We start from the raw sequence: 111,559 nt of genomic DNA, 5'->3' as shown, positions 1-111,559 counted from the left end.
AACGTCTCTTCGACTACCGGATACTGCGCGGCCAAATCGGCCAGCATACCGAGCGCCTGGGAACCCTGCCCAGGGAATACCATTGCGAATGTCGTCATTATTCTTTATTCCTGCCAGATTAGAAACGAACCAGTGCCGAACCCCAGGTAAAGCCGCCGCCAAAGGCTTCAAGCAGTACCAGCTGGCCGCGCTGAATGCGCCCGTCCCGCACCGCTTCGTCTAGCGCTGCCGGCACGGAGGCCGCAGAGGTGTTGCCGTGGCGGTCAAGCGTTACCACTACGTGCTCCATCCCCATCCCAAGTTTTTTGGCCGTGGCGCTGATAATACGCAGGTTTGCCTGGTGCGGCACCAGCCAGTCGAGCTCGCTGCGGTCCAGATTATTGGCAGAGAGCGTCTCATCCACGATATGCGCCAGTTCCGTTACTGCCACTTTGAACACCTCGTTGCCTGACATGGTCAGGAAGGCGGTGCCGTCCGGATCCTGGCGGTTATGGTGTGGGAGCGCCAGCAGGTTGCCGTAACGGCCATCGGCGTGCAGATGGGTAGAGAGAATGCCCGGCTCCTCAGACGCGCCCAGCACCACCGCACCGGCCCCGTCCCCAAACAGGATCAGGGTGCCGCGGTCGTTCGGGTCCAGGGTACGGGAGAGCACATCAGAGCCAATCACCAGGGCGTGTTTCACGGCACCGCTTTTGATGTACTGGTCAGCCACGCTCAGGGCATAGGTAAACCCGGCACAGGCGGCCGCCAGGTCAAAAGAGGCCGCGTCCTTCACACCCAACAGCTGTTGGATCTGGCAGGCGGCACTGGGGAAGGCGTGGCTGGAGGAGGTCGTCGCGACGATGATCAGGCCCAGGTCGTCTTTGTCGACGCCGGCCATTTCAAGCGCTTTTTGCGCGGCATTGAAGCCCATCGTGGAGACGGTTTCATCGGCGGCGGCGATACGGCGCTCGCGAATACCGGTGCGGGTGACAATCCACTCGTCAGAAGTATCCACCATTTTTTCGAGGTCGGCGTTAGTACGCACTTGTACGGGCAAATAGCTCCCCGTACCGAGAATTTTAGTATACATTTACGATCAGTCACTCTTGGGTAAAACAGCCTCAAGGCGCGCGGCAATACGCTCGGGGACCTGCCGCTGCACCGCCTGCACAGCCTGTTCGATCGCGACAGCAAATGCGCGTTGATTCGCTGCGCCGTGGCTTTTGATAACGGTGCCCCGCAATCCTAACAGACATGCGCCATTATACTGGTCGGGGTTCAAATGACCGAACCGCTTAGCCACGCGTTTCTGTAACCATTTACCCAGCAGCATTACCCACCAGGCTTTTTTCTTCCCTTCGCCAGAGGAGTTGAGGAGTGACAAAAAGAGCCTTATCACGCCTTCCATGGTCTTCAGGGTGACGTTACCCACGAAGCCGTCACACACCAGGACATCCGTCTTACCGGTCAGCAAGTCGTTGCCTTCAAGATAGCCTATATAGTTTATTGTTGGCGTTCTTTTTAGTACGGCGGCGGCTTCGCGGATATTATCCGGGCCTTTGGTCTCTTCTTCGCCGATATTCAGCAGCGCGACCCGGGGGTCAGGGATACCGACCACCTCTTCCGCCATGACGGCGCCCATCACGGCAAACTGAACCAGCATCGTGCTGTCGCAGGCGACGTTGGCCCCGAGATCAAGCACGACCGTTCTGTTGCGTTGCTGATGCGGCAGCAGGGTCATCAGCGCCGGGCGTTCAATGCCCTCCAGGGGCTTCAGCACCACTTTTGCCAACCCCATCAGCGCCCCGGTATTTCCGGCACTGATGCACCCCTGCGCCTCTCCCTGTTTCACCAGTTCCAGCGCAATACGCATAGAACTGCCGCGGCTGGCACGGATCGCCTGCGACGGCCTGGCATCACCGGCAATCACCGATTCAGCAGGAATTACCCGCAAGCGCGTCATAACAGACGGATCGGTTCGGTTCAGGTAGGGCGAGATCGCGTCGGGATCACCGACTAAAAGAAGGTTGAGCTCTGGATTGGAGGCCAGTGCCTGCAATGAAGCAGGCACTGTGACGGACGGACCGAAATCCCCGCCCATTACATCTAACGCAAGGGTCAGACGAGCCAAGGTATCTGTCGCTTTGCTAAAAATTAGCGAAAGCTACTCAGATAACCTTGCGACCGCGGTAGAAACCGTCGGCAGTGATGTGGTGACGACGGTGGGTTTCACCAGACGTTTTGTCCACAGACAGAGTGGTGGTGGTCAGGGCATCGTGCGAACGACGCATGCCACGCTTGGAACGGGTTGGTTTATTCTGTTGTACGGCCATGGACCTTACTCCTCAATTACTTTTTCTTTAAACTGGCTAATACGGCAAATGGATTAGGTTTCTCCGCCTCTTCAGGCAGTTTACCGAAGACCATGTCCGCGTCGGACACTTCACAGTGTTCAGAATCATGTACCGGAACCACCGGCAACGAAAGAATGATTTCATCTTCAATCATTGCCAACAGATCAACTTCGCCAAAATCATCGACGTTAATCGGTTCGTAAGCTTCCGGCAATGCCTCAGCCTGCTCATCATTGACGACCGGGCTGAAACAATATGTTGTGTGCACATGGTGTTCGAAAGTCTTTCCGCAACGCTGACACTCAAGCGTGACCGTGACATCCGAAACCCCGGAGATCACTGCCAGACGCTGATTATCGATGTTAAACGATAAAGCGCTTTCTACATCACTGTCCACACTGACCACGGATTCGGCAACTCGTGTAACCTGCTCCGGCGAATAGATACCTGCGTAGTCTAAACGCTTTTGCGCGGTACGAACCGCATCAATGGTCAAGGGTAATTTTACCTTTTGCATAGGGCGCGCATATTAACTTTGTAACGACATGGAGTCAAAGAAAAAGGCCGGATTACCGCACCTTTCACCAATATTCGCTTCCGCAGCGGCCGATAGTTTAAAATGCGGGATTCAATTACGCTACGGTTTGTGAAAAAAATATGTCTCTTCCTCTGGTTCTGGCTTCAACCTCACCTTACCGCCGGGCACTGCTGGAAAAAACCGGCCTGCTTTTTACGGCCGCCGCCCCGTCCGCGGATGAAACGCCCCACCCTGCTGAACATGCCGGGGCATTGGTTCAGCGGCTGGCGGCCGCCAAGGCGCAGTCGCTGGCCGGTGCCTACCCGCGCCACCTGATTATAGGTTCAGATCAGGTCTGTGTCCTGGAGGGTGAGATCACCGGCAAGCCCCATACCCTGGACAAGGCATTTGCCCAGTTACGCAAAGCCAGCGGCCGCTGTGTGACCTTCTACACCGGGCTGGCGCTCTACAACAGCGAAACCGGTGCGTTGCAGTGCTGCTGTGAGCCTTTTGACGTCCATTTCCGTGCGCTGACAGATGAGGAGATTCACGGCTACCTGGCGCGTGAACAGCCGCTGGACTGCGCCGGCAGCTTTAAAAGCGAGGCGCTGGGTATCAGTCTGTTTGACCGCCTCTCCGGGCGCGACCCGAATACCCTGGTGGGGATGCCGCTGATTACGCTGCTGGAAATGCTGCGGGCAGAAAGGGTCAACCCTCTGCTCGGCTAAAGGGCGCCATAAAAAAGGCACCCCCGGGTGCCTTTTGGACAATCAGGCTTTCGCCTCTTTACGCAGTACCTGCAGGCAGCGCTGCAAGGCGGTGTCGAGCGGTGCCTCAATGCGCATGGTCTCGCCGCTGCCCGGGTGCTCAAAACGCAGCGCCGCCGCGTGCAGGAACAGCCGTTTCAGGCCGGTAGAGGCGAGCTGGCTGTCGAATTCCCGGTCGCCATAGCGGTCATCAAAGGCGATAGGATGGCCGGCATGCAGGGTGTGAACGCGGATCTGGTGGGTGCGGCCGGTCACCGGGCTGGCTTTGACCAGCGTGGCGAAGCTGAAACGCTCTTCCACTTTAAACCGCGTCTCAGAAGGCTTGCCTTCACTGTTGACCCGTACGATCCGCTCACCGCTTTGCAGGATATTCTTCAGCAGAGGCGCCTGCACCACTTTGCAGTGGGACTGCCACTGCCCGCGCACCAGCGCCAGGTAGTCTTTTTGCATCCCTTTCAGGCGCAGCTGCTCATGCAGCGAACGCAGCGCCGAGCGTTTTTTGGCCACCAGCAACACGCCTGAGGTGTCGCGGTCCAGGCGGTGTACCAGTTCCAGGAAACGTGCCTCCGGGCGCAGGGCGCGCAGCGCCTCGATCACCCCGAAACTCAGCCCGCTGCCGCCGTGTACGGCAGTGCCGGCGGGCTTATTGAGGATCAGCAGGTGCTCATCCTCAAACAGGATGCAGTCTGCCAGCGCCGCGACCTTATCCAGCTTCGCGGAGACCTGCGGCTCTTCGCGTTCGGCGACGCGCACCGGCGGGATGCGCACTTCATCCCCTGCTTCCAGTTTATATTCGGGTTTAATGCGCTTTTTATTCACCCGGACTTCGCCCTTACGGACGATGCGGTAAACCATGCTCTTCGGCACCCCTTTAAGTTGGGTACGCAAAAAGTTATCGATACGCTGGCCGGCCTGATCGTCAGAAATCGTGACGATTTGCACTGATGGATTCTCTGTTTTCATGGCGGCGATTCTAAATACCCGGCCGCCTTCGCGCTACTGATTTTTGTGAGCCAGACCGGCTTTTCACCGCGGACAACGCATAATTTTGGCTATTTACTCAGCAACCGTTATCGTCCTGCTTTCTTGTGCGTGAGTTTCTTGTAAGGCACTGCTAAAGTCACCTTGCTATAACCGTGTCTGCAATGGAATAATGCGATTACTTTCCGCGTTAATCTCGTTAAGACAGGGAAAATAGCGGAATCAGAACGTTGCCTGATGGCACACACGCAGCAATGGCGTAAGACGTAGCGTGAAATCAAGCAATTAGCGGGCTGCGGGTTGCAGCCTGGCCGGCATAATGGAATGAGATCTGTCGACGTAACTGAGAGGCTATTCCCCTACAAAGAGCGCTGCTTTTCACAAAGAAAAACAGGCTTACCGAAGTAATGCGCCCCTATGCAGGCGACAACCGGGAGGTTGACGGCTTTGCGAGAAGACACGGGGCCAACGGTAACACCGGTCAGGAGGTTATTTTGCCCGCAGCTTTATCGACAATGCAAAAATAACGAGTAAGTTAAGATGAAAAGAATGTTAATTAACGCAACTCAGCAGGAAGAGTTGCGTGTTGCCCTCGTAGATGGACAGCGTTTATATGATCTGGATATTGAAAGTCCGGGTCATGAACAGAAAAAAGCCAATATCTATAAAGGCAAAATCACCCGTATAGAACCGAGCCTCGAAGCCGCTTTTGTTGATTACGGTGCTGAAAGACACGGTTTCCTCCCCCTCAAAGAAATTGCCCGCGAATATTTTCCCAGTAATTACTCCTCCCATGGTCGCCCCAACATCAGAGATGTGCTGCGTGAAGGCCAGGAAGTCATTGTTCAGGTTGATAAAGAAGAGCGCGGCAATAAAGGCGCAGCCCTTACGACGTTTATCAGCCTGGCAGGCAGCTACCTGGTCCTGATGCCGAATAACCCGCGCGCCGGGGGCATCTCACGCCGCATTGAAGGGGACGACCGTACCGAGCTGAAAGAGGCCCTCTCCTCCCTGCAACTGCCGGACGGCATGGGGCTGATCGTCCGCACCGCCGGTGTCGGCAAATCGGCTGATGCATTGCAGTGGGATCTCTCTTTCCGTATCAAACACTGGGAAGCGATTAAAAAGGCTGCGGAAGGCCGCCCGGCTCCGTTCCTGATCCATCAGGAAAGTAACGTGATTGTCCGCGCGTTCCGCGACTATCTGCGTCCGGATATCGGCGAAATCCTGATCGACAACCCTAAAATCCTCGATCTGGCCAAAGAGCATATCGCAGCCCTCGGCCGCCCCGATTTCAGCAGCAAAATCAAACCTTATACCGGTGAGATCCCGCTGTTCAGCCATTATCAGATCGAATCGCAGATTGAGTCCGCCTTCCAGCGTGAAGTGCGCCTGCCGTCCGGCGGCTCCATCGTCATCGATACCACTGAAGCGCTGACCGCCATCGACATCAACTCCGCACGCGCTACCCGCGGCGGCGATATCGAAGAGACCGCCTTCAACACCAACCTGGAAGCGGCTGACGAAATCGCCCGCCAGTTGCGCCTGCGTGACCTCGGCGGCCTGATCGTGATCGACTTTATCGACATGACGCCGGTACGCCACCAGCGCGAAGTGGAAAACCGCCTGCGTGATGCCGTCCGCCAGGACCGCGCCCGTATCCAGATTGGCCGGATTTCCCGTTTCGGCCTGCTGGAGATGTCGCGCCAGCGCCTCAGCCCGTCACTGGGTGAGTCGAGCCACCACGTCTGCCCGCGATGCAGCGGTACCGGCACCATCCGTGACAACGAATCCCTGTCGCTCTCTATCCTGCGCCTGATTGAAGAAGAAGCGCTGAAAGAGAACACCAAGGAAGTGCATGCGATTGTCCCGGTACAGATCGCCTCCTACCTGCTGAACGAAAAGCGTGAAGCAGTCAATGCGATTGAAAAACGCCAGGGCGGCGTGCGCGCCATCATCGTGCCAAGCGATCAGATGCACACCCCGCACTACTCCGTACTGCGCGTGCGCAAAGGCGAAGAGACCTCAACCCTGAGTTACCTGCTGCCGCAGCTGCACGAAGCTGAAATGACCCAGCCTTCAGACGATACCCCGGCTGAGCGTAAACGCCCGGAACAACCGGCGCTGGCCACCTTTGCCCTGCCGGCCGATGCCCCACCGGTATTCGAAGAGAAAGTGGTGAGCAAACCTGCGGCGGTCGTTCAGCCTGCCAAGAAAGAAGAAGCCCCGGCTGCGCCAGGCTTTATCAGCCGTCTGTTAAGTGGCCTGAAAAACCTGTTCGTAGGTGAACCGCAGCAGCCTGAAGCCAAACCGGCTGAGGAAGCGGTGGTTGCCAAAGAAGAGAGCAGCGAGCCGCGCCGTAACGACCGCGATCGCCGTACCCCGCGTCGCCAGAGCAACAACCGCAAAGAGCGCAACGGTGAGCGCCGCTCCCGTGACGACCGCGAGCCGCGTGAATCCCGCGAACCGCGTGAGGCACGTGAACCCCGTGAAGCCCGTGAGCCGCGCGAATCCCGTGAACCACGCGAACCGCGTGAAATGCGCGAGCCGCGTGACGATCAGCGCCGCAATAAACGTAATCAGGATGTGATGGCTGAGCCGCGCAGCGAAGAGGCTGAAAAAGCCTTGCGTGAAGAGCAGCAGCAGCGCCGTGAGCAACGTGCTGAGCGCCAGCGCCGTCGTCAGGAAGAGAAGCGCAAAGTGCCGCAGGAGGTTGCCGCTGAAGAGGTGATCGCGCCGGTTGACGTCGCCGCCAGTGTAAACGTGGACGACAACGATCAGGACGATCGCCAGCAGCCGGTCATGCCGCGCCGCGAACGTCGCCAGCTTTCCCAGAAAGTGCGTTTCAACAGCGATGCACAGGCAGAGGCCACCCCGGTGGCAGACAGCCAGCCGGCTACGGACACTGCCGCCCAGCAGGATGATGAGAATGGGGCCGATGGCCGCAACGCCAACGGGGAGACCGGGATGCCGCGTCGTTCACGCCGTTCGCCGCGTCACCTGCGCGTAAGTGGTCAGCGTCGCCGCCGTTACCGTGACGAGCGCTACCCTTCCCAGTCTCCGGTGCCGTTGGCAGGCGCATTTGCCTCGCCGGAAATGGCATCAGGCAAGGTGTGGGTCAGCTACCCGGTGACAACGTCTGCCGATGAGCAGCATGATGAGCCGATGTCCCCGCACACCGCGCTGTCTGCCGCTATCGCCGAGCAGCATGAAAACGGTGACTACGTTTACCCGGCCTCTACGCCGGAAGAGATCGCGGGTATTGCGGTTTCCCAGGCTGACGTCGCAGACGAGAAGGCCGTAGAAATTGACACCCCGGCGCTGGAAATCGTGGCCGACCCGTTGGTCGCTGAAACCGCTGAGCATGTCGAAGAGACATTGCCGGAAGCGGGCATTGAGATGGATGTCGAGCCGGTAAAAGCTGCGTTTGGTGATAAGCCACAACAGGCACCGGAAGAGGCCGTGCCGGCGGTAACCGCTGCACAACCGGAAGAGGCCCCTGCTCAGGCACCGTCACTGGTTGACGCGCCGATTAATGCCGCTGAAGAGCCTGTTAACGCTGCTGAAGCACCGGTTAATGCTGTTGAAGCGCCGGTAAACGCTGCTGAAGAGCCGGTTAACGCCGCTGCAGAAACCCCGGTTATCGCTGCTGAAGAACCGGTAAATGCTGCTGAAACCCCGGTTAATGCCGCTGAAGCGCCGGTAAACGCTGCTGAAGAGCCGGTTAACGCCGCTGCAGAAACCCCGGCTATCGCTGCTGAAGCACCGGTTAATGCTGCTGAAGAGCCGGTTATCGCTGCTGAAGCACCGGTTAATGCTGCTGAAGCCCCAGTGAATGTTGCGTCTGCGGTCACGCCTGAAGCAGCACACCCTGTGGCGGACGTTGCCCCACAGAAAGCGGTTGCAGAAGCACCGCAGGTCGCTGAGACGCCTGCCGCTGAGGTGAAACCTGTGGCTTCACCGGCACCGGTTGCGTTTACGCACCATGCGACAGCACCGATGACCAAGGCACCGGCCCCGGATTACAACCCGGAACCTGCCCCTCAGAGTGACTGGAAGCGCCCGGTCTTCAACTTTGAAGGCAAAGGCTCTGCCGGCGGCCATGCCGCGGTCAATACTGCTACTGCCCCGGCCACCAAACCGGAAATGAGCGAATAACGCCGCTGCAAAAAACAAAACCCGCCATTTGGCGGGTTTTTTTATGGCTCGCGTCAGCCGGCAGGGAAAGAATACCGGCCGGGCGGCGGGTCAGGCGATCTGTTTTAACGTTTTGATATCCAGGGAGGCGAGCTTCCCTTCCAGTTGGCTGGCAAACCGGCCGAAGTGCTCGCTGTTGCTGTGCTTATCAAGCGCCTCTTGTGAGCGCCAGCGCTCAAAAAACACAAAGCAGGCCGGGTCTTCGTTATCCTGATGCAGCTCATACTGAATGCACCCGACCTCCAGCCGGCTCGGCTCAATGATTTCATGCAGCGTAGCGGCCACCTCTTCCAGATATTCCGGTTTGGCAACCAGGCTTGCGACGACACGCACTTCCATACTTGTGACTCCTTATTTTCGATGCCGGGCAGCACCCTGCCGGCCAGATGAATAGGGTTACTATGGCCCTATCCTGCCGGTGATTTCAACTTTGGATTAACAAACAGATGCATCTGATCCGCTTTACGCTTATTCTTACCCCCCGCCATAAATCGCCTGTTAACACGGCTGATGCCTTTAACGCCTTTTCCATTTATGCCGGAGTGTTGTGAAATGACCGCCCAACCGCAAGTTCTGAAGATCCGCCGCCCTGACGACTGGCACATCCACTTACGCGATGATGACATGCTCAGAACCGTGGTGCCTTACACCAGTGATGTTTTTGGCCGGGCGATCGTTATGCCAAACCTGACGCCCCCTGTGACCTCGGTGACGCAAGCGATTGCCTACCGGGAGCGCATCCTGGCCGCTGTGCCTGCCGGCCACCACTTTACCCCGCTGATGACCTGCTACCTTACGGATTCCCTGCCGGCCAGTGAACTGGTGCAAGGGTTTGAGCAAGGGGTGTTTACCGCCGCAAAACTCTACCCGGCCAATGCCACCACCAACTCCTCACACGGCGTCACAGATGTGCCGGGCATTTACCCGCTGTTTGAGGCGATGCAGAAGATTGGCATGCCGTTGCTGATCCATGGGGAAGTGACCCACGCTCACGTGGATATTTTTGACCGTGAAGCGCGTTTCATTGACGAGATCATGGAGCCGATTCGCCGCCACTTCCCGGCACTGAAAATCGTCTTTGAACACATCACCACCAAAGACGCCGCTGAGTATGTCCTGGCCGGCGATCGCTACCTGGGTGCCACCGTAACCCCCCAGCATCTGATGTTTAACCGCAACGATATGCTGGTTGGCGGTATCCGCCCGCACCTGTTCTGCCTGCCGATCCTGAAGCGTAACATCCACCAGCAGGCGCTGCGCAGTGCGGTCGCCAGCGGCAGCGACCGCTTCTTTCTCGGCACCGACTCCGCGCCCCATACCCGCCACCGTAAAGAGTCCAGCTGCGGCTGTGCCGGCTGCTTCAACGCCCCGCTGGCCATGTCTGCCTACGCCACCGTGTTTGAAGAGCTGGGCGCGCTGGACCAGCTGGAAGCGTTCGCCTCGCTGAACGGCCCACAGTTCTACGGCTTGCCGGTCAATGACGGTTTCATCGAGCTGACCCGCAGTGAGGTGGTGCAGGAGGAGGAGATCGCCGTGGCCGGTGATACGGTAGTGCCGTTCCTGGCCGGCCAGACCCTGCCGTGGCGCGTCACCCGCGTCTCCTGAGCAGCGTCCGGCCTGTGTTAAAACAGGCTTGCGTGCCCGCCCTTTATACTGTATAAATTAACAGTATATTCTGGTGGGAGGGTGCACAATGCGTGTTGAACTGACCGTAGATAAAACCAAACCTCTGCCGGCGGGCGCGCTTGAAGCGCTCTCCGGTGAATTGAGTAAACGCCTCAACCAGCAGTTTACCGATGTGGCCGTCCAGGTGCGTTATGCCGGGTCTAACCATCTCTCGGTGCTGGGTGGGGCAAAAACAGACAGGGCCGTGATCGAAGAGATATTACAACAAACGTGGGAAAGCGCCGATGACTGGTTCGTCACTGACTTTTAACCACTTGCTGTTTTTTTGCCGGGCGTCGCTTCCCGGCTTTTTTATATCTCAGGCCAGCCTGTTTTTCTTGCCCGGACAGATGTAGCATTATGTTACATTCTCAGCGTTAAGCGCTGTCGCGTGTAACAGGGCGCAGGCTCCTGAATCGCTTCAGGAACAGCCCCTTATCTGTCTGGCTTGTATTCACACAGGAGGTAGGCACATGGCCGCCGAAAAACCGGAAGAGGCAATGACGTTTGGCGAGCTGCTGGAGCTGATACGCGATCAGCAACGGCGGCTGAGCGTGCTGGAGACGGCGTTCTCTTATCTGGCTTTCAGTCACGATGATAAATCAGCCCAATTAATGATTCACAGCCTGAAACTGGAATCGCAAAATCAAAACCGGGATGAAGAGACGCAAAAACATTTTGCGCAGCTGGCGGAGGAGTGGGAGAAACGCATTGCGCCGGTGATCACGCCTTCTGCCGGGTAATCCTTAGCCTCTCCGGCCCTGCCGGGGAGGTTCCTGCTATAAAAAGGAGAACAACCCCGCATTCTGTTCACTTCTTACCCATCCGGGCCTCTTTTTACCCTCGCTTTAACTTTTACTTCCCAAAAACCTGCCACCCGTGCTTATACTTAGGTGCTCACTTCATAAAGAGCCGCATTGCTCCTCAGTTAGTCACTCACGTTAGTCACTACAACAGAAGGGGTCTATATGGACAGAAAAGATGAAGTTATTCAGACACACCCGCTTGTAGGTTGGGATATCAGTACCGTCGATGTTTATGATGCCATGATGATCCGTCTTCATTACCTGTCTTCAACAGACCAATCTCCAGAAGAAGCACATGTGGACAGAACGTTATGGTTAACGACGGATGTGGCGCGGCAACTTGTTTCCATTCTTGAAGCCGGCATCGCAAAGATAGAATCCAATGAGTACCTGGACCTTGACCATCGCAAACATTAACGTTGTTTATCCCTTGGTCTGAGGCACCCGTTACCCGGGTGCCTTTTGCATTTCCGGCCCTCCCCCTTTTTTCTGCCCCCCGGCAGATTGTCAACAACGGGTCACTCTCTCTATGATGGCAGGGTCTTTTTACCCTGAATCACGAGGAAGCAAGCTCCATGGAATATGATCTGATCATTGTCGGCAGCGGTTCAGTTGGCGCAGCGGCAGGCTTTTATGCCACCCAGACCGGCCTGAAGGTGCTGATGATCGACAGCGCCATGCCTCCCCATAAAGGCGCGAGCCACCACGGCCAGACGCGCATCATCCGCCATGCCTATGGCGAAGGGGAGCGCTACGTCCCGCTGGTATTGCGGGCGCAGGCGTTGTGGGAGCAACTGGCGGAACTCACCGGCGAGCGGATATTTCGCCCATGCGGGGTGCTGAACCTCGGCCCGGCAGAGTCTGCTTTTCTGGCCAATGTGCGCCGCAGCGCAGAGACGTATGGGCTGCCCATTGAGCTGCTTGGCCCTGACCAGGTGCAGGCGCGCTGGCCGGTGTTCAGTGTGCCGGACGGGTTCATCGGGCTCTTTGAGCCGCGCTCGGGCGTGCTGCAATGTGAACAGGCGATTGAGGGCTATATCCGGCTGGCACGCGAAGCGGGCTGTGCCCAGCTGTTTAACTGCCCGGTCACAGAGGTGACCCCGCTGGAGCAAGGTATGCGCATCACCACCCCGGAAGGCGCGTTTACCGCCCGGAAAGTGGTAATCAGTGCCGGTACCTGGGTCAAGGCGTTGCTGCCTTCGCTGCCGGTGCAGCCCGTGCGTAAGGTATTCTCCTGGCATCAGGCGGATGGCCGTTACAGCGAAGAGAACCACTTCCCGGCCTTTACCGCGGAGATGGCAGAGAACGAGCACTATTACGGCTTCCCGGCCGGTAAAGAGGGGCTGAAGCTGGGCAAGCACCAGGGCGGACAGCCCATCTCCGCCCCGGAGCAGCGTAAGCCCTTCGGCACCGTGGCGGAGGACGGCACTGAAGTCTTCCGTTTCCTGCGGCGTTTCCTGCCGGGCGTCGGGGTCTGCCTGCATGGGGAAGCCTGCACCTACGATATGTCGCCGGATGAAGATTTCATTATTGATACCCTGCCCGGCTGCCCGCAGGCGATGGTGGTGACCGGCCTGAGCGGGCACGGATTTAAATTTGCCAGCGTACTGGGGGAGATAGCCGCGCTGTTTGCTGATGACCAGCCTGTTCCCTTTGATCTTACCCCGTTCAGCCTCGCCCGCTTTGCCTGATTATCCGGCAGCCGCCCTGTGCGGCTGCCCGGCCAATTAATAAACGTCATCTATTATTTATTCCGGAATATATAAATCCTCTATATATTCGGAAATTATATCCTTTCACCCCTATTTTTTCAGAATTGACGCTGCCATGCGTTCGGATTATTTTGCCCGTTTGTAGAAAATGGATTTTCCTTTTTGCCGAGGAGAGCAGCAAATGCGAATCATGATAATTGACAGCTGTGTCTTTACCCTCTTGGGTGCCTGCTGCTTTTTTGAAAAATATCCCTATATCCTCACGGAACATGCAGACTCCGTGGAGCAGAGCCTGCCGCGCCTGGCCACGTTTCGCCCGGATGTGGTAATCATTAATCTGACCCACTATTGCCGCTGCGGCGGCGAATTTCCCCAGCTTATCGATTTCTTTCAGGCCTGCGGCAATGCCCGGATCTATATTTATGTGGATGCCCCTTACCCCACCGCAGCAGAGCCTATTGCCCTTTCCGGCCGGGTGTCGCTGATGAATAAAAAATGTCTGTTGCCGTTATTGCATCTGTTAAGTGACCCTGTTCAGCCGCCGCCCCTGTTCAGGCGCAACAGTAACGGCTACTTATATAGCCGTCAGGAGCTGGCCGTGGTCGCGTTATGGATGGCGCAGTACACCAATCATGAGATTGCCAAAAAGCTCGGTATTTGCGGCCGCACAGTCTACGTGCATAAACGCCAAGCGATCCGGAAGCTGATGGTACGTAACCGGCTGGAATTCTGTTTTCTTTATCACGTGCTTAAATATGTGATCTACCCGCCCTACTTCTTTCCCACACCGGAAGAGCGCGTCCCCAGCCTGCCTTGCCCCGTATGACAATAATCCGGGGCGTCAGGAGGCTTTCTTTCCTGAGGCCCCGTTTTTCACCTGCCATGTTTCCTATTTATCCCTTTTATCTTTTCTTTTGCGCTTTCCGGCAATAGCTGAATAATCCGGGCTTATTCCGTTATTTCAGTTTTCACTGACAAACTCCTGACATTTATTGACAATTTGCGCGGCCCGCCTCTTTCTCTTTTATCTTCCCGATTATTTACCCTGACTTATTTCGCCGAAGCCACTGAATAAGATGGCGGTAAATAAATCAAAATTTATGAAGGACGCTTTTATTTGATTACAAATATAAAATAAGCGTTGATTTTGTAAAATCAGATGTCTATTTTTTAAAAATTCGTTACCGCCTGGTAAAGGTCCCAAGATGAGCTTTAAAAATGATACGCAGGCCTTCGGCCATACCAGCATCGTGATCCACTGGCTGGCCGCGCTGGTCATTTACGGCATGTTCGCGCTCGGCCTCTGGATGGTCACCCTGGGCTATTACGACGTCTGGTATCACCGGGCACCTGAGCTGCATAAGAGCGTCGGGGTGCTGCTGTTTGCGTTGATCCTGTTCCGCATTCTCTGGCGGTTTGTCTCCCCGCCGCCCCTGCCGCTCAGCAGTTACAGCGCCGTCACGCGCATCGCGGCTACCGCCGCCCATCTGCTGCTGCTGGCGGGCCTGCTCGGCATTCTGGTGACCGGCTACCTGATTGCCACCGCGGAAGGGCAGCCGATCAGTGTGTTCGGCTGGTTCAGCGTCCCGGCATTGATGACCCTTGGGCCGGAACAGACTGACCTGGCCGGTACCCTGCACCTGTGGCTGGCGTGGGCGGTGGTATTGCTCTCCGTTCTTCATGCGCTGGCGGCCCTGAAACACCACTTTATTGATGGCGATGTCACCCTTAAACGGATGCTGGGTCGCCGTGCCCCTTGATATTCACCTACTGGTAACATGGAGATTGCTATGCTGACGATGATTCCGCGACTGAAAAAGCGCGCCCTGGGCCTGACACTGGCTACCCTGCTGATGAGCGCCGGGAGCGCCGTGGCGGCTGACTATAAAATTGATAAAGAGGGGCAGCACGCCTTTCTGCAGTTCCGCATCAAACATCTGGGCTACAGCTGGATCTACGGCAGTTTCAAAGACTTCGACGGCACCTTTACCTATGACGAACAGAACCCCGCGTCAGACAAGGTGAATGTCACCATCAATACCAACAGCCTCGACACCAACCATGCAGAGCGTGATAAGCACCTGCGCAGCGCCGACTTCCTGAACACCGGCAAATACCCGCAGGCGACCTTTGTCTCCACCAAGGTGGAAAAAGAGGGTGACGAACTGAAAATTACCGGTGATTTTACCCTGAACGGTGTCACCAAGCCGCTGACGCTGGAAGCGAAACTGATTGGCCAGGGTGATGACCCGTGGGGCTCCTACCGCGCCGGGTTTGAGGCCGAAGGGGAATTCGCGCTGAAGGATTACAACATCAATACCAAACTGGGCCCGGCTTCCCAGAATGTGGAGCTGATTATCTCGCTGGAAGGGGTCAGGCCGAAGTAAGTTTTACGCCATAAAAAAGGTCACCTGAGGTGACCTTTTTTGTTTTGCCGGGCAGGATCAGCTGTCGCTCTCCGGGGCCGGGATCTGCAAACGCGGGCGCAACAGGCCTTTGGACTTGTTGAAGATCTTATTGCCGTTTTCGCGGCCGGCGCGGCGCGCGCGCTGCTCTTCCGGTGGCAGGGCCAGCTCTTCCTGGCAGAGGGCGCTGCAGCAGCCCTCAAAGGCGGCGGCACAGCGCGGGCACTGGATGAACAGCAGGTGGCAGCCATCATTTTTGCAATTGGTGTGGCTGTCGCACGGCTCTCCGCACTGGTGGCACTGGGCGATCACATCGTCAGAGATGCGCTCCCCCATCCGCTCATCAAACACAAAGTTCTTACCGATGAATTTCAGCGGCAGCCCCTGCTCACGCGCCCGGCGGGTGTACTCGATAATGCCGCCCTCCACGTGATAGATGTTTTTAAAGCCGTGATGCAGCATGTAAGCGCTGGCCTTTTCACAGCGGATGCCGCCGGTGCAGTACATCACAATGTTTTTGTCTTTCTGGTCCTGCAGCATCTCTACTGCCATCGGCAGCTGCTCGCGGAAGGTGTCGGACGGCACCTCAAGGGCATTTTCAAAGTGGCCGACTTCGTACTCGTAGTGGTTACGCATGTCGACAAACAGCGTGTCCGGGTCATCAATCATCTGGTTGACCTGATCGGCTTTCAGGTACTCCCCCACCCGGGATGGGTCAAAGCTCTCATCGTCGATCCCGTCGGCCACAATACGCTCACGCACTTTCATGCGCAGCACCCAGAACGATTTCCCGTCATCTTCCAGCGCGATGTTCAGACGCACCTGATCCAGCGCCGGGTGGCTGGCGAACAGCGCCTGTCTGAACGCCTCAAAGCGGCTCTGCGGCACGCTAATCTGGGCGTTGATCCCCTCTTTTGCCACATAGACGCGGCCAAAGACCTGTTCCGCTTTAAACGCCAGATAGAGGGCGTCGCGGAACGCTTTCGGGTCATCAAGGGTGAAGTATTTATAGAAAGAGACCGTGGTACGCGGCTCGGTTTCGGCCAACATCCGCGCTTTCAGCTCTTCGTTGGAAATCTGGTTATGTAACACTGGCATGGTGTACGTTCCTGGGGAGTTAAGCGGTAAATAGACAGCGCGCCGCCGCAGCGGGCATAAACGGGGGCGTATGATACATGATAGTTTTTTCCAAAACATCACCATAACCAATGAATGGCGGCTTTTCCGCCGCCGGCCATCCGGAAACAATTTGTTGCCGCCCGGCAGGTTGACGTCAGGGCAAAAAGCGATAAGCCTTGTTATAGATAGAACTAAAACTGTTTATCTCCGGCGAGGGGGCAGCCGTGCCGCAACAATGTGCCCCCTTTCCTTTCTTTTTTGACAAGCGAGGTCTCCATGAGTCAGCTATTTACACCTTTCCGCCTGGGTTCCCTGACATTGCCGAACCGCATCGTGATCGCCCCGATGTGCCAGTACTCTTCTGACGACGGCAAAGCCACCTCCTGGCATACCATCCACCTCGGCAACCTGGCGCTCTCCGGTGCCGGGCTGCTGATTGTGGAAGCCACGGCGGTTGAAGCGGTAGGCCGTATTACGCAACAGGACCTCGGCCTGTGGGACGATGAAACCGAACAGGCGCTCTCGGGCGTGGTGAAAGCGATCCGCGAGCACAGCACCATGCCGCTCGGCATCCAGCTCGGCCATGCCGGGCGCAAAGCTTCCTGTAAGCGCCCCTGGGAGGGCGGTGAGTCCATTCCTGACGGCCAGCCGGGCGGCTGGAAAACCGTGGCACCGTCTGCCATCCCCTACAATCCTGAGCAGGATGAAACGCCAGAAGCGATGACGCAGGAACGCATCGATGCGCTGAAAGAGGCGTATGTGGCTGCGGCCAAACGCGCTGACCGGCTGGGCTTCGACCTGCTGGAGCTGCACGCCGCCCACGGCTACCTGCTGCACCAGTTCCTGTCGCCGCTTTCCAACCAGCGTACCGACCAGTACGGCGGCTCGTTACAGAACCGTATGCGGCTGGTGCTGGAGGTCTATCAGGCCCTGCGTGACGCCTTCCCGGCCGACAAGCCGATCGGCGTGCGGATCTCCGCCACCGACTGGGTGGAAGAAGGCGGCTGGGATCTGGAGCAGTCAGTGGCGCTGGCTAAAGCGCTGGATGAGCTGGGTTGCAGCTACATCCACGTCTCCAGCGGCGGGAACGCCACGGCACAGAAGATCAGCGTCAGCCCGAACTATCAGGTGCCGTTTGCCGATCGCATCCGCCAGGCGGTGAAGATGCCGGTGATTGCGGTCGGCCTGATCACCGAACCGGAGCAGGCGGACGCCATTGTGGCAACCGGGCAGGCAGATCTGGTGGCGCTGGCGCGCGGCATCCTGTATGACCCGCGCTGGCCGTGGCATGCGGCGGCTAAACTGGGTGCCAAGGCGATTGCGCCGCCGCAGTATAAGCGTTGCGAGCCCCATGCCCTGAAAGGGCTGTTTAACGACAAATAACGCTTCCGGGGCAGGCCGCCCGGCCTGCCCCTCTCTTCTCCGCCCGACGTCAGTCAACGCCCCGCCATGTGCCGCGTTTTTATACGTTACCCTAACAAAATGAACCTTTTATGCGGTGGATTTTCACCTATGCTGCCATTAATGGCACAATAGCTAACAATGCAGTGGCGGAATAGCGTGCATCCGCCCTGCCATACTGCGTTTCTGACCGCCACCGGCAGCCTTAAGGCAAGGAGCTTCTGCCGCCGGCGCAGAGATGTATTATCCGGATCATGATTGTTACGTCGTAACAAAATAAAGCAGAGAAATTATGACGCACCTTCCTACCTTTAACCGTTCTCTTTTGCACCCACGTTACTGGCCGACCTGGCTGGGCATTGGGTTGCTGTATGTGCTGGTGCTGCTGCCCTACCCGGTCATCTACCGCCTGGGCACCGGCCTGGGCCGCTTCTCCATGCGTTTTCTGAAGCGCCGGGTACATATTGCGCAGCGCAACCTGGAACTCTGCTTCCCGGAGATGAGCGCCGCCGAACGTGATGAGCGGGTGCGCCAAAACTTCGAATCAGTGGGCATGGGGCTGTTTGAAACCGGCATGGCCTGGTTCTGGCCGGAGTGGCGCGTGCGCCACTGGTTTACCGTGACCGGCGAAGAGCATATCGCACAGGCCAAAGCCAATAAGCAGGGCGTGCTGCTGGTCGGCCTCCATTTCCTGACGCTGGAACTGGGCGCGCGCATTTTCGGCATCTACAACCCCGGCGTGGGCGTCTACCGCCCGCATGACAACAAGCTGATGGACTGGATCCAGACCTGGGGCCGCACCCGTTCCAACAAGACCATGCTGGATCGAAAAGATCTCAAGGGCATGATCCGCAGCCTGAAACAGGGCGACATCATCTGGTATGCGCCGGACCACGACTACGGCCCGCGCGCCAGCGTGTTTGCGCCGCTGTTTGCGGTGCCGGACGCCGCCACCACCACCGGCACCTACCTGCTGGCGCGGATGGCCAAACCGGCGATCATCCCGTTTGTGCCGCGCCGCCTGCCGGGCGGTAAAGGGTATGAACTGGTGATCCTGCCGGAAGTGGAGGATATGCCGCTGGAGAGCGAACTGGCCGCCGCCACACGGATGAATCAGGTGGTGGAAGAGGCGATCATGCTGGCACCCGACCAGTACATGTGGCTGCACCGCCGCTTCAAAACGCGCCCGGCGGGGCAGCCGTCGCTCTATTAACCACGCCGGGGCAGACTTTTTATCACGGAGGGCCGCTGCCCTCCTTTTTTAACCGGAGATCGCTATGTACATCGTCAGCCTGACCTATACCCAGCCCCTGGACGCCGTGGACGCCCACCTTGAAGGCCACCTTGCCTGGCTTGACCGCTATTTCCAGGACGGCACCTTTATGGCAGCCGGGCGCAAGAACCCACGCAACGGCGGCGTGGTGCTGGCACAGGGCGTGTCCCGCGAGGAGTTGGACCGCATCCTGAGTGAAGACCCGTTCCAGGCGGTGGCCCGTTATGAGGTCACCACGCTGGAGGTGACCCTCACCAACGCGCAACTGGCCTGCCTGAAAGGCCTCTGATCTCTCCGGGCGGCCTCCTGCCGGCCCGCTGCGTTTCCTGCCGCCGCGCCCTTTCCCTCCCCCTTCTCTCTTCAGCTGGTTGATAATACAGCAATTCCGGCGCATACTTATCAGGCTAATCGTCTGTTTTTCATGCGCCCCGGATGGGCGTGCCTTTTCCCTTTGATTGCAGGATACCGTCCCGCTGTGCAGACTCCCCCTTCCGCTGCTGTGCCGATTAACTGGAAACGCAACCTGGCGGTGGCCTGGCTCGGCTGTTTTCTGACCGGCAGCGCCTTCAGTCTGATCATGCCTTTCCTGCCGCTCTATATCGAGACGCTCGGTGTCACCGGCCATGAGGCGGTAAATATGTGGTCGGGGCTGGTGTTCAGCATCACCTTTCTGTTCTCCGCCATCGCCTCGCCGTTCTGGGGCGGGCTGGCCGACCGCAAAGGGCGCAAGCTGATGCTGCTGCGCTCTGCGCTGGGTATGGCGATTGTGATGGTGCTGATGGGGCTGGCAACCTCTATCTGGCAGCTTCTGGCGCTGCGCGCCGTGCTGGGGCTGCTGGGCGGGTTTGTGCCGAATGCCAACGCGCTGATTGCCACACAGGTGCCGCGCAATAAAAGCGGCTGGGCGCTGGGGACGCTCTCGACCGGTGCGGTGAGCGGCGCGCTGATCGGGCCGCTGATTGGCGGGCTGCTGGCGGACCGCTACGGCCTGCGCCCGGTGTTTTTCATCACCGCGCTGGTGCTGTTTGTCTGCTTTATCTTCACCCTGTTTCTGATAAAAGAGCAGTTTGTGCCGGTCTCCAAACGGGACATGCTGAACGGCCGCCAGGTGCTGGCCTCGCTGAAGAACCCGAAACTGGTGCTCTGTTTGTTTGTCACCACGCTGATCATCCAGGTGGCCACCGGCTCTATTGCCCCTATCCTGACGCTCTACGTGCGGGAACTGGCCGGGGATACCCAGAACCTCGCCTTTATCAGCGGCATGATCGCCTCGGTGCCGGGCGTGGCGGCGCTGATCAGCGCGCCGCGGCTGGGAAAACTGGGGGACCGCATCGGCCCGGAGCGCATCCTGATCGCGATGATGGCGCTCTCAGTGGTGATCCTGATCCCGATGGCCTTTGTGCAGACGCCGGTGCAGCTCGGCATCCTGCGTTTTCTGCTCGGCGCGACTGACGGCGCGCTGTTGCCGGCGGTGCAGACGTTGCTGATTTACAACAGCACCCAGCAGGTGGCCGGTCGGGTCTTCAGCTATAACCAGTCCTTCCGCGACATCGGCAACGTCACCGGCCCGCTGCTGGGCGCGGCGGTTTCGGCCGGTTACGGCTTCCGGGCCGTGTTTGGCGTCACCGCCTGCGTGGTGCTGTTCAACGCGGTCTACTCCTACTGGTGCCTGCAGCGCGGGCCAAAACGGGCCCTGCTGAAATAAGCCGCAACCTGCCCGGCGGTTTCATGCTGCCTGCCTGCCCGGCATAGCGCGTATTGATTAAATTTCACCTGATAAAATAGCGTAAGATCAGCGGCATTCCCGCCGCAGGCAGCATAAAAAATTTTATTCATATTCCCTTCGCCAAAAACTTGCATCCTCCGTCTCACCGGTAACACTTAACCGGTACCCCTGTTTACTGCGCGGACACGGCGCAACCGTGTTATTGAAGGAGGCCGATAATGAGCATGTATGCAACCCTGGAAGAAGCCATTGAAGTTGCGCGCGAAGAGTACCTGGAAGCGCTGGCAGATGACTACGCGGATGACGAAATCCCTTCGCCGCAACAGTTCAACCTGCAAAAATATGTGCTGCAGGATGGCGATATCATGTGGCAGGCAGAGTTTTTCCTGGATGAAGGCGATGCGATAGAGGGCCTGCCGTTCCGCAGCGGCGCGGCGGCGCAGGCCATCTATGATGAAGATTTTGATGAGACGGAACTGCGCCTGGAGTGGCAGGAAGAGAACACCCTGCATGAGTGGGATGAGGGTGAATTCCAGCTGGCACCGCCGCTGGACACCGAAGAGGGCAAAACAGCTGCCGATGAGTGGGATGAGCGATAATCCCCGCCCCTGCGTGATGCCCGCCCCTATTCGTAAGGGCCGTGGCGGGCGTCAATCGGCAGCATAAAGGTATCGACAATCATCGACAGCGGGACATCAATCACCGTGACATAGCGCCAGGCGCTGTCACGCAGATCCCACTGGACGCCGGGGTAGTACTGGTTGCCGTGCCCCTGCCCCGGCATCGTCCGGCTGATGATGCTGCCGCACCCGCTCAGCACTCCCGCCATCATCCCCACCGTAATAATCCGTAAGACCCTGTTTTGCACCACACCGTTACCTTTCGTATTACGCTGCGCCCGGTGCGCAGGCGTTGAAACCTCATGCCTTAGCATAGCATGGGGGTGCCGCTGCCTGCGCCGGCAGGAAAGTTAAGAGGGTGTAAAGTCAGGTACGCGGCAGCCCACGCATAAACTGCACGCTGGCCAGGAAGCAGAGGGTGTAGCCGAACAGCTCCACGCCCTCTTCCACGACGTTTTTGGCGGTGCGGTCATACCCGTCCAGCAGCACATGCTCCCAGATAGCGTGCATGCCGATCAGGCGTGAAAACAGCAGAATGCAGAGCAGGCCGCAGATCATCATGCCGTAGCTGCGCGCACGGACAAAGCAGGCCAGCCCGGCCACGGTGGAACGCATATGGGTTGCCGCCCCTGCCAGGCAAGCCAGCGTCACCAGCAGCGCCACATAAACCCAGCTGCCATGTTTCACCAGGTCGAACAGTGCATCCAGCTCGCGGATCAGCATCGTGGTCAGAAAACCGCCGAGCAGCACAAAGCCGTAACGCCATGCCGGGTAGCGGCGCGCCAGCAGGAAATACACCAGCGCCGTGGCGGCCAGCAGCCCCTCCTGGGCGATCTCGGTCAGGGAGATCTCTTTAACGAAATTATGCAGCCAGATGACATCGACAAACAGCAGCGAGGAGAAAAACGCGATGACCCCGGCGCAGATCAGGAAGTGCCGGAGCGCACGTGCAATGGTGTGCAAATCAGAAGACATATCATTTCTCTTATAATTATAAACGGCGTGCATAGTAGTCAGGTTAAGAAGAGGCTTTTAAGCTTTTGATGCCGAATGCCCGGCAACCGCCCATAAAAAAAGCGGAATGCTCACGCATTCCGCTTTCCGGGGGTCACGGTGCTATCAGCCGGCGTGAGGGAACGCCAGATCGTTGCGCGGCAGGGTGCGGTAGTAATCGCGCCACTGCTGGCTATGTTCCGGGTGGCTCCACACTTCATTGTGCAGGCGCGCCATCAGCACCGGGTCACTCAGCAGCAGCAAACGTTCCGCTTTGTTCAGCCGGGCCGGGCCCACCTGCAGCGCCTGGCTCAGGCGCTCTTGACGCCAGCGCTCAATGGCCGCGCGGGTATGGTGGCGTGACGTCGCCATCGCGGTCGCCAGGGCGTTGAAGGACGGGTCCACCACGGCGTGCATAAAGCCGTTGTCCAGCGCGCGCTCCCGGTTCAGGGTCAGGTACTCGTCCGTCGCCACCAGTTCACGCGGCGGATTGTACTCCTCCGGGATCAGGAACAGCTTGGCGCGCTTGCTCTTCAGGCCAAGGGTCGCGCGGCTCGACAGCACCGAGACAATCGGCGAGAGGATCAGGGAGAAGACGATCGGGGCCAGCCACCAGAGGAAGCGCAGGTCCAGCCAGGCCATACCGCCCGCCCAGACCAGGCCCAGCAGCATCTGCGAGCCGTGGCGGCGGAAGGACTCACCCCACGGGGTGTCATCGTCATCACGCTGCGGCGAATTCCAGACCACTTCCCAGCCCAGGAAGGCGCTGACCACGAACACCGTATGGAACAGCATCCGCACCGGTGCCAGCAGCACCGAGAAGAGCATCTCCATCAGCATCGAGATAAACAGCCGGAACGCCCCGCCGTACTCCTTCGCCCCTTTCGCCCAGATCAGCACCACACTGAGCAATTTCGGCAGGAACAGCAGCACCAGCGTGGTGGAGAAGAGCGCAATCGCCAGCTCCGGACGCCACTGCGGCCACACCGGGAAGAGCTGGCGCGGCTGGAGGAAGTACTGCGGCTCCATCAGGGTGTGCACCACCTGCAACGCGGTGGAGAGCGCCAGGAACATAAACCACAGCGGCGCAGAGAGGTAGGACATCACGCCGGTCAGGAACACCGCACGGTGCACCGGGTGCATCCCTTTCACCAGGAACAAACGGAAGTTCATCAGGTTACCGTGGCACCAGCGGCGGTCACGCTTCAGCTCATCCAGCAGGTTCGGCGGCAGCTCCTCATAGCTTCCCGGCAGGTCATAGGCGATCCAGACGCCCCAGCCGGCACGGCGCATCAGCGCGGCCTCCACGAAGTCGTGGGAGAGAATAGACCCGGCGAAGGAGCCTTCACCCGGCAGCGGCGCCAGCGCACAGTGCTCGATAAACGGCTTCACGCGGATAATGGCGTTATGGCCCCAGTAGTGCGACTCGCCCAGCTGCCAGAAGTGCAGGCCGGCGGTGAACAGCGGCCCATAGACGCGGGTGGCGAACTGTTGCAGGCGCGCGTAGAGCGTATCCATACCCGACGCTTTTGGTGAGGACTGGATAATCCCGGCGTGCGGGTTGGCGTTCATCAGGCGCACCAGGCCGGTGAGACACTCACCGCTCATCACGCTGTCGGCATCCAGGATCACCATGTAGCTGTAATCCCCGCCCCAGCGGCGGCACCAGTCATCGATGTTGCCGCTTTTGCGTTTCACGCGGCGGCGGCGGCGGCGGTAGAAGATCTTGCCGTGGCCATCCACCTCGTTGCAAAGCTCCAGCCAGGCTTTCTGCTCCGCGACGCAGATGTCCGGGTCGTAACTGTCACTCAGCACATAGATGTCGAAATGCTCGAGGTCCCCGGTGCGCTTCACCGACTCATAGGTCGCGCGCAGGCCGGCAAAGACGCGTTCCACGTCTTCGTTACAGATCGGCATGATAAGCGCGGTGCGCTGCGCCGGGTCAAGCGGCTCGGTGCCGGTGCTGGAGGCGGAGATGCTGTATTTGTCCTTGCCGATCAGCAGCTGCAGGAAGCCCATCAGCGCCGTCCAGAACCCGGCGGAGACCCAGCAGAAGAGAATGGCGAACAGCACCAGGATACCGGTCTGCAACACATAGGGCAGCAGTTGCAGCACGGACTGCATCAGATCCTGGTTGAAGATCTCCATCGGGTCGATCAGCGCCCAGCCCTGATACGGCAGGATGGTTTTCATGTACCAGGTGGCGATGCCGGTCTGCACCAGCATCAGGAACAGCAGGATGTAGCGGCGCAGGGAACCGACCACCCGCCAGCGCTTCTCCGACTCCGCCATTTCAGCGGAGATCGGTGCCTGCGGCATGGCGCTGCGGCCCAGCAGGGAGTCCCAGAAACGGGCCAGCGGGTTAGTGCGCCAGGCCTCCGGGAACATGCTGGAGCGGCGGATCGGCGGCATCGCTTTCAGGGTGGTACGCCCTTCGGCGTCCTCACCCAGCAGGCCGTTTTCCGTCGCCACATCGGGCCAGGCGTGTTGCAGGCGGGTTTTGACGGAGGCCAGCGGTGCATCCTCCACCTCCGGCGTGACAGCCGCTGCACCGGCGAGTTCCTGGTGCAGACCGGCAAAAGCCGCGTCGCCGCCGGACGGCAGGCGTCCGGTCAGCGAGCCCTTCTCCTGGCTGGAGAGGGGCAGTGCGTCAATATATTCGTGGGGTAACGGCGTTGACTTATTCATTGGCAGGCAGCTGATAGCTCCAGGTTTCACTCAACGGTTTGTCACCATTGACCAGCGCGGCACGCATCTCGACCGGTTTCTTCGGATCCTTGACCTTGACGCGCAAGGTGAGACGCCAGCCTTTGGTGACCGGGTTATAACGGACGTTGTTTTCGACCATGTCCGCATTGTCATTCACACTGACCTGTGAGGCGACCGGGGTGTCGTCTTTCAGCGCTTTCAGCACCGGCCCGGCGAAATCCACCAGCAGCGCGATGCTGCCGTCCGGCTCACGGATCAGGTTGGACTGCTTCACATCGCCTGCGGAGCGCAGCGTCTGTTTGACGTACGCCAGATCCGGCGAGTGCAGCTTCTCCTCATCACGGGTGAAGTGCAGGCGGTAGCTCAGGTCCAGCGGCTTACCGGCTTCCGGCAGCTTTTCCGGTGACCAGTAGGCGACGATGTTGTCATTGGTTTCATCGGCGGTCGGGATCTCCACCAGCTCCACCCGGCCTTTGCCCCAGTCGCCGCGGGTTTCCACCCAGCCGCTCGGGCGCAGATCGTAGCGGTCATCCAGATCCTCATACTGCGAGAAGTCACGGCCGCGTTGCAGCAGGCCAAACCCTTTCGGATTCTCGATGGTATAGGTGCTGACCGACAGGTGGCGCGGGTTGTTCAGCGGGCGCCAGATCCACTCGCCGTTCCCGGCATGGATCGACAGGCCGTTGGAGTCATGCAGCGCCTGGCGGTAGTTCATGGTCGGCGAAGGCTGGTTCGGCCCGAACAGGAACATACTGGTCAGCGGGGCGATGCCGAGCTTGCCGACTTTGTCACGCAGGTAGACTTTGGCCTGCACATCCACAGTGGTTTCACGCCCCGGGTAGAGGTCGAAACGGTAGGCCCCGGCGGCGCGCGGGGAATCCAGCAGCGCGTAGATCACCAGGTGCTTCTCGTCCGGGTTCGGGCGCTCAATCCAGAATTCACGGAAACGCGGGAACTCCTCGCCGGAGGCGAGCGCGGTATCGATCGCCAGGCCGCGGGCGGAGAGGCCGTAGACCTGATCCTTGCCGATGACGCGGAAATAGCTCGCGCCCAGCACGCTCATGATCTCATCATTCTTATCCGCTTTATTCAGCGGGTAGAGCACCTTGAAACCGGCGAAACCGAGGTTTTTCACGGCGTCGGCATCATGCTTGACGTTGCCGAAGTTAAAGTAGTCCGGGCTGTAGCTGATCTCATTCACCGTATTGCCGGTGACTTCATTGATTTTGACCGGGTATTCGAAGTACATACCCTGGTGGTAGAACTCCAGCTTGAACGGCGTGTTCAGCTTGTTCCAGTAGGCTTTGTCATGGTTAAACTGGATCTGCTGGTAATCCGCGAATTTCATTTCACGGAACTGCGAGGGGAGATTGCTCTTCGGCGCCTCAAAACCCTTTCCTGCCAGCTCTTTAGCCTGCTTGGCCACCTCATCCATGGAAAACGCCCATGCCGGTGATACACCCAATGTCATCATGACAAAGGCACTTAACGCACATACTTTTGCCACACCCGGCCCCTTGGCTACATTTTTAACTCGCACAACCCCCCCTTTCGAGTGCTGAAATCATTCGAAATCCATATTAAAGGATTATTTAGCTATCCGACAACATGATAAATGGATGGTTCCTCTCTGTGGGTCACTGTTTAATCAGCTGACCGGGATCAAGAGTAGCAATAGGAAGATTAAACGGCTATGGAAAATTGCGGGGCGCTATAGTAGGGTTTTTCTCCCGCGATTTAAGCCAAACGGTTTGAGAGTAACCCGAATCGCCCTGTTTTATGAAACGCGCTAAAATAAGCGCCGGGACCTTAAAGTAAAACCCTGGAAACTTATGACAACAAAAACAGTATCACGAGAATACTTTCTCGATTCTATCCGGGCCTATTTGATGTTGCTCGGCATTCCGTTCCACCTTTCATTGATCTACTCCAGCCACGAATGGGCGGTCAACAGCCAGACCTCCTCTGTGCTGCTTACGGTGCTGAATGATGTGATCCACGCTTTCCGGATGCAGGTGTTCTTTGTTATCTCCGGCTATTTCTCTTATATGCTCTATGAGCGCTACGAGCCGCAACGCTGGCTGAAGGTGCGGCTGGAGCGGGTGGCGATCCCGATGCTGTCCGCGGTGGTGCTGATCACCCTGCCGCAATTCTATATGCTGAAGAATTTCACCCAGCGGATTCAGGGCTGGGCCACCTTTACCCTGTATGAAAAAATTAATGTCTCAATCTGGGAATTAGTTTCACACCTCTGGTTTTTGTTAACATTGGTTATTCTTACCTGTCTCGGCTTCTCTATTTTCCGCCGGCTGAAAGCAATTCAGACTAATCGGATTCCTTTTCCGGTTAACCATTTTCAGGGCTTAGGAAAACTCTTATTTTATTTTCTGATCTTCAGCATAGGCTACGCGGTAATTCAGCGCGGCATATTTATTGTGCTGCCGGACCTGTTATTCAACAGCGTATTTAATTTTGTGGTGATGGAATCGCTGTTTTATCTGCCGTTCTTTATTCTCGGCGCGCTGGCCTTTAAATATGCGTGGCTGAAAGCCATGCTGCTCAAGCCTTCACCGCTGGCGCTGCTGCTGGCACCGCTGCTGTTTGCCGCCTATATCGCCAACCAGCATCTCAATGACCATGCGCATTTCCAGCCGGAAATCGATACGCTGATTACCGGCACGCTGGGCATTGTGATGGTCAATCTGGTGTTTGCCTTCGGCCACCGGCTGCTCAACAGCCATTCGCCGCGTATTACCTATCTGGTCAATGCGTCGCTATTTATCTATCTGGTTCACCACCCGCTGACGCTGATATATGGCGCCTTTGTCACCCCGCGCATTGAGAATAATCTCATCGGTTTTGGGCTGGGGCTGATATTTGTTTTCGGCCTGGCTTTCCTGCTGTATGAAGTGCATCAGCGTATTCCGCTGCTGCGTTTCCTCTTCTCCGGTAAATCCCAGAAACCGGTGGTGGTGCCCTCTTCCCGCTGAGCCGCCGGGCAGCAAAACGCCCGCGCCGGTGACCGGGGCGGGCGTTTTTTATTGCCGCTGCTTTTTATGGCATCGGATCAGGCGGCAATTAAGGGTGCGCGGTATCGATGGTCGGTACCACGGACATTCCCACCCGCAGGCGCTGCACCAGCGGCTGGTCGGCATCCAGCACAATTTTCACCGCCAGGCGCTGTGCCACTTTGGTGAAGTTACCGGTCGCGTTATCGGCGGCAATCGGCGAGAAGGTCGCGCCGGTGGCCGGGGCGATGCTCTCCACATGGCCGTGCAGCACCGCATCCGGCAGCGCATCCACGCGGATGCTGACCGGCTGGTCCGGCACCACGCCGCCCAGCTGGGTCTCCAGGTAGTTGGCGACAATGTAGGCGTGTTGCAGCGGCACCACCGCCAGCACCCGCGTCCCGGCGCTGACATAGGCCCCGACCCGCAGGGAGCGCTGCCCCACCGTCCCGGCCACCGGCGCGGTGATGCGGGTATAGGAGAGGTTCAGCTTCGCCTGGCTGAGGTCGGCGTTGGCGGCATCAATCGCGGCCAGCGCTTCGGCGCGCTCCGCCTTCAGCACGTCCACTTCCTGCTGCGCCGCTTCCAGCGCCGCCACGTCACTCTGGTGCGCGGCGGCTTTTTCACGGTAGGTCGCGTCTGATTCGTCGCGCTGGTCGGCGGTGCCGGAGCCCTGCTGCAACAGGCGGCGGTAGCGATCGGCGCTCTGACGCGCGTAGTTCATCCCGGCCACGCTGGAATCCAGTGCTGCCCGTGCCTGAACAATCACCTGCTGCTGTTTGATCAGCTGCGCATCCAGGCTTTTGAGCTGCGCCTGTTTGCTCTCCAGGGTCGCCTGCGCGGTATTCAGCGCATTGATGTAGTCACGGTCATCAATCCGGGCCAGCAGCTGCCCGGCCCCGACCTGCTGGTTATCCTCAACCCGCACCTCGGCGATATGCCCGGAGATGCGCGGTGCCACCAGCGTATAGTCTGCGGTGACGTAGGCGTCATTGGTGGTTTCCTGGCCGTGGCCGGCCAGACGCCACACCACTACCCCGGCCAGCAGGGCGATCAGGATCACTGCCACCAGCAGCGGAATACGTTTTGACGAAGTTGCTAACATGGTTCTCTTCTCTTATATGCGTTCAGTGAGCGGGTATAACGGCAATCAACGGTTGACCAGCGACTGCGGCGGGTAAGTCCGCTGCGGCAGCAGCGCCGCCAGGATAATCAGCCCCAGCGCCACGCCCATGATCATCAGATAGGTGTCACTCAGGCCGAGGATAGTGGCCTGGTGCTTCACCAGCGTGGCGAAGCGCGCCAGCACCTCGCTGGAGACGGCGCTGCCGTCCGGGTTCAGCGGGGCCGGCGGCGCGCGGTTGCCGTCATAAGGTTGCGACAGCAGGTAACTCACTGACCCGGCATGGTCCAGCAGCACATGGGAGTGGAACTTCTCCCGGTGGCTGATCACGGTTTCCAGCAGCGCGGAACCGGCCACGCTGCCCAGCCCGCGCACGGTGTTGAACATCGCCGAGGCGAACGGCCCTTCCGGCGGCTGCACCACGCTGGTGGCGCTCAGCAGGATCGGGATCACCGCCATCGGCTGTGCCACCGCCTGCATCGCCTGCAGCCAGTAGAAGTTGTCCTGCACCCAGGCGCTGTTGATCTCTGACCCGCAATAACAGGCGAACGCCAGGATCGCCAGCCCGGTGGCCAGCACCCAGCGGCTGTCTACCCAGCGCAGGTTACAGATCGCCGCCACCAGCGGGGCCATCACCAGTTGCGGCACGCCGATGGTCAGCGACAGCGGCCCCATCTCCGAGGCGCGGAAACCGTTGACCGACATCAGGTAGTTGGAGGGCAGCGCCGAACCGGAGAGGTAAACCACCATCAGCCCGGCCAGCGTCAGCAGGCCATGCGCCAGGTTGCGCCGTTTCAGCATCTGCAACTTAAACAGCGGCAGCGGGTGATACCACTCGTTGATCAGGAACACCGTCAGCAGTACCCCCGCGCCAAACAGCAGCGCGCAGATCTGCGTAGACGCCAGCCAGTCCTGCCGCTCGCCCTGTTGCAGTGCCAGCACCAGCATCGCCACGCCGCTGCACCCGGTGACCATGCCGAAGGCGTCAATCTGCCGGAACCGCTCCAGCCGCAACGGGTCCTGCGGGATGCCGTGGCTGATCATGGCGAACGCCAGCAGGCAGGGCGGGATCACCTGCCAGTAGACGAACTGCCAGCCAACGTGATCGGTCCAGAGCGCCGCCAGCGATGTCGCCATATTGGGCCCGAAGGTGGCGCTGAGCGCATAGGCTCCCAGCCCGTAGAGCTTGAAGCCGGGCGGCAGAAACCGCAGCGCCACCGTCATCAGCAGCGGCGGCAGCGCCCCGCCGAACAGCCCCTGAATCACCCGCAGGGCGATGAACAGCGGCAGATTGGGCGCAAACGGGATCACCGCGCCCAGCAGGCCGAACCCCAGCACCATCGCCATGGCGAAACGGCGCATCGAAAAGGTCATCGCCAGCCAGGGGGCGAGCATCATGGCGGCCACTTCCGCCGCCTGATAGCCGCCAATCAGCCAGGAACCTTCATCACTGCCGATGCTCAGCGCGCCCCGCACATCACTCAGGGCGATGTCCGTAACCCGGTCATTCAGGCCGGAGGAGAGGGCGGCAATCAAGACACCGACCAGCCCGACCACCAGCCGCCCGGTAAAGGGCTGGGCCGCGGGGGCAGCGGGAGGAGCGCTGCCGGCACTTACCGGCGGCACACTGACTACACTCATAAATAAACTCATTTGTTTTACGCGCGCTGCTCCGCGTTGCCGCTGAGGCAACAGGCCATAGGTTATGACACAGCAGAAAGCAGGAGCGGATAATGGCAGGTGAAGTGCCGGGCATCATAATGCGATGCAGGTCACGCTGCGGATACTACAATACGGTCCGGTGTATTGCAATGTGGTTACTCGTTGAGTTCGGCGGCAGAATGCCGTTAAATACCTGCGGTTTTTACCTTAAAAGGAAGCGTAGTGTGACAACCCATGACAGCCACGCCATTGATGAAGAACGCAGCGGCGGCATTCAGGTGATCGCCCGCGCGGCCAGCATCCTTAACGCCCTGGGGGCGCACCCGGAGGGGATGAGCCTCGGGGCGATTGCGCAGGCGGTCGCCCTGCCCCGCTCCACGGTGCAGCGGATTGTGGCGGCGCTGGCGGAGGAAGGGATGGTGCGCAGCCACGGCAACCACGGCTTCCGCCTTGGCCCGACGCTGTTGCGGCTGGTCGCCACCGTCCACAGCGACATCATCGCCATCGCCACGCCCTTTTTGCAGGCGCTGTGTAACGAAACCAATGAAACCGTGACGCTGGCACGCCCCAGCGGGCGGCAGATCGCCATCGTCCATATGGTGGTGGCGAACCGCGAACTGCGCGTGGTGCCGCGCTTCGGCCTGAACCTGCCGATCTACAGCACCTCCGGCGGCCGGGCGCTGCTGGCGCTGAACAGTGATGACGAGGTGCGGCGGCTGCTTGGCGGGGAGTTCGAGCCGGTCACGGACAATACGGTGTGTGACATCGGCTCGCTGCTGGCGGCGCTGCACGATGTGCGGCAACAGGGCGTGGCGGTGGAACATGGTGAGACGCTGGAGGGCATCTCATCAATGGGTGTCGCGATTGATACCCTGCTTGGGCGCTATTCTGTCTCTCTGCTGGTGCCGACGGAACGTCTGCAACGGCAGCTACCGGCCCTGCGCACCGCCATTCTGGCGTGCCGGGCCTCATTAATGGGCGAAATCGGCAGGCTGGATCGCCGTTGAGGCCGGCAGGTGCCGGCAAAAGGAGACACTATGTTTACCCATATCCTGCTGGCGGTGGACGGCTCACGCCAGACCCCGCGTGTGGTGGCCCTGGCGGCCGGGCTGGCGGCGGCCTCCGGCGCGCGTATCTCCGTGACCTGCTGCGTGGATGCCTCCTACGCCGTGAACAGCGGCAGCGATCCGGCCGGGGAGATCACGCTCTATCAGCCCGCCTGTGAAGAGGAGAGCGCCGCGGCGCGCATCGTGCGGGAAGCGATGGCCCAGCTGCATCCGCTGGGGGAGAAGGTCACCGGGCAGGTGATTGTCGGCGATGCGGCACAGGCGCTGGTGGCCGAGGCGACACGCCAGGAGGCGTCGGTGATTGTGATGGGCCACCGCCACCGTGGCCTGGTTGACCGGCTGCTGAAAGGGTCAGTGTGTGCGGACATTATGGCAACCGCCCCCTGCCCGGTGCTGGTCGAGGTGCGTGACTGAGGTGGAAAAAGCCCGCAAATTTGGCCCTATTCCTATTGACATAAACAGAATTTCCCATTGATTTTCATCATTTTCTTATGTTTTCCAGGCGGGCCAACGGGTAGACTGCTTACTGCGTTAGGGTACTTATGTTCCATTTCACACAAGGAGTTATCTATGAAAAAAGTGATGACCGCAGCCGCCATTGCGCTCTCCCTGATGGGGGCCTCGTCGGCCTTTGCCGCCACCACCGCCGGCGCAGAAATCGCGGCCGGCAGCGGCACCGGGGCGGCGGCCCCGGCTGAAGCCACCCTGATCTCCGGCGGCATGGCCGCCGCAGCGGCGGCAACCGACCCAAGCGGCGGCACCGGCACCTCTACGGCGACCTCCACCTCGACGACCACCCAGACCCGTTAAGCGCTGTAGGGTGTTGTCATCAAACCAGCCTGGCGGCTGGTTTTTTTATGCCCCATGCCGCGGACAAGGGCAGAAGGCATAAAAATAAAAAGCTGCCGACACCGCAGGCAGCCTGAAAATAGTCACTGGGGTAAAAATGTTATTATGTGTACACCCTGGTGTTGGCTGTACAATTATTTATCCCCGGAAATTAATTGACGCCCATCTTTTCCGCCCACAGGGCAATTTGCTCACGATAAATAAAGGTGACCTCGTTCAGCAACGGCTGATTAATTGAGGTGCCGATCATCGCCAGGCAAGGGTAATCCAGGGGCCGTAAATCAAAGAGATATTCATCCAGCTCCTCTTCAGATAATAACGACGCACCCTCTACCGAGTCGATCATAAAATAATGTGTCATCATCCAACTGCGGTATTCAAAAGGGGTAGTTAACAAGTGCATGGCGTGGCCTTTCAGCTATACAGACTCCGGCGGGGGTGAAGAGGTCACCTCAGACCGATCACCCGTCGTTTAACGCGTTCCTGCGTTACTCATGCTTCCCTGCTTGGTTGACAATGAAAATAACAAAACAGCAACAGTGAAGCAATAAAGAAAATTTAAATTTTCGTTTTTAATTAAAATTCGCTGTAAATGTCGGGAATTTCTACAGTAATATTATTACTATAAATACATGTTTGGAATAATATAATACAACACTATTAGTTATGTTAATTTTTTAACGGCTAATCATTTTCTGCACGCACAAAAAAAACCGCCGCAGCGGTTTTTTGATTTCCCCGGAAGGATCAGATTTTGCAGCCTTCACAATCCTCTTCACCACCCTGAATTTCAGGCAGTTCAGCGGCTTTCTTTTCTGTCTTTTCGGCGGCTTTTGCCAGCTCGGCGTCGATGTCAAAATCGAAAATATCATCACTCATGATGGGTCTCCTCCCCGTTGTGCAGGGCCGCAGTATACCTGACGCACCGCGGCCTGTGCCAGATTGCGCACAGATTGCTACCTGCTCACAATCCCCGCAGTTAACCGGCGCTGATTTGCATCCCCGCCGGGTCAGTACCATAGTTAAAGGGTCACCATCAACACAACCAGAGGATCACCTTTGGCGATCGCAATAAGGGAGAGTTTGAATGACCGATATCAATAACGTGAAATCCTGGGCCAATGTCAGGGACACATCGATCGAGATTGCAGAAGCGATTTTTGAGCTGGCGAATGATGATGAGGTTCTGGCGCAGAAAATCTGGGAAGAAGGCAATGATGAAGTGCTGCTGAAAGCCTTTGAAAAAACCGATGCCGATCACCTGTTCTGGGGTGAAGAGAAGATTGACCGCAAAAACGTGTAGTACATCGGGGGCTGCCGCCGTCCCCGGCGGTGGCCCGGTCAGCTGCCGAAGCCGAACCCCATCTGGTGGGCCCACTCAAACACCTGCTCTTTGTAGATAAACTTCGGCTCGCACACCGCCGGTTCCCCTTTGGTCTGCACCATGACGGCGACGCAGGGGTACGCCGTCGGGCGGGCATCAAAGATAAAATCCTCGATCTCCTGCTCAACAAACAACGCACTGTCCCGCGGCTCCCTGACCATAAACAGCTCCGCCATAATCCAGCTGCGGTAATCCGCCTCATTTTGCAGCATCTTCATCACTGGCTCCCTGGGTTCACCCCGTTCAGATTGAGATTAGTGCCACTCGTCGCCGCCGCAACAGGGGCAGACTTCAGCACGGGTCACGGACATCGACGCACAGCCGTCACTCTCCCACTCTACCCGCAACGGTTCGCCGTTATCGTCAGCGGCGCTGAGGTAGCGCGGGTAGTGCTGCGCCTGCCCGGCCATGGTTTCGGTTAGGATCAGGCGGTCGCCGGCGTAGATGCGTGCGGTGGCACGGGCATCCTGTTTGCCGTCGGCACTTTCCTGGTAGAGGTGATGAATGGTGAGCTTGATCTTTTGCACGCCGGCTCCTGAGCGGGTCAACGCATTGATTGCGCGAATAGACACAGTCTACCCCATTCAATGCGGTGAGGGATACGCAGAATCTGCCTCTCCCCCGGCGCGTTATGACTCAGTGTGCAGGTTGCTGCTGCCTGCCGGACGCGGCCAGCGGGGCGGGCTGCCTGGCCTGCTTGCGCGCCAGGTCATAGATATCGTAAAAATCGATCGCGCCTTTGTGGCGGATGATCTCCTGCATACGCGCCTTGATCGGCTGCGCCACCTGCGGGTGCGCCAGGATCTCCTCTACCGCGTGTACCGGCACTTCACGGCTGAAGTACCACTCACCGTTGTAGCAGACCCGCAGGTCCAGCACGCCGATATCTTCGTAGCGGTAGACGGGTTTGATGTCCAGCAACAGCCCGCCGGAAACCAGCACCAGAAACGCGGTGAAACCGGCAAACCACCCCAGCCCCATATAGGGGGCGTAGTACATCACCACGCCTACGGCCACGTAGCCGGCCAGCATCGCCAGGCAGAGCAGCGGGTGTTTGGTGAAAAATTCCGTATTGAAACGCGCCTTGCCGTCACGGCGTTCCTGTTGGTTAATCTGCTGAATCTCTCTGACCAGGATGGTCTTAATGGCGTCCATCGTGTCACCCTCGTGGGATAATGTTGGAAGCCGTATGCTAGCACAATGACTGTTATAGCCCGCATAGCAGTTCGTCGATATTCACCGCCTATCTGTTATAGCTTGTGGGGATAATCCCCCTCTCTTTTATCACTGGGAAAAATGGGTTTGATTTTCCTGGGCCGCACCGCCTGTTTATTTCCCACTGACCGCGATAAAAAAGATGATAACCCTCTGTTTTATCTCACTGAACGGATATGAGTGACGCCCCGCGGCCTTAACGTGGTAACCCTGACACTCGTTCTTTTCGTGCCTGCGCTGCCTGGCTCCCGCAGGAAACAGGGTGCCCCGGCCCGTGCCGGGTGCCTGGCAAGTGATAAAGGGTGGGTTATGTCCATAAATTCAGAAAACCAGAAAGTGGGGCTGATTCCCGTCACCCTGATGGTCTCCGGCAATATTATGGGGTCCGGGGTCTTTCTGCTGCCGGCGAACCTGGCCGCGACCGGCGGCATCGCCATCTGGGGCTGGCTGGTGACGATCCTCGGCGCGCTGGCGCTGTCGATGGTGTATGCCAAAATGTCCTCGCTGGATGCCAGCCCCGGCGGCTCCTACGCCTACGCCCGCCGCGCGTTCGGGCCGTTTATCGGTTACCAGACCAACGTGCTCTACTGGCTCGCCTGCTGGATCGGCAATATTGCGATGGTGGTCATCGGCGTGGGCTACCTCAGCTACTTTATCCCGCTGCTCGGGGAACCCATTCCGCTGACCATCGCCTGCGTGGCGATCCTCTGGCTGTTTGTGCTGCTGAACATCGTCGGGCCGAAGATGATCACCCGGGTTCAGGCGGTGGCGACGGTGCTGGCGCTGGTGCCGATTGTGGCGATTGCGCTGTTCGGCTGGTTCTGGTTCCGCGGCGAGACCTATATGGCCGCCTGGAACGTCAGCGGCCTGGGGACGTTCGGGGCGATCCAGAGCACGCTGAGCGTGACCCTGTGGTCATTTATCGGCGTGGAGAGCGCCTCAGTGGCGGCCGGGGTGGTCAAGAACCCGAAGCGCAATGTGCCGATTGCCACGCTGGGCGGGGTGCTGATCGCCGCCGTCTGCTATGTGCTCTCTACCACTGCCATCATGGGGATGATCCCCAACGCCGAATTGCGCCTCTCGGCCTCGCCGTTTGGTGACGCGGCCCGGCTGGCGCTGGGCGATCTGGCGGGCGGCATTGTGGCGCTCTGCGCCGCCCTTGGCTGCCTCGGCTCTCTGGGCGGCTGGACGCTGCTGGCCGGCCAGACCGCCAAGGCCGCAGCCGATGACGGCCTGTTCCCGCCTGTTTTCGCCAAAGTGAATAAAGACAATGTGCCGGTGGCCGGGCTGCTGATTATCGGCGTGCTGATGACTGTTTTCCAGGTCACCAGCATCTCCCCCAACGCCACGGCGCAGTTCGCGCTGGTCTCTTCCGTTTCGGTGATCTTTACCCTGGTGCCCTATCTCTACACCTGCTCCGCGCTGCTGCTGCTGGGCCACGGCCACCTCGGCAGCCACCGCGCCCTCTACTTCTTCATCACCCTGCTGGCGTTTGTCTACTGCATCTGGGCGGTGGTCGGCTCCGGCGCGCAGGAGGTGATGTGGTCGTTTGTGGCGCTGATGGTGATCACCACCCTGTACACCATTAACTACAACCGGCGGCACAAAACCCCCTTCCCGCTCGACCGCCCGTTTGTACGCGATGATGACTAAGTGACCGCCCGACGCACCGGGCGGGCCCCTTTACGTTGACAAAGGCAGGCAGCATGATTGATTTAGGCACACACAAGAGACGCAACGTCCTGGTGGTGGACAGCAACATCCTGGACCACAACACCGCCAACAGCCGCGCCGTGCAGGCGCTGATCGGCGCGCTGCGCGATACCGGCCTGGAGGTGCTCCCGGCCGCCACTTTTGAGGACGGCAAGGCCACGGTGATGTCCGACGCCTCACTCTGCTGCATCTTTGTTGACTGGACCTCCGGCGGCAATGATGACGCCTCCCACAGCCAGGCCTCGGCGCTGTTGCAGGAGATCCGCCGCCGTAACCGGGAGGTGCCGGTGCTGCTGATGGCGGAGCACTCCTGCATCGACAGCCTGACGCTGGACATCATGCGCATGGTGAATGAGTTCGTCTGGATGCACGAAGACACCGCCGACTTTATCGCCGCCCGCGCCAACGCCCTGATCGCCCACTATTACGATCAGCTGTTGCCGCCCTTTACCAAGGCGCTGTTCCACTACACGCTGACCTCCCCGGAGTACTCCTGGGCTGCGCCGGGCCACCAGGGCGGGGTCGCCTTTACCAAAAGCGCCGTCGGCCGGGAGTTTCTCGATTTCTTCGGGGAGAACCTGTTCCGCACCGACACCGGGATTGAGCGGGCGGCGATGGGCTCGCTGCTGGACCACAGCGGGCCGGTCAACGCCTCTGAAATCTTTGCCGCCAAGGTGTTCGGCGCGCAGCGCAGTTACCCGGGGCTGAACGGCACCTCCGGCTCCAACCGGGCGATCATGGCGGCAACGATCGGCGAGCGGCAGGTGGCGCTGTGCGACCGCAACTGCCATAAATCGATTGAACAGGGGCTGGTAATGACCGGGGCGTTGCCGGTGTTTTTTGTGCCGACCCGCAACCGCTTCGGCATTATCGGGCCGATCCCCAAGCAGCAGTTCCGGGCTGCGGATATTCAGGCGAAAATTGCCGCCCACCCGCTGATCGATCAGGCCGCCGGCCGCACGCCGGTCTATGCGGTGATCACCAACTGCACCTATGACGGCATGTGCTACCACGCCGCGCAGGCGCAGGACCTGCTGGCACAAAGCGTGGATCAGATCCATTTTGATGAGGCGTGGTACGCCTACGCGCGCTTTAACCCGCTCTATCAGCAGCGCTACGCGATGCGCGGCGACCCGGAAGAGCATGACCCAAACGGGCCGACGGTGTTTGCCACCCACTCCACCCACAAGCTGCTGGCGGCGCTGTCGCAGGCGTCGTACATCCATATCCGTCACGGCCGCAAGCCGGTGGTGCATTCACGCTTCAACGAGTCCTATATGTTGCAGGCCAGCACCTCGCCGCTCTATGCGATCATCGCCGCCAATGAGGTCGGCGCGGCGATGATGCAGGGCGGCCAGGGGCAGACGCTGACGCAGGAGGTGATCAACGAGGCGGTGGATTTCCGGCTGGCGCTGGCGAAGGTCAACGCCACCTTCCGCGATCGCGGTGAGTGGTTCTTCGCACCGTGGAACGCCCCGGAAATCACCGACCCGGACACCGGCAAAAAGATCCCGTTCCGCATGGCGTCGAAAACCCAGCTGGCCACCGACCCGCGCTGCTGGGTGCTGAAACCGGGCGAGGCCTGGCACGGGTTTGAGCAGCTTGAGGAGGAGTGGTGCATGCTGGACCCGATCAAAGCCGGGATTCTCTCGCCGGGGATGAACGATGACGGCACCCTGATGGCGAACGGCATCCCGGCGGCGATGGTGACGGCATTTCTTACCCAGCATGGGATTGTGCCCTCGCGCACCACCGACTTTATGGTGCTCTGTCTCTTCTCCGTTGGGGTGACCAAAGGGAAATGGGGCACGCTGATTAACGCCCTGCTGGAGTTCAAGCGCCATTATGATGAAAACACCCCGGTGACCGCCTGCCTGCCCGGGCTGGCCGGGGGCTACCCCGCACGCTACGCCGGGATGGGGCTGCACGATCTCTGCGATGAGATGTTCAACTACATGAAAACCAGCCAGATGGATAAGCTGCAAGCGGAGGCCTTTGGCCAGCTGCCGCCGCCGGTGGTGCTGCCGCGCCGGGCGTTTCAGGCGCATATGGCGGGCCATTGTGACCACCTGCCGGTTGACCGGCTGGCCGGCCGGGTCTCGGCCGTCGGCGTGATCCCCTATCCGCCCGGCATCCCGATTGTGATGCCCGGTGAGGGGTTCGGCCGTGCTGACCAGCCGTGGTTGCGCTACATCCGCAGCATTGCCGACTGGGGCAGCACCTTCCCCTGCTTTGAGAAAGAGCTGGAAGGCGCGGAAATGATCGGCGGCAAATACCACATCTGGGTGCTGAAAGAGGGGGAATGAATAATCCCGCGCAAAAAAAACGCCAGCCTGGGGGCTGGCGAAAAATACTGAAAGCAATGTGAGCAATGTCGTGTCTTCCCTACGGCAGAGCCGCCGTCGTGGAGGACGCATTGATGATAACGATTATCATTACGTCATGTAAAGCGCTTTTTGTCGACCCTTTTTTCGGCGCTGCCTGCCTGTGCCGTCAGAGTAAAGCCCGCGCCCCGGTTTCCGCCACGCTGAACGATGATTTACGCTAATGTTAGAAGGATACCCCCAATAAGAGGATTGGCATGGCGCAACGCCGGGGGTAGTCTGGCAAGCGGTACGCAGCGGAGGGGCATTATCATGAGCATCGGCATTAATTCTCTGGTCAAACATAAAACCGGCGAGATTGTCGGCCGGGTTATCTCTATGCTTTCCAGACAGGAGCGGCCCTGGGCGATGGTTGACTGGGGTAACAGCGGTATTTCTATGCACGCCTTAAATGATCTGATTGAAGTCAGCCAGGAAAACCGCCGTCTATAACACCCTGGTTCGTGCGTTTACCTCCCTTGCCCGGCCGCGCGCTCTGCCGCGCCCTGCGTCATGCTGATTGATTAGCCCCTGTTATCTCCCCCGCACCGGCGCGCGTTATTTCAGGAAAAATGAAACATGCGCAGCTTCACAGCCCCTGCAGTAACCCTTTGATCTCCTGCCCCGCCCTGCTGCCGCCCTACCGTTTTTTTATTCTTTCCTTTATTTATAAGGAAATATTTATTCCATTAAAAAGCCCGCCAAATAGTAAACAGGGGTATTAAATATCTCTGGCACGCGTTTTATCCTGAAAATCTTCGCTATACACCCCGCTTTTATGAGCCAGCACACAAAATTAAATTTCCAATATTTTAATAAATGAAATTTCCTGTCTATAAATAAGGCGTCATTTGTTCGCGGATTTTTATGTGATGGTTTTTATCTTCCTCCCCTGTCACGACCAGACCCTGCAAGACCACTGGAGCTATCATGGAACAATACATAACAACCAACCCTGCTTCCGGGCCAAACAGTCAGACCAAAACCGAACCCTTCGTTAAAATTATCGTGCTGATCTCCACCCTCGGCGGCCTGCTGTTCGGCTACGACACCGGGGTGATCTCCGGCGCCCTGCTGTTTATGGGCCAGGAGCTGCACCTGACTCCCTTTACCACCGGGCTGGTGACCAGCTCCCTGCTGTTCGGCGCGGCGTTTGGCGCGCTGATGGCGGGCCACCTGGCCGATGCCGCCGGCCGCAAAAAGATCATTCTGTTTCTGGCAGTGATTTTTGCCGTCGGCGCCATTGGCACCTCTCTGGCACCGGATGTCACCTGGATGATCGCCTTCCGGCTGGTGCTCGGCGTGGCAGTCGGCGGCGCGGCAGCGACCGTGCCGGTCTATATCGCGGAGATCGCCCCGGCCAACCGCCGCGGCCAGCTGGTGACACTTCAGGAGCTGATGATCGTCTCCGGCCAGATGCTCGCCTACATCTCCAACGCCACCTTCCATGAAATCTGGGGCGGCGAGTCCACCTGGCGCTGGATGCTGGCGATCGCCACCCTCCCGGCAGTGCTGCTCTGGTTCGGGATGCTGTTTATGCCCGATTCGCCGCGCTGGTACGCGATGAAAGGGCGTATGGCAGAGGCGAGAAAGGTACTGGAGCGCACCCGTTCCGCCCAGGATGTGGACTGGGAGATGACGGAGATTGAGGAGACGATTGAAGAGAACCGCCATCAGGGCAAGGGCCGGCTGCGTGACCTGGCCACCCCGTGGCTGCTGAAGCTGTTCCTGCTGGGCATCGGCATCGCGGTAATCCAGCAATTAACCGGCGTAAATACCATTATGTATTATGCGCCGACCATGCTGGAGGCCACCGGCCTGAGCACCAACGCCGCCCTGCTGGCGACCATCGCCAACGGGGCGATCTCGGTGGCGATGACCTTTGTCGGCATCTGGCTGCTGGGCAAAATCGGCCGCCGGCCGCTGGTGCTGATTGGGCAGATAGGCTGCACCTGCTCGCTGTTCTTCCTCGGCGCGGTCTGCGTGCTGATGCCGGAGCTGGTCAACGGCCTGCCGAACCTGGTGCGCAGCTATCTGGTGTTGGCCGGCATGCTGATGTTCCTGAGCTTCCAGCAGGGCGCACTCTCGCCGGTGACCTGGCTGCTGCTCTCTGAAATCTTCCCAATCCGGATGCGCGGCATCTGTATGGGTGCGTCGGTATTTGCCATGTGGATCGCCAATTTCATGATCTCCCTGGCCTTCCCGCTGCTGCTGGCCGGGGTCGGGCTGGCGGGGGCCTTCTTTACCTTTGCCTGTATCGGCATCGCCGGGTCACTGTTTGTGGTGCTCTGCGTGCCGGAAACCCGCGGCCGCAGCCTGGAGCAGATTGAGCACTACTTCCGCGACCGTTACCAGTCTGTGCCCGTCAGCCCGCGCCTCTCCACCGGGCAGAAACGCAAGGCCTGACAGCAAAAAGCCCACCGTCCGGTGGGCTTTCTTTATCTGGTGCGGCAAGGTCAGCGCGGCATAGTATGCGGCGCAGGTTGCTTCTTTTTCACCGGCTTTTTCCTGGCGTGATGTACCGGTGTGTGGCTGACCTTCTTCGCCGGGTGGGCGGCCCGGTGCGCGTGGCTGAGTTCCGCTTTGTTAACCGGGGTGGCATCGGCGTGCATCGGTTCGGCCATCGCTGCGCTGCTCAACATTAACAGTGATCCCAGCATCACAGTTTTCATTCTGTTCATTCTTACCTCTGTTGTTATCTATCCTGCGATTCATTCGCAGGGAAGAGAGTACAGGGTTTGGCTGTAAGGATTCCGGCAGCAGAATGTAACAACATGCTAACCTCCACGCCCTGACGCGTTCAGCGCGTTTTCCCCCGCCGGGACAGGCGCTCCGCCCTATAAATGTGCGTATTGACGCCGCAGGGGAGTGAAAACCATTGTTACGGCATGTTAATAACGCCACCGGATGCGGTTTTCTGGTCTATGCTTTTAATACGTTCACTCACAAATGGAGTTTGCATATGTTTGATAAAGTAAAAGATAAAGCAGAAGAAGCTGTGGGTGCGGGCCAGGAACAGTTTGGTCGCGCAACTGATGACAGCAAGACTCAATTTGAAGGGGCTGTGCGTAAGAACCTTTCCCAGGCCTCTTATGCTGTCAACGATGCAGTAGACACCGTGAAACGTACCACGTCTGACAACCCGGTGCCGGCACTGCTGGTGGCCGCAGGGGTGGGCTTTGTTCTGGCGAAACTGCTGGGCGGCCGCCGCTAACCGGTGACAACGTTCTGTAAAAGCCCGGCCTGGCCGGGCTTTTTTACATCTATACCTTACAGGCAGAAGAAACGGTTTACATTATCGCAGCCATTGTTTTTATTTTGTCTATTACCGCGATCAAAGAATTGATAGAAAAGCGCAAAATCAATACAATATTGTCATTGTGTAAACAACAGGTAATAGATGTGTCCGCTCATACCGCCTGGGAAGCGTTAAAAACCATTTTCCTTATCGGCTTCGCCCTCTCCGCCCTTTTCACTTTACTCATCAGCCGTGATTCCTCTTTCCGGATCCGCCTTTTTACCTCCGGCATCATTGGCCTGACCTGGCCGCTGAGTTTTCCGGTGGTGTTGCTGTTTTCCCTGTTCTAGCCGTCAGGCCGGGGTCATGACCAGCAGGTAGCGGCAGGGCTGGCTGCCGGGGTTGGCAAAGGTCAGCGGCGCATCCACGCCGAAGCTGAGGCAATCCCCCGCTGCCAGTTGATAGTGCGTCTCCCCGTAGGTCAGCTGCAACGTGCCTTCACACAGCCAGAGTTGCTGCCGGTAAGGCGCAGGCTCCCAGCGTGGGTAGGTAATGGCGGCCCCGGCCGGCAGGGTGATTTCAACCAGCTCTGCGCCCTGCCCGGTGCCTTTTTCGCTGACCTGCCGCCGCTGGTAGCCCTGTTCCGGGTCGCGCCAGACAGGTTGCTCCGCCCGGCGGCGCAGCGGGTGCGGCCGGGATTCCGGCCCGGTAATCAGCTCTGTCAGTGAAATCCCCAGGCCGGCGGCCAGCCGCCCCAGCGTGGCGGCACTGGGGCTGCTGACCTGGCGTTCAATCTTTGAGATCATCGCTTTACTCACCCCTGACTGCTGTGCCAGCCTGTCGATGCTCCAGCCTTTCCCTTTACGTCTGGCCTGCAACTGGCCGGCGATAATCTCATCAATTGACATGATTCCTGCCCGCGTTTACTTTAGGAGAATAATGTCCATTATAGTAGACAGCACCACAGGAGTGTTCAAGATGAACTGGGTAGAATGCAGTGAAGAGCGCCATGCCGAAGCGATTCTGGCCATTTTCAACGAGGCGATTCTGACCTCAACCGCCTTATATGACTACCAGCCGCGGCCGCTCACGGCGATGCGCACCTGGTTTGCCGTGAAACGCGACAACGGTTTCCCGGTGATCGGGCTGGAAGATGAGCACGGCACCCTGCTGGGCTTTGCCAGTTACGGCACCTTCCGCCCTTTCCCCGCCAATAAATACACCGTGGAACACTCCCTCTATGTCCACCCGGATCACCGGGGGCGCGGGCTTGGTCGCCTGCTGCTGGAGCGCCTGATCGCCGAGGCGCAGGCGCGGCAGGTGCATACGATGGTCGGCGGCATCGACAGCACCAACCGGGGCAGCATCGTGCTGCATGAACGCCTCGGCTTCAGCCACTGCGGCACCGTGAAGCAGGCGGGCTATAAATTTGACCGCTGGCTCGATCTGGCGTTTTACCAGCTCCTGTTGCCGACGCCGGACGCGCCGCAAGCGGGCTGACCGCGGCCGCCGCCTATCCCTTCTATACTTAGCCTGTTGGCGATAACAGGAGGTATTATGTGCGGACGCTTTTCACAACACCGGACCCGGTCAGAGTATCTGGACGCGCTGGCCCCGGAGATCCCCTTCAACGGCGCGCTCGACCCGGTGCCGGTGGACCGCTACAACGTGGCCCCCGGCACCCGGGTGCTGCTGCTGAACCAGCGTGACGACCAGCTCTGCCTCGACCCGGTACGCTGGGGCTACCAGCCCCACTGGGCGAAAGAGGCCCACCGGCCGCCGGTAATCAATGCCCGCGTGGAGACCGCCGCCGGGAGCCGGATGTTCAAACCGCTCTGGCAACACGGCCGCGCGCTGGTGATGGCGGACGGCTGGTTTGAGTGGAAAAAAGATCCGGACGACGCCAAACGCAAGCAGCCCTACTTTATCTATCACCAGAGTGACGCCCCCCTGTTTTTCGCCGCCATCAGCAAATTCCACCCGGATGCCCTGGAGCCGCCGGAGGATGACGGCTTTGTGATCGTGACGGCGGCCTCTGATGCGGGGTTACTCGACATCCATGACCGCCGCCCGCTGGTCCTGACGCCGGAGGCGGCGCGCGCCTGGCTCGACCCCACCCTCACCCCGGAGGAGGCCGGGACGCTGGCTTCGGAGGGCGCAGTGCCGGTAGAAGAGTTCAGCTGGCACCCGGTGGATAAAGCCGTCGGTAACCCGCACCACCAGGGGCATGAACTGCTGGCGCCGATCGATAACCCGCTGGTATAGCTGCCCGTGGAGGAAACATGCTGAATATCAAGGCACTGAGCCATATCTACCACAACCTGCCGGAACTGATTGAAGAGACGGCAGGCCAGAGCGGCACCAACCTCGCCAGCGCACGCGGCGTGGCCCGGCAGATCATGGCGGAAAAAACCTTAGCCAACCTCTCACCCGCCCAGATGAAGGTGTTTGATCAGGCGCTGCGTCCCCTGATTGAGAATGCCCAGTGGGGCGGCGACTGGCGGCAGGATGAGTAGCGCGGCATCTTGTACCGCACTCCTCTGCTTACCGCTGATTAGAGGATGACAGAACGGCAGTAGAATTTGCTATCCACGGCCATGCGTGGGAAGGCGGGCGGCAGGCGCTCTACGGGGATCTCGCTGAAGCCCTGCTTTTCATAAAAGCGGTGGGCCGCCAGGAATTTGTCCGTGGTGCCCAGATACACATCCCGGATGCCCGCTTCCCCGGCATGTTGGAACAGTGCCGCCAGCAGCCGCGGCGCGACGCCCCACTCCCGGCCGCGGTAGGCCGCCGTGACAAACATTTTACGCAGCGCCGCCTGCTGGTTGCCGATGTCCTTCAGCCCCAGCGTGCCGATAATCTCATTCCCGCAGCGCGCGACCCAAAACTCCCCTTTCCCGGACTGGTAAAACCCCGGGATGTCGCTGAGATCGGGCTGCTGGTCCGCCGTGATGGCGATACCGAATTCCCGGTTCTGGATAGGCAAAATGACATTGATCACGTGGTCACGTTCTGCGGGCTGAAAACGGCTGATGGTCACAGGCTGGGCGGGTTCCGTCATGGTCTTTTCTCCGTAGGATAAGGAGAGATCAGCGTATAAAAAACCGGCGTCGATGGCGAGGGCATTTGGCGGGGGAAAAGCACAAAAACAAAAAAACCGCCTCTCGGCGGTCTACGACATTACTGCTTATTGCTTTATTATTCTTTTACTTTCCGTGGTACCCGGGGCGGGACTTGAACCCGCACAGCCATAAGCCGAGGGATTTTAAATCCCTTGTGTCTACCGATTTCACCACCCGGGCATCGGGAAAAGTGGAGGCGCGTTCCGGAGTCGAACCGGACTAGGCGGATTTGCAATCCGCTACATAACCGCTTTGTTAACGCGCCGTAACTGATTTGCCATTTTTCATGGCTAAACTCGTAATGCTTACGCTTACCAGCTTATTTAATTTGGAGCGGGAAACGAGACTCGAACTCGCGACCCCGACCTTGGCAAGGTCGTGCTCTACCAACTGAGCTATTCCCGCAATAATCAGAAGCTACTGATTTATTTATCTTTCAGCGAGCTGTGCTGCCGTCTGATGCGATGCATTCTACTTACCTGTGCCAATGAGTCAACAGAATTATCAGCGCAAAATGTTCATTTGGCGCTTTTTAAGTCACATCGATCACGGTTCAAGCAAATCCTTCCGCGCCGCGTGCAAATATTGGAACATTGACCAGAAAGTCAGCACCGCTGCGATATAAAGCGCGATGATCCCGACGAACTCCAGCGTCGGGTCAGGCCGCCAGAGCAGCGCGACCAGCGAGAGCATCTGCGCGGTGGTTTTGACTTTGCCCACCCAGGAGACCGCCACGCTGCTGCGTTTTCCCACTTCCGCCATCCATTCGCGCAGCGCCGAGATAATGATCTCACGTGCAATCATGGTGGCAGCAGGCAGGGTTATCCACCAGGCGTGGAAATACTCCGCCACCAGCACCAGCGCAATCGCCACCATGACCTTGTCCGCTACCGGGTCAAGGAAGGCGCCGAAGCGGGTCGTCTGCTTCCAGCGGCGTGCCAGGAAACCATCAAACCAGTCGGTGATGGCCGCCACCACGAAGATCAGGGCGCAGGCCATCGGCGCCCAGACAAACGGAAGGTAGAACGCCAGCACAAAAAAGGGAATCAAAACCACGCGAAACAACGTGAGGCAAGTCGGTATATTAAATTGCATAGCGCTCAGTAACTGTCTGGCAAAAGGGATTATTGTGAGTATGTTGCTACATTGCCCCTAGTGTTTCAACGCATTGTAGATTTTTTCTGCCAATGCATGTGAAATACCCGGCACTTTTGCAATTTCCTCGACGCTGGCGTTGAGCAGGGGTTGCAACCCGCCCATATATTTCAGCAATACCTGACGGCGTTTCGGGCCGACGCCCTCAATGGTTTCCAGCGCGCTGGTATTGCGCACTTTCGCCCGTTTTTTCCGGTGGCCGGTAATCGCATGGTTATGGGAATCATCCCGGATATGCTGGATGACGTGCAGCGCCGGCGAGTCCGGCGGCAGTGCCATCCCCTCGCCTTCCGGTTTGAAGAACAGCGTCTCCAGCCCCGCTTTGCGGTCAGTGCCTTTGGCGATGCCGATCAGCTTCGGCCGGGTCTTGTCCCAGGTAACGTTCAGTTCAGCAAACACATCCATCGCCATGCCGAGCTGCCCTTTGCCGCCGTCGATAAAGATCACGTCGGGGATCTTGTTCTCCTCCAGCGCCTTGCCGTAGCGGCGCTTCAGCACCTGCGCCATCGCCGCATAGTCATCGCCCGGCGTAATGCCGGTGATGTTGTAGCGGCGGTACTCGGCGCGCACCGGCCCGTTGCCGTCAAACACCACGCAGGAGGCGACCGTCTGCTCACCCATGGTATGGCTGATGTCGAAACACTCCATACGGTTAATTTCCGGCAGGTTCAGCACCTTCGACAGCTCCGCCAGCCGCTGATGGATCGTCGACTGCTGGGAGAGCTTCGTCGCCAGCGCGGTGGCCGCATTGGTACGCGCCAGCTTGAGGTAGCGCGCCCGGTCGCCGCGCGGTTTGGTCTGGATCGCAATTTTGCGCCCGGACATCTCGCTCAGTGACTCCGCCAGCAGGTCTTTCTCCGGCAGGGCGAAATCGAGCAGGATCTCCCCCGGCAGGGTGCGGCCTTCGCTGCCCTGCAGGTAGAACTGGCCGATAAAGGTCTGCACCACTTCCGCCAGCTCGGTGCCGCCCGGCACTTTCGGGAAGTAGCTGCGGCTGCCCAGCACTTTGCCCTGACGGAGGAACAGCACATGCAGGCAGGCCATCCCGGCATCAAAGGAGACGCCGATCACGTCCAGGTCATCACCGTCACCTGAGACAAACTGCCGCTCCGTGACCCGGCGTACCGCCTGGATCTGGTCACGGATGCGCCCCGCTTCCTCGAAGTTCAGCGCTTTGCTCGCCTGCTCCATGCGTTCGATCAGCTGGGTCAGCACCTGCTGATCTTTGCCGGCCAGGAACAGCCGCACATACTCCACCTGCTGCCGGTACTCCTCCTCGCTCACCAGCCCTTTCACGCAGGGGCCGAGACAGCGGCCGATCTGGTACTGAAGGCAGGGGCGCGAGCGGTTGCGGTAGACACTGTTTTCACACTGGCGGATTGGGAACAGCTTCTGCAACAGCGCCAGCGTTTCGCGCACCGCATAGGAGTTGGGGAACGGCCCGAAGTACTCGCCCTTGGCGTGCTTGGCCCCGCGGTGAATCGCGATGCGCGGGTGGTCATCCGCGCTCAGGAAGATCAGCGGATAGGATTTATCATCACGCAGCAGCACATTATAACGCGGCTGGTAAAGCTTGATGTAGTTGTGCTCCAGCAGCAGCGCCTCGGTTTCCGTGTGGGTCACGGTGACATCGATCTGGTCAATGTTCCTGACCAGATTTTCCGTTTTGCGGCTGCCGACATTGGTGCGGAAATAGCTGGAAAGACGCTTCTTCAGGTCTTTCGCCTTACCTACATAGATGACCGTCCCGGTGGTATCGTACATCCGGTACACGCCGGGCTGGCTGGTGACGGTTTTCAGAAATGCCTGGGAATCGAAACGCTCACTCACTGCTGGTTAGGCTCTCGGTATTGAATAAGCCGTGACGAATAGCCAGATGGGTCAGCTCAACGTCACCGCTGATGTTTAACTTACTGAACATGCGATAGCGATAGCTGTTCACGGTTTTGGGGCTGAGATTAAGCTGCTCAGAGATCTCATTGACTTTCTGGCCCTTAGTAATCATAAGCATGATTTGCAGTTCGCGCTCAGAAAGACAGCCGAACGGCGTCTCGGCCTGCGGCTCAAGCTGGCTCAGGGCCATCTGCTGGGCAATGTCAGACGCAATATAACGCTGGCCGGCCGAGACCACCCGGATGGCGTTAATCACCTCCTGCGGGGCGGCCCCCTTGCTCAGGTAACCGGCTGCCCCCGCCTGCATCACTTTGGCCGGCAGCGGGTTTTCGGTGTAGATCGTCAACATAATAACTTTGATATCGGGCGAGAAACGCACAATTTTGCGTGTGGCTTCCAACCCGCCGATCCCCGGCATGTTCATGTCCATAAGCACGATATCAACGTCATTACTGCGGCACCATTTCACGGCATCTTCGCCACACTGGGCCTCACCTGAGACTTTGATACCTTTCACATCTTCAAGAATGCGTCGTATCCCTGCGCGCACCAATTCGTGGTCATCAACCAGAAGAACGCTAATCAAAGAGAATTCTCCAAAAAAAGGGAGTAACGCCGTCAGCTATTGTCCACTGAGAAATTTCAATGTCTAAGCCAGAAATGAACACAGGATAGCGGCTCCCCCGCAAAGGCGGCGGTGTACGCTATACCGGCACGAGTTAACCTCTGTTTTTACCTAACCTGTTTTTAACCCAACCGGTTTTTTGCAACGCGGGGTTTTCTGTCACCCAGACGCGGCAAACCGCGCGCTGCCGTCAGCAAACCGGGTTTTTTTATTCGTTGCAAAAGGGAAGCGGCTATTTGCAGGCTCATTTTACTGTATGCCCGCTTATTTGACCAATAAACACTGTAAAAAATTGCTAGCGGTTTCATGCCGTCAGTAACGGTGAGCAAACCTTTGAATTTAGTCAACAATAACAAAAAGTGCTAACCCTGTCAGATTATTTTTACGGGATGTTTACATCAAACCCAGCGAATTATTTCTCCCGGCCATGCCAATCAATTAGTCAAGCGCGCTTTTTGCCGGATAAATAGCCGGAACCTGATATTTATGACCCCGCTTTTTAGCGGTACCTTTTCACGCACCGGCATTTTTTTATAACTTTTTTGTTCAAATTTTCCCTTTTCAGACATATGCCCTGCGCCCGGGCGCGCGCAGGGAGGTGAAGGCCAATATTCCTATGGTATACTCGCCCGCTTCTGTATTTGCGTCGCTGTGCTGCCGTTGTGTATGCCGGGACGCGTTTGTTCATCGCAAGGAGATGACACTGTGAGCCTTAACGATTTTGCCACTGCCCCGAACGTAGAGACCCTGGCGACCGAAGTTGCCTGCCTGAAAGCAACCCTGACCATGATGCTGAAAGCACTGGGCCAGGCGGATGCCGGTAAAGTGGTACTGAACCTGGAAAAACTCATCGCCCAGATTGAGGATGAGCAACAGGCTGAGACGTTCCGCACGACGCTTGCCCAGATCAAGCAGGCTTACCGCCAATAATCCGCTGAGCCAGACGCCCGCCGTCTGGCTCCCCTTCCCCCGTCACCTCGTCAGCCCCAGCGCTTTTTGCGCCACCCGCAAACGCGCCTGCCGGTCTTCAATCCCGTTCAGCCCGCCGTTGATCGCCTTGGTCATGCCGATGAAATCCCCCATGTCAGCAAAACGGCTGAGGTTTTTCTCCCGCCAGAACCAGCCTGCGGAGCGGGCGGCGTTGATGTCCAGCAACAGCAGATCGGGGTTACCCAGCAGATCCAGCCCCAGCGCCCGGCCGCACTGCAGGTAATTGCCTTTGAACGTGACCTGTTTCAGGCCGCGGCCGCGGTAGGTCCAGCCGTCATCCGGGTGGGTATTGCCGATCCGGCCGCCGTAAACCAGGTTGGCAATGGCCCGCTGCCGCTCCACCGGCAGGGCCGGTTCGCCGGGTTTGCGCCCCAGCGCCTGGCGTTGCTGCGGCGTCAGGCGCGGGCCGAAAATAATCAGCCCGGTCACGCTATAGTTGAACGACTCGATAATCCGGGTAAACCCGCCCGACTCTGTGCCGATCTGGGCGATAAAACAGGCCTGACGCGGCAACGAGTCGATGGTGAACTCATGGCAGGTCTGCATAAAAGGCTCGTACCAGCGGTCTGCCAGGGTGTCCGTCAGGGCCGCGGCGTGTTTAAATTGATCGCGTGTCATGGATATGCTCTCCGATTGGTAAGATTTTTTAAACGGTAGCATCCACACGAAATCGAATAGCGGGTACAGCAACACTAAATCTCACTGTGAATAACAAAATAACTCAATGATAAACATGAGAAGCGTGAGGAAGGCTATCATCCTCTCTATTATACGCGCCGGGTTATTTCCGGGAATAACCCTGACCCGCAAATTAAAATAAAAGCCCGGCAATGTGATGCAGCACCAAAAATAATCAGCCGCGTTATTCACTTATTAATCAGGGCGCGTAATAAAATAAAGAATGTGCATTGTTTCTTTACACGCTGCGGAATTAACGGCGTCAAATAACCGGCTGAATAGTGCCAGGAAAAAGCCGCCTGCGGGGTGAAACGGCCCGGCGCGGCGGCCCGCTGCGAACCACCGGCAATAAGCGCCGCTTAGCGATGGCACAGGATCTCATCCAGCAAGGGGGCAAGGCCCCGGCGGGGGCGCATCAGGCCCGGGATGCCTGCGGCGGGCCTGATACAGGGGCGGGCTTAGCGGCTTTCCAGCAGCGTGGTCAGGCGCTTCAGGGCAAAGTGTGCGGCGGCGGCAATAACTTCCTCGCAGTCACCGGGGAAGTGTTCGACCTCAGCGACCGTTAAGCCGTCCGAGAAGGCCCAGCCAAACCAGACGGTGCCGGCGGGGGTGCCGTCCGGCCCGCCATCCGGCCCGCCGTAGCCGCTGATGGAGACCGCCGCCTGCTCCCCGGAGATGCGCAGCGCGCCTTGCGCCATTTCACGCACCACCGGCTCGCTCACGGCGGTATAGGTTTCCAGGGCGCTGTGGCTGACGCCCAGCACCTCCTGCTTCGCCTCATTGGTGTAGGTAATAAAGCCGCGGCTGAAGAAGTCGGCGCTCGACTTCGCTGACGCCACCGCCATCGCGGCCAGCCCGGCCGTGCAGGACTCCGCAAACGTCACCTTCATCCCGCGTGCTTTCAGCACTTCCCCCAGATTCTCCGCAGTCTGTTGCAGTTCTTTATCCATATAACCTCCAGCATAATGACCAGTGGCCCGGCGATGCGAAAGGCCGGGAAGTGTATAAGCATAGTCTGCTTTGCCGCTGCGGGTGGGGGGAATCTTCTACTCTTCATGCGCCCGGCGCCAGGCGTTCACCTCCTCCTCACTGACATCATTTTTATAACAGAGCGGTTCTGCCCCGCCCGGTTTACTCCAGGCGCTGCGCCCGCCGCAACGGCTGCCGTTGCGGGCCTGGTTATAGGGGCAGGCGCAACTGCCGGAATAGGCAGAAATAGAGGCTTCAATTAATTTCTGTTTTATTTCATCGTCTGAGGCAGGTGTTTTTTTTGCCGCCGCCCCCCCGGCCATCAACACCAGGCCCAGCAACAGCCACGCCTGAAAAGGCTTATTCCGGAACATGACCTCTCCTTTTTTAAGAAAATTCATATAAGAAAAATGGGACGCTGCCGGGCTATCTTATTGACTGTCTCAAAAGGAAAATGCGATCGGTAAGCGGGTTTTGTCAGGGGCGTTAAACAATAAGCGGCATGGCCGTGATGCCGTGCCTGTGCAGCGGCATCCCCTCCCCGGTCAGCCGGCAGAAAAAAGGGCTTGCGCCTTGATTGCGCAAGCCCCTGAATTTATTGCCGGGCCAGCCTCAGCCTTTTTTGCTGACCGCATCAAAGAACAACATGCTGTTGCCGAGGTTCTGGCTCGCACCCTCGATATTGCTGCGCAGCCCGACCTGGCGCTGCCCTTGCAGCGTCACCACGTAGGGGGAGTTCTGCTGGATCTCCGTCTGCAACTGGGTATAGAGCGCGTGGCGCTGCGCGACGTTGCTGGCGGCCGCGGCATGGCGCGTCTGCTCGCTGAGGGCGGGGATCTGCCAGCCCACGCGCCAGGCCAGGGTCTTCGGCCCGTCAGGGACGTTGTAGGCGAAGGTGCTGGCGTTGGTATTCGGGTCGATATAGTCCGGCCCCCAGTAGATAAAGATGGACTGGAAGTCACGGCTGCGCATTTTGCCCCACAGCTCCGCTTCCGGCACCGGTTTGATGTCGAGCGTGATGTCCGCTTTGGCGAAACTGGCCTGCAATGCCTGCGCCACATCGGTATAGGGCGGCTGGTTGACGATGGTCAGGGCGATACGGGTGCCGGGCTTGATGCCGCCCTGCGTGAGGATCGCTTTGGCTTTTGCCACATCCAGGTGGAACGGGGTGCTCTCCAGCGCGCCGTCAAAGCCGCGCGGCAGGAACGCCTGATGCACCTGGAACTGCCCTTTCAGCAACTGGTTGGCGATGCCGTCATAATCCACCAGCCAGCGTGCCGCCTGCCAGAAAGCGGGGTTGCCGAGTGCCGGTTGCTGCGGGTCCTGGGTATTGAAACCGAGGTAGTAGATAAGCCCGGAGGGGAAGCCCGCCACCCGCACATTGGGCTGGTGCGCCAGCGCGGCGAACTGGTCAGCGCCCAGATCGTAAGCCACATCGGCGTCCCCCTGCTCGAGCAGCAGGCGGCGGGTGCCGGGGTCAGCGACGTTTTTCAGAATCACCCGTTTGAGTTTCGGGGCGGTGGCGGCCTGCGGGTTCGCCTCCAGGATCAGCGCCTCATGGGGAATATAGTTGCGCACGGTGTAGGCCGCGCTGCCGGCGGAGTGGGTGCGCAGCCAGCCGTTGCCGAAATCCCCGGCCTGGGTGTGCTGCGCCAGCAGTTTGCTGTCAACAATAGAGGACACCGGGGCGGAGAGCAGCCGTAATGCCAGGTCACGCCCAATCGGTGAGGCCCAGCGGATCTCGACCTGGTGGTCACCGCGCCGGGTAAACTGGGCATCGATGTTCTGCGGCGTCCAGCCGAATTCCCCAAGAATAAAGGACGGCGTCTTATTCAGTTTCACCACCCGGCTCAGGGAGAAGATCACATCATCGGCGGTCACCGGGTTGCCGCTGGCAAAACGCGCCTGCGGGTTGAGGGTAAACAGCAGGCTGTGTTCGCTCTCCCCCGGCTGCCATTGGGTAGCCAGCGCCGGCACCAGCGTGCGCGGATCGTTACGGTCAGAGGCCACCAGCCCCTGATAGGTGTCCACCAGGCTGCCGGTGCTGACCGTTTCAAAACTCTCCGCCGGGTCAAGGCTGATTACCCCGTCCAGCGAGATCGCCACAATCAGCGTGTCCGGCGGGGTCGCCGCCTGCGCCGGGGAAAAACCGAGTAGTGCGGCGAGGGCCGCGGTAACGGGCAACAGTCTGAACATGGCATCTTCCTGAAAAAAAAGCGGTATCCCGACTATAGGGGTTTCCGGCATCCGGTGAAATGCCGGATCCGGCAATGCTTAGTCCCTTTCAGAGAAAAGCCAGATCAACAGCTTATGACGCGTAAAACGCGGGAACAGGCGGTAATTATGCCTGTGGGGTGAGGGTTTATTCACTGCCTGTCAGAACAGGGGAAATAAGCGCGCCCAGGAACGCACAATTTACTTTCGCCGTGACCGGAATCACGTTGTTCGGATGTATTTATTTTGTTAGCCTCTTGCGCTTTGCCATTTCCCCCGGCAGGTGTTAACAGCGCGTAAAAATAAGTATACAGCGCCGCCTTTTATGCCTGCAGGAAATAACTTTAACGAAACTAGCAGTTAACACAAATATTACATTATCTTGGTAAACGCTTCAGGCATAACACAACATAAACAAGAGCCATTCAGAGCTCATCACGATAACAAGACAGGAACCTTTATTAATGGTTGACCAAACAAAAGAACTCGACACCGCCCCGGCGCGTGGTGAAGAGAATTTGAAACGCAATCTGACAAACCGGCATATTCAGCTGATCGCCATCGGCGGTGCTATCGGCACCGGGCTGTTTATGGGCTCAGGCAAAACCATCAGCCTGGCCGGGCCGTCGATCATCTTCGTCTATATGATCATCGGTTTTATGCTGTTTTTCGTGATGCGCGCCATGGGCGAGCTGCTGCTCTCCAACCTGGAATACAAATCCTTCAGTGACTTCGCCACCGACCTGCTCGGCCCGTGGGCGGGGTACTTTACCGGCTGGACGTATTGGTTCTGCTGGATTGTCACCGGCATCGCCGATGTGGTCGCCATCTCCTCCTACGCGCAGTTCTGGTTCCCCGGCCTGTCGCACTGGGTCGCATCGCTGCTCTGTGTGTTGCTGCTGCTGAGCCTGAACCTGGCGACGGTCAAGCTGTTCGGCGAGATGGAGTTCTGGTTTGCGATGATCAAAATTGTCGCGATTGTGGCGCTGATCATCGCCGGGGTGGTGATGGTGATGATGCACTTCCCGTCGCCGTCAGGCAGCGTGGCCGCCTTCAGCAACATCTGGAGCGACGGCGGGATGTTCCCGAAAGGGCTGAGCGGCTTCTTCGCCGGCTTCCAGATTGCAGTGTTCGCTTTTGTCGGCATTGAGCTGGTGGGCACCACCGCCGCCGAAACCAAAGACCCGGAAACCGTGCTGCCGCGCGCCATTAACTCCATTCCGCTGCGCATCATCATGTTCTATGTGTTTGCGCTGGTGACCATCATGGCGGTGACGCCGTGGCGCTCCGTGGTCGCGGACAAAAGCCCGTTTGTGGAACTGTTTGTGCTGGTGGGGCTGCCGGCGGCGGCCAGCATCATTAACTTTGTGGTGCTGACCTCGGCGGCTTCCTCGGCCAACAGCGGCATCTTCTCCACCAGCCGGATGCTGTTCGGCCTGTCGCAGGAAGGCCATGCGCCGAAAAGCTTCAGCCGCCTGTCGCGCCGTGCGGTGCCCTCTACCGGGCTTATCTTCTCCTGCATCTGCCTGTTGAGCGGCGTGGTGCTGATCTACCTGATCCCGAACGTGATGACGGTGTTCACGCTGGTCACCACGGTGTCGGCGATCCTGTTTATGTTCGTCTGGAGCATTATCCTCTGCTCCTACCTGGTCTACCGCCGTACCCGGCCGCAACTGCACCAGAAATCGGCCTATAAGATGCCGCTCGGCGTGGTGATGTGCTGGGTCTGCCTGGCGTTCTTCGCCTTTGTGCTGGTGTTGCTGACGTTACAGGACGACACCCGCCAGGCGTTGATGGTGACGCCGATCTGGTTCCTGCTGCTGGGCGTGACCTACGCGGTGCTGCGCCGCAAAGCGCGCGCCTGATCACACGGCCCCGCCCGCTGCGGCGGGGCCGTTTCCCTTTTCTTTCCCGCCTTCCCTATTCCGCTTTCAGTTTCTGCCACACCCGGCCAATCATCTCCCCGGCCGGCGGGCGCACCGTGTCAATCCGCGTCGGCACCACCTCCCCGCTGAGGTCATCCACCGGCCCGAGATCAAAGGTAAAGGTGTAGTACGGCTCCTCCCCCATGCGCAGATCGCTGAGCAGCAGGTGGCCGTTCTGTTCCCGCAGGCGGAAAAAGCCGTGGGTGAACCACGCCATGCGCGCCACGTAAGGGTTATCCCGGTGACCGGCATAGAGCGCCTCGCCGCGCGGGTAGAAGGTAAAGGCCAGCGGCTGCTGCGGCGCCAGTAAGGAGTAGAAGGCTTCGCCGTAGGTGCCCGGCGTCATCACCACCACCCGCCACACCAGCGTGTTCAGGCTGGTGGGCGTCACCAGCAGCCGCTCGCTGTTGATGTACTGCTGCGCGATCGCCTGCCGGGCGGCCTGCGTCGCCTGCTGCTGGGCAAACAGGCTCCAGGCGAGGTAGAGGCAGCTCAGCAGCAGCCCGCCCTGGTTCCAGCGCAGCCCGCGCCGGTTACGCAAAATCAGCGCGGCGATCACCCCCACCAGCAGCGGCAGCGTATAGAGCGGGTCGATGATGAACATACTGCCGAGGGCGTAGGGGTAATCAGTGAACGGCAGCCCGAACTGGGTGCCGTAGACGGTCATGGTGTCGAGCAGCGGGTGGGTAATCAGCGCCAGCCACACCGCCAGCCAGAGGCGGACGACCTGGCCGCGCAGCCGGAACAGGATGCCCGCCAGCCAGGAGAGCAGCGGCGACACCAGCGTCAGGTAGAACAGCGCATGGCTTTCGGTGCGGTGCATCGTCATGTTGCTTACCGGGTCGCCCCGGTCGAAGAAGACGTCCAGATCGGGCAGCGTCCCGCATACCGCCCCCAGCAGGGCCGACTGCCAGACCGGCATCCGGCGGCCCATCACCGTGACGCTGACGGCGGCACCCAGCGCCAGTTGTGAAACAGAGTCCATCTCATCTCCCTGATTGGCAAAAACGGAAAAGCGAATACATCGGCGGCCTCAGCGTCCGCCGTGGCGGGTTTATCCCTCTATGCTGTTTAACCCTATGCCCTGATGGGCAAAAATACCAAAACTCCGCCGGATGGGCGCAGAGATTAGGATTAATGCCCCCTCCGGGGGCGAAGGGCGGCTCAGGGGCGCGGGCGGATGCCGTCGATGATGATGCGCTGGATGGTCTCGGTGGTTTGCCGGAAAAAAGCCTCATCCTGCAGGGTGCGGCCGGAGATCGCCTCGACCTGCACCCAGAAATCGGCGTAGTGCTGGGTGGTGGCCCAGAGCATAAAGATCAGCTGCAACGGGGCCACCGGCGCGATGCGCCCTGCGGCGACCCAGCGCTCAATAATCGTGGATTTATCCGCCACCAGCGCCTGCAACGACCCTTGCAGCTCCTGTTTCAGCAGCGGCGCGCCCTGCACCATCTCCAGGCAGAAGAGGCGTGACGCCTGCGGGTGATCGCGCGAGACCTCCAGCTTCAGCCGGATATAGTGGCGGATCGCGTCCAGCGGCTCCTGGTCGTCACGCAGCGCTTTCAGCGGGGCCAGCCAGATGTCGAGGATATCTTTCAGCACCGCCACATAGAGCGCCTCTTTCGACGGAAAATAGTAGAGCAGATTGGTTTTGGAGACATCGGCCTGCTCTGCCACCTGATCCAGGCTGGTGCCGTGCAGCCCGTACTGGGAGAAGAACGCCAGCGCCGCCGCCCTGATCGCCTGTTGTTTGGCTGCCACGGCACGGGAGCGGCGGGACGGGCGCGCCGCGCGGGCGGGCGTGGCGGGTGCCGCTGGGCGGGCATCCTGTTCTGCGGGTGACTTCACATCCCCTCCTGGGAGTCATCATGATCAAATGAATACTTCTTCACCAAGCATAACAAATACCAATGAATGCGCCTATGCAGCGCTGCCCGCCCTGCCGCTACCCCCTTTGGGTTAATTTTTTAACAAAATTGCACCATTTTTGTTCAATCCTGCCTGCTTTTTGTGCACATATTTTTTACCAAATGGTCTGTTTCAGACCAGACAGTCAGTAATTTCCAGGCGTTATTTTTTAAGCGATTGATTACCCTGGTGTTTAAAAAAGTGGCACTGCGTTTGCACTACTTCAGCAACGGCGCTGATTCAGCGGCCTTTCTGATGAGATAACCATTCTGACTTTATGAGGTGTGCAGATGAAAATTGGCGTCTTTATCCCGATCGGTAACAACGGCTGGTTAATCTCCACGAATGCCCCGCAGTACAAACCGACCTTTGAACTCAACAAGGCGATTGTGCAGAAAGCGGAGCACTACCATTTCGACTTTGCGCTTTCGATGATCAAACTGCGCGGGTTCGGCGGCAAAACCGAATTCTGGGATCATAACCTTGAGTCCTTCACGCTGATGGCCGGGCTGGCCGCCGTGACCTCGCGCATCAAAATCTTCGCCACCGCCGCGACCCTCACCCTGCCGCCGGCAATTGTGGCGCGCATGGCTTCCACCATTGACTCCATCTCCAACGGGCGGTTTGGCCTGAACGTGGTCACCGGCTGGCAGAAGCCGGAGTATGAGCAGATGGGCATCTGGCCGGGCGATGACTACTTCAGCCGCCGTTATGACTACCTGGCCGAGTATGTGCAGGTGCTGCGTGACCTGTGGGGCAGCGGCAAATCGGACTTCAAAGGCGATTTCTTTAAGATGGATGACTGCCGCCTCAGCCCGCAGCCGCAGGCTGACATGAAAATCATCTGCGCCGGGCAGAGCGACGCCGGCATGGCCTTCTCCGCGCAGTATGCTGACTACAACTTCTGCTTCGGCAAAGGTGTCAACACCCCCGCCGCCTTCGCCCCCACCGCCGCCCGCATGAAAAGCGCGGCAGAGAAAACCGGGCGCGATGTCTCCTCCTATGTGCTGTTTATGATCATCGCTGATGAGACAGACGAGGCGGCCCGCGCCAAATGGGAGCACTACAAAGCGGGCGCAGACACCGAGGCGCTGGCCTGGCTGACCGAGCAGAGCAGCAAAGACACCAAATCCGGCGCGGACACCAACGTGCGCCAGATGGCTGACCCGACCTCCGCCGTGAACATCAATATGGGGACGCTGGTCGGCTCTTACGCCCATGTGGCGAAGATGCTGGATGAGGTGGCCACCGTGCCCGGCACCGAAGGGGTACTGCTGACCTTTGATGACTTCCTCAGCGGCATTGAAACCTTCGGCGAGCGCATCCAGCCGCTGATGAAAACCCGTCAGTCGGTGATGGCCGATGACACTAACCGCGAGGTGGCATAATGAGCATGGTTGATTCCCGCATTGAGACAGGCACCTCCCCGGTGGTGCGCCGCCAACCCGGTGAGCCGGGCAACGAGGCGGTTTTGCGCGCGCGCCCCGAGGCGCTGGCCTTCACCCCGGCGCAGACCGCGCTGATTGTGGTGGATATGCAGAACGCCTACGCCTCGCCGGGCGGCTACCTCGACCTGGCCGGGTTTGACGTCTCCGCCACCGGCCCGGTGATTGCCAACATTAACACCGCCATTACCGCTGCCCGTGCCGCCGGCATCAAGGTGATCTTCTTCCAGAACGGCTGGGACAACCAGTACGTCGAGGCGGGCGGCCCCGGCTCGCCCAACTTCCACAAATCCAACGCGCTGAAAACCATGCGCAAACGCCCGGAGCTGATGGGCAAACTGCTGGCAAAAGGCGACTGGGATTACGACCTGGTGGACGCGCTGCGCCCGCAGCCGGGTGACATTGTGCTGCCGAAACCGCGCTACAGCGGCTTCTTCAACACCCAGCTCGACAGTTTGCTGCGCAGTTACGGCATCCACCATCTGGTGTTTACCGGCATCGCCACTAACGTCTGCGTGGAGTCCACGCTGCGCGACGGCTTCTTCCTGGAGTATTTCGGCGTGGTGCTGGAAGACGCCACCCACCAGGCCGGGCCGCCGTTTGCCCAGCAGGCCGCGCTGTTCAACATCGAAACCTTTTTCGGCTGGGTCTCGGACGTGGCCAGTTTCTGCCACGCCGTGGAGGGGCACCGCGCCCCGGCCGGCCACACCGCCTGACTTCAGGGAGAGACGCAATGCCTAAACAAGCCATTATTCCCCCCGGCAGCGGCGTGCCGCTGGCCCCCTTCGTGCCCGGCACCCTGGCCGACGGCGTGGTGTATGTCTCCGGCACGCTGCCGTTTGATAAAGAGAATAACGTGGTGCACGTCGGTGATGCCGCCGCCCAGACGCGCCACGTGCTGGAGATCATCAAAAGCGTGATCGAAACCGCCGGCGGCACGATGGATGACGTGACCTTTAACTCGATTTTTATCACTGACTGGGCCAATTACGCGGCGATTAATCAGGTCTACGCCGAGTACTTCCCCGGCGACAAACCGGCGCGCTTCTGCATCCAGTGCGGGCTGGTGAAGCCGGACGCGCTGGTGGAGATCGCCTCCATTGCCCACACCGGCCGCGGCTGACCGCCCCACAGGAGAAGCCACGATGTATTACGAAATAGTGGGCGATCCCTCCCCCACGGCAGAGACGGTGGTGCTCTCCGCCGGGCTGGGCGGCAGCGGCAGCTTCTGGCAACCGCAACTCGCGGCGCTGGCAGCGCAGTACCGGGTCATTCTCTATGACCAGAACGGCACCGGCCGCAGCGGCGGCACCCTGCCGCCGGGCTACCGGATGGCGGAGATGGCCGCCGAGCTGGCCGCACTGTTGCAGCGGCTGGAGGTGCAGCGCTGCCACCTGGTGGGCCATGCGCTGGGCGGCATCCTGGGGTTACAGCTGGCGCTGGATTTCCCCGGTTTGCTGCAAAGCGTGGTGGTGGTGAACGGCTGGCCGGTGCTGGACAGCCAGACCCGGCGCTGTTTTAGCGTGCGCCGCGATCTGCTGCTCCACAGCGGCGTGGAAGCCTATGTGCGCGCCCAGCCGCTGTTCCTCTACCCGGCGGACTGGCTCTCCCGGCATGAGGCGCTGCTGGCGGAGGAGCAGGCGCACCAGGTCGCGCATTTTCAGGGGGTGGAGAACCTGCTGCGGCGGCTGGAGGCACTGATGGCCGTTGACCTGCGCACCCGGTTACCTGCGCTGGATCTGCCGGTGCTGGCACTCTGCGCCCGTGACGACCTGCTGGTGCCTTACCCCTGCTCGGCGGCGCTGGCGGCGCTTCTGCCGAAAGGCTGCTATCAGGAGATGGCCTATGGCGGCCACGCCATGAGCGTGACTGACCCGGCGAAGTTCAATGCCCTGTTACTGGCGTGGCTGCAACGCCCGGAGACCCTATGAATGAAGCCCTGAACCCCGCCGCGCTGGCGACCCTGTTTACCGGCGCGCGCACCCAGAACGGCTGGCTGGACAAGCCGGTAAGTGATGCGCTGTTGCAGGAGGTGTACCAGCTCGCCTGCCTTGGCCCGACCTCCGCCAACTGCAGCCCGGCGCGCATCGTCTTTGTGCGCAGCCCGGAGGCGCGGGCGCGGCTGCTGCCGGCGCTCTCCAGCGGCAACGCCGGCAAAACCGAAGGCGCGCCGGTGACCGCCATCCTGGCCTGGGACCCGGCGTTCTATGACGCCCTGCCGGAACTCTTCCCGCATGGCGATGCCCGCAGCTGGTTTACCTCCAGCCCGGAACTGGCCCATGAGACGGCGTTCCGCAATGCCAGCCTGCAGGCCGCCTACCTGATTATCGCCTGCCGGTCGCTGGGGCTGGACACCGGGCCGATGTCCGGCTTTGACCCGGCCAAAATCGAACGTGAATTTCTGGCGGAGCATGGCTGGAAGGTGAATTTCCTGATCAACATCGGCTACGGCGACCCCGGCAAAATTTACAGCCGCCTGCCGCGGCTGCCGTTTGACCGCGCCTGCCGGTTGATCTAACCCCTGATAAGGAGTCGAGTATGCACACTGCGTTACCCCCGGAGGCCGCTGCGGCCCCCCAGCCCCTCCCCGTCGCCGCGCCGGACGCGCAGGCGTTCCGTCATGCCATGTCCTGCCTTGGGGCGGCGGTGAACATTATCACCACCGACGGCCCGGCAGGCCGCGCCGGCTTTACCGCCTCGGCGGTGTGCAGCGTCACGGACACCCCACCGACGCTGCTGGTCTGCCTGAACCGCACCGCCTCGGTACACCCGGTATTTGCCGCTAACCAGCAGTTGTGCGTCAACACGCTGGCCGCCGGGCATGAGGATCTCTCTAACCTGTTTGGCGGCAAAACGCCGATGGCGGCGCGCTTTGCCGCCGCTGACTGGTCGCAGCTGGAGACCGGCTCCCCGGTGCTGGCCGGGGCGGTGGCGAGCTTTGACTGCCGCATCACCCAGACCGTCAGCGTCGGCACCCATGACATCCTGTTCTGCCGGGTGGTGGCGCTGCTGCGCAGTGACAAGCACGCCGGTCTGGTCTATTTCGACCGGCGCTACCACCCCGTGGCCCGCCATCTCGGCTGACCGCCCCGCCGCCCTGCGGCGGGCCGTCCTTCACCTCTGGAGCACACCATGGCACATTCCTGGTTTCCGCAATGGCATAAACGGCAGGGCAATCTTGACGGCCTCCTCATCGCCCCGGATGAGCGGTTGCCGCTCTGGCCAACCCTCATTATGGGGCTGCAACACTCGGTGGCGATGTTCGGGGCCACGGTGCTGATGCCGCTGCTGATGGGCTTTGACGCCAATCTGGCGATTCTGATGTCCGGCATCGGCACGCTGCTGTTCTTTCTGGTGGTGGGCGGCCGCGTGCCCAGTTACCTCGGCTCCAGCGCCGCGTTCGTCGGGCTGGTGATCGCCCTGACCGGCTACAGCGGCCAGGGGCCGAACCCCAACATCGGCGTGGCGCTGGGCGGCATTATCGCCTGCGGCGCGATCTACACGCTGATTGGCGTGGTGGTGATGGCCGTGGGCACCCGCTGGATTGAACGGCTGATGCCGCCGGTGGTGACCGGCGCGGTGGTAATGGCGATTGGCCTGAACCTGGCCCCGATTGCGGTGAAGAGCGTCTCCGGCTCGATGTTTGACAGCTGGATGGCGGTGGTGACGGTGCTTTGCATCGGCAGTGTGGCGGTGTTTACCCGGGGGCTGCTGCAACGCCTGTTGATCCTGATGGGGCTGCTGGCCTCTTACCTTATCTATATCGTTGTGACCAACGGGCTGGGCTGGGGCACGCCGGTGGACTTTACGCCGGTGGCGCAGGCCAGCTGGTTCGGGCTGCCGGTGTTCAGCGCGCCGGTGTTCAGCAGCCATGCGATGCTGCTGATCGCCCCGGTGGCGGTGATCCTGGTGGCGGAGAACCTCGGCCATATCAAAGCGGTGGCGGGCATGACCGGTAAAAACCTCGACCCTTATATGGGGCGCGCCTTTGTCGGCGACGGGCTGGCGACCATGCTCTCGGCGTCGGTGGGCGGCACCGGCGTGACCACCTATGCGGAGAACATCGGGGTGATGGCGGTGACGCGCATCTACTCCACGCTGATCTTCGTGGCGGCGGCGCTGGTCGCTATTTTGCTGGGCTTCTCGCCCAAATTTGGTGCAGTGATCCACACCATTCCCGGCGCAGTATTGGGCGGCACCTCGATTGTGGTGTTTGGGTTGATTGCGGTGGCGGGCGCACGGATCTGGGTGCAGAACCGGGTGGATCTCAGCGAGAACGGCAACCTGATTATGGTCGCCGTGACGCTGGTGCTGGGGGCCGGGGACTTTGCGCTGAGCCTTGGCGGCTTCACGCTGGGCGGCATCGGGACGGCCACCTTCGGGGCGATCCTGCTGAATGCGCTGCTGCGCAACCGGCGTGTGTTGCCGGTTGGCACAGAACCTGCATTAAAAGATCACTGACGACCTCAGTTTCTCCTTAGCTCATCATCATGATGAACGCCGGCCGCTATCCAGCACACCCGTCTGTGACGGCGGCCGGTTTTTTCTTCTTAAGCCGCAGCTCACTCACCAGCACACCCAGCACAATCAACACCCCGCCCAGCAAGGCGATGCCCGGCAGCCGCTCACCGGCCAGCCGCCCGACGATCCCGGCCCACACCGGCTCCCCGGCATAGATGACCGTGGCACGGGTCGGCGAGACGCTTTTCTGCGCCCAGTTCATGGTGACCTGAATCAGGGCGCTGGCGCAGCCCAGCCCCAGCGCGCTCCAGAGCAGGCGGTCAGAGAGCGGCGGCAGGCTTTCCCCGGACGGGGCCATCATCATAAACGCCAGCAGCGAGGCGGTGCCGAGCTGGATAATCGTCACCCGGCGGATATTCACCTGGCCGGCAAACGCGCCGATCAGCAAAATCTCGGCGGCGATCGCCAAAGCGCTCACCAGGGTAATCAGCTCGCCAAAGGTGAAGCTGAGCGAGGCGTTGTCCGGCCCGGCCAGCAAAATCAGCCCGGCGAACGCCAGCACAATCCCCAGGGATGACATGATGCCCGGCGCGCGCCGCAGCACCAGCCACTGCAACAGCGGCACAATCGGCACGTACATGGCGGTGATAAAGGCGGACTTGCTGCTGTCAATGCTCTGTAGCCCCACCGTTTGCAAGCCGTAGCCGAACATAATGGCGACGCCCACCAGGCTGCCGGCTTTCAGCTCCGCCCAGGTCAGTGCGCGCAGGGTGTGGGCGGAGAACAGCAACAGCACGGCGGTGGCGGTGGCAAACCGCAGGCCGACGAAAAAGAACGGGCCGCTGACCTGCACCGCCAGATGCACAACCAGAAAAGTCCCGCCCCAGAGCATAGTGATGCCGATCAGCACCCATTCCTGAAGCGCGAGGCGCAGACCCGGCAGACGCGGGAGAGACGTTTCAGACACAACAATTCCTTATTCAGATACTGCCCGCCAGCGGGCAAAGCGCGGCAGTATACCCGTTCCCGCGCCGCCGCCCAACCGGGCTGTGGCTGCGAAAGCGCGCTGACAAACTGCACAACCCGCTGCGGTGCACTACACTGCTTTAAGCTGCCGCCGCCCGGCGGACGCCCTGAGACTTTTTACGGAGCCCCAACCATGCAAACCGCGTTAATTCTGCTGATGGTGGTATTCTGCGTGCTCGCGGCCTATGCGCTTTACCGGCACATCCGGCTTAACCGGTCGCGCAATCTGCTCAACCCCTATGCGCGCCGCCACCCGCGCTGACGCTGCCGGCCCCCGCGGCGGGGCCCTGCTTCTGTGATTCTCCCTCTCCTGCTGCCGGGGCGGTGCCCTGACAGCAGGCAAAAACCCGGCGCGTCGCTCATTTTCCTAAATTATCAATCACCTCTTTGATATTCTTGAGGTAAATTACACTACTGTTGGGCAGGTCCATCAGGCAACGGGTGTCGTTGCTGTATAACCGGTGAGGGAGAAGGCGTTTTGGAAGCATCCACTATCAACACATTGTTTGTGATTGGTGCCGTGTTGGTTGGGGCAAGCATCCTGCTGAGTTCTCTCTCCTCACGTCTCGGCATCCCGATCCTGGTGATCTTTCTGGCGATTGGCATGCTGGCGGGCGTCGACGGCCTGGGCGGCATTGAGTTCGATAACTACCCGCTGACCTACATGGTCAGTAACCTGGCGCTGGCGGTGATCCTGCTGGATGGCGGCATGCGCACCCGCGCCTCCTATTTCCGCGTCGCCCTCTGGCCGGCGCTCTCCCTGGCGACCCTGGGCGTGGTGCTGACCGCCGCACTGACCGGGCTGGCCGCCGCCTGGTTGTTCCACGTTAACCTCTACCAGGGGCTGCTGATCGGGGCGATTGTCGGCTCTACCGATGCGGCGGCGGTGTTTTCGCTGATTGGCGGCAAAGGGCTGAATGACCGCGTCAGCGCCACGCTGGAGATTGAGTCCGGCTGCAATGACCCGATGGCGGTGTTCCTGACCATTACCCTGATCGATATGATCGGCAAAGGGGAGCATGGGCTGAGCTGGCTGTTTATTGTGGACATCGTGCGCCAGTTCGGGCTGGGCATCGCCCTCGGCTATGCCGGCGGCTGGCTGTTACAGCAGTCGATCAACCGCATCCAGCTGGCACCCGGCCTCTACCCGCTGCTGGCACTGAGCGGCGGCCTGCTGGTGTTCGGCCTCACCACCCTGCTGGAGGGCAGCGGGATTCTGGCGGTCTACCTCTGCGGCCTCAAGCTCGGCAACTCGCCGATCCGCAACCGCCACGGCATTCTGCAAACCTTCGACGGCATGGCCTGGCTGAGCCAGATCGGCATGTTTATGGTGCTCGGCCTGCTGCTGACCCCCAGCGACCTGCTGCCGATCGCCCTGCCGGCGCTGCTGCTCTCGGTGTGGATGATTGTTTTTGTGCGGCCGGTGGCGGTGTTTGCCAGCCTGCTGCCGTTCCGCAGCTTTACCGGCCGCGAACGGGTGTTCCTGTCGTGGGTCGGGCTGCGCGGCGCGGTGCCGATTATCCTGGCGGTGTTCCCGATGATGGCGGGCATCCCTGATGCGCGCCTGTTCTTTAATGTGGCGTTCTTTATTGTGCTGGTGTCGCTGCTGGTACAGGGGACGTCCCTGGCGTGGGCGGCCCAGAAGGCGCGGGTGATTGTGCCGCCGACGCCGACGCCGGAGTCACGCATCGGGCTGGATATCGACCCGCAGAACATCTGGCAGCATTTCACCTACAAGCTCGGCGCAGAGAAGTGGTATATCGGCGCGGCCATCCGGGATTTGCAGATGCCGCCGCAGACGCGCATCACGGCGCTGTTCCGCGGCCAGGAGATGCTCTACCCGACGCGCAACACCCGCTTGCAGGAGGGGGATGTGCTCTGTGTGATTGGCCGTGAAAGTGATATTCCCCGGCTCGGCAAGCTCTTCAGCGAAACCCCGAACACCAAGGTGGATGAGCGCTTCTTCGGTGACTTCATTCTGGAGGCGGATGCCCCGCTGGGCGCGGTGGCGGCGCAATACGGCCTGACGCTGGCGGACGATGTCGACCCCAGCCAGCCTTTGCGCCACTTTATGATGCAGCGGCTGGGCGGGGAACCGGTTATCGGTGACCACATCGACTGGAACGATCTCACCTGGACGATCGCCGAGATGGAGGGTGAAAACGTGACCCGCATCGGCGTGAGGATCAATAACGACGGGTGAAAAGCGATCAGAGGCCGGTGCGGTACATCACCGTCAGCAGGCCGATAATCACCACGCCGCAAATCAGGCTGAGGTATTTGAAAAGGCGTTCAGTGCGTAAGCTCATGGTCATTCCTGTCAGGCGAATAAAGTGGCAGTAGCGTACGCCAGCCCGGCCCGGAACCATTGCGCGAATAACCGGCCGCCACGGGCTTAAATTCAGCGATTGCCCCTCCCTGCCGACGATAAAAAAATGGCCGCCCGGAAAACCGGGCGGCCATTTTTACGATGTCTTGTCGCGGGCGGTATGTCAGCCGATCACTTGCCCTGTTGCGGGTCGGTGTCGTAGTCCGCGCAGGACTGGTAGCCTTTATTCAGCACATGGCCGGTTTCGTCAAAGCTGACGAAGTAAACCTGGGCCTTGCCGTCACGCGGTTTAATCGCGTAGTTGCTGCAGGTACCTTTCGCATGGATCATCGTCACGTCTGTGGACGGCGGCCCGGCAATGGCGCGTACCTGCGCACGGGTCATGCCCACTTTGACGTCGCTCACTACCGGCTCATCCACATAACTGGACGCGCGGTCATATGCAGTACATCCTGACAGCAGCGTTACCGCTCCCATGGCCGCCATTAACAGTGTCTTTTTATTCATGACTTCTCCTCCTGAAGTGCTTTATGTCCTTTAAGCCTAGAAGATAAAGACTTTTTTTCAAATCCGATTGCAGCCCCGCCCAGCACCCGCCGCGTTTTAAACCGGGATACCGCCTGCCCGGTGCGCCGCCGGCCCCGCGGCAGCGGGCGTTTCCCGGCCGGGAAGGTCTGAAAACCCCCTGCCGCGCTTTCAGAAAAAGATCAGCAGAAAACGATCCCCATCACGTTTTGCGCTATACCTGTTTGCTGTAACCCCGCACGGTTGCTGTGCTTATCTCACTGTTACCTGGAGGAACGTGGATGCCGATTGACCGACGCCGGTTCTGCAGCGCGCTGGCGTTACTGGCCGCTGCCCCTTTTTGCCCCTTTGCCCGCGCACAATCACGAGAGGTTGCCATGGAGAGGATTGCCCTGACCGCCCCGGCACACGGCGTGCCGAACAGCCACTACCCGGTGATGCTCTATCACCATGTTATTCCGCCGGACACCGCCGACAACGCGGCCTACCTGGAGCACCTGTTTATGGCCAACGGCTGGCCGCCGCAGTGGCGCTACCCGGTCTACCCCTTCACCCATTTCCACATCACTACCCACGAAGTAGTGGGCTGCTATGCCGGCGCGGCCCAACTGCAACTGGGCGGCGAACAGGGGCCCATCCACCGGGTCGGGGTCGGGGATGTGCTGCTGATCCCGGCGGGCGTCGGCCATAAACAGATCGCGGCCGATAAGGATTTTATGCTGGTAGGTGCCTACCCGTCCGGGTTCAGCCCCGATTTATGCCGGGATGAACCTGAAAAGCTGGCGGAGCGTTTGAAGGCGGCGCACGGGGTGCCGCTGCCGAAAAGTGACCCGGTGACCGGGCACAGTGAAGGGGCGCTGAAATATTGGGCCGGGCTGTGACGCCGCCTGCCCGGGGGCATTACTCTTTGATGTAGCAGCTTTTGACATCCAGCCGCGCTGCATCATGGTTTTTGAGGTCTGAAAAATACGTCATGCCGAACAACACAGAGACCACAATCAGGCTGGAGGCAAGCAACGCGATGATTGCAATCAGCTTATTGTCATCAATACGTTTTTTTTCCATCTCACCGGCTCCCTGCGTCGTCCGTTATGTCAACAGCAGCGTAATGATCAGCGTAAAAATGATTAATGTACAGGAGGTTAACACCAATACCGCGACAGCAAACTGCGCGTCTCCCAGGGTCTCCTGGTACGGCGGTTTCTCCGGGAGAGAAGAACTATTTTTCACACCATCTCACTCTGCCGCCCACCCTGTTCATCACCGCCTGCGGGGGTTCCCCCGCCGGGCGGCCTGCACAGTATCCGGGCTGATTCATTCACGACCATTATGAACATATGATAAACAATCCATAAACGTTCTGCCATCTGTGGCAGGTGGAAAATCGGCTCCCCTGCAGCCTGTGAGCGGGGACAAAAAAACCCTGCACCAGGCAGGGTATGTTTTGAGAACCACATCGTTTTACTTATCTGGCAATACTTCAGATTTACCGCTACAGAAGTCCAGTCAGGAAAGGTGATGTTCCCCGGCGCTTATCTCCGGTTGTCAGGCAAGTCAGCTCTTTAACGGAACACCAATCAGACAACTTCCGTTCGTCTATTGGCATTAATCCTAATTTATCTCTGACGTCATTGTCGTGACGCCGATCACTTTCACGGTGAACGCAGTGTGTTCTGCACATAATTCAGAACTGGATCACGTTTTAGCCGGGGTAAACCGCGAGAAGGGCCGGTACGGTGGGGAGCGCGGAACGCGCGTGGTGAAACGCCCTGAAAGCAAAAGGGGCTGCCTTTCGGCAACCCCTTAAATTTGATGGCGGAGGAGGTGAGATTCGAACTCACGGATAGTCGCCCATCGACGGTTTTCAAGACCGTTGCCTTCAGCCGCTCGGCCACTCCTCCGCAACGACGCGAACTATAAACATCCCTGATCCGCTTGTAAAGCATGAGTTGATTCAATCGACTGAAAAATAGACGCACGGCACTCAATCGCTGTAAAAATCCGCAGCATGACGCTTTTTCAGCCGTCAAACACGCGTAAAGAAGGGTAAAACGGCTTTGCCGCGCGCCGCCAACTTTCTATGATTCTGTTTCTTTTCACTATCTCTGGTGGGATCGCATATGGATCGTATCGTCGTTTCGTCACGTGAACGCTCGCTGTTGAGCACGCATAAGGTGTTGCGTAACACCTATTTCCTGTTGGCGTTGACGCTGGGCTTCTCCGCCCTGACGGCAACGGCCAGTACGCTGCTGATGCTGCCGGCCCCCGGCCTGCTGCTGATGCTGGTGGGTTTCTATGGGCTGATGTTCCTGACCTACCGCCTGGCGGACAGCCCGGCCGGTATTCTGGCAGCCTTCGCCCTGACCGGCTTTATGGGCTATACCCTCGGCCCGATCCTGAGCTCGCTGCTCTCGGCCGGCGCGGGTGACATTATTATGCTGGCGCTTGGCGGCACCGCGCTGGTGTTCTTCTGCTGTTCGGCCTATGTGCTGACTACCCGTAAAGACATGTCATTCCTCTCCGGCATGATGATGGCCGGGTTTGTGGTGCTGCTGGTGGCCGTGGTGGCGAACCTGTTCCTGCAGATCCCTGCGCTGTACCTCGCCATCAGCGTGATGTTTATCCTGTTCTCCTCCGGGGCCATCCTCTGGGAGACCAGCAACATCATCCACGGCGGGGAGACCAACTATATCCGCGCCACCGTGAGCCTCTATGTGTCACTGTATAACGTCTTTGTCAGCCTGCTCAGCCTGCTGGGGTTCGCCCGCAGTAACTGACGCCCCCTGCTCACCCCGCTCCGGCGGGGTGACGCACAGATTGCCCCCGCATGATATTGTTGGCACCGCCCCAACTTTGTTAAACTGCCCGCCGTTTTTCCCCGTTTCTGAGGTTGTATGTTTGAGTTTGAAGGCCGCACCATCGACACCGATGCCCAGGGCTACCTGAAAAACAGTGCCGACTGGCAGGAAGGGATGGCACCGCTGCTGGCGGAGCAGGAAGGGATTACCCTGACCGGGGCGCACTGGGAAGTGGTACATTTCGTGCGCGCGTTTTACCTGGAGTTCAACACTTCACCGGCTATCCGGATGCTGGTCAAAGCGATGGCGCAGAAATATGGTGAAGAGAAAGGCAACAGCCGCTATCTGTTCCGCCTGTTTCCCAAAGGGCCGGCCAAACAGGCCACCAAAATTGCAGGCCTGCCCAAACCGGTAAAATGCCTCTGATCGTTAATAACGGATGCTGAAGTCGCTGTATTCCCCGGCGGCTTTCGGCTCGGTTAATACCCGGTCAACCCGGGCGCTTTTCGGCCCCCCCTGTTTCAGCCAGGCGATCAGCTGATCCACTTTATCCTGCGTGCCGCAGGCCACGACCTCCACACTGCCGTCATCCATATTGCGTGCGTAGCCGGTCAGCCCCAGCCCTTTTGCCTGGTGCTGTGTCGAGTAACGGAACCCGACGCCCTGCACAAGCCCATAGACATAGGCAGAAACACAGACATTTGCCATAATCTTCTCCTCATCTGGTGTGATTCATTGCATTTTCGGCGTCATACTCCGACAATGTCGCTCTTTTTTTTAAGCTGGCAGCCTTTATATTATGACCGTACGTTTATATCTCGCCAAAGGGCGCGAAAAATCCCTGCTGCGCCGCCATCCGTGGGTGTTTTCCGGTGCTGTTCAACGCGTTGAAGGCGAAGGTGCCTCCGGTGATACCGTTGAAATCTATGACAACCAGGGTAAATGGCTGGCGCGCGGCGCTTACTCGCCGCAGTCGCAGATCCGCGCCCGCGTCTGGACGTTCGACAAGCAGGAAAGCGTCGATACCGCTTTCTTTGTCCGCCGCCTGAAGCAGGCACAGCAGTGGCGTGACTGGCTGGCCAAACGTGACGGGCTGAACGGTTACCGCCTGATTGCCGGTGAATCTGATGGCCTGCCGGGCATCACCATCGACCGCTTCCAGAACTTCCTGGTGCTGCAACTGCTCTCCGCCGGGGCGGAATTCCAGCGCGCCGCGCTGCTGACCGCGCTGCAGGAGTGCTTCCCGGAGTGCGCCATTTATGACCGCTCCGACGTGGCGGTACGTAAAAAAGAGGGCCTGCCGCTGGCCCAGGGGCATGTGCTGGGCGAGATGCCGCCTGCCCTGCTGCCGATCACCGAGCACGGCATGCAGCTGCTGGTAGATATCCAGCAGGGCCACAAAACCGGCTTCTACCTGGACCAGCGTGACAGCCGCCTGGCCACGCGCCGTTATGCGGAAGGCCGCCGGGTGCTGAACTGCTTCTCATACACCGGGGCGTTTGCCGTTTCCGCGCTGATGGGCGGTTGTGCGCATGTTACCAGCGTGGACACCTCCCAGGCCGCGCTGGACATCGCCCGCCAGAACGTTGAGCTTAACCAGCTTGACCTCAGCAAAGCGGACTTCGTCCGGGATGATGTGTTCCAGCTGTTGCGCGCCTACCGCGACCGCGGGGAAACCTTCGACCTGATTGTGATGGACCCGCCGAAATTTGTTGAGAACAAAAACCAGCTGGCCGGCGCGTGCCGCGGCTATAAAGACATCAACATGCTGGCGATGCAGCTGCTCTCCCCCGGCGGCATTCTGCTGAGCTTCTCCTGCTCCGGCCTGATGCCGGTCGAGCTGTTCCAGAAAATTTTGGCCGATGCCGCAGTGGATGCCGGGCGTGATGTACAATTTATAGAGCAGTTCCGCCAGGCGGCGGATCATCCGGTTATCGCGCCTTACCCTGAAGGCCTCTATCTGAAAGGCTTTGCCTGCCGGATGATGTAACTTGAAAACGTCGCCTTTGCCCCCATTTATGAGAGGCAAAGGCACGGTTTCTCAGGAGGTCATCATGATTGCCAGCAAATTTGGTATTGGCCAGCAGGTACGCCACAAGCTGCTGGGTTTTTTGGGCGTCGTTATCGACATTGACCCGGAATACTCATTGGAAAAACCGAGTGCGGAAGAGGTCGCCGGTAGCGACCGCCTGCGTTTCGCACCCTGGTATCACGTGGTCATGGAAGATGAGCAAGGTCAGCCGGTGCATACCTACCTGGCTGAAGCGCAACTGGACAGGGAAGTGGCAGACGCCCATCCTGAACAGCCTTCCCTGGATGAGCTGGCGGAGAACATCCGCCACCAGCTTCAGGCGCCGCGTCTGCGCCATTAATGATGCTGCTGAGAAACGCCGGAGCCCAGACACTGTCTGGGCTTTTTTATGGGCGCGTCAGGCGGCGCGGTGCAGGCCGAGACGCGGGATCTCAATCTTCGGGCAGCGATCCATCACCACTTTCAGCCCGGCATCCTGTGCCAGCACTGCTGCCTGCTCGTTAATCACCCCGATTTGCAACCACAGCACATCCGCCCCGATCTCAATCGCCTCCTGGGCGACTCCATAAGCAGCCTCGGTGTTGCGGAACACATCCACCATATCCACATGGCGGCCAATCTCTTTCAGTGACGCGACCACCGGCTGCCCCAGCAGGTGGGTGCCCGCCAGTTTGGGGCTGACCGGGATGACCTCATACCCCTGTGACAGCAGGTACGCCATCACACCGTAGCTTGGCCGCCCCGGGTTATCGCTCGCCCCGACCAGCGCAATGGTTTTTGCCGTTTTCAATACCTGTGCAATGTCGCTGTCTTGCATACTGATGCTCCCTTTAACGTGATGGTCAGCCAAGTGTACTCCACGCACGCCGGTTACACCGGCACACGGCATTATTTTAGCGCTGCCCTGAAAAAATAGCCTCGCCGCGCTGAAACAGCGCCCGGGTTTCCACTGCTTTTCATCAATAAAATGCATGCTTCACGTCGCTATTATTTACGTAAAAAATACATATAAATCAAAAACATGAAAGACTTTGACTCCCCTTTGAGGTTGCCGGACAATACGCCCGACTTTTTTATTGAGGAACTGCAAATGAAAAAAGGATGGGTAGTATCCGGCCTACTGGCACTCTCTGTTTGCCTGCCCGTGGCGGCGGCCACACTGGCGCTGACGCCGGAGATGGATGTGCTGGTTGTCGATGGGAAAAAGGTGGCGGGGTCGCCGCTGAAAGGGGCTAATCAGCTGACGCTGGCGGCAGGCCAGCATCAGCTTCTGTTCCGCGTCACCAAAGTGCTCCGCTCCGGCGCGCGTGACCAGTATTTATATCACTCCTCCCCGCAGATTGCGGCCTTTGAGGCGCCGGCCCAGGGCGCGCTGCGGGTTGCCCTGCCGCGACTGGAGAATGACGGCGACGGCAAGCGTTTTGACGCCACACCGGATTACCAGATTGTTGATGAGAACAAACAGCCGCTGCCGGTGCGGCGCGACACGCTCCAGATCCCCGGCCTGAGCCTGGGCGCTGACCTGGAAAAAGCGATGGCGGAGTATAACGGCGCTGACCAGGCGGCATCCGTGGCGGCACTGCGCTCCATGGCCCCGGTGATGGGCAGCCCGGCACTGCCGGGGGCAGTTGGTAACATCAGCCAGGCGTCTGTCACCGTACAGGGCGAGAACGTGTCTGAACAGATGCTGCAATACTGGTTCCAGCAGGCGGACAGCGCCACCCGGGCGCGTTTCCTGAACTGGGCAGACAAACACCCTACGCATTAACCTTTTCAGGCGCTTTTTACGCCAAAAAGCGCTTTTTCCTGCCCTTCCCCGCCCTTTTCAGCCATCCGCCATTTGCAGAGAAAAGCAGTTTCAGTAATCTGTCGGTTATCTCTTACCTTTGATAAAGGGCATTTATATGGAATTCACCACCCGCACCATCGGCAAACAAAAACACATCGCGCTGGTTGCCCACGACCACTGTAAACATATCCTGCTGAACTGGGTTGATGCGAATAAGGCGCTGCTGGCGGAGCATGTGCTGTATGCCACCGGCACCACCGGCAATCTGGTGCAGCGCGCCACCGGGCTTGAGGTGAAAAGTATGCTCAGCGGCCCGATGGGCGGGGACCAGCAGGTCGGCGCGCTGATCTCGGAAGGCAAAATCGATATGCTGATCTTCTTCTGGGACCCGCTCAACGCCGTGCCGCACGACCCGGACGTGAAAGCGCTGCTGCGGCTGGCGACGGTGTGGAACATCCCGGTCGCCAATAACCGCTCCACGGCCGATTTCCTGATTGAGTCCAGTTTGTTCCGCGAGGAAGTGCAGGTCACGATCCCTGACTATCAGCGCTACCTGCAAGACCGCCTGAAATAACCTGCCGGGGCGCGCCGGTTATGGCTTACGCTGCACCGGCACGCCCCGTTTTTTCAGCGTTTCCACAAAGCCCGACGGGTTAACAGGGGAGTAGAGCAGCCATACGCGCTCACGCGCCCGGGTTAACGCCACATAGAGCCACCGGCGCGCCTGTGCCTCAGCCACCTTCGCCCATTGCGGCTGCAATACCTGCTCAGCCACCGTCTCCCCGGCCGTGGCCGGGAAGCCGTCACTTCCGCCCTCCAGCCCCAGCACAATGGCGTAATCCGCCTGTTGCCCCTGGCTTGCCTCCAGGGTGGCAAACGTCAGGTTGAGCCTGGGCCAGCGGGTCGCCGCCTTCTTAAGGGAGGCGGGGCGTAGCGCGGCATCATGCGCCAACAGCAGCACCTGTTGGTCGTCACGCACAAAGCCACTCAATTTATCCAGCAGGGCATCCAGCTGGTCATCCGGCAGCAGCAGCACGCTTTTTTTATCCCCGCGGCGCAGGCTGGTCAACGGCAGGTTACCCGGCCCGCGCGGCGGGCACAGGCTGGCGGCGAGGTCTGCCATCTGGTCATCGAGGCGGTAAGTGGTCTCCAGCACGCACTGCCGGCTTTCGTCATCGAAAAGATCGGCCCACAGTGCCGGCCCGCCCTCAGCCGGTTGAATCACCTGCGCGCCGTCCGCAACGGCAAACAGCCCGGTGCGGCTGTTTTGCGCCTTCAGTGCAGCCAGCAGTTCCGCCTGCAGTGGGGAGAGCGCCTGCACATCGTCCACCAGAATCTGTTTCCACGGGCTGACAAAGCGCCCTTTATTGAGCACATCCAGCGCCTGATGCATCAGCGCACTGCTGTCCACCGCGCCCTGCTCTTTCAGGGCGGTTTTCCAGGCTTTCAGCAGCGGGGCCAGCAGGCGCAATTGTTTCTGGAACGCGGCGTGCAGCGCCCCGGGTGCGTCGTTCAGCATCTCAGCCTGACTGCCGCCATGCTCCCGCATCAGCGCCAGCCACTGATCCAGCCGCCCCACCAGCTTTTCTCCCAGCGCGCGGTTTTTCCAGAACGTTTTATCCGGGATCTCCCAACCCAGCTCATCCGTCAGCAGCGCGCACCAGCCGGCGGCCTGCGCTTTTTTCTCCCCGCACTGCTGTTGCCAGGCCTTGAGCAGCAGCTTGCGCCGCGCATTATCATCCTCTTCCAGTTTACTGACGCCCGGCACCTTGCGCCCGCCCTGCCGGATGATCTGTAACGCCAGTGCCTGAAAAGTCATAGCGCCCACACCTGCCATGCCCGGCCGGGCAGTGATACGCTGGTTCAGCGCCTGCGCACCCTGTGCGCCTGCGGCCAGCAACAGAATCTGCTCAGGGGCGGCCTCGCCCCGCTGCAACAGCCAGCCGGCGCGCGCGGCCAGCAGCGTGGTTTTGCCGCTGCCCGCACCGCCCCACACCAGCAGCGCCTCTTCGCCATTGACCACCGCCAGCGCCTGTTGCATGTTCAGCGCGCCCTGTTCTGCTGCGGTAAAGAGCGGGGCGTGCGCTTTCATCATGCGTTCGGCCCAGGCCCGGTTACGCGCCGCACATTGTTTCGCGCCCTCTTCCAGCCAGCGCCGGCAGTGGCTGAACGCCTCACGGCAGGCGTCAAACTCCGCCATCCTCTCTACCGGCATCGGCAACGCCTGAAACGCCTCGCGTATCTCCTGTTGCAGCGCTGACAAGGCCCGTTGCGTCAGCCAGCAGGGCTGCTGTTCCGCCTGTTCAATGGCGGCCTGCTGCGACGCCAGCACCTGCGCGCTGATCGCCGCCATCTCTTCGCTCCAGCGCTGCCAGAGCGCGGTAAGATGATGGTAGAAGCGCTGGGTCTCCTGCCATTCGGTGCCGTGCAAACGCACCACTTTCCCTTCCGGCAGCTCAAACTCCAGCTCCCCCCACACAATTCCTCGTTTACACTGAAGAGTAACCAGCTGATTAAACGGGATCAGGTAGTGGTGTTTATCGCCGCTGACTTCAACGCCCGCATTCAGCAGCCGTACCCGGTTATAGGGGTGCTGGGCCAGGCGTTTGCCGAGTGATGTCGCTTTGAGTTCCATAATTCTGCGCCATGAAAGTAAAAGGCTTTTTAATGGTGCGGGGCACCGTCACCTGTGACAGGGATAGGCGCTCCCGCGCGAAAAAAAGAGTAGACTCCCGGGGTGTGGCACGGCCATCGCGTGCGCACATCCCTGTTGATTTTTTATTTAGAGCACATTTCTCATTATGCGTACTGTACTGAATATCTTAAATTTCGTTCTCGGCGGGTTTTTTACCACTCTGGCCTGGGTACTGGCTACCGTGGTCAGTGTGGTGCTGATCTTCACCCTGCCGCTGACCCGCTCATGCTGGGAGATTACCAAACTTTCGCTGCTGCCTTACGGCAATGAGGCGATCCATGTTGATGAACTTCACCCCGGGCGCCGTAATCCTCTGCTGAGCGGCGGCGGCACCCTGCTGAACATTGTGTGGTTTGTGCTGTTTGGCTGGTGGCTCTGCCTCTCCCATATTGCGACCGGGATTGTGCAGTGCCTGTCAATTATCGGTATTCCGGTGGGCATCGCCAACTTCAAAATTGCGGCCATCGCCCTCTGGCCGGTAGGCCGCCGCGTCGTGCCGGTGGAAGTGGCCCAGCAGGCCCGGGTCAATAACGCCCGCCGCTGACCGATGCCGGGCAGAGGCTTTCGCGCCTCTGCCCCCCTTCCCGGCACTGTGCCGGGCTGACTCTCTTTTTTCCGGAGTGTGTTGTGCTCGCTTATGCCTCTGGCCTGCGCCGGTACTTTTATAACAGCAGTCTGCTCTATTCTGTCCGCATCACCCTGGCATTGACCGGGGCGGCGGCGGTGCCGTGGTGGCTTGGGGAGCCGCGGCTCACCATCCCGCTGACGCTGGGGGTGGTGGCTGCAGCCCTGGCCGACCTTGATGACCGCCTCACCGGCCGTTTGCGTAACCTGTTTATTACGCTGCTCTGCTTTTTTGTCGCCTCTGCGTCTATTGAGCTGCTGTTCCCTCACCCCTGGCTGTTTGCCGCCGGGCTGATGCTCTCAACCTGCGGCTTTATTCTGCTGGGCGCGCTGGGGCAGCGCTACGCCACCATCGCTTTCGGCGCGTTGCTGATCGCGGTGTACACCATGCTGGGTACATCGATGTACCACGTCTGGTATCAGCAACCGCTGCTGCTGCTGGCCGGGGCGGTCTGGTACAACCTGCTGACGCTGATGGGGCACCTGATCTTCCCCATCCGCCCGTTGCAGGAGCAGATAGCCCGCAGCTTTGACCAGCTGGCGCACTATTTAGATGCCAAATCGAACCTGTTTGATCCCGATCTGGAAGAGGGAAACCAGGCGCTGATTGAGGTGGCGATGGCCAACAGCGCCCTGGTGGCCACGCTTAACCAGACCAAGGTCTCACTGCTGACCCGGCTGAAAGGCGACCGGGGCCAGCGCGGCACCCGCCGCTCCCTGCACTACTATTTCGCCGCCCAGGATATTCACGAGCGCGCCAGCTCCACCCATGCGCAATACCGCGAGCTGAATGAGACATTCCGCTACAGCGACATTATGTTCCGCTTCCAGCGCATGCTGAGTATGCAGGCGCGCGCCTGCCAGCATCTGGCCCAGTGCATTTTGCTGCAACAGACCTACCAGCATAACAGCCAGTTCGAACGGGCCTTCGGCCAGTTACAGGCGACGCTGACCCGCCTGGCCGAAGACCCGGATAACCGCGATCTGCTGCGCGCGCTGCAACACCTGCTGAAAAACCTGCGCGCGATCGATGCCCAGCTGGCAAACATTGAATCTGAGCAGGCACTGGCGACCGGCCAGCAGCAGGAGTCCCGGCTCGCCGAGGAGCGCCTCTCCGGCTGGGGTGACATGCTATTGCGTTTTCGCCGTAACCTGACGCCGCAATCGGCCCTGTTCCGCCACGCGATCCGGATGTCTGTGGTGCTCTGTGCCGGTTACGCGTTTATTCAGATAACCGGGATGGATCATGGGTACTGGATCCTGCTGACCAGCCTGTTCGTCTGCCAGCCCAACTACAACGCCACCCGGCGGCGGCTGGCATTGCGGATTATCGGTACCCTGGCCGGGGTGCTGCTGGGTTTGCCGATCCTCTATTTCGTGCCCTCGACCGAGGGGCAGCTCATTCTGATTGTGATCAGCGGCGTGCTGTTTTTCGCTTTCCGCAATGTGCAGTATGCCCACGCCACCATGTTTATTACGTTCCTGGTGCTGCTCTGCTTTAACCTGCTGGGCGAAGGGTTTGAGGTAGCGCTGCCGCGAGTGATCGATACCCTGCTGGGCTGCGCCATCGCCTGGGCGGCAGTGACCTTTATCTGGCCGGACTGGCGTTTCCGCCAACTCCCGCTGGTGATCGATAAGTCACTGAACGCGAACTGCCGCTATCTGGATGCCATTCTGGTTCAGTACCATCAGGGCCGTGATAACCGGCTGGATTACCGCATCGCCCGCCGGGACGCCCACAACAGCAATGCGGAACTGGCGTCCGTTATCTCCAGTATGTCGTCGGAGCCGAAAAACAGCGGCACCGTGCAGGAGCAGGCGTTCCGGCTGTTATGCCTGAACCATACGCTGCTGAGCTATATTTCGGCCCTGGGCGCGCACCGCGGGCAGCTGAAGCAGAGTGACGTCCTCAGCATTCTGGATGATACCGCCTGTTATGTGGACGGGGCACTGCACCTGATGACGCAGGATGCCGGGCGTCTGCAACGGCTGCTGGCAGGCCTTGCCCAACGTGTGGCGGCAGTGGTGCCGGAGCCGGAGAGCCGTGAACAACTGGTTTTGCAACAGGTGGGGCTGATCCTCGGCCTGCTGCCTGAGCTCATCGCCCTGCACCAGCGGCTGAACCACCCGGCAGAGTGAACCACAGGCACATCGGATAGCCGGCCGGGTGCCGGCTCCCCCTTTCAACGGCGGAATTTGGTGGCCGCGGCCGGGTGCCGGGCCTCATACCAGTGACGCAGTTCCTTGCGTTTTTCCGGCGGTAATGCCGCTTCGTGATAACCGGTCACGGCCCCCTCCAGGGCATAAAGCACTTTAATACTCAGCGGAATCTCATCCGTGTCGAGTTTCAGGTAACACGCCTTCGCACCCTGCGCTTTTAACTGCTCCCGGCTGCTGATGCCGGCCTGCAACAGTAAGCTTTCCAGATGGGCACTGATATTGGGCAACCCTTTCAGGCGCGCACGCTGCTGCTTCTCCGCATGGTCTTGCCGGGCACCGTCCAGTGCCAGCGTGGCCAGGTGCAGAAACAGGGCCGGGTCCTGCCAGATGGCCCCGGTAAGCTGGTAATAAGAGAGCGTAAGGGGCAGGCCGCGCCGGAGATAACACAGCCGCGTCATCTGGTGCTGATGGAATACCGCTTCGGTCTGCTGTGTGGCCCGCAGATAAAGTTCACTCTGCAAAAACAGGCCAAACATAATGTTGTCTATCACGATTCCGTAGCCGCCGAACTGCGGGCGCGTACGGATTTCACCCAACGAGGCCAGCGTCCGTTTTGTCTGATCGATCCTTTTTTCGTATAGGTTCTTCATTACTATTTCCTTTAGTAAATATATTCGTTACCTAATAACTGCATTAAGAACAACGAATTACAAAATACGCAAACTTCCCGGCACTGCCAATGACAAAATGCCGTTACACGGGATTACGTATCAAATCTGCGAGACGTATTGTAAGAATCGCATTGATCTTTGCGGAAAGTGGAGATACTGTATATACATACAGTGACATCAGGGCAGGGAAACTATGCGTCCATCTTCTTATAACTATCAGGCCGGCGAGCACGCTCAGATAACTATGCCGTCCCCCTCTTTTGAGGCATCCTCCAGTCATCTCGGCGGTTTGATCAGTGAGTTCGTTTACAGTGAAGATCAGCCTGCTCTGGCCCAGATTCTCCTCCCCCTGCTCCACCACCTGGGTGCGCAGTCCCGCTGGCTGCTCTGGCTTGCCCCGCAACAGAAACTGAGCCGCAACTGGCTGCGCCACTCCGGCCTGCCGGTGGATAAAGTTGTGCAATTGCGCGCTATCCAGCCCACCTCTACCGTGGATGCGATGGAAAAAGCGTTGCAAAGCGGCAATTACAGCGTTGTGTTGGGCTGGTTACCGGAACTGACCGATAAAGAACGGGAAAGGTTACAGCGGGCCGCGCAATCAGGCTGTGCTTATGGCTTCATTATGCGCCCGCAGTATGAGGAGCGGGCACCGCGGGGACATCTGCCTTCACTTAAAATTCACTCTTCGCGCTATCATTGAAACAAATTAAGAATATTCTCATGAAAAAAGCCTTTTTTTCCGTCGAAACCGCTTTTGCGTGCGGTTTTGGCGGCTTGTTTACCGCTTGTTAAGGGTTTTTTTCACGTAATTTCGTCACCAATTGACCGAACATGTTAAAAATTATGTACGTTTTGCGCCTTTTTAGGGGGGTGCGAAAACTTCATACTTGTAAGTTTCACGCCACGTTGTAGACTTTACATCGCCAAGGTTGCTCTATAAGGCCAAATCAATTGGCAAAGTTACTAACGGAAGCAATAACCTTGGCGAAGGATTTTAACCAAGGGCTTATAACAGCTTAAAGCTCATTGCCTATTTGGATGATAACGAGGCGCAAAATGAAAAAGACAGCTATCGCATTAGCAGTGGCACTGGCAGGTTTCGCTACCGTAGCGCAAGCCGCCCCGAAAGATAACACCTGGTACACCGGTGCTAAAGTGGGCTGGTCTCAGTTCCACGACACAGGTTTCTATGGTAATGGCTACAACGGTGTTGGCAATGGCCCAACCCACGACAGCCAATTGGGTGCAGGTGCGTTCGCGGGCTACCAAGCGAACCAATACCTGGGCTTTGAAATGGGATATGACTGGCTTGGCCGTATGCCTTACAAAGGCAGCGTCAACAACGGTGCTTTCAAGGCACAGGGTATTCAGTTGGCAGCTAAACTGAGCTACCCGATCTATGACGACCTGGACCTGTACACCCGTCTGGGCGGCATGGTATGGCGTGCTGACTCCACTGCTTCTGTGAACGGCAACCGCATCAGCGACCACGACACCGGCGTTTCCCCGCTGGCTGCTGTTGGTGTTGAATACGCACTGACCAAAAACTGGGCTACCCGCCTGGACTACCAGTGGGTTAACAACATCGGTGACGCTGCGACCGTGGGCGCACGTCCTGACAACGCCATGCTGAGCCTGGGTGTTTCTTACCGCTTCGGCCAGGACGACATGGCTGCTCCGGCACCGGCTCCGACTCCGGCACCGGCTCCGGTTGTTGAAACCAAGCGTTTCACCCTGAAGTCTGACGTTCTGTTCAACTTCAACAAATCCACCCTGAAAGGCGAAGGCCAGCAGGCTCTGGATCAGCTGTACTCCCAGCTGAGCTCCATGGATCCGAAAGACGGTTCCGTTGTTGTTCTGGGCTTCACCGACCGTATCGGTTCTGACCAGTACAACCAAAAACTGTCTGAGCAGCGCGCTCAGAGCGTTGTGGACTACCTGGTATCCAAAGGTATCCCGGCTGACAAAATCTCCGCACGTGGCATGGGCGAATCCCAGCCGGTTACCGGTTCTACCTGTGACAGCGTGAAAGGCCGTGCTGCCCTGATCAACTGCCTGGGCCCGGATCGTCGCGTAGAGATCGAAGTTAAAGGCATCAAAGACGTTGTAACTCAGCCACAGGCTTAAGTTAAACATCGTTGATCTAAAAACCCCGCTCCGGCGGGGTTTTTTTATGGCTGCGTCTCACGAAACGTCCTCTTTTCACAGAGAACGGTACCGGGCGGGGTGCACAAAGGCTGGGGGAAACTACTCTTTTTTGGCGAGGATTTCCTGCAGATCCTGCCGCAGGGAGGACATCTGGCTGGCATATTTCTCTTTGCGTTCTGCATCTTCGATGAGCTGCACCACCGTTTCTGACAGCGTCACGCCGCGCCGCCGCGCCAGCCCTGCCAGCCGCTGCCAGACCAGGAATTCCAGATCGATAGATTTCTTGCGGGTATGCTGATGCTCTGCGTTGAAATGGCGTTTGCGACGGGCACGGATTGTCTGCTTCATGCGGTTGTCGAGCGCCGGGTTCATATGCCGGGCCATCCATTGCAGCACATTGACCGGGTTGTTTTCCATGTTCAGTAACTCTTGCACGGCCTCTTGCGCAGCGCTGTTCTCAAGGTAGCGGGTGATGCGTTCCCCTTCCCGGTGCTTTTTCACCAGGTATTTCCATTTCCATCCGCTTTCCAGATTTTCCAGTTGCTGATATTTCATCGCGAGCCTTTATGTGACCGTGTAACTTTCTTAAGCATAACAGTTTTAGAAAGAGTTTTTTATGAATTTTCACCGCTTCGCTTGTGCGTTTTTTATTCACCTTTTTGCGATTCGCCCTGTGCGTCTGCTGAAGAATGACTCTGCTTATATGCAGCCTTCGTTATTCTTGTATAATCGCCCTTTCCCTTTTGACTGATTGATCCTAACACTTTGACCAATAACCGACTTGAATGGCAGTCACTCATCCCTGACGCCGCGCCTTATCAGACATTATTCGCTACGGCGCCTGACATGGCTCCGATCCCCTTCGCAGTGACCCAGCCCCGGCTGGAAAATGGCCTGACGCTGTTCTGCCATCCTCAGTCACGCCCGCGCATCATGACGGTTAAAGCCCAGGAGAGTCGTGCCTATCTCGCAGTGATCGCTGACGTGGTCGACACACTGCTGCCGGAGAGTGAACAGCCGGTCGGCAGCCACTATCAGGTTACCGGAACGCAGGTCAGCCTTGCGGCCTCCTTGCCGCAGCGCGGCCCGTTTATCGCGGACACACGCTGCCTCTACCGGGAGTGGATTGAGCCGGAGCAGCTGTTTGGCCGGGCTGGCCTGCTGAATGGAGAGGTGGTGCTGCATCCCGGTGCCGTGCATCAGGTGAATGGCGGGGTGCTGATCCTCAGCGCCCGTACCCTGCTGGCGCAGCCGTTGATGTGGCTTCGGCTGAAGCAGATTGTCAGTGAAGGGCTGTTCCGCTGGATCTCGCCGGATGAGGCGCGCCCGCTGCCGGTAAACATCCCGGCGATGCCGCTCGACCTCAAGGTGATTATCGTCGGTGACCGCCCCGGCCTGGCCGATCTTAATGAGATGGAACCGGAGCTGGCGGAGCATGGGTTATATGGTGAGTTCGAAGGTGAGCTGCCGCTGACCGAGCCTGAAGATATGGCCACCTGGTGCGCCTATATCAACACCCTGGCCGACAACCTGGCGCTGCCGCGCCCGGCCGCTGACGCCTGGCCGCTGCTGCTGACGCAGGCGGTACGTTTCAGTGGCGATCAGGGCAGCCTGCCCCTCTGCCCGGAGTGGATCAGCGCCCTGCTCTCTGAAGCGGCCCTCTATAATGAAGAGACGCTGCTGGATGAAAAAGCGTTTGATGCCGCATTGCAGGCCAAAGCCTGGCGCGAAAGCTACCTGGCGGAGCGGATGCAGGATGAGATTGAGCTGGGCCAGATCCTGATTGAAACCGAAGGCGAAGTCATTGGCCAGATTAATGGCCTGTCGGTGCTGGAGTACCCCGGCCACCCGCGTGCCTTTGGCGAACCTTCCCGCATCAGTTGCGTGGTGCATGCGGGCGATGGCGAGTTTAATGATGTCGAACGTAAAGCGGAACTCGGCGGTAATCTCCATGCCAAAGGCATGATGATTATGCAGGCCTACCTGATTTCCGAACTGGATCAGGACCAGCCCCTGCCCTTCTCGGCGTCACTGGTGTTTGAGCAGTCCTACGGTGAAGTGGATGGTGACAGCGCCTCGCTGGCGGAGTTGTGTGTGCTGATCAGCGCACTGGCACAACAGCCGATCAACCAGCAGATTGCCGTCACCGGCTCAGTGGATCAGTTCGGTAATGTGCAGCCTATCGGCGGCGTTAACGAAAAAATTGAGGGCTTCTTTGAAGTCTGCCAACGGCGCGGGCTGACCGGCAAACAGGGCGTGATTCTGCCCCAGGCCAACCTGCGCCACCTTTGCCTGCAACAGCAGGTGGTGGATGCCGTGCGTGATGGGCAGTTCCATATCTGGGCTGTCTCTTCCGCTGCTGAGGCATTAACGATAATCACAGGCGTAACATATGCTGACGATCAGCAACCCAGCTTGCTGGGCGCCATTCAGGATCGCATAGCACAGGTCAACGCGCATGAACGCCGGCATCTGCCGTGGTTCTTACGCTGGTTAAACTGGTTTAACCGCGGCTGATCGGAGTTGTTAAGCTTACACCTGTAAGCTAATCTGCGACCTTCATTAAAATAAGGCTTACATCGACATGGTAGAAAAACGCGACTCTTACACGAAAGAAGATCTGGAAGCCTCTGGCCGCAGTGAACTTTTTGGTGCCGGCGGCCCGCCGCTGCCGTCAGGCAACATGCTGATGATGGATCGCATCGTCAAAATGAGCGAAGACGGCGGCAGCCACAATAAAGGCTACGTGGAAGCAGAGCTGGATATTAACCCTGACCTGTGGTTCTTTGGTTGCCACTTTATCGGTGACCCGGTCATGCCGGGCTGCCTGGGTCTGGATGCGATGTGGCAGTTGGTCGGCTTCTATCTGGGCTGGCTGGGCGGCGAAGGCAAAGGCCGTGCGCTGGGCGTGGGCGAGGTGAAATTCACCGGCCAGGTGCTGCCGACCGCGAAAAAAGTGACTTACCGCATCAACTTCAAACGCGTGATCAACCGTAAACTGATCATGGGCGTGGCAGACGGTGAAGTACTGGTCGACGGTAAAGTCATCTATACCGCCAGTGACCTGAAAGTGGGCCTGTTCAAAGACACCAGCGTCTTCTGATTCCTCTGTTAATTTTAAAGGCGCTGCCTGAAAGTAAGTAGCGCCTTATTTATAACTAATGGATTTTTTTAGAAAAACACTATAATAATTGCTGTAACAAATTTACCTGCATTAATCTAACACTCATCAGAGTCATTCACTCTATTGCTTTTTAAGGAATTTAACATTCCATTAGACTGACATGATGGGCGTCCATTTTACCTCTGTATTGCTTCTGCATAAATAAATTATGCCGCAGTTCGTTGCCGGCCCTATCCGCTCGGTAATCGTGCCGGCCGGGTATAGAAAATGCCTTGGTTCTGCCCACCGTAACACGTTTTCAGCCTTTACCCCTCGAGTAATAAATGCAGTATTACCTGAGTAATTGAACGTTCCTATCGAGACGTTATAAAATTCAAAAGCACTTTGTGAATTAAGATTAACACTTCTAATGGCACCTCCGTTAAATATAGCCCTGGAGTTCCAGGCACCTACCACGCTTTCCAATTGACAATTATTAAAAGTTGTTGGTGGAAATTGCATTCCGATAACACTGTTAGTATTTTTATATGGCGGGCTTTTTAAATCTCCGATCTCCCCAGTTATTGCCACATTATTAAAAGTAATATGACCACGAATATGCGATCCAAAGTCCACTTTATTTATCTCGCCGCCATTAATAATTATATTCCTAGCATTATTATTTGGGGTAAAAATATTAATCATGCCGTTATTGATAATAACTTCAGAACCAATGCAAATCTTTTCAGATATACGTGGGTTTTCTACTGTTATTTTTTGAGCTGGCTCTACAATGTGAAAATTTTTTGCCACTATTGTACTATATAATGTTTGATGGCCAAAGGCGCAGCTTAGGATCCCATTTGTTGCATTAATATTCCTCGCCTCTGAGTAATCAAGCGATAAGGAAATAGAGGGTACATCTGTAATACATGCGATCCCGTCAGGTGTGGTAGAGCCTGTATAGGCATCAATAATAGCCTGGTTTATTGTCGAGTTACCTATATTAAAGTCACAGGTTGTATACTTCAGGCCAGACGGAAGTTTCGTATTTCCGTCATCGAGTGTTGTGATATACGTTCTTTCACAATGGATATTTTCAATCACGTTTCGGATGCCGGTGATGCATAATGCTTTGTCATAAGATTGCTCGGCTTGTAATGCCCCAATATGGGTTGTGTTGTAAGTATCTCCTCCACCATTTAAAGAGCATGCATATTTTTCTGAATTGCCGCAGAGTTCTACAGACAATCGTTTAAATGTTGAGTCCCACACCGCAGACTGGTGAATTCCTGTCCCATTAAAATTGGTGACACGTATATGGTCTACAACAAACCAGCTTCCTTTCATATATAACCCGTTTAAAGGCACTGACCGGCTGTCACTATCAATCGTTAATATCCCTTGAATAACGAACTTTGCAACTCTGCCCGCGTAAGCCCCCCTATCAGGATGACCGATAGTCATCGCCCATTCTCCTGAAAAACTAAAGGGATTGACTTTAAATGCGCATGTGCCGTCAGTAATGATAGTCGCCACATGAGTTAAGTCCAGGGTAGATGAAATGCGCCAGAATCCATTTCGAAAATCAACGGTACCTCTTGCTGAAGCGGCGATATACCGCCGCATGCTGTCAGTAACATCCGTTTTTCCATCGGGAACAGCACCAAAGTGGACAGGCAGCAGATATGTTTCCCGGCGTTTCCAGCGGTGGCCTCCGGCAGTAGCGATAATCGAGCCACCGTTATCTACACTCTCTTTATCCGTGTCATCATAAATGAAATATCCCCCTCCAAAACTGCATCCTTGGAAGTATTCTACAACATCAATTAATTGATTTTTTTCATTTGGCTCGGTTATACGCAGCATACCAATATCAGGGCATCGGCCAATGTACTTCAGGCCATCAGAGCCACTCAGTTGCCGTTTAAACTGATCGGGCTCATATTTTAAAATATCGGGGTAATAAAATTGTGGTACGTTGCTGGCGTCAAATACCGTCATACTATGGTTTTTATCAGTAACAAATTTTGCTATCGCCCCTTCATAAACAAGATAGCCTGCAGAATTAAGTAACAACGGTTGTGCTACAGGTACAATTTCACCTTCCCTTTTTTCCAGATAAACCTGAACTTGGTTCTCAGGATGGAAAGGGTCAGTATTCACTTTTCCAATATAAACACTTCCGCCTGATGCAGCCTTAAACGAAGTGGCTAAGGTAAAGGGAGAGGATGGCATTGAAATAATAACATTTGCATTAATTTCAGACATTGAGCTTTTCCAAATCCAATAGGGCAGATGTAAGAATGAAAGAATATACGAACAGCGGACCAGAAGGACTCAAAGAAAAGGTAACCATTGCTATACTTATTCAAAAATAAATAAGCCTCGCAACAACATTGAGCTGACTCCTGCCACAATTCTGAAGCCCAAGTAAACCTAAAACACATACCCATACTAATTATACGATTATCAATTCATAATAATTAATTATAGATACATGCAAGCTTAAGTTTTTGAGCGGACATTTCCAAGAGAAAATATAGATTAATTTATCATAATAAATAAATTTAATTTTTATAATTTGTCATTTTATTTATCCTTAACAATTAATTTTACTAACCAATCTGCCTGAGGCTAAATTTCAGAAAATCTCTTAATCCATAACGATTCATACCAATTAAAAGTGTAGATCATAGCTATTATTTTTAGCCATGATGTATTTTTTCTTAATAAGAAAAATCATGACCAGTTATTAGCGGATAGGGGAAACCGAGCGTCGTATTCTTGAAATATTCAATCTGAATCCACTAAAAACACCCCCTATCTCATTGCGACTAGTTAGTCACGAAATTTATAAAAACCTGCAATAAATTAATTTCAGAAAATATGAAGCATTCAGATAATTATAATCATCACAAGTGCATATTTGGCTTTATGAAAATAATGTTAAGGCTCCAGGAAGGTAGGCGGTGGCGGGTAATGCGGAGTGAAGAAACGACCGTTGAAAATGTCACGCTTAAAATGAAATCGTAAAATGTTGATGAGGACGTGGTGAAGTCTGCTACCCAGCCCCCAATAAAAACCTCCGCGCCTGGCGGAGGTTCTTCCCTTTTCGTACAGGGCGCCGCTTATGCAGCGGTCACGGCCCTGTCCTCCATGGCTTGTCGCCAACCTCCCAACCAGTGAGACCGGGCGTCCAACGATTGATAGGGACATAATTCCCTGGGACGACCTGAAATACCTGCGTGATACCCGCGTGAATGTGCCCGTTCCAGGCGATCGCGTTTCTGTCTCTTCATCATATGCCTTATTTCCCTCATTCATGGTCTGGTGGAAAGAAAACAGTGGTCGCCGCAGTCTGCGTACGCCACGTTTAAGCAATAGTCCTTTAACGCGTGAAGATCAATGCGCAATATTCACGCCAATGTCACATTTGTGAGATATATGAGGAGAATCAAGTAACTCACTGATGTAAATGATGATGGCGTAACCTGTTGTTTAATAAGAAACCGATAAAAAAGCCCGGCAGGCGAACCGCGCAACGCGATCCGCTTACCGGGCTTTAACGCTTTTTCGCTGACTATTTTACATAGGCAGCAATCACCGCAGCCTGCTGCTGCCAGCCCTGCGCCAGTGTCCGGACCAGGTTGTCATAGCCATCTTCCGGCTGATCCAGTTGCAGGCTGAACGGCTGAGTCAGCGTCTGCCCGTCGCGTGTCAGCGTCCACTGCCCGCTGACCACCGCCTTGCCGTCATAACGCCCGTGGAAGCCGGTAACCGTGACGTTCAGCACCTCCTGATCGTTGCTCTGCGTCTGGGCAGAGACCAGCCAGCCCGGCAAATCCCGGCTCAGCTGGGTAACCAGCGTCTGTTGCAGTTGCTGCTCCAGTGGACTGGCCCAGAGGTTATCTTTGGCGATGACGTACTGCACATCGTTGGTCTGGTAGACCACGCCGGTGCCGTTCAGGTAATCCGCCACCCCGACGTGCTCAATCCACAACTGGCGTTGTGCAACCTGTGCCGTAGCGGCCGGGGCCGGGGCGGTGGCGGCCGGCAGGTCCGGCAGCTGGTAGTAGTGTTTGTCGCTGTCATCACTGCTGCTGCACGCGGCCAGCAAGGCAGCCAGCGTAACGGGAAGTATCCATTTCATCATTTTTTGGCCTTCTTCGGCTGAGGGTCAGGGCTTTCCGATGCTTCAAACACCAGCGCGTTGCTCTTGTCATTGATGGTGCGCAACACCGGTTGCAGTTCACGCATCACCTGATCCAGGCGCTGCATATCCGCCACCATTTTGGTGTAGGCCGGGGAGCCGGGCTGGAAGCCTTTCATGCTGCGGTTCAGCTCAAGCAGCGTTTTCTGCATGTCAGCCGGCAGGTTCTGCATCTCTTTACTGGAGGTGATTTTATTCAGCGCTGCCATGGTGCGCTGCGTCTCCGCCAGCGTGCGCTTACTCTGCGCCAGCGTCTGCGTGGCCTCTTCAATCAGCGGGTTCAGCGGCAAGGCGTTGATCTTGTCCAGCGTCATCATCACTTTCTGCTGAATCTGCGCCAGGCCGCCGCTGGTGGTCGGCAGCAGTTCATACCCGCCCAGCTGGCGCGGCCCCTTCCACGGCTTCTCATTCGGGTAGAAGTCGAGGTCGATATAGAGTGCGCCGGTCAGCAGGTTGCCTGACTTCAGGGAGGCGCGCATGCCACGTTGCAGGGCATCTTTCAGCGCGGCTTCCATATCAAAGTGTTTACCCAGCTGCTTGGTGAAGCGATCGGGTTCAATACGGATCAACACCGGAATGCGGTAATCACTGTCAATTTGCTGTTCGATGCCGGGAATCGTGAACGGCACAGAGGAGACCGTCCCGAGGCGGATGCCGCGGAACTCCACCGGCGCGCCCGGCGAGAGGCCACGGATCGAGTCAGAGAAGAACATCACAAAATCGCGGTGCTCGGTGTAGAGCGAATCCTGGATGCTGCGCTGGTCGTCAAACAGGGTGTACTCAGCATGTTCCTGCGCCTGCTCCCCGCGCTCCCAGCCGTTGGGCACGTCAAAACTGACGCCGCCGCTGAACAGGGTGGTCAGCGACCCCATCTCGACCCGCATACCCTGCGCAGACATATCGAAATTGACGCCGCTGTCTTTCCAGAAGCGCACATTGCTGGTCACCAGTGAGTCATACGGCGCATTGATAAACAGCTGGTAATGCATAGAGCGCGTTTTGGTATCGAACTGGCTGGTTTCCACTGACCCGACCCGGTAGCCGCGGAACAGCACCGGATCGCCGGGGTTAAGCTGGCCGGAGCGCTCACTGTCGAGCACCACACGGATGCCCTTGGCGTCCGGCGCGGCCAGCGGCGGTGAATCCAGCAGCTGGTATTGTGCCGGCTCTTCACCTTTGCGGCCCGGTTGCAGCTCAATATAGGCACCGGAAAGCAGCGTGCCGAGGCCGGAGACCCCCTCTTTGCCGATCTGCGGTTTGACCACCCAGAAGGCGGAGTCGCCCTTGAGCAGCTTTTGCATGTCCGGGTTGAGGCGGGCTTTCAGGATCACATGGTTCAGGTCATCACTCAGGGTCACGCTCTCGACCCGGCCAACGTCAACGTTGCGGCTCTTGATTGCAGTTTTGCCGCCCTCGATGCCCTCTGCCGTGGTGGTGATCAGGGTCACTTCCGGCCCCTGATGGCTGAAGTGGTAAAACAGGATCCAGGCGCCAATCAGGGCCGTCACGATCGGCACAATCCATACCGGTGACCAGCGTTTGATCTTCTCCACCCGTGCGGTGCCTTCATTTGCTGTCAAGGTGCAGCTCCTTTTGGTTTTTTCTATTCAGACCGTCCCAGCTCAATCTGGGATCAAAGGTCATGGCGGCGATCATGGTCAGGATCACCACCATGGCAAACAGCACCGCAGCGATCTGCGGGTACACATTCATTAACTGCCCGATTCTGACCAGTGCTGACAGCACGGCGATCACGAACACGTCGATCATCGACCAGCGCCCGACAAACTCCACCACCTCATAAATCAGGTGCATCCGTTCACTGTCGCGCTGCCGCTCCGGGTGGCGCGCATCCCAGCAGAGCCAGGCGATGGCCATCATTTTCAGGGTCGGCACCATGATACTGGCGATAAAGATCACCATTGCCACCGGGTAGGAGCCGTCGCTCCAGAGCAGCACCACCCCCGCCATAATGGTAGACGGGGCCGGGTTCCCCAGCAGTTCAGTATTCATGATCGGAAGGATATTGGCCGGAATATAGAGCAGGAATGCGGTGATCAGCAGCGCCATGGTCCATTGCAGGCTGTGCTTTTTGCGCAGGTGCCCTTTGGTCAGGCAGCGCGGGCAACGTTCCTGTTCCGCCGGCAACACCGCGGCGCAGCAGGGGCAGGCGCGCAACTGCTGCTGCAACCCGCTCTCCCCCACGCGCAGCGCGCGCTTAAGCGGCGGCGCAGGGGCGATGTCATGCCACATGGCGCGCCGGTCAAGGCACTGGAACGCGCGCAGCTGTAACAAACAGAACAGCACATAGGCGTAGAAACTCAGGTTCACGCCGATATTGCCGTAGGCCATCAGTTTGACGAAGCTGACCAGCACCCCGGCCAGGAAAATCTCCACCATGCTCCAGGCTTTCAGCGTAAACAGCCAGCGGGCCAGCCTGACTTTCAGCGGCTGCGGCATCCGCACCCGCTGGCAGAGCAGAATGATGGTAACCATACAGAAAGCGGGCACCAGCTGCACAAACAGGATGAACAGCCCGGCCATGCTGGCGTAATCCTCGGACATCATGACCTGCGGGATCTGGTAGAGCGAAATTTCGCTGCTCAGCCCTTTGACATGGATATTGATAAATGGAAAAAGGTTGGCCAGCAGCAGCATCAGCAAGGCGCTGACGGCAAACACCATCGGGCGGCGGCGCGGTTCAGGCCAGGCGGTATAGAGGGTGGTGTGGCAACGTGGGCAATTTGCCCGGCTGCCGGGAGATAATGCCGGTAAAGCGACCATCAGGTCACATTGCGGGCATAACAGGGGGTTATCAGAACGATGCGCGTTCACCGCGTCACTTCTCAACGGCATGGTGTTCTCAACGGCGTGATGCTCCTAAACAGGGGGATGGCGGCCGGGAACCGGCCGCCGGGTTTTTATCCGTTTTTCTGTGCCTCAAGGCTCTCCCAACGCTCAAAAGCGGCTTCGAGTTCGCTTTCCGCCTTCGCCAGCGCATCGATCACACGTTGCGTTTCATCATGCGGCTGGCTGAAGAAGCTGGCATCGCTCATGGTTTCCTGCAGCGCGGCGATCTCTTTTTCGAGCGCATCGATGCGTTGCGGCAGTTGTTCCAATTCACGTTGCAAATTATAGCTTAGTTTGTTTCCAGGACGTTTAGCACTGGTTGCGGGCGGTGCCGCCGGGGTATTTTTCTCCGTGGCGGCTGGTGCCTGGCGCAGGGCACGGGTCGCGGCGCGCTGCTGGTGCGCATCGTGGTAGCCACCCACGAAGCTGTTGATCACGCCGTTGCCTTCGAAGATCCAGCATTCGGTCACGCAGTTATCCACGAACTCACGGTCGTGGCTGACCAGCATCACGGTGCCCTGGTAGCCATCGATCAGCTCCTCCAGCAGCTCCAGCGTTTCAACGTCGAGGTCGTTGGTCGGTTCATCGAGAATCAGCAGGTTGCTGGGGCGCAGGAACAGGCGTGCCAGCAGCAGGCGGTTACGCTCCCCGCCGGAAAGCGCTTTCACCGGCGTCATGGCGCGTTTCGGGTGGAACAGGAAGTCCTGCAGGTAGCCCAGCACATGGCGGGAACGGCCGTTGACCATCACTTCCTGCTTGCCTTCAGCCAGGTTGTCCATCACCGTGCGCTCCGGGTCCAGCTCCGCGCGGTGCTGGTCAAAGTAGGCCACTTCCAGCTTGGTGCCGCAGTGTACGCGGCCGCTGTCCGCTTTCAGCTGGCCGAGCATCAGTTTCAGCAGCGTGGTTTTGCCGCAGCCGTTCGGGCCGACCAGCGCGATTTTGTCGCCGCGCTGCACCTGGGCGGAGAAATCAGAGACCAGCTGCTTCTCCCCGACGCGGTAGCTGACGTTTTCCAGCTCAAAGACGATCTTGCCGGAGCGGCTCGCCTCTTCCACCTGCATTTTGGCAGTGCCCATCACTTCGCGGCGCTCAGAGCGCTCACGGCGCAGCGCTTTCAGGGCGCGCACGCGCCCCTCGTTACGGGTCCGGCGTGCTTTGATGCCCTGGCGGATCCACACCTCTTCCTGCGCCAGCTTGCGGTCAAACTCCGCATTCTGAAGCTCCTCGACCCGCAGCGCCTCTTCTTTGGTGGTGAGGTAGAGGTCGTAATTCCCCGGGTAGGAGACCAGCTTGCCGCGATCCAGATCCACAATGCGCGTCGCCATGTTGCGGATGAAGGAACGGTCGTGGGAGATGAAGATGATGCTGCCCTGGAACTCTTTCAGGAAGCCTTCCAGCCAGTTGATCGTCTCAATGTCCAGGTGGTTGGTCGGCTCATCCAGCAGCAGCACCTGCGGGGAGCTGACCAGCGCGCGGCCCAGCGCCGCTTTACGCAGCCAGCCGCCGGAAAGCGACGACAGCTCCGCGTCGCCGTTCAGAGAGAGCTGCGCCAGCACCTCCTGGATGCGGCTGTCGAGCTGCCACAACCCCTGATGGTCGAGGATCTCCATGATCTGCGCCATTTTGGCCAGGTTCTTCTCACTGGGGTCGAGGCCGACCTGATGGGAGATGGCGTGGTAGGCCTTGAGGTGCTCAGCCTGCTCGGCCACCCCTTCGGCGACGAAATCGAACACCGTGCCGCCGATGTTGCGCGGCGGGTCCTGTTGCAGGCGCGCCACAATCAGATCCTGCTCATACACGATGCGGCCATCATCCAGCGGCACTTCCCGGTTGAGGATTTTCATCAGCGTGGATTTCCCCGCGCCGTTGCGGCCTACCAGGCAGACACGTTCATTTGGCTCGATGTGGAGTTCGGTGTTATCCAACAGCGGGGCGTCGCTGAAGGAGAGCCAGGCACCTGACATACTGATTAAAGACATAAAAGTTACTTTTCCTCGCCGGCGCGGGTGAGCAGCCAGCAGTTGTGAATCTGACGGTTACGGGCAAAATCCTGGGACTGCGTCTGGGCGGTGATCTCTTTTGCCACCAGCCCCAGTGCGGCCAGACCGGCGATGTCCATCTGGAAGCCCCGTTTGTTGTTGGAGAACATAATGGTACCGTTGCGGCGCAACAGGCGGGTCAGGTGTTTCATCAGCGCCAGGTGGTCACGCTGCACGTCGAAGGAGTCCGCCATGCGCTTGGAGTTGGAGAAGGTCGGCGGGTCGATGAAAATCACGTCGAACTGCTCGTTGGCCTCACTCAGCCAGGAGAGGCAATCCGCCTGAATCAGGCGGTGCTGGCGGCCGGTCAGCCCGTTGACCCGCAGGTTTTTCTCCGCCCACTCCAGATAGGTGCGTGACATATCCACGGTGGTGGTGCTGCGCGCGCCGCCCAGCCCGGCGTGCACGCTGGCGGTGCCGGTGTAGGCGAACAGGTTGAGGAAATCCTTGCCCTGGCTCATCTCGCCCAGCATCCGGCGCGCAATGCGGTGGTCAAGGAACAGGCCGGTGTCGAGGTAGTCGGTGAGGTTAACCCACAGTTTAGCGTTAAACTCCTGCACCAGCAGGAACTCCCCTTTCTGCGCCAGCTTTTCGTACTGGTTTTTGCCTTTCTGCCGCTCGCGGGTCTTCAGCACCAGCTGATTGGAAGGCAGATCCAGCACCGACAGCGTGGCGTTGATCACGTCAAACAGGCGCTGGCGCGCTTTCTGTGCATCCACGGTTTTCGGCGGCGCATACTCCTGCACCACCACTTTGCTGCCGTAGCGATCCACCGCCACGTTATATTCCGGCAGATCGGCATCATACAGGCGGTAGCATTCGATGCCCTGCTGCCTGGCCCATTTCTCCAGCTTGCGCAGGTTTTTGCGCAGGCGGTTGGCGAAATCCTCGGCAATCTGGCCGCCGGTGGCGGCGCCTTCCGGGTTGTCCGCCAGCTGGTAGTTTTTCTGCACGCAATCCAGCGGGCCGTTTTTGGCCTTGAACTGGCGCTCGGCACGCAGTTGCAGGCAGCTCAGCAGCTCCGGCGAGGCGCTGAACAGCGACAACTGCCAGCCGCCGAACTGGGTTTTCATGATGCGGCCCAGCAGGTTGTGCAGGGCAATCAGCGCCGGTTCACTCTCCAGGCGCTCACCGTACGGCGGGTTGCTGATCACGGTACCGCGCGGGCCTTCCGGCAGCGGGTTGACCAGCTTGCTGACGTCGTTGCTGTTAAAGGTGATCAGCTCCGCGACGCCGGCACGGCGGGCGTTGGCGCGCGCCATCTCAATCACGCGGCGGTCGATGTCTGAGCCGAAGAAGCGGGAGGTGGTCTCCTGCAGGCCGCGGCGGGCGCGCACCTGCGCTTCGGTGGTGACTTCGCGCCACAGGTCGGCGTTGAAGCCGTTCCAGGCAGTGAAGCCCCAGTGCTGGCGATGCAGGCCGGGCGCGCGGTCAGAGGCGATCATCGCCCCCTCAATCAGCAGCGTGCCGGAACCGCACATCGGGTCGAGCAGCGGGGTGCCCGCCGCCCAGCCGGAGCGCATCACGATCGCCGCCGCCAGGTTCTCTTTCAGCGGGGCCGCGCCGGTCAGGTCACGGTAGCCGCGCTGATGCAGGCCGTCGCCGCTCAGGTCCAGCGCCACACTGGCGGTGTCGCGTTGCAGGAAGACATTCACGCGGATGTCCGGCTGCTGTTTCGCCACGTTCGGCCGCTGGTCGATCTTGCGGGTGAAGCTGTCCACGATGGCGTCTTTGACCTTCAGCGCGCCGTACTGGCTGTTGCGGATCTCATCATTCAGGCCGCTGAAATGCACCGCGAAGGTTTTATCCACGCCGAACACAGAGGGCCAGTCAATCGCCATCACGCCCAGGTAGAGGTCCAGGTCGCTGTGTACCTTGAATTCATTGAGCGGCAGCAGAATACGTGACGCCAGGCGGCTCCACAGCAGGCTTTGATACAGAAGACGATCGTCCCCCTGAAAATGTACCCCACCCTGTACCACTTTACAGGCGTGGGCGCCCAGCGCTTCCAGTTCGCTTTTTAACAGTTCTTCCAGACCACGCGCCGTGCTGGCAAACAGAGAGTTCATATCGACTTATCACCAAATAGAAAATTGTTGCGCATTATAGCTAATCCCACCCGCTTGTCATAAAGTTGCTGACTCTCATTTATGCCGGCAAGGAGTCAGCAGTGATTACCCTCTCCAAACTTTTCATCCATCCGGTGAAATCGATGCGTGGGCTACAGCTTTCACAGCTGCTGGCGGAGCGTGCCGGGCCGGCGTTTGACCGCGCCTTTATGGTCACTGCGCCGGACGGCACCTTTATTACCGCCCGCCAGTTGCCGCAGATGGTGCAGTTCACCCCTGCCCTGCTGCCGGATGGCCTGTTCATCGCCGCGCCGGACGGCGACAGCGCCGTTATCCGCTATGACGAATTCAGTGCGACGGAGAGCCCGACCGAAGTCTGGGGGAATCAGTTTACCGCCCGCATCGCTCCGGAGGCCATCAATCGCTGGCTGAGCGGTTACCTGTCGCGCGATGTGCAGCTGCGCTGGCTGGGGCCAACCCTGAGCCGCCGGGTGAAAGGCCACCCCGACACCCCGCTGACCTTCGCTGACGGCTACCCGTTCCTGCTGGTCAATGAGGCCTCGCTGGAGGAGCTGCGCCGCCGCTGCCCGGCCGGGATTAAACTCGAGCAGTTCCGGCCGAACCTGGTGGTCACCGGGGCCGGCGCGTTTGCAGAAGACAGCTGGGCAGAGGTGCGGGTCGGCAGCGTGGTGTTTGAGGCGGTGAAACCGTGCAGCCGCTGCGTGCTGACCACCGTCAGCACCGAGCGCGGGGTGAAACATCCGGGCGGCGAGCCGCTGAAGACACTGCAGACGTTCCGCACGGCCCCCAATGGCGACGTCGATTTCGGCATGAACCTGATAGCGCGCAACAGCGGTATCATCCGGGCCGGTGACGAGGTCGAGGTGCTCGCTACCTGTACGCCGCGCACCTACGGTACCGGGAAAGTCAGCGCCCCGCTGGCCCCCCCTGCGCCTGCCGCGCCGTCTGCCCAGGCGGTCGCTATCACCTATCAGGGGCAGCGCTTTACCGGCAATAAAAAAGAGGTGCTGCTGGACCAGCTCGAGCAACAGGGGTTCCGCATTCCCTATTCATGCCGGGCCGGGTTGTGCGGCAGCTGCCGCCTGACGCTGGAGGGGGGAAAGGTGGCCCCGCTGGTGCAGGATGCACTGGGGGACGACGGTACGCTGCTGAGTTGCAGCTGCATACCGCTGGAAGATGTTACCCTGAGTTGACTAGCCTGGCCGGAAAACCGGGGGCAGAAAGGCGGCGCGCCCGCGGGTGCGCTGTTTTCAGAACGGAACGCTTACACGGCCTGGTCGTACAGGGCAGCCAGATCCAGCTCTTCCGCGACCGGCATCATCCGGTCATGCATGATTTTGATGGCGTCACCGCACTGCATGGTGCGCCCGGCCAGCGCCAGTTGGTTCTGCGCCAGCAAACAGAGGCTGGCATTGTCACCGGATTCCACCACCAGCAACTGCGCCCGGTCACCGCTCTCCGTGACCCTGACGGCCACCACATCCCCGGTTTTCGGTGCCAGCGTGCGTGCCTGCTGGGTGAAGTGCCAGCTTTTCGGCATCAGCGGCTTCAGGTAACGGAACGCCACCAGCGCATTTAATACCAGCTCGGCGCGCTGCTCCGATTTAAGCTTAATTTTGCGGCACTGCGCTTCATAATCAAAATAGAGCGCCGCATCCTCCACGGAAAACGCACACTCACCAAACGCATCCGGCGTTAACATTTTGGCGGGAAAACGTGAGCGGAATATCATGCCGTTTGCCAAATCCAACATCAGCCGATCGTGATCGGCGTCAAAATACCAACGCCAATTGTCGTCAGGTTTGATTCTCATCGGGTTACCCCTTTACGCCTGTTAATTTCCAAAACCACCAGCAAACGCGCCGTAAAAGGGCTTTTGCTGGGGTGTGTTAATAAATGATGCCGGTGAGGATCGCGGGACATATTATTTAGTCTGGTAACGTGCTGGCATCCCGCGCCTATAACCCCGGCAGTGGACAAAATATAGACGAGCCGGAAGGAGAAATAAACCCCCCGGCACGGCAGGTTGGTTAAAAACTATCAAATCGCGTTAATAATATCTTTTATCAGCCGGGGTCCGTGGTAAATAAAGCCGGAATAGAGTTGAATCAGCGATGCGCCCGCCTGCATTTTCTCCCGCGCGGCGGTTAAGGAGTCGATGCCGCCCACGCCAATAATCGGCAACCGCCCCTGTAATTCCAGCGACAAACGGCGAATCACTTCTGTGCTGCGTAACTGTACCGGCCGCCCGCTCAGGCCGCCCGCCTGTTCGCAATAATTAAGGCCGTGAATCAGTTTACGATCGAGCGTGGTATTGGTGGCAATCACCCCATCGATATTATGGCGGACCAGGCTGTCGGCAATTTGCACCAGCTCCTCCTCCGACAAATCCGGCGCAATTTTCACCGCCACCGGCACATATTTGTGGTGGCGCTGCTGTAATTCAGCCTGCTTATTCTTGATGGCGGCGAGCAATTCATCCAGCGCGTCGCCATACTGCAATGAACGCAGCCCCGGCGTATTGGGTGATGAGATATTAACCGCAATATAGCCGGCATAGGGGTAGACTTTCTCCATGCAGAGCAGGTAATCATCCTTGCCGTTCTCCACCGGCGTGTCTTTATTCTTGCCGATATTGATGCCGAGTATCCCGCCAAAACGCGATTTTTTGACATTTTCTATCAGATTATCGACCCCACGGTTATTGAAGCCCATGCGGTTGATTAACCCCTCTGCCTCCACCACCCGGAACAGCCGCGGCTTCTCGTTGCCCGCCTGCGGGCGCGGCGTCACGGTGCCGACCTCCACAAAACCGAACCCCATCGCCCCGAACGCATCAATGCATTCGCCGTCTTTGTCCAGCCCGGCCGCCAGGCCCAGCGGGTTTTTGAAAGAGAGGCCCATGCAGCTGACCGGCTTGGCCGGTAACGACTGGCGGATAAGGAATTCGAACGGCGAGCCGGAAAGGCGGCGAAGCTGGCGGAAGGTTAATTCGTGTGCGTGTTCTGGGTCGAGCTGGAAAAGTGCTTTTCTGACGAGGGGATAATACATGAAATCTCCTGAGTTCCCGGTGGCAAACCGGGGGCGTATTATCCGCGAATACCGGTGAAAAGGGAAATGATCCGGGGTAAAAAAAGCCCCTTTCCGCAAACGTTTTCTCCCGCAGCCTGAAGCGCTTCCCGGGCCGTCTCTTTCTCTGCTGTCAGCCCGCCTGACGTTATGCCCTTTTTCAGAAAAAGAAAGCAGAAAAAGAGATTTTAAGAACGCCGCTCCCGCTGATAGCGTAGTAACACTTCGTCAGGAAAAATGGCCTGGCTATTCCATTCAGTTATAAGGAGTGAGTATGCACGTTATATCTCTGGCAGGCAGCCCGCGACAACCCTCCCGCTCTTCTGTGCTGCTGCGCCGCAGCGAACAGTGGCTGCAACAGCGCGGCGTAACCATCACCGCCTATAACCTGCATGATTTCGACGCCGACGATCTGCTGTATGCCAATTTCAACAGCCCGCAGATCAAGGCGCTGGCGGCTGAGCTGGCCCGGGCAGACGGGTTGCTGATCGCCACGCCGGTTTATAAAGCAGCGTACTCCGGCGCGCTGAAAACCCTGCTTGACCTGCTGCCCGAGCGCGCGCTTGACCACAAAGTGGTGTTGCCGCTGGCGACCGGCGGCTCCATCGCCCACATGCTGGCCGTGGATTACGCCCTGAAACCGGTGCTGGCCGCCCTGAAAGCGCAGGAAGTGCTGCACGGCGTCTTTGCTGATGACAGCCAGATTGAGATGAAAGCGCAGCCGCAGCCGACGCTGGTACCGGCACTGGCGCTGCGGCTGGAGGAGGCGCTGGAAAGTTTCTACCAGGCGCTGGATCGCCGCACGCCGGTGCGCACCTCACAACTGCAACATATCGCCTGAACCGGACATAAGGAGAGCCAGAATGACACCGATGTCGTTGTTCCGCCGCTGGGGCCGCCTGTCTGCCCTGATGACGCTGTTTACATTGCTTGCCGGGCTGAGCATGGCGGCGCAGGCAGCCCAGGCACCGGCGCAGTTCCGCATCGGCTACCAGAAAGGGTCGGTAAGCCTGGTGCTGGCGAAAACCCACCAGATGCTGGAAAAGCGCTACCCGCAGACCCGCATTACTTGGGTGGAGTTCCCGGCCGGGCCGCAGATGCTGGAGGCGCTGAACGTCGGCAGCATTGACCTGGGCAGCACCGGCGATCTGCCGCCGCTGTTTGCACAGGCGGCCGGGGCCGATCTGCTCTATGTCGGGCAGGAGCCGCCTAAACCCAAGGCGGAAGTGATCCTGGTGGCGGCCAACAGCCCGATCCAGCGCGTGGCTGACCTGAAAGGGCGCAAAGTGGCGTTCCAGAAAGGCTCCAGCTCGCACAACCTGCTGTTACGGGCGCTGCAACAGGCAGGGCTGACCTTCAATGACATTACCCCGGTCTACCTGACCCCGGCCGATGCGCGCGCCGCCTTTGCGCAGCACAACGTCGACGCCTGGGCGATCTGGGACCCGTACTACTCCGCCGCGCAGCTTCAGGGCGGTGTGCGGGTGCTGAAAGACGGCACCACCCTCAACCAGACCGGCTCCTTCTACCTGGCGGCGCGCACGTATGCCGAGGCGAACCCGGCCTTTATCCGTGACGTGCTGACCCAGCTGACCGCCGCCGATGCCCTGACCCGCAGCGACCGCGACCGCAGTGTTACCCTGCTGGCCAACGCCATGGGGCTGCCGGAGCCGGTGATCGCCACCTACCTGAGCCACCGCCCGGTGACGGTAATTGAGCCGGTAGATGCGCGTACCGCCAACGCGCAGCAGGAGACCGCCGACCTGTTTTATGAGAACCGCCTGCTGCCGAAAAAACTGGATATCGCCAGCCGCATCTGGCACGCCGAGCCCTGACCTTTTTCCCCTGCGCCCGGCGCACCGCGCGCCGGGACACTAAGGAGCACACATTATGAGCCTTAACGTTTTCTGGTTTTTACCGACCCACGGCGACGGCCACTACCTCGGCACCCAGGAAGGGGCGCGCACCGTGGACCACGCCTACCTGCAACAGATCGCCCAGGCGGTGGATCGCCTGGGGTTCGGCGGGGTGCTGATCCCCACCGGCCGCTCCTGTGAAGACTCCTGGCTGGTGGCGGCGTCGATGATTCCGGTAACGCAACGGCTGAAATTCCTGGTGGCGCTGCGCCCCGGCATCATCTCCCCGACGCTGGCGGCGCGGCAGGCCGCCACGCTCGACCGGCTCTCCAACGGGCGCGCCCTGTTTAACCTGGTCACCGGCGGCGATCCGGATGAGCTGGCCGGTGAGGGGCTGTTCCTCGACCACGAAGCGCGTTACGAAGCCTCTGCCGAGTTTACCCACGTCTGGCGTCGGGTGCTGGAGGGCGAAACCGTGACCTTCAACGGCAAACATATTCAGGTCAAGGAGGCGCGCCTGATGCTGCCGCCGGTGCAGCAGCCGCGCCCGCCGCTCTACTTCGGCGGCTCCTCCGACGCCGCGCAGGATCTGGCCGCCGAGCAGGTCGAACTCTACCTGACCTGGGGCGAGCCGCCGGCGCAGGTCAAAGAGAAGATTGAGCAGGTCCGCACCAAAGCGGCCGCCAAAGGGCGTCAGGTACGGTTCGGCATCCGGCTGCATGTGATTGTGCGTGAGACCACCGACGAGGCGTGGCGCGCCGCTGACCGGCTGATCGCCAATCTGGATGATGAGACCATCGCCCGGGCCCAGCAGTCGTTTGCCCGTTTTGATTCCGTGGGCCAGCGGCGGATGGCGGCACTGCACGGCGGCAACAAAAATAACCTGGAGATCAGCCCCAACCTGTGGGCCGGGGTCGGACTGGTGCGCGGCGGGGCCGGGACGGCGCTGGTCGGCGACGGCCCGACCGTGGCGGCGCGGATGCAGGAGTATGCCGATCTGGGCATCGATACTTTTGTGCTCTCCGGTTACCCGCATCTGGAGGAGGCGTACCGGGTGGGTGAGCTGCTGTTCCCGCACCTCGATCTCGCCGCCCCGGATGCCGCGCCCGCTAACCTGCGGGTGATCCGGCCGCAATCCGAGGTGATTGCCAATGACTTCTACCAGACCACTGCGTCACAGAGCTGAGGAGCGCGCCATGCATCACTTTGCCAAACGCGGGTTATACCGCCTCGCCCCCTGGGCCGTGCCGGTGCTGCTGATTGCCGTCTGGCAACTGGCGGTGGAGGCCGGCTGGCTCTCTAACCGTATCCTGCCGGCCCCCAGCGCGGTGATCACCGCCTTCTGGTCGCTGAGCGCCAGCGGCGAACTCTGGCACCATCTGGCGATCAGCAGCTGGCGCGCCGGGATCGGCTTTGCCATCGGCGGCAGCCTCGGGCTGCTGCTCGGCTTTATCACCGGCCTGTCACGCTGGGGGGAGCGGCTGCTGGACAGCTCGCTCCAGATGCTGCGCAATATCCCGCACCTGGCGCTGATCCCGCTGGTGATTTTGTGGTTCGGCATTGATGAATCCGCCAAGATTTTCCTGGTGGCGCTCGGCACGCTGTTCCCGATCTACCTGAACACCTATCACGGTATCCGCAACATTGACCGCGGCCTGCTGGAGATGGCGCGCAGTTATGGCCTCTCCGGGCTGCCGCTGTTTGTGCAGGTGGTGCTGCCCGGTGCCCTGCCCTCGATCATGGTCGGCGTGCGGTTTGCGCTCGGCTTTATGTGGCTGACGCTGATTGTGGCAGAGACCATCTCCGCCAATGCCGGGATCGGCTATCTGGCGATGAACGCCCGTGAGTTTTTGCAGACTGACATCGTGGTAGTGGCCATTGTGCTGTACGCCATTCTCGGCAAGCTGGCTGACTTCAGCGCGCAACTGCTGGAGCGCGTCTGGCTGCGCTGGCACCCCGCCTATCAACTGACCTCCCAAGGAGGCAACGCATGAGTACGCCCACCCGTATCCCGCAGGGCACCCCGCTGACACTGAACCATATCAGCAAACGTTACGGTGCCCGCACAGTGCTGCATGACATCGATCTGCGTATTGTTCCCGGCCAGTTTGTGGCGGTGGTGGGCCGCAGCGGCTGCGGCAAAAGTACCCTGCTGCGCCTGCTGGCCGGGCTGGAGCAGGCCAGCGAAGGCGCGCTGCTGAGCGGCAATGCGCCGCTGGCCAGCGTGCAGGAGGATACCCGCCTGATGTTCCAGGAGGCGCGCCTGCTGCCGTGGAAGCGGGTGATTGATAACGTCGGGCTGGGGCTGAAAGGGAACTGGCGGCCGGCGGCGCAGGAGGCGCTGGCGGCGGTCGGGCTGGCGGAGCGTGCCGGTGAGTGGCCGTCTGCCCTCTCCGGCGGGCAGAAACAGCGGGTGGCACTGGCGCGGGCGCTGATCCACCGGCCGCGGCTGCTGCTGCTGGATGAGCCGCTGGGCGCGCTGGATGCCCTGACGCGCATTGAGATGCAGGGGCTGATTGAATCCCTCTGGCTGACGCACGGCTTCACGGTGCTGCTGGTGACGCACGATGTCAGTGAGGCGGTGGCGCTGGCTGACCGGGTGCTGCTGATCGAAGAGGGGCGGGTCGGCCTGGATGTGACAGTGGACGTGCCGCGCCCGCGCCGCCGCGGGTCGGTCCGCCTGGCCGAGCTGGAGAGCCGGGTGCTGGACCGCATTCTGACCCCTGCCCCGGCGCTGCAACCGGTGGCGTCACGCGGCTACGCCTGACCAGTTTTCCCAGGCGCTTCCCGCCATAAAAAAAGGCGCGGTTCATTACGAACCGCGCCTTTTTATCGCCTACGCGTTGGGTCAGGCATCCAGCGCTTTGCTGATCTTCTCATAGAGATCGCCGGAAAGGTTCGGCAGGCTCTTGAGCTGCTCCAGCGCCGCGCGCATCTGCGCCTGGCGGGATTCGTCATAGCGTTGCAGGCGGATCAGCGGCTCCACCAGCCGCGAGGCCACCTGCGGGTTGCGGGTGTTGAGGTCAGTGAGGATCTCCACCAGGAAGCGGTAGCCGCTGCCGTCTGCCGCATGGAAGGCGGACGGGTTGCCTGAGGCGAACGCGCCGATCAGCGAGCGCACCCGGTTCGGGTTGCCCAGGCTGAAGGAGCGGTGGTTCAGCAGGCTGCGTACTTTCTCCAGCACATTCTCTGCCGGGCTGGTCGCCTGCAGGATGAACCACTTGTCCATCACCAGGCCGTCCTGATGCCAGCGCTCATCAAACGCCGTCAGCAGCGCCGTGCAGCACGGCAACTGGGCCGCCACGGCCGCTGACAGCGCCGCCAGCGCGTCGGTCATGTTATCGGCGGCGTGGTACTGTTTCGCCACCATCGCGTCGGCATGCGCCGGGTCGCCAAAGGCCAGATAGCTGAGGCAGAGGTTGCGCAGGCTGCGTTTGCCGATGTCGGCGTGTTCCACACGGTACTCCGGCGTCTGGTTGGCGTAGTAAACCGCCAGCCATTCATCTGCCATTTCGGTGGCCAGGCAGCCGACAATCGCGGAGTGCACGGCGTGGATCGCTTCCGGGTCGATGGTGGTGAACAGCTCCGCCATCTCATTCTCTGACGGCAACGACAGGATCTGCGCAATCAGCGCCGGTTCCAGCGTCTCATCCAGCAGGATGCCGCGGAAGGCATCCGCCACATGCAGCGGCAGCGACAGCGGCTGCTTCTGCTGGTGGCGGGCGACGTTCAGCCGGATATAGAGCGCCAGCAGGCTCTGCGCCGCATCCCAGCGGGAGAACGGGTCGGTGGCGTGCTGCATCAGGAAGGTGAGCTGCTGGTCGCTGTAGGGGTAGTCCAGCTTCACCGGCGCCGAGAAGTGGCGCAGCAGCGACGGCACCGGCGGCAGCGTAATGCCGTCAAACACAAAGGTCTGCTCCGCTTCGGTGACATTCAGCACCGAATGCACCGGGTTGCCGTCACGCACCAGCGGGATGACATTACCGTCCTGATCGTACAGCTCAATATCCAGCGGAATGTGCAGCGGCAATTTCTCCTGCTTATCCGCGGTCGGCGGCGTGGTCTGGCTGACATGCAGGCGATACTGCTGAAGCTCGGTGCTGAATTCGTCGCGCACTGTGAGCACCGGCGTGCCGGACTGGCTGTACCAGCGGCGGAACAGGGAGAGATCGACATTCGAGGCATCTTCCATCGCCTGCACGAAATCGTCACAGGTGGCGGCGCTGCCGTCATGGCGCTCGAAATAGAGCTGCATCCCGGCCTGGAACTGCGCCTCGCCCAACAGGGTGTGCATCATGCGGATCACTTCCGCGCCCTTCTCATACACCGTCAGGGTGTAGAAGTTGTTCATCTCGATCACTTTGTCCGGGCGGATCGGGTGCGCCATCGGGCTGGCGTCTTCGGCAAACTGCGCGCTGCGCATCAGGCGCACGTTGGCGATGCGGTTCACCGGGCGGGAGCCGAGATCGGCACTGAACTCCTGATCGCGGAACACCGTCAGCCCCTCTTTCAGGCTGAGCTGGAACCAGTCACGGCAGGTGACGCGGTTGCCGGTCCAGTTGTGGAAATATTCGTGGCCGATCACCCGTTCAATGTTCAGGTAGTCGGTGTCGGTGGCGGTTTCCGCTTTCGCCAGCACATATTTGGAGTTAAAGACATTCAGCCCTTTGTTCTCCATCGCGCCCATGTTGAAGAAGTCCACCGCCACAATCATATAGATGTCGAGGTCGTACTCGAGGCCGAAGCGAGTCTCATCCCACTTCATCGACTGCTTCAGCGAGGTCATCGCCCAGTCGGCGCGGTCCAGGTTGCCGCGGTCTACATAGAGTTCCAGCGCTACCTCGCGGCCGGAGCGGGTGGTAAAGCTGTCACGCAGCACATCAAAGTCACCGGCCACCAGCGCAAACAGGTAGCAGGGTTTCGGGAACGGGTCTTCCCAGCGGCTCCAGTGGCGGCCGTCACCCAGGTCGCCCTGCTCCAGCCGGTTACCGTTGGAGAGCAGGAACGGGTAGCGCGCCTTATCAGCCACGATGCGGGTGGTGAAACGTGCCAGCACGTCCGGGCGGTCCAGGTAGTAGGTGATGTGGCGGAAGCCTTCGGCCTCGCACTGGGTGCAGAGCGCCTCGCCGGAGAGATAAAGCCCGTTCAGCGCGCTGTTTTTGGCCGGGCTTATCTGGTTGACGATGGTCAGGCTAAAGGCATCCGGCAGCTGGTCCAGCACCAGCGTGTGCGTCTGCTGGTGGTAATGCGGCCACGGCTGGCCATCTACGGTGACGCTGAGCAGCGTCAGGTCTTCACCATTCAGCACCAGGGGGGCGCCCACCGCACCCAGGCGTTTTACCTGGCTGATGGCGGTCACGGTGGTGGTGTCGGCGTCCAGCTCAAAATTTAGGTCGATATCGGTAATGGTGTAGTCCGGGGCACGGTAGTCGTGCCGGTATTTAGCCTGCGGTTGTGTTGCGGTAGAGACCTGTGTCATAGAAGCCCTTTGACGTCCGGATGGTGGAGGTTAAATAAGTGTATTAGGCTTGCGCCCCGCTGCCAGATTTCTTGTTGGTCTGGCCGGTCTCCCGGTGCAGCGGTGTGGCCGGAAATGCCTTTGCCCGACTTTATCACAGCCGCTATAAAATCCTAGTTTGTAAGCAGCTTGTGAGCCTTTTGTGCTTAGTTATTCTGCACCTGCCGCCGGGCGGCGGCCAGCCTGGCCGGAGCAGGGGTGAAGCCTGCTGTATTCCCACAAGATCGCCCGGTGTGAAGACCGGACAGCGCCGCTTGCCGATTCGTAATCACAATTTAATTTCATTGTCATATCATTTTGTTAACATTTAAAACACATTAACGTGATTGACGGCACGTTTACCTCTCGACCTGCCCGCGCCTTTTATGGTGTGATGAGGCTTCAATAACCGGATAATCAAGGTATACTTCACGCACTTTGCTGATTACTCCGACTGTGGAAATGCTCCCAACGAGGATGCTGTAACGCGCTATGACTCACTACGCTTCCCCGATTTTGACGTCAATACTGGACACCGATGCCTATAAATTGCATATGCAGCAGGCTGTCTTCCACCGGTATCATGACATTACCGTGGCCGCGGAATTCCGCTGCCGCGGCGATGAGCTGCTCGGTGAATACCGTGACGAGATCCAGGCGCAAATCACCCTGATGAGCGAACTGGCCCTGACCGACGAGGAGTACCGCTATCTCGCCGGGTTGCCGTTTTTCTGCAAGGATTATCTCGACTGGCTGAAAGCATTCCGCTTTAACCCGCAGCAGGTGCAGGTCACCAACCGCGCCGGCACGCTGGAGATCCGCATCAGCGGGCCGTGGCGTGAAGTGGTGCTGTGGGAAGTGCCGCTGCTGGCGGTGATAAGCGAAGTGGTGCACCGCCACCGCTCACCGCAGGCCACGCCGGAACAGGCGGTGAGCCAGTTGCGCGGCAAGCTGGAACGGTTCAGGGCGCTGGCGGGTGACACCGATCTGTCACGTTTCCGGCTGATGGACTTCGGCACGCGCCGCCGCTTCTCGCGCGCCGTACAGCAGGCGATTGTCACCACCCTGAAAAGCGACTTCCCTTATCTTGTCGGCACCAGTAACTACGATCTGGCGCGCCGCCTCGATCTGGCCCCGGTCGGCACCCAGGCGCATGAGTGGTTCCAGGCGCATCAGCAGATCTCGCCGGTGCTGGCCAACAGCCAGCGTGCCGCCCTGCAGGCGTGGCTGGATGAGTACCCGGCGCAGCTGGGTATCGCCCTGACGGACTGCATCACCATGGATGCCTTCCTGCGTGACTTCGGGCCGGACTTCGCCGGGCGTTACCAGGGTCTGCGCCACGACTCCGGTGACCCGCTGGAGTGGGGTGAAAAAGCGATCGCCCATTTCGAAAAGCTGGATATCGACCCGATGAGCAAAACGCTGGTTTTCTCTGACAACCTCGATCTGGATAAGGCGCTGACGCTCTACCGTCACTTCTACCGCCGCATTAATCTGGTGTTTGGCATCGGTACCCGCCTGACCTGCGATCTGCCCGGCGTCAAGCCGCTGAATATTGTGATCAAGCTGGTGGAGTGTAACGGCAAGCCGGTGGCGAAGCTCTCTGACAGCCCCGGCAAAACCATCTGTGAAGACCCGGCGTTTGTCAAAGCGCTGCGTAAAGCCTTCGATCTGCCGCGGGTGAAAAAAGCCAGCTGACAGCGGCCCGGTTGCACCGGCTTTACTGCCGGTGCAATTTCCTTCCTTTATATCCCTTCCCTGCCCTATTCATTGCGCCTATCACCCGCCCGGTTTTCCGGAGAAATGTTGGCGTGCGGCCGTGATTTCTGCTTGTGTCCTGCGACGCGGTAAGTAACATAGCAAAACCCGCCTGTGGTGGGTTCCGCAATTCTGAATTAACCCTTATTAAAGAGAGAAATCTATGAGCGTTGTGCCTGTAGTCGACGTACTGCAAGGCCGTGCTGCGGTTGACAGTGAAGTCACCGTGCGCGGTTGGGTGCGTACCCGGAGAGATTCTAAAGCCGGCATCTCCTTCCTCGCCGTTTATGACGGCTCCTGCTTTAATCCCTTACAGGCCGTCGTAAATAATTCTCTGTCCAATTATCAGACTGACGTGCTGCGCCTGACCACCGGCTGCTCTGTGGAGATCACCGGCACCGTGGTGGCTTCGCCGGGTGAAGGCCAGAGCTTTGAGCTGCAGGCCACTGAGGTGAAGGTGGTCGGCTGGGTGGATGACCCGGATACCTATCCGATGGCCGCCAAACGCCACAGCATCGAATACCTGCGTGAAGTGGCGCACCTGCGCCCGCGTACCAACCTGATCGGTGCCGTGGCCCGTGTCCGCCACACCCTGGCGCAGGCGATCCACCGCTTCTTCCACGAAAACGGCTATTTCTGGGTCTCTACCCCGCTGATCACCGCCTCAGATACCGAGGGTGCCGGTGAAATGTTCCGCGTCTCCACGCTGGATCTGGAAAACCTGCCGCGTGACGATCAGGGCCGTGTTGATTTTAGTGAAGATTTCTTCGGTAAAGAGGCATTTTTGACCGTTTCCGGTCAGCTGAACGGCGAAACCTATGCCTGCGCCCTGTCTAAGGTCTACACCTTTGGGCCGACGTTCCGCGCTGAGAACTCTAACACCAGCCGCCACCTGGCAGAATTCTGGATGATCGAGCCGGAAGTGGCCTTCGCGACGCTGGACGACGTAGCAGGTCTGGCTGAGAAAATGCTGAAATATGTGTTTCAGGCCGTGTTGGATGAGCGCGCTGACGATCTGGCGTTCTTCGCTGAGCGTGTGGATAAAGATGCGATCGCGCGCCTTGAGCGTTTTGTCAGCTCCGATTTCGCCCAGGTGGATTACACCGACGCCATTGAGATCCTGATCAAGTCCGGCCAGGCCTTCGAGAATGACGTGAGCTGGGGCATCGACCTCTCCTCCGAGCATGAACGTTACCTGGCTGAGAAACACTTCAAAGCGCCGGTGGTGGTGAAAAACTACCCGAAAGACATTAAAGCTTTCTATATGCGCATGAATGAAGACGGGAAAACCGTGGCTGCAATGGATGTGCTGGCACCGGGCATCGGCGAGATCATCGGCGGTTCCCAGCGTGAGGAGCGTCTGGACATGCTGGATCAGCGTCTGGAAGAGATGGGCCTGAATAAAGAAGATTACTGGTGGTACCGCGATCTGCGCCGTTACGGCACCGTACCGCACTCCGGTTTTGGCCTCGGTTTTGAGCGTTTAATCGCCTATGTGACCGGTGTCCAGAACGTCCGTGACGTCATTCCCTTCCCGCGCACCCCGCGCAATGCCAGCTTCTGATTATCAGAAACTGAACAATTAAGACAATTTTGTTACAAATCAGAGGCCAGCAATGCTGGCCTTTTACATTTTTTTAAACTTAGATCCCGGTCACAAAGTTCCCTAAATTTCACATTTTGTAACAATTGCTTTCTTTCTGAAACCTCATTAGGACTTTGGTAGCATTTTCGCGGTAGATTAACCGCAACACCAATGGAACACTGCGTGCAGACACAGGAAGACACCATACTCTCAACAATAGTTCCCTGGATTATTGGCGGCAGTGGCAAGGTGTCCGAATAACACCAATGAGGGTAATATAATGATGAAGCGCAACATTCTTGCAGTGGTTATCCCGGCTCTGTTGGCTGCTGGTGCAGCAAACGCCGCCGAAATCTACAACAAAGATGGCAACAAGCTGGATCTGTACGGCAAAGCCGTTGGTCTGCATTACTTCTCCGATAACGACGGTGACGACGGTGACCAGACCTACGTTCGTTTCGGCTTCAA

General features: G+C 58.9%; 112 protein-coding genes and 4 tRNA genes (2 of these 116 only partly in view). 62 read left to right on the top strand and 54 right to left on the bottom strand.

Annotated features, from left to right (window positions below; translation table 11 throughout):
• The 5 genes in view from fabD to yceD are tightly spaced (at most 37 nt apart) and all read right to left on the bottom strand, a layout consistent with a single transcriptional unit that may run on beyond the window.
• A protein-coding gene (gene fabD / locus CYR32_RS01260; RefSeq protein ID WP_101821743.1) for an ACP S-malonyltransferase crosses the window boundary here: on the bottom strand, nt 1-98 show its beginning. It extends 832 nt beyond the left edge of the window; only the first 98 of its 930 coding nucleotides appear in the window; the start codon lies at nt 96-98; its stop codon lies off the left edge, out of view.
• A 20-nt stretch (nt 99-118) separates the two neighbouring features.
• Nucleotides 119-1,072, bottom strand: a complete 954-nt coding sequence (locus CYR32_RS01255) for a beta-ketoacyl-ACP synthase III (protein ID WP_101821741.1) — start codon at nt 1,070-1,072, stop codon at nt 119-121.
• A gap of 6 nt (nt 1,073-1,078) precedes the next feature.
• A complete protein-coding gene (gene plsX / locus CYR32_RS01250) occupies nt 1,079-2,113 on the bottom strand; it encodes a phosphate acyltransferase PlsX (RefSeq protein ID WP_101821739.1) in 1,035 nt (344 codons plus the stop codon).
• A gap of 37 nt (nt 2,114-2,150) precedes the next feature.
• Nucleotides 2,151-2,315, bottom strand: a complete 165-nt coding sequence (gene rpmF, locus CYR32_RS01245; RefSeq protein ID WP_072925431.1) for a 50S ribosomal protein L32 — start codon at nt 2,313-2,315, stop codon at nt 2,151-2,153.
• 16 nt (nt 2,316-2,331) lie between these two features.
• Nucleotides 2,332-2,853, bottom strand: coding sequence for a 23S rRNA accumulation protein YceD (gene yceD / locus CYR32_RS01240; protein WP_072925435.1), 522 nt, complete (start codon nt 2,851-2,853; stop codon nt 2,332-2,334).
• Between the two features lie 140 nt (nt 2,854-2,993).
• Here yceD and CYR32_RS01235 point away from each other — a divergent pair, with 140 nt between their 5' ends.
• On the top strand, nt 2,994-3,581 hold the full coding sequence (locus tag CYR32_RS01235) for a Maf family protein (RefSeq protein WP_101821737.1): 588 nt from the start codon (nt 2,994-2,996) through the stop codon (nt 3,579-3,581).
• A gap of 42 nt (nt 3,582-3,623) precedes the next feature.
• Here the strand turns inward: CYR32_RS01235 and rluC are convergent, their stop codons facing one another.
• Nucleotides 3,624-4,583, bottom strand: a complete 960-nt coding sequence (rluC, locus tag CYR32_RS01230) for a 23S rRNA pseudouridine(955/2504/2580) synthase RluC (protein ID WP_101821735.1) — start codon at nt 4,581-4,583, stop codon at nt 3,624-3,626.
• A gap of 558 nt (nt 4,584-5,141) precedes the next feature.
• Between rluC and rne the strand changes: the two genes are divergently transcribed.
• Nucleotides 5,142-8,759, top strand: a complete 3,618-nt coding sequence (gene rne, locus CYR32_RS01225; RefSeq protein ID WP_101821733.1) for a ribonuclease E — start codon at nt 5,142-5,144, stop codon at nt 8,757-8,759.
• A 90-nt stretch (nt 8,760-8,849) separates the two neighbouring features.
• On the opposite strand, the gene CYR32_RS01220 is transcribed toward rne, so the two are convergent.
• Entirely contained in the window at nt 8,850-9,137 is a 288-nt protein-coding gene (locus CYR32_RS01220) for a putative quinol monooxygenase (protein WP_101821731.1), read from the bottom strand.
• Between the two features lie 213 nt (nt 9,138-9,350).
• On the opposite strand from CYR32_RS01220, the gene pyrC reads away from it, so the two are divergent.
• The 5 genes from pyrC to solA all read left to right on the top strand — a co-directional run bounded on the left by pyrC (nt 9,351) and on the right by solA (nt 12,960).
• Entirely contained in the window at nt 9,351-10,403 is a 1,053-nt protein-coding gene (pyrC, locus tag CYR32_RS01215; protein ID WP_101821729.1) for a dihydroorotase, read from the top strand.
• Between the two features lie 88 nt (nt 10,404-10,491).
• Entirely contained in the window at nt 10,492-10,734 is a 243-nt protein-coding gene (gene dinI, locus CYR32_RS01210) for a DNA damage-inducible protein I (protein ID WP_101821727.1), read from the top strand.
• 202 nt (nt 10,735-10,936) lie between these two features.
• A complete protein-coding gene (locus tag CYR32_RS01205) occupies nt 10,937-11,206 on the top strand; it encodes a hypothetical protein (protein ID WP_101821725.1) in 270 nt (89 codons plus the stop codon).
• A gap of 225 nt (nt 11,207-11,431) precedes the next feature.
• Nucleotides 11,432-11,686 carry a biofilm formation regulator BssS gene (gene bssS / locus CYR32_RS01200; RefSeq protein WP_072925467.1) on the top strand — a complete coding sequence of 85 codons (255 nt, stop codon included), beginning with the start codon at nt 11,432-11,434 and terminating at the stop codon, nt 11,684-11,686.
• Between the two features lie 158 nt (nt 11,687-11,844).
• Entirely contained in the window at nt 11,845-12,960 is a 1,116-nt protein-coding gene (gene solA / locus CYR32_RS01195; protein WP_101821723.1) for an N-methyl-L-tryptophan oxidase, read from the top strand.
• 46 nt (nt 12,961-13,006) lie between these two features.
• Here the strand turns inward: solA and CYR32_RS21605 are convergent, their stop codons facing one another.
• Nucleotides 13,007-13,252: a hypothetical protein gene (locus tag CYR32_RS21605; protein ID WP_165698161.1), complete on the bottom strand. Its 246-nt coding sequence runs from the start codon at nt 13,250-13,252 to the stop codon at nt 13,007-13,009.
• Between the two features lie 9 nt (nt 13,253-13,261).
• On the opposite strand from CYR32_RS21605, the gene CYR32_RS01190 reads away from it, so the two are divergent.
• From CYR32_RS01190 to CYR32_RS01180, 3 genes are all read left to right on the top strand, one after another.
• Complete coding sequence (locus CYR32_RS01190) at nt 13,262-13,807, top strand: helix-turn-helix domain-containing protein (protein ID WP_165698160.1); 546 nt, start codon at nt 13,262-13,264, stop codon at nt 13,805-13,807.
• Between the two features lie 379 nt (nt 13,808-14,186).
• The gene (locus tag CYR32_RS01185; RefSeq protein ID WP_101821719.1) at nt 14,187-14,741 is read left to right on the top strand and encodes a cytochrome b; all 555 of its coding nucleotides are present in this window, start codon (nt 14,187-14,189) and stop codon (nt 14,739-14,741) included.
• Between the two features lie 51 nt (nt 14,742-14,792).
• Nucleotides 14,793-15,368, top strand: a complete 576-nt coding sequence (locus CYR32_RS01180) for a YceI family protein (RefSeq protein ID WP_101822142.1) — start codon at nt 14,793-14,795, stop codon at nt 15,366-15,368.
• A 57-nt stretch (nt 15,369-15,425) separates the two neighbouring features.
• On the opposite strand, the gene trhO is transcribed toward CYR32_RS01180, so the two are convergent.
• Nucleotides 15,426-16,484 (bottom strand): oxygen-dependent tRNA uridine(34) hydroxylase TrhO, encoded by a 1,059-nt coding sequence (gene trhO / locus CYR32_RS01175; protein WP_101821716.1) that lies wholly within the window; start codon nt 16,482-16,484, stop codon nt 15,426-15,428.
• Nucleotides 16,485-16,781: 297 nt separating this feature from the next.
• On the opposite strand from trhO, the gene CYR32_RS01170 reads away from it, so the two are divergent.
• The 5 genes from CYR32_RS01170 to CYR32_RS01150 all read left to right on the top strand — a co-directional run bounded on the left by CYR32_RS01170 (nt 16,782) and on the right by CYR32_RS01150 (nt 21,504).
• Nucleotides 16,782-17,888: an NADH:flavin oxidoreductase/NADH oxidase gene (locus CYR32_RS01170; protein WP_101821714.1), complete on the top strand. Its 1,107-nt coding sequence runs from the start codon at nt 16,782-16,784 to the stop codon at nt 17,886-17,888.
• 310 nt (nt 17,889-18,198) lie between these two features.
• Entirely contained in the window at nt 18,199-19,119 is a 921-nt protein-coding gene (locus CYR32_RS01165) for a Kdo(2)-lipid IV(A) acyltransferase (protein WP_101821712.1), read from the top strand.
• A 64-nt stretch (nt 19,120-19,183) separates the two neighbouring features.
• On the top strand, nt 19,184-19,468 hold the full coding sequence (locus tag CYR32_RS01160; protein ID WP_101821710.1) for a YciI family protein: 285 nt from the start codon (nt 19,184-19,186) through the stop codon (nt 19,466-19,468).
• A 186-nt stretch (nt 19,469-19,654) separates the two neighbouring features.
• Nucleotides 19,655-20,884 (top strand): multidrug efflux MFS transporter MdtG, encoded by a 1,230-nt coding sequence (gene mdtG, locus CYR32_RS01155; RefSeq protein WP_241523721.1) that lies wholly within the window; start codon nt 19,655-19,657, stop codon nt 20,882-20,884.
• 239 nt (nt 20,885-21,123) lie between these two features.
• The gene (locus tag CYR32_RS01150; RefSeq protein ID WP_101821706.1) at nt 21,124-21,504 is read left to right on the top strand and encodes a MysB family protein; all 381 of its coding nucleotides are present in this window, start codon (nt 21,124-21,126) and stop codon (nt 21,502-21,504) included.
• Nucleotides 21,505-21,530: 26 nt separating this feature from the next.
• Here CYR32_RS01150 and CYR32_RS01145 read toward each other — a convergent pair whose 3' ends face one another.
• From CYR32_RS01145 to CYR32_RS01130, 4 genes are all read right to left on the bottom strand, one after another.
• A complete protein-coding gene (locus CYR32_RS01145; RefSeq protein ID WP_277621929.1) occupies nt 21,531-21,773 on the bottom strand; it encodes a YceK/YidQ family lipoprotein in 243 nt (80 codons plus the stop codon).
• 118 nt (nt 21,774-21,891) lie between these two features.
• Nucleotides 21,892-22,500 carry a hypothetical protein gene (locus CYR32_RS01140; protein ID WP_101821702.1) on the bottom strand — a complete coding sequence of 203 codons (609 nt, stop codon included), beginning with the start codon at nt 22,498-22,500 and terminating at the stop codon, nt 21,892-21,894.
• Between the two features lie 144 nt (nt 22,501-22,644).
• Complete coding sequence (gene mdoH / locus CYR32_RS01135; RefSeq protein ID WP_101821700.1) at nt 22,645-25,206, bottom strand: glucans biosynthesis glucosyltransferase MdoH; 2,562 nt, start codon at nt 25,204-25,206, stop codon at nt 22,645-22,647.
• Complete coding sequence (locus CYR32_RS01130) at nt 25,199-26,701, bottom strand: glucan biosynthesis protein G (RefSeq protein ID WP_101821698.1); 1,503 nt, start codon at nt 26,699-26,701, stop codon at nt 25,199-25,201. Before CYR32_RS01130 ends, mdoH begins: the two co-directional genes overlap by 8 nt.
• 358 nt (nt 26,702-27,059) lie before the next feature.
• On the opposite strand from CYR32_RS01130, the gene mdoC reads away from it, so the two are divergent.
• The gene (mdoC, locus tag CYR32_RS01125; protein WP_101821696.1) at nt 27,060-28,217 is read left to right on the top strand and encodes a glucans biosynthesis protein MdoC; all 1,158 of its coding nucleotides are present in this window, start codon (nt 27,060-27,062) and stop codon (nt 28,215-28,217) included.
• An 88-nt stretch (nt 28,218-28,305) separates the two neighbouring features.
• Here the strand turns inward: mdoC and CYR32_RS01120 are convergent, their stop codons facing one another.
• Together CYR32_RS01120 and CYR32_RS01115 are read right to left on the bottom strand one after the other, a co-directional pair.
• On the bottom strand, nt 28,306-29,340 hold the full coding sequence (locus CYR32_RS01120) for an HlyD family secretion protein (protein ID WP_101821694.1): 1,035 nt from the start codon (nt 29,338-29,340) through the stop codon (nt 28,306-28,308).
• 45 nt (nt 29,341-29,385) lie between these two features.
• A complete protein-coding gene (locus CYR32_RS01115) occupies nt 29,386-30,999 on the bottom strand; it encodes an MFS transporter (RefSeq protein WP_101821692.1) in 1,614 nt (537 codons plus the stop codon).
• 245 nt (nt 31,000-31,244) lie between these two features.
• On the opposite strand from CYR32_RS01115, the gene CYR32_RS01110 reads away from it, so the two are divergent.
• The 3 genes from CYR32_RS01110 (at nt 31,245) to CYR32_RS01100 (ending at nt 32,897) form a co-directional block, all read left to right on the top strand.
• The gene (locus tag CYR32_RS01110; protein ID WP_241523720.1) at nt 31,245-32,027 is read left to right on the top strand and encodes an IclR family transcriptional regulator; all 783 of its coding nucleotides are present in this window, start codon (nt 31,245-31,247) and stop codon (nt 32,025-32,027) included.
• A gap of 30 nt (nt 32,028-32,057) precedes the next feature.
• Nucleotides 32,058-32,501: a universal stress protein gene (locus CYR32_RS01105; protein ID WP_101821691.1), complete on the top strand. Its 444-nt coding sequence runs from the start codon at nt 32,058-32,060 to the stop codon at nt 32,499-32,501.
• A 156-nt stretch (nt 32,502-32,657) separates the two neighbouring features.
• Nucleotides 32,658-32,897 carry a hypothetical protein gene (locus CYR32_RS01100; RefSeq protein ID WP_101821689.1) on the top strand — a complete coding sequence of 80 codons (240 nt, stop codon included), beginning with the start codon at nt 32,658-32,660 and terminating at the stop codon, nt 32,895-32,897.
• Nucleotides 32,898-33,087: 190 nt separating this feature from the next.
• On the opposite strand, the gene CYR32_RS01095 is transcribed toward CYR32_RS01100, so the two are convergent.
• Complete coding sequence (locus tag CYR32_RS01095; protein ID WP_146000651.1) at nt 33,088-33,297, bottom strand: hypothetical protein; 210 nt, start codon at nt 33,295-33,297, stop codon at nt 33,088-33,090.
• A gap of 386 nt (nt 33,298-33,683) precedes the next feature.
• Nucleotides 33,684-33,815 carry a hypothetical protein gene (locus tag CYR32_RS21950; RefSeq protein WP_277621928.1) on the bottom strand — a complete coding sequence of 44 codons (132 nt, stop codon included), beginning with the start codon at nt 33,813-33,815 and terminating at the stop codon, nt 33,684-33,686.
• A gap of 208 nt (nt 33,816-34,023) precedes the next feature.
• On the opposite strand from CYR32_RS21950, the gene CYR32_RS01090 reads away from it, so the two are divergent.
• Complete coding sequence (locus CYR32_RS01090) at nt 34,024-34,239, top strand: YccJ family protein (RefSeq protein WP_072925535.1); 216 nt, start codon at nt 34,024-34,026, stop codon at nt 34,237-34,239.
• A 38-nt stretch (nt 34,240-34,277) separates the two neighbouring features.
• On the opposite strand, the gene CYR32_RS01085 is transcribed toward CYR32_RS01090, so the two are convergent.
• The 3 genes from CYR32_RS01085 to CYR32_RS01075 form a co-directional block, all read right to left on the bottom strand.
• Nucleotides 34,278-34,538 carry a hypothetical protein gene (locus CYR32_RS01085; RefSeq protein WP_101821685.1) on the bottom strand — a complete coding sequence of 87 codons (261 nt, stop codon included), beginning with the start codon at nt 34,536-34,538 and terminating at the stop codon, nt 34,278-34,280.
• Between the two features lie 36 nt (nt 34,539-34,574).
• A complete protein-coding gene (locus CYR32_RS01080; RefSeq protein ID WP_101821683.1) occupies nt 34,575-34,847 on the bottom strand; it encodes a hypothetical protein in 273 nt (90 codons plus the stop codon).
• Between the two features lie 109 nt (nt 34,848-34,956).
• A complete protein-coding gene (locus CYR32_RS01075) occupies nt 34,957-35,475 on the bottom strand; it encodes a YlaC family protein (protein WP_101821681.1) in 519 nt (172 codons plus the stop codon).
• Between the two features lie 369 nt (nt 35,476-35,844).
• On the opposite strand from CYR32_RS01075, the gene adiC reads away from it, so the two are divergent.
• The 4 genes from adiC to CYR32_RS01055 all read left to right on the top strand — a co-directional run bounded on the left by adiC (nt 35,845) and on the right by CYR32_RS01055 (nt 42,017).
• The gene (gene adiC, locus CYR32_RS01070; RefSeq protein WP_101821678.1) at nt 35,845-37,188 is read left to right on the top strand and encodes an arginine/agmatine antiporter; all 1,344 of its coding nucleotides are present in this window, start codon (nt 35,845-35,847) and stop codon (nt 37,186-37,188) included.
• A 53-nt stretch (nt 37,189-37,241) separates the two neighbouring features.
• The gene (locus CYR32_RS01065; protein ID WP_101821676.1) at nt 37,242-39,554 is read left to right on the top strand and encodes an Orn/Lys/Arg family decarboxylase; all 2,313 of its coding nucleotides are present in this window, start codon (nt 37,242-37,244) and stop codon (nt 39,552-39,554) included.
• Nucleotides 39,555-39,884: 330 nt separating this feature from the next.
• Nucleotides 39,885-40,064, top strand: a complete 180-nt coding sequence (locus tag CYR32_RS01060) for a hypothetical protein (RefSeq protein WP_101821674.1) — start codon at nt 39,885-39,887, stop codon at nt 40,062-40,064.
• A 477-nt stretch (nt 40,065-40,541) separates the two neighbouring features.
• Nucleotides 40,542-42,017, top strand: coding sequence for a sugar porter family MFS transporter (locus tag CYR32_RS01055; protein WP_101821672.1), 1,476 nt, complete (start codon nt 40,542-40,544; stop codon nt 42,015-42,017).
• Nucleotides 42,018-42,067: 50 nt separating this feature from the next.
• Here the strand turns inward: CYR32_RS01055 and CYR32_RS01050 are convergent, their stop codons facing one another.
• Nucleotides 42,068-42,283, bottom strand: coding sequence for a hypothetical protein (locus tag CYR32_RS01050; RefSeq protein ID WP_101821670.1), 216 nt, complete (start codon nt 42,281-42,283; stop codon nt 42,068-42,070).
• Between the two features lie 290 nt (nt 42,284-42,573).
• Here CYR32_RS01050 and CYR32_RS01045 point away from each other — a divergent pair, with 290 nt between their 5' ends.
• Together CYR32_RS01045 and CYR32_RS01040 are read left to right on the top strand one after the other, a co-directional pair.
• Nucleotides 42,574-42,825 carry a CsbD family protein gene (locus tag CYR32_RS01045; protein ID WP_241522048.1) on the top strand — a complete coding sequence of 84 codons (252 nt, stop codon included), beginning with the start codon at nt 42,574-42,576 and terminating at the stop codon, nt 42,823-42,825.
• Nucleotides 42,826-43,013: 188 nt separating this feature from the next.
• Nucleotides 43,014-43,199, top strand: a complete 186-nt coding sequence (locus CYR32_RS01040) for a GhoT/OrtT family toxin (protein ID WP_101821668.1) — start codon at nt 43,014-43,016, stop codon at nt 43,197-43,199.
• Nucleotides 43,200-43,202: 3 nt separating this feature from the next.
• On the opposite strand, the gene CYR32_RS01035 is transcribed toward CYR32_RS01040, so the two are convergent.
• The gene (locus tag CYR32_RS01035; RefSeq protein WP_101821666.1) at nt 43,203-43,757 is read right to left on the bottom strand and encodes a helix-turn-helix domain-containing protein; all 555 of its coding nucleotides are present in this window, start codon (nt 43,755-43,757) and stop codon (nt 43,203-43,205) included.
• A 31-nt stretch (nt 43,758-43,788) separates the two neighbouring features.
• On the opposite strand from CYR32_RS01035, the gene CYR32_RS01030 reads away from it, so the two are divergent.
• The 3 genes from CYR32_RS01030 to CYR32_RS01020 are packed head-to-tail and all read left to right on the top strand — an operon-like array spanning nt 43,789 to nt 45,365.
• Nucleotides 43,789-44,349, top strand: coding sequence for a GNAT family N-acetyltransferase (locus tag CYR32_RS01030; protein WP_241523719.1), 561 nt, complete (start codon nt 43,789-43,791; stop codon nt 44,347-44,349).
• 57 nt (nt 44,350-44,406) lie between these two features.
• Nucleotides 44,407-45,114: an SOS response-associated peptidase family protein gene (locus tag CYR32_RS01025; RefSeq protein WP_101821662.1), complete on the top strand. Its 708-nt coding sequence runs from the start codon at nt 44,407-44,409 to the stop codon at nt 45,112-45,114.
• A 17-nt stretch (nt 45,115-45,131) separates the two neighbouring features.
• Entirely contained in the window at nt 45,132-45,365 is a 234-nt protein-coding gene (locus CYR32_RS01020; protein ID WP_101821660.1) for a hypothetical protein, read from the top strand.
• 38 nt (nt 45,366-45,403) lie between these two features.
• Here the strand turns inward: CYR32_RS01020 and CYR32_RS01015 are convergent, their stop codons facing one another.
• The 7 genes from CYR32_RS01015 to uvrY all read right to left on the bottom strand — a co-directional run bounded on the left by CYR32_RS01015 (nt 45,404) and on the right by uvrY (nt 49,605).
• A complete protein-coding gene (locus CYR32_RS01015; protein WP_101821658.1) occupies nt 45,404-45,910 on the bottom strand; it encodes a GNAT family N-acetyltransferase in 507 nt (168 codons plus the stop codon).
• A gap of 155 nt (nt 45,911-46,065) precedes the next feature.
• Nucleotides 46,066-46,151: transfer RNA gene (locus CYR32_RS01010), tRNA-Leu, on the bottom strand.
• Nucleotides 46,152-46,162: 11 nt separating this feature from the next.
• A tRNA-Cys gene (locus CYR32_RS01005) sits at nt 46,163-46,236 on the bottom strand.
• A gap of 64 nt (nt 46,237-46,300) precedes the next feature.
• Nucleotides 46,301-46,376: transfer RNA gene (locus CYR32_RS01000), tRNA-Gly, on the bottom strand.
• 141 nt (nt 46,377-46,517) lie between these two features.
• A complete protein-coding gene (gene pgsA / locus CYR32_RS00995; protein ID WP_072925581.1) occupies nt 46,518-47,066 on the bottom strand; it encodes a CDP-diacylglycerol--glycerol-3-phosphate 3-phosphatidyltransferase in 549 nt (182 codons plus the stop codon).
• A gap of 57 nt (nt 47,067-47,123) precedes the next feature.
• Nucleotides 47,124-48,956, bottom strand: a complete 1,833-nt coding sequence (uvrC, locus tag CYR32_RS00990; RefSeq protein WP_101821656.1) for an excinuclease ABC subunit UvrC — start codon at nt 48,954-48,956, stop codon at nt 47,124-47,126.
• Complete coding sequence (gene uvrY, locus CYR32_RS00985; protein ID WP_101821654.1) at nt 48,949-49,605, bottom strand: UvrY/SirA/GacA family response regulator transcription factor; 657 nt, start codon at nt 49,603-49,605, stop codon at nt 48,949-48,951. Before uvrY ends, uvrC begins: the two co-directional genes overlap by 8 nt.
• A gap of 744 nt (nt 49,606-50,349) precedes the next feature.
• On the opposite strand from uvrY, the gene CYR32_RS00980 reads away from it, so the two are divergent.
• Nucleotides 50,350-50,574, top strand: coding sequence for a DUF2594 family protein (locus tag CYR32_RS00980; RefSeq protein WP_101821652.1), 225 nt, complete (start codon nt 50,350-50,352; stop codon nt 50,572-50,574).
• Between the two features lie 42 nt (nt 50,575-50,616).
• On the opposite strand, the gene CYR32_RS00975 is transcribed toward CYR32_RS00980, so the two are convergent.
• The 4 genes from CYR32_RS00975 to CYR32_RS00960 all read right to left on the bottom strand — a co-directional run bounded on the left by CYR32_RS00975 (nt 50,617) and on the right by CYR32_RS00960 (nt 54,477).
• Nucleotides 50,617-51,252, bottom strand: a complete 636-nt coding sequence (locus CYR32_RS00975) for a glycoside hydrolase family 19 protein (protein ID WP_101821650.1) — start codon at nt 51,250-51,252, stop codon at nt 50,617-50,619.
• A gap of 518 nt (nt 51,253-51,770) precedes the next feature.
• Entirely contained in the window at nt 51,771-52,262 is a 492-nt protein-coding gene (locus tag CYR32_RS00970) for a nicotinamide-nucleotide amidohydrolase family protein (protein WP_101821649.1), read from the bottom strand.
• A 96-nt stretch (nt 52,263-52,358) separates the two neighbouring features.
• A complete protein-coding gene (locus tag CYR32_RS00965) occupies nt 52,359-52,655 on the bottom strand; it encodes a hypothetical protein (protein ID WP_101821647.1) in 297 nt (98 codons plus the stop codon).
• Between the two features lie 238 nt (nt 52,656-52,893).
• Complete coding sequence (locus CYR32_RS00960; RefSeq protein WP_101821645.1) at nt 52,894-54,477, bottom strand: ABC transporter substrate-binding protein; 1,584 nt, start codon at nt 54,475-54,477, stop codon at nt 52,894-52,896.
• A 482-nt stretch (nt 54,478-54,959) separates the two neighbouring features.
• Here CYR32_RS00960 and cycA point away from each other — a divergent pair, with 482 nt between their 5' ends.
• A complete protein-coding gene (gene cycA / locus CYR32_RS00955; protein ID WP_101821643.1) occupies nt 54,960-56,360 on the top strand; it encodes a D-serine/D-alanine/glycine transporter in 1,401 nt (466 codons plus the stop codon).
• A 55-nt stretch (nt 56,361-56,415) separates the two neighbouring features.
• Here the strand turns inward: cycA and CYR32_RS00950 are convergent, their stop codons facing one another.
• Both CYR32_RS00950 and rutR read right to left on the bottom strand, forming a co-directional pair.
• Nucleotides 56,416-57,405, bottom strand: a complete 990-nt coding sequence (locus CYR32_RS00950; protein WP_101821641.1) for a metal-dependent hydrolase — start codon at nt 57,403-57,405, stop codon at nt 56,416-56,418.
• 179 nt (nt 57,406-57,584) lie between these two features.
• Nucleotides 57,585-58,268 carry an HTH-type transcriptional regulator RutR gene (gene rutR, locus CYR32_RS00945; protein ID WP_101821640.1) on the bottom strand — a complete coding sequence of 228 codons (684 nt, stop codon included), beginning with the start codon at nt 58,266-58,268 and terminating at the stop codon, nt 57,585-57,587.
• A gap of 350 nt (nt 58,269-58,618) precedes the next feature.
• On the opposite strand from rutR, the gene rutA reads away from it, so the two are divergent.
• From rutA to rutG, 7 genes are read left to right on the top strand one after another with little or no spacing between them, the layout of a single operon-like run.
• A complete protein-coding gene (rutA, locus tag CYR32_RS00940; RefSeq protein WP_101821638.1) occupies nt 58,619-59,716 on the top strand; it encodes a pyrimidine utilization protein A in 1,098 nt (365 codons plus the stop codon).
• Nucleotides 59,716-60,489, top strand: a complete 774-nt coding sequence (gene rutB / locus CYR32_RS00935; protein ID WP_101821636.1) for a pyrimidine utilization protein B — start codon at nt 59,716-59,718, stop codon at nt 60,487-60,489. Before rutA ends, rutB begins: the two co-directional genes overlap by 1 nt.
• 17 nt (nt 60,490-60,506) lie before the next feature.
• The gene (rutC, locus tag CYR32_RS00930; protein ID WP_101821634.1) at nt 60,507-60,896 is read left to right on the top strand and encodes a pyrimidine utilization protein C; all 390 of its coding nucleotides are present in this window, start codon (nt 60,507-60,509) and stop codon (nt 60,894-60,896) included.
• 22 nt (nt 60,897-60,918) lie between these two features.
• Nucleotides 60,919-61,704, top strand: coding sequence for a pyrimidine utilization protein D (gene rutD, locus CYR32_RS00925; RefSeq protein ID WP_101821632.1), 786 nt, complete (start codon nt 60,919-60,921; stop codon nt 61,702-61,704).
• Entirely contained in the window at nt 61,701-62,291 is a 591-nt protein-coding gene (locus CYR32_RS00920; protein ID WP_101821630.1) for a malonic semialdehyde reductase, read from the top strand. The genes rutD and CYR32_RS00920 overlap by 4 nt, the downstream gene beginning before the upstream one ends.
• A gap of 20 nt (nt 62,292-62,311) precedes the next feature.
• Nucleotides 62,312-62,857 carry an NADH-dependent FMN reductase RutF gene (rutF, locus tag CYR32_RS00915; RefSeq protein WP_101821628.1) on the top strand — a complete coding sequence of 182 codons (546 nt, stop codon included), beginning with the start codon at nt 62,312-62,314 and terminating at the stop codon, nt 62,855-62,857.
• Between the two features lie 48 nt (nt 62,858-62,905).
• Nucleotides 62,906-64,234 carry a pyrimidine utilization transport protein G gene (rutG, locus tag CYR32_RS00910; RefSeq protein WP_101821626.1) on the top strand — a complete coding sequence of 443 codons (1,329 nt, stop codon included), beginning with the start codon at nt 62,906-62,908 and terminating at the stop codon, nt 64,232-64,234.
• Between the two features lie 46 nt (nt 64,235-64,280).
• On the opposite strand, the gene CYR32_RS00905 is transcribed toward rutG, so the two are convergent.
• The gene (locus CYR32_RS00905) at nt 64,281-65,201 is read right to left on the bottom strand and encodes a DMT family transporter (protein WP_101821624.1); all 921 of its coding nucleotides are present in this window, start codon (nt 65,199-65,201) and stop codon (nt 64,281-64,283) included.
• A gap of 192 nt (nt 65,202-65,393) precedes the next feature.
• Here CYR32_RS00905 and CYR32_RS21945 point away from each other — a divergent pair, with 192 nt between their 5' ends.
• Nucleotides 65,394-65,522 (top strand): hypothetical protein, encoded by a 129-nt coding sequence (locus CYR32_RS21945; protein WP_277621927.1) that lies wholly within the window; start codon nt 65,394-65,396, stop codon nt 65,520-65,522.
• Nucleotides 65,523-65,738: 216 nt separating this feature from the next.
• Nucleotides 65,739-67,463, top strand: coding sequence for a potassium/proton antiporter (locus CYR32_RS00900; RefSeq protein WP_101821622.1), 1,725 nt, complete (start codon nt 65,739-65,741; stop codon nt 67,461-67,463).
• 297 nt (nt 67,464-67,760) lie between these two features.
• On the opposite strand, the gene osmE is transcribed toward CYR32_RS00900, so the two are convergent.
• A complete protein-coding gene (gene osmE, locus CYR32_RS00895) occupies nt 67,761-68,096 on the bottom strand; it encodes an osmotically-inducible lipoprotein OsmE (protein ID WP_101814242.1) in 336 nt (111 codons plus the stop codon).
• Nucleotides 68,097-68,395: 299 nt separating this feature from the next.
• Here osmE and CYR32_RS00890 point away from each other — a divergent pair, with 299 nt between their 5' ends.
• On the top strand, nt 68,396-68,995 hold the full coding sequence (locus tag CYR32_RS00890; protein ID WP_101821620.1) for a cupin: 600 nt from the start codon (nt 68,396-68,398) through the stop codon (nt 68,993-68,995).
• 19 nt (nt 68,996-69,014) lie between these two features.
• Here CYR32_RS00890 and CYR32_RS21600 read toward each other — a convergent pair whose 3' ends face one another.
• Complete coding sequence (locus CYR32_RS21600; protein WP_165698159.1) at nt 69,015-69,179, bottom strand: hypothetical protein; 165 nt, start codon at nt 69,177-69,179, stop codon at nt 69,015-69,017.
• A gap of 748 nt (nt 69,180-69,927) precedes the next feature.
• Nucleotides 69,928-70,015, bottom strand: a tRNA-Ser gene (locus tag CYR32_RS00885).
• A 219-nt stretch (nt 70,016-70,234) separates the two neighbouring features.
• Here CYR32_RS00885 and yccA point away from each other — a divergent pair.
• Nucleotides 70,235-70,891 (top strand): FtsH protease modulator YccA, encoded by a 657-nt coding sequence (yccA, locus tag CYR32_RS00880; RefSeq protein ID WP_101821618.1) that lies wholly within the window; start codon nt 70,235-70,237, stop codon nt 70,889-70,891.
• 117 nt (nt 70,892-71,008) lie between these two features.
• Nucleotides 71,009-71,338 (top strand): sulfurtransferase TusE, encoded by a 330-nt coding sequence (tusE, locus tag CYR32_RS00875; RefSeq protein ID WP_101821616.1) that lies wholly within the window; start codon nt 71,009-71,011, stop codon nt 71,336-71,338.
• 3 nt (nt 71,339-71,341) lie between these two features.
• Here tusE and yccX read toward each other — a convergent pair whose 3' ends face one another.
• Nucleotides 71,342-71,620, bottom strand: coding sequence for an acylphosphatase (gene yccX, locus CYR32_RS00870; protein ID WP_101821613.1), 279 nt, complete (start codon nt 71,618-71,620; stop codon nt 71,342-71,344).
• 91 nt (nt 71,621-71,711) lie between these two features.
• Here yccX and rlmI point away from each other — a divergent pair, with 91 nt between their 5' ends.
• On the top strand, nt 71,712-72,902 hold the full coding sequence (gene rlmI / locus CYR32_RS00865; protein WP_101821611.1) for a 23S rRNA (cytosine(1962)-C(5))-methyltransferase RlmI: 1,191 nt from the start codon (nt 71,712-71,714) through the stop codon (nt 72,900-72,902).
• A gap of 64 nt (nt 72,903-72,966) precedes the next feature.
• The gene (gene hspQ / locus CYR32_RS00860) at nt 72,967-73,284 is read left to right on the top strand and encodes a heat shock protein HspQ (protein ID WP_101821609.1); all 318 of its coding nucleotides are present in this window, start codon (nt 72,967-72,969) and stop codon (nt 73,282-73,284) included.
• A gap of 57 nt (nt 73,285-73,341) precedes the next feature.
• Here the strand turns inward: hspQ and CYR32_RS00855 are convergent, their stop codons facing one another.
• On the bottom strand, nt 73,342-73,761 hold the full coding sequence (locus CYR32_RS00855) for a CoA-binding protein (RefSeq protein ID WP_101821607.1): 420 nt from the start codon (nt 73,759-73,761) through the stop codon (nt 73,342-73,344).
• A gap of 273 nt (nt 73,762-74,034) precedes the next feature.
• Between CYR32_RS00855 and CYR32_RS00850 the strand changes: the two genes are divergently transcribed.
• Nucleotides 74,035-74,712 (top strand): DUF2057 family protein, encoded by a 678-nt coding sequence (locus tag CYR32_RS00850; protein ID WP_101822137.1) that lies wholly within the window; start codon nt 74,035-74,037, stop codon nt 74,710-74,712.
• Between the two features lie 136 nt (nt 74,713-74,848).
• Nucleotides 74,849-75,307, top strand: coding sequence for a methylglyoxal synthase (locus CYR32_RS00845; RefSeq protein WP_101821605.1), 459 nt, complete (start codon nt 74,849-74,851; stop codon nt 75,305-75,307).
• Between the two features lie 18 nt (nt 75,308-75,325).
• Here CYR32_RS00845 and helD read toward each other — a convergent pair whose 3' ends face one another.
• Nucleotides 75,326-77,368 carry a DNA helicase IV gene (gene helD, locus CYR32_RS00840; RefSeq protein ID WP_101821603.1) on the bottom strand — a complete coding sequence of 681 codons (2,043 nt, stop codon included), beginning with the start codon at nt 77,366-77,368 and terminating at the stop codon, nt 75,326-75,328.
• A gap of 166 nt (nt 77,369-77,534) precedes the next feature.
• Here helD and CYR32_RS00835 point away from each other — a divergent pair, with 166 nt between their 5' ends.
• Together CYR32_RS00835 and yccS are read left to right on the top strand one after the other, a co-directional pair.
• Nucleotides 77,535-77,972 (top strand): YccF domain-containing protein, encoded by a 438-nt coding sequence (locus CYR32_RS00835; protein ID WP_101821602.1) that lies wholly within the window; start codon nt 77,535-77,537, stop codon nt 77,970-77,972.
• Between the two features lie 83 nt (nt 77,973-78,055).
• A complete protein-coding gene (gene yccS / locus CYR32_RS00830; RefSeq protein WP_101821600.1) occupies nt 78,056-80,191 on the top strand; it encodes a YccS family putative transporter in 2,136 nt (711 codons plus the stop codon).
• A 44-nt stretch (nt 80,192-80,235) separates the two neighbouring features.
• On the opposite strand, the gene CYR32_RS00825 is transcribed toward yccS, so the two are convergent.
• Entirely contained in the window at nt 80,236-80,862 is a 627-nt protein-coding gene (locus CYR32_RS00825) for a TfoX/Sxy family DNA transformation protein (RefSeq protein ID WP_101821598.1), read from the bottom strand.
• 214 nt (nt 80,863-81,076) lie between these two features.
• Here CYR32_RS00825 and sulA point away from each other — a divergent pair, with 214 nt between their 5' ends.
• Complete coding sequence (gene sulA / locus CYR32_RS00820; RefSeq protein ID WP_101821596.1) at nt 81,077-81,583, top strand: SOS-induced cell division inhibitor SulA; 507 nt, start codon at nt 81,077-81,079, stop codon at nt 81,581-81,583.
• A 356-nt stretch (nt 81,584-81,939) separates the two neighbouring features.
• Complete coding sequence (gene ompA / locus CYR32_RS00815; RefSeq protein WP_101821594.1) at nt 81,940-83,010, top strand: porin OmpA; 1,071 nt, start codon at nt 81,940-81,942, stop codon at nt 83,008-83,010.
• Between the two features lie 120 nt (nt 83,011-83,130).
• Here the strand turns inward: ompA and matP are convergent, their stop codons facing one another.
• The gene (gene matP, locus CYR32_RS00810; protein ID WP_101821592.1) at nt 83,131-83,586 is read right to left on the bottom strand and encodes a macrodomain Ter protein MatP; all 456 of its coding nucleotides are present in this window, start codon (nt 83,584-83,586) and stop codon (nt 83,131-83,133) included.
• 210 nt (nt 83,587-83,796) lie between these two features.
• On the opposite strand from matP, the gene CYR32_RS00805 reads away from it, so the two are divergent.
• Together CYR32_RS00805 and fabA are read left to right on the top strand one after the other, a co-directional pair.
• A complete protein-coding gene (locus CYR32_RS00805) occupies nt 83,797-85,548 on the top strand; it encodes an AAA family ATPase (protein ID WP_165698158.1) in 1,752 nt (583 codons plus the stop codon).
• A 67-nt stretch (nt 85,549-85,615) separates the two neighbouring features.
• Nucleotides 85,616-86,134: a bifunctional 3-hydroxydecanoyl-ACP dehydratase/trans-2-decenoyl-ACP isomerase gene (gene fabA / locus CYR32_RS00800; protein ID WP_072925683.1), complete on the top strand. Its 519-nt coding sequence runs from the start codon at nt 85,616-85,618 to the stop codon at nt 86,132-86,134.
• 171 nt (nt 86,135-86,305) lie between these two features.
• Here the strand turns inward: fabA and CYR32_RS00795 are convergent, their stop codons facing one another.
• The 7 genes from CYR32_RS00795 to rlmKL all read right to left on the bottom strand — a co-directional run bounded on the left by CYR32_RS00795 (nt 86,306) and on the right by rlmKL (nt 97,305).
• The gene (locus tag CYR32_RS00795; RefSeq protein ID WP_101821588.1) at nt 86,306-88,405 is read right to left on the bottom strand and encodes a phage tailspike protein; all 2,100 of its coding nucleotides are present in this window, start codon (nt 88,403-88,405) and stop codon (nt 86,306-86,308) included.
• An 860-nt stretch (nt 88,406-89,265) separates the two neighbouring features.
• Entirely contained in the window at nt 89,266-89,436 is a 171-nt protein-coding gene (rmf, locus tag CYR32_RS00790; protein ID WP_072926843.1) for a ribosome modulation factor, read from the bottom strand.
• Between the two features lie 281 nt (nt 89,437-89,717).
• On the bottom strand, nt 89,718-90,290 hold the full coding sequence (pqiC, locus tag CYR32_RS00785) for a membrane integrity-associated transporter subunit PqiC (RefSeq protein ID WP_101821586.1): 573 nt from the start codon (nt 90,288-90,290) through the stop codon (nt 89,718-89,720).
• On the bottom strand, nt 90,287-91,927 hold the full coding sequence (gene pqiB, locus CYR32_RS00780) for an intermembrane transport protein PqiB (protein ID WP_101821584.1): 1,641 nt from the start codon (nt 91,925-91,927) through the stop codon (nt 90,287-90,289). The genes pqiC and pqiB overlap by 4 nt, the downstream gene beginning before the upstream one ends.
• A complete protein-coding gene (pqiA, locus tag CYR32_RS00775; protein ID WP_101821582.1) occupies nt 91,914-93,203 on the bottom strand; it encodes a membrane integrity-associated transporter subunit PqiA in 1,290 nt (429 codons plus the stop codon). The genes pqiB and pqiA overlap by 14 nt, the downstream gene beginning before the upstream one ends.
• 65 nt (nt 93,204-93,268) lie before the next feature.
• Nucleotides 93,269-95,176 (bottom strand): ABC transporter ATP-binding protein, encoded by a 1,908-nt coding sequence (locus CYR32_RS00770; RefSeq protein WP_101821580.1) that lies wholly within the window; start codon nt 95,174-95,176, stop codon nt 93,269-93,271.
• Between the two features lie 5 nt (nt 95,177-95,181).
• Entirely contained in the window at nt 95,182-97,305 is a 2,124-nt protein-coding gene (gene rlmKL, locus CYR32_RS00765; protein WP_101821578.1) for a bifunctional 23S rRNA (guanine(2069)-N(7))-methyltransferase RlmK/23S rRNA (guanine(2445)-N(2))-methyltransferase RlmL, read from the bottom strand.
• Nucleotides 97,306-97,406: 101 nt separating this feature from the next.
• Between rlmKL and CYR32_RS00760 the strand changes: the two genes are divergently transcribed.
• Nucleotides 97,407-98,519 (top strand): YcbX family protein, encoded by a 1,113-nt coding sequence (locus CYR32_RS00760; RefSeq protein WP_101821576.1) that lies wholly within the window; start codon nt 97,407-97,409, stop codon nt 98,517-98,519.
• 71 nt (nt 98,520-98,590) lie between these two features.
• On the opposite strand, the gene CYR32_RS00755 is transcribed toward CYR32_RS00760, so the two are convergent.
• Together CYR32_RS00755 and pyrD are read right to left on the bottom strand one after the other, a co-directional pair.
• Nucleotides 98,591-99,139, bottom strand: coding sequence for a cell division protein ZapC (locus CYR32_RS00755; RefSeq protein WP_101821574.1), 549 nt, complete (start codon nt 99,137-99,139; stop codon nt 98,591-98,593).
• Between the two features lie 227 nt (nt 99,140-99,366).
• Nucleotides 99,367-100,377: a quinone-dependent dihydroorotate dehydrogenase gene (gene pyrD, locus CYR32_RS00750; RefSeq protein ID WP_101821573.1), complete on the bottom strand. Its 1,011-nt coding sequence runs from the start codon at nt 100,375-100,377 to the stop codon at nt 99,367-99,369.
• Nucleotides 100,378-100,669: 292 nt separating this feature from the next.
• On the opposite strand from pyrD, the gene ssuE reads away from it, so the two are divergent.
• From ssuE to ssuB, 5 genes are read left to right on the top strand one after another with little or no spacing between them, the layout of a single operon-like run.
• Complete coding sequence (ssuE, locus tag CYR32_RS00745) at nt 100,670-101,236, top strand: NADPH-dependent FMN reductase (RefSeq protein WP_101821571.1); 567 nt, start codon at nt 100,670-100,672, stop codon at nt 101,234-101,236.
• 22 nt (nt 101,237-101,258) lie between these two features.
• Nucleotides 101,259-102,230, top strand: a complete 972-nt coding sequence (locus tag CYR32_RS00740) for a sulfonate ABC transporter substrate-binding protein (RefSeq protein ID WP_420912812.1) — start codon at nt 101,259-101,261, stop codon at nt 102,228-102,230.
• Between the two features lie 55 nt (nt 102,231-102,285).
• On the top strand, nt 102,286-103,437 hold the full coding sequence (gene ssuD, locus CYR32_RS00735) for an FMNH2-dependent alkanesulfonate monooxygenase (protein ID WP_101821570.1): 1,152 nt from the start codon (nt 102,286-102,288) through the stop codon (nt 103,435-103,437).
• 10 nt (nt 103,438-103,447) lie between these two features.
• Nucleotides 103,448-104,245, top strand: a complete 798-nt coding sequence (gene ssuC / locus CYR32_RS00730; protein WP_101821568.1) for an aliphatic sulfonate ABC transporter permease SsuC — start codon at nt 103,448-103,450, stop codon at nt 104,243-104,245.
• Nucleotides 104,242-105,018, top strand: a complete 777-nt coding sequence (gene ssuB, locus CYR32_RS00725) for an aliphatic sulfonates ABC transporter ATP-binding protein (protein WP_101821566.1) — start codon at nt 104,242-104,244, stop codon at nt 105,016-105,018. The genes ssuC and ssuB overlap by 4 nt, the downstream gene beginning before the upstream one ends.
• An 81-nt stretch (nt 105,019-105,099) precedes the next feature.
• Here ssuB and pepN read toward each other — a convergent pair whose 3' ends face one another.
• Nucleotides 105,100-107,730: an aminopeptidase N gene (gene pepN, locus CYR32_RS00720; protein ID WP_101821564.1), complete on the bottom strand. Its 2,631-nt coding sequence runs from the start codon at nt 107,728-107,730 to the stop codon at nt 105,100-105,102.
• A gap of 510 nt (nt 107,731-108,240) precedes the next feature.
• Between pepN and pncB the strand changes: the two genes are divergently transcribed.
• From pncB to ompF, 3 genes are all read left to right on the top strand, one after another.
• Nucleotides 108,241-109,446: a nicotinate phosphoribosyltransferase gene (gene pncB / locus CYR32_RS00715; protein WP_101821562.1), complete on the top strand. Its 1,206-nt coding sequence runs from the start codon at nt 108,241-108,243 to the stop codon at nt 109,444-109,446.
• Nucleotides 109,447-109,669: 223 nt separating this feature from the next.
• Nucleotides 109,670-111,070, top strand: coding sequence for an asparagine--tRNA ligase (gene asnS, locus CYR32_RS00710; RefSeq protein ID WP_101821560.1), 1,401 nt, complete (start codon nt 109,670-109,672; stop codon nt 111,068-111,070).
• A gap of 301 nt (nt 111,071-111,371) precedes the next feature.
• A protein-coding gene (gene ompF, locus CYR32_RS00705) for a porin OmpF (RefSeq protein ID WP_101821558.1) crosses the window boundary here: on the top strand, nt 111,372-111,559 show its 5' end (the start). 913 nt of this gene lie beyond the right edge of the window; only the first 188 of its 1,101 coding nucleotides appear in the window; its start codon is at nt 111,372-111,374; its stop codon lies beyond the right edge, outside the window.

Origin of the sequence: Chimaeribacter coloradensis, assembly GCF_002858715.1 — a bacterium.
In the GTDB taxonomy this organism is placed as follows: Bacteria; Pseudomonadota; Gammaproteobacteria; order Enterobacterales; family Enterobacteriaceae; genus Chimaeribacter; species Chimaeribacter coloradensis.
The sequence above is the reverse complement of the archived record's forward strand: the minus strand, read 5'-3'. Positions and strand labels throughout refer to the sequence as shown.

Excerpts from the sequence above, each read along its gene's own strand:
- CYR32_RS01255 (WP_101821741.1), bottom strand. The coding sequence starts at position 1,072 with ATGTATACTAAAATTCTCGGTACGGGGAGCTATTTGCCCGTACAAGTG.
- rpmF (WP_072925431.1), bottom strand. The coding sequence starts at position 2,315 with ATGGCCGTACAACAGAATAAACCAACCCGTTCCAAGCGTGGCATGCGT.
- yceD (WP_072925435.1), bottom strand. The coding sequence starts at position 2,853 with ATGCAAAAGGTAAAATTACCCTTGACCATTGATGCGGTTCGTACCGCG.
- CYR32_RS01235 (WP_101821737.1), top strand. The coding sequence starts at position 2,994 with ATGTCTCTTCCTCTGGTTCTGGCTTCAACCTCACCTTACCGCCGGGCA.
- rluC (WP_101821735.1), bottom strand. The coding sequence starts at position 4,583 with ATGAAAACAGAGAATCCATCAGTGCAAATCGTCACGATTTCTGACGAT.
- rne (WP_101821733.1), top strand. The coding sequence starts at position 5,142 with ATGAAAAGAATGTTAATTAACGCAACTCAGCAGGAAGAGTTGCGTGTT.
- CYR32_RS01220 (WP_101821731.1), bottom strand. The coding sequence starts at position 9,137 with ATGGAAGTGCGTGTCGTCGCAAGCCTGGTTGCCAAACCGGAATATCTG.
- pyrC (WP_101821729.1), top strand. The coding sequence starts at position 9,351 with ATGACCGCCCAACCGCAAGTTCTGAAGATCCGCCGCCCTGACGACTGG.
- dinI (WP_101821727.1), top strand. The coding sequence starts at position 10,492 with ATGCGTGTTGAACTGACCGTAGATAAAACCAAACCTCTGCCGGCGGGC.
- CYR32_RS01205 (WP_101821725.1), top strand. The coding sequence starts at position 10,937 with ATGGCCGCCGAAAAACCGGAAGAGGCAATGACGTTTGGCGAGCTGCTG.
- bssS (WP_072925467.1), top strand. The coding sequence starts at position 11,432 with ATGGACAGAAAAGATGAAGTTATTCAGACACACCCGCTTGTAGGTTGG.
- solA (WP_101821723.1), top strand. The coding sequence starts at position 11,845 with ATGGAATATGATCTGATCATTGTCGGCAGCGGTTCAGTTGGCGCAGCG.
- CYR32_RS21605 (WP_165698161.1), bottom strand. The coding sequence starts at position 13,252 with ATGTTCCGTGAGGATATAGGGATATTTTTCAAAAAAGCAGCAGGCACC.
- CYR32_RS01185 (WP_101821719.1), top strand. The coding sequence starts at position 14,187 with ATGAGCTTTAAAAATGATACGCAGGCCTTCGGCCATACCAGCATCGTG.
- trhO (WP_101821716.1), bottom strand. The coding sequence starts at position 16,484 with ATGCCAGTGTTACATAACCAGATTTCCAACGAAGAGCTGAAAGCGCGG.
- CYR32_RS01170 (WP_101821714.1), top strand. The coding sequence starts at position 16,782 with ATGAGTCAGCTATTTACACCTTTCCGCCTGGGTTCCCTGACATTGCCG.
- CYR32_RS01165 (WP_101821712.1), top strand. The coding sequence starts at position 18,199 with ATGACGCACCTTCCTACCTTTAACCGTTCTCTTTTGCACCCACGTTAC.
- CYR32_RS01160 (WP_101821710.1), top strand. The coding sequence starts at position 19,184 with ATGTACATCGTCAGCCTGACCTATACCCAGCCCCTGGACGCCGTGGAC.
- CYR32_RS01150 (WP_101821706.1), top strand. The coding sequence starts at position 21,124 with ATGAGCATGTATGCAACCCTGGAAGAAGCCATTGAAGTTGCGCGCGAA.
- CYR32_RS01140 (WP_101821702.1), bottom strand. The coding sequence starts at position 22,500 with ATGTCTTCTGATTTGCACACCATTGCACGTGCGCTCCGGCACTTCCTG.
- mdoH (WP_101821700.1), bottom strand. The coding sequence starts at position 25,206 with ATGAATAAGTCAACGCCGTTACCCCACGAATATATTGACGCACTGCCC.
- CYR32_RS01130 (WP_101821698.1), bottom strand. The coding sequence starts at position 26,701 with ATGATGACATTGGGTGTATCACCGGCATGGGCGTTTTCCATGGATGAG.
- mdoC (WP_101821696.1), top strand. The coding sequence starts at position 27,060 with ATGACAACAAAAACAGTATCACGAGAATACTTTCTCGATTCTATCCGG.
- CYR32_RS01120 (WP_101821694.1), bottom strand. The coding sequence starts at position 29,340 with ATGTTAGCAACTTCGTCAAAACGTATTCCGCTGCTGGTGGCAGTGATC.
- CYR32_RS01115 (WP_101821692.1), bottom strand. The coding sequence starts at position 30,999 with ATGAGTGTAGTCAGTGTGCCGCCGGTAAGTGCCGGCAGCGCTCCTCCC.
- CYR32_RS01105 (WP_101821691.1), top strand. The coding sequence starts at position 32,058 with ATGTTTACCCATATCCTGCTGGCGGTGGACGGCTCACGCCAGACCCCG.
- CYR32_RS01100 (WP_101821689.1), top strand. The coding sequence starts at position 32,658 with ATGAAAAAAGTGATGACCGCAGCCGCCATTGCGCTCTCCCTGATGGGG.
- CYR32_RS01095 (WP_146000651.1), bottom strand. The coding sequence starts at position 33,297 with ATGACACATTATTTTATGATCGACTCGGTAGAGGGTGCGTCGTTATTA.
- CYR32_RS21950 (WP_277621928.1), bottom strand. The coding sequence starts at position 33,815 with ATGAGTGATGATATTTTCGATTTTGACATCGACGCCGAGCTGGCAAAA.
- CYR32_RS01090 (WP_072925535.1), top strand. The coding sequence starts at position 34,024 with ATGACCGATATCAATAACGTGAAATCCTGGGCCAATGTCAGGGACACA.
- CYR32_RS01085 (WP_101821685.1), bottom strand. The coding sequence starts at position 34,538 with ATGAAGATGCTGCAAAATGAGGCGGATTACCGCAGCTGGATTATGGCG.
- CYR32_RS01075 (WP_101821681.1), bottom strand. The coding sequence starts at position 35,475 with ATGGACGCCATTAAGACCATCCTGGTCAGAGAGATTCAGCAGATTAAC.
- adiC (WP_101821678.1), top strand. The coding sequence starts at position 35,845 with ATGTCCATAAATTCAGAAAACCAGAAAGTGGGGCTGATTCCCGTCACC.
- CYR32_RS01065 (WP_101821676.1), top strand. The coding sequence starts at position 37,242 with ATGATTGATTTAGGCACACACAAGAGACGCAACGTCCTGGTGGTGGAC.
- CYR32_RS01060 (WP_101821674.1), top strand. The coding sequence starts at position 39,885 with ATGAGCATCGGCATTAATTCTCTGGTCAAACATAAAACCGGCGAGATT.
- CYR32_RS01055 (WP_101821672.1), top strand. The coding sequence starts at position 40,542 with ATGGAACAATACATAACAACCAACCCTGCTTCCGGGCCAAACAGTCAG.
- CYR32_RS01050 (WP_101821670.1), bottom strand. The coding sequence starts at position 42,283 with ATGAAAACTGTGATGCTGGGATCACTGTTAATGTTGAGCAGCGCAGCG.
- CYR32_RS01045 (WP_241522048.1), top strand. The coding sequence starts at position 42,574 with ATGTTTGATAAAGTAAAAGATAAAGCAGAAGAAGCTGTGGGTGCGGGC.
- CYR32_RS01035 (WP_101821666.1), bottom strand. The coding sequence starts at position 43,757 with ATGTCAATTGATGAGATTATCGCCGGCCAGTTGCAGGCCAGACGTAAA.
- CYR32_RS01030 (WP_241523719.1), top strand. The coding sequence starts at position 43,789 with ATGTCCATTATAGTAGACAGCACCACAGGAGTGTTCAAGATGAACTGG.
- CYR32_RS01025 (WP_101821662.1), top strand. The coding sequence starts at position 44,407 with ATGTGCGGACGCTTTTCACAACACCGGACCCGGTCAGAGTATCTGGAC.
- CYR32_RS01020 (WP_101821660.1), top strand. The coding sequence starts at position 45,132 with ATGCTGAATATCAAGGCACTGAGCCATATCTACCACAACCTGCCGGAA.
- CYR32_RS01015 (WP_101821658.1), bottom strand. The coding sequence starts at position 45,910 with ATGACGGAACCCGCCCAGCCTGTGACCATCAGCCGTTTTCAGCCCGCA.
- pgsA (WP_072925581.1), bottom strand. The coding sequence starts at position 47,066 with ATGCAATTTAATATACCGACTTGCCTCACGTTGTTTCGCGTGGTTTTG.
- CYR32_RS00975 (WP_101821650.1), bottom strand. The coding sequence starts at position 51,252 with ATGACACGCGATCAATTTAAACACGCCGCGGCCCTGACGGACACCCTG.
- CYR32_RS00970 (WP_101821649.1), bottom strand. The coding sequence starts at position 52,262 with ATGGATAAAGAACTGCAACAGACTGCGGAGAATCTGGGGGAAGTGCTG.
- CYR32_RS00965 (WP_101821647.1), bottom strand. The coding sequence starts at position 52,655 with ATGTTCCGGAATAAGCCTTTTCAGGCGTGGCTGTTGCTGGGCCTGGTG.
- CYR32_RS00960 (WP_101821645.1), bottom strand. The coding sequence starts at position 54,477 with ATGTTCAGACTGTTGCCCGTTACCGCGGCCCTCGCCGCACTACTCGGT.
- cycA (WP_101821643.1), top strand. The coding sequence starts at position 54,960 with ATGGTTGACCAAACAAAAGAACTCGACACCGCCCCGGCGCGTGGTGAA.
- CYR32_RS00950 (WP_101821641.1), bottom strand. The coding sequence starts at position 57,405 with ATGGACTCTGTTTCACAACTGGCGCTGGGTGCCGCCGTCAGCGTCACG.
- rutA (WP_101821638.1), top strand. The coding sequence starts at position 58,619 with ATGAAAATTGGCGTCTTTATCCCGATCGGTAACAACGGCTGGTTAATC.
- rutB (WP_101821636.1), top strand. The coding sequence starts at position 59,716 with ATGAGCATGGTTGATTCCCGCATTGAGACAGGCACCTCCCCGGTGGTG.
- rutC (WP_101821634.1), top strand. The coding sequence starts at position 60,507 with ATGCCTAAACAAGCCATTATTCCCCCCGGCAGCGGCGTGCCGCTGGCC.
- rutD (WP_101821632.1), top strand. The coding sequence starts at position 60,919 with ATGTATTACGAAATAGTGGGCGATCCCTCCCCCACGGCAGAGACGGTG.
- CYR32_RS00920 (WP_101821630.1), top strand. The coding sequence starts at position 61,701 with ATGAATGAAGCCCTGAACCCCGCCGCGCTGGCGACCCTGTTTACCGGC.
- rutF (WP_101821628.1), top strand. The coding sequence starts at position 62,312 with ATGCACACTGCGTTACCCCCGGAGGCCGCTGCGGCCCCCCAGCCCCTC.
- rutG (WP_101821626.1), top strand. The coding sequence starts at position 62,906 with ATGGCACATTCCTGGTTTCCGCAATGGCATAAACGGCAGGGCAATCTT.
- CYR32_RS21945 (WP_277621927.1), top strand. The coding sequence starts at position 65,394 with ATGCAAACCGCGTTAATTCTGCTGATGGTGGTATTCTGCGTGCTCGCG.
- osmE (WP_101814242.1), bottom strand. The coding sequence starts at position 68,096 with ATGAATAAAAAGACACTGTTAATGGCGGCCATGGGAGCGGTAACGCTG.
- CYR32_RS00890 (WP_101821620.1), top strand. The coding sequence starts at position 68,396 with ATGCCGATTGACCGACGCCGGTTCTGCAGCGCGCTGGCGTTACTGGCC.
- CYR32_RS21600 (WP_165698159.1), bottom strand. The coding sequence starts at position 69,179 with ATGGAAAAAAAACGTATTGATGACAATAAGCTGATTGCAATCATCGCG.
- yccA (WP_101821618.1), top strand. The coding sequence starts at position 70,235 with ATGGATCGTATCGTCGTTTCGTCACGTGAACGCTCGCTGTTGAGCACG.
- tusE (WP_101821616.1), top strand. The coding sequence starts at position 71,009 with ATGTTTGAGTTTGAAGGCCGCACCATCGACACCGATGCCCAGGGCTAC.
- yccX (WP_101821613.1), bottom strand. The coding sequence starts at position 71,620 with ATGGCAAATGTCTGTGTTTCTGCCTATGTCTATGGGCTTGTGCAGGGC.
- rlmI (WP_101821611.1), top strand. The coding sequence starts at position 71,712 with ATGACCGTACGTTTATATCTCGCCAAAGGGCGCGAAAAATCCCTGCTG.
- hspQ (WP_101821609.1), top strand. The coding sequence starts at position 72,967 with ATGATTGCCAGCAAATTTGGTATTGGCCAGCAGGTACGCCACAAGCTG.
- CYR32_RS00855 (WP_101821607.1), bottom strand. The coding sequence starts at position 73,761 with ATGCAAGACAGCGACATTGCACAGGTATTGAAAACGGCAAAAACCATT.
- CYR32_RS00850 (WP_101822137.1), top strand. The coding sequence starts at position 74,035 with ATGAAAAAAGGATGGGTAGTATCCGGCCTACTGGCACTCTCTGTTTGC.
- CYR32_RS00845 (WP_101821605.1), top strand. The coding sequence starts at position 74,849 with ATGGAATTCACCACCCGCACCATCGGCAAACAAAAACACATCGCGCTG.
- helD (WP_101821603.1), bottom strand. The coding sequence starts at position 77,368 with ATGGAACTCAAAGCGACATCACTCGGCAAACGCCTGGCCCAGCACCCC.
- CYR32_RS00835 (WP_101821602.1), top strand. The coding sequence starts at position 77,535 with ATGCGTACTGTACTGAATATCTTAAATTTCGTTCTCGGCGGGTTTTTT.
- CYR32_RS00825 (WP_101821598.1), bottom strand. The coding sequence starts at position 80,862 with ATGAAGAACCTATACGAAAAAAGGATCGATCAGACAAAACGGACGCTG.
- sulA (WP_101821596.1), top strand. The coding sequence starts at position 81,077 with ATGCGTCCATCTTCTTATAACTATCAGGCCGGCGAGCACGCTCAGATA.
- ompA (WP_101821594.1), top strand. The coding sequence starts at position 81,940 with ATGAAAAAGACAGCTATCGCATTAGCAGTGGCACTGGCAGGTTTCGCT.
- matP (WP_101821592.1), bottom strand. The coding sequence starts at position 83,586 with ATGAAATATCAGCAACTGGAAAATCTGGAAAGCGGATGGAAATGGAAA.
- fabA (WP_072925683.1), top strand. The coding sequence starts at position 85,616 with ATGGTAGAAAAACGCGACTCTTACACGAAAGAAGATCTGGAAGCCTCT.
- CYR32_RS00795 (WP_101821588.1), bottom strand. The coding sequence starts at position 88,405 with ATGTCTGAAATTAATGCAAATGTTATTATTTCAATGCCATCCTCTCCC.
- rmf (WP_072926843.1), bottom strand. The coding sequence starts at position 89,436 with ATGAAGAGACAGAAACGCGATCGCCTGGAACGGGCACATTCACGCGGG.
- pqiC (WP_101821586.1), bottom strand. The coding sequence starts at position 90,290 with ATGATGAAATGGATACTTCCCGTTACGCTGGCTGCCTTGCTGGCCGCG.
- pqiA (WP_101821582.1), bottom strand. The coding sequence starts at position 93,203 with ATGCCGTTGAGAAGTGACGCGGTGAACGCGCATCGTTCTGATAACCCC.
- CYR32_RS00770 (WP_101821580.1), bottom strand. The coding sequence starts at position 95,176 with ATGTCTTTAATCAGTATGTCAGGTGCCTGGCTCTCCTTCAGCGACGCC.
- rlmKL (WP_101821578.1), bottom strand. The coding sequence starts at position 97,305 with ATGAACTCTCTGTTTGCCAGCACGGCGCGTGGTCTGGAAGAACTGTTA.
- CYR32_RS00755 (WP_101821574.1), bottom strand. The coding sequence starts at position 99,139 with ATGAGAATCAAACCTGACGACAATTGGCGTTGGTATTTTGACGCCGAT.
- pyrD (WP_101821573.1), bottom strand. The coding sequence starts at position 100,377 with ATGTATTATCCCCTCGTCAGAAAAGCACTTTTCCAGCTCGACCCAGAA.
- ssuE (WP_101821571.1), top strand. The coding sequence starts at position 100,670 with ATGCACGTTATATCTCTGGCAGGCAGCCCGCGACAACCCTCCCGCTCT.
- CYR32_RS00740 (WP_420912812.1), top strand. The coding sequence starts at position 101,259 with ATGACACCGATGTCGTTGTTCCGCCGCTGGGGCCGCCTGTCTGCCCTG.
- ssuD (WP_101821570.1), top strand. The coding sequence starts at position 102,286 with ATGAGCCTTAACGTTTTCTGGTTTTTACCGACCCACGGCGACGGCCAC.
- ssuC (WP_101821568.1), top strand. The coding sequence starts at position 103,448 with ATGCATCACTTTGCCAAACGCGGGTTATACCGCCTCGCCCCCTGGGCC.
- ssuB (WP_101821566.1), top strand. The coding sequence starts at position 104,242 with ATGAGTACGCCCACCCGTATCCCGCAGGGCACCCCGCTGACACTGAAC.
- pepN (WP_101821564.1), bottom strand. The coding sequence starts at position 107,730 with ATGACACAGGTCTCTACCGCAACACAACCGCAGGCTAAATACCGGCAC.
- pncB (WP_101821562.1), top strand. The coding sequence starts at position 108,241 with ATGACTCACTACGCTTCCCCGATTTTGACGTCAATACTGGACACCGAT.
- asnS (WP_101821560.1), top strand. The coding sequence starts at position 109,670 with ATGAGCGTTGTGCCTGTAGTCGACGTACTGCAAGGCCGTGCTGCGGTT.